This window comes from Paenibacillus sp. 2TAB19 (assembly GCF_052115185.1).
Lineage (GTDB): Bacteria > Bacillota > Bacilli > Paenibacillales > Paenibacillaceae > Pristimantibacillus.
Genome location: NZ_JBFRGE010000023.1, coordinates 1 through 89,632, shown reverse-complemented (window position 1 = coordinate 89,632; position 89,632 = coordinate 1). Strand labels below are relative to the sequence as shown.

At 49.5% G+C, this 89,632-nt stretch carries 99 protein-coding genes, 2 rRNA genes and 1 other annotated feature; of the genes, 9 read left to right on the top strand and 92 right to left on the bottom strand.

Going from position 1 to position 89,632, the window contains the following annotated elements; all coding sequences use genetic code 11:
- From AB4Z33_RS12950 to AB4Z33_RS12940, 3 genes are all read right to left on the bottom strand, one after another.
- Window positions 1-77: ribosomal RNA gene (locus AB4Z33_RS12950) — 16S ribosomal RNA — on the bottom strand; the annotation flags it as partial.
- Window positions 78-394: 317 nt separating this feature from the next.
- Window positions 395-616, bottom strand: a complete 222-nt coding sequence (locus AB4Z33_RS12945) for a hypothetical protein (RefSeq protein ID WP_307208526.1) — start codon at window positions 614-616, stop codon at window positions 395-397.
- A gap of 128 nt (window positions 617-744) precedes the next feature.
- Window positions 745-1,371, bottom strand: coding sequence for a stage II sporulation protein M (locus tag AB4Z33_RS12940; protein ID WP_442050304.1), 627 nt, complete (start codon window positions 1,369-1,371; stop codon window positions 745-747).
- A gap of 114 nt (window positions 1,372-1,485) precedes the next feature.
- Here AB4Z33_RS12940 and pdaB point away from each other — a divergent pair, with 114 nt between their 5' ends.
- The gene (gene pdaB, locus AB4Z33_RS12935) at window positions 1,486-2,298 is read left to right on the top strand and encodes a polysaccharide deacetylase family sporulation protein PdaB (RefSeq protein ID WP_442050303.1); all 813 of its coding nucleotides are present in this window, start codon (window positions 1,486-1,488) and stop codon (window positions 2,296-2,298) included.
- A gap of 62 nt (window positions 2,299-2,360) precedes the next feature.
- Here the strand turns inward: pdaB and AB4Z33_RS12930 are convergent, their stop codons facing one another.
- Complete coding sequence (locus AB4Z33_RS12930) at window positions 2,361-2,984, bottom strand: KinB-signaling pathway activation protein (protein ID WP_442050302.1); 624 nt, start codon at window positions 2,982-2,984, stop codon at window positions 2,361-2,363.
- Between the two features lie 271 nt (window positions 2,985-3,255).
- Between AB4Z33_RS12930 and gerD the strand changes: the two genes are divergently transcribed.
- Window positions 3,256-3,948 carry a spore germination lipoprotein GerD gene (gene gerD, locus AB4Z33_RS12925; RefSeq protein ID WP_442050301.1) on the top strand — a complete coding sequence of 231 codons (693 nt, stop codon included), beginning with the start codon at window positions 3,256-3,258 and terminating at the stop codon, window positions 3,946-3,948.
- 77 nt (window positions 3,949-4,025) lie between these two features.
- Here gerD and AB4Z33_RS12920 read toward each other — a convergent pair whose 3' ends face one another.
- From AB4Z33_RS12920 to AB4Z33_RS12600, 65 genes are all read right to left on the bottom strand, one after another.
- Window positions 4,026-5,111, bottom strand: coding sequence for a P-loop NTPase (locus AB4Z33_RS12920; protein WP_442050300.1), 1,086 nt, complete (start codon window positions 5,109-5,111; stop codon window positions 4,026-4,028).
- Between the two features lie 124 nt (window positions 5,112-5,235).
- Window positions 5,236-6,003, bottom strand: a complete 768-nt coding sequence (gene cwlD, locus AB4Z33_RS12915) for an N-acetylmuramoyl-L-alanine amidase CwlD (protein WP_442050299.1) — start codon at window positions 6,001-6,003, stop codon at window positions 5,236-5,238.
- A 133-nt stretch (window positions 6,004-6,136) separates the two neighbouring features.
- A complete protein-coding gene (locus AB4Z33_RS12910; protein WP_442050298.1) occupies window positions 6,137-6,832 on the bottom strand; it encodes a phosphoadenylyl-sulfate reductase in 696 nt (231 codons plus the stop codon).
- Between the two features lie 153 nt (window positions 6,833-6,985).
- Window positions 6,986-7,378 carry a 30S ribosomal protein S9 gene (rpsI, locus tag AB4Z33_RS12905; protein WP_028609625.1) on the bottom strand — a complete coding sequence of 131 codons (393 nt, stop codon included), beginning with the start codon at window positions 7,376-7,378 and terminating at the stop codon, window positions 6,986-6,988.
- Between the two features lie 20 nt (window positions 7,379-7,398).
- Window positions 7,399-7,836, bottom strand: a complete 438-nt coding sequence (gene rplM / locus AB4Z33_RS12900) for a 50S ribosomal protein L13 (RefSeq protein WP_442050297.1) — start codon at window positions 7,834-7,836, stop codon at window positions 7,399-7,401.
- A 183-nt stretch (window positions 7,837-8,019) separates the two neighbouring features.
- Window positions 8,020-8,772, bottom strand: a complete 753-nt coding sequence (gene truA / locus AB4Z33_RS12895) for a tRNA pseudouridine(38-40) synthase TruA (RefSeq protein WP_442050296.1) — start codon at window positions 8,770-8,772, stop codon at window positions 8,020-8,022.
- 163 nt (window positions 8,773-8,935) lie between these two features.
- The gene (gene rplQ / locus AB4Z33_RS12890; protein ID WP_224726618.1) at window positions 8,936-9,301 is read right to left on the bottom strand and encodes a 50S ribosomal protein L17; all 366 of its coding nucleotides are present in this window, start codon (window positions 9,299-9,301) and stop codon (window positions 8,936-8,938) included.
- Between the two features lie 45 nt (window positions 9,302-9,346).
- Window positions 9,347-10,291, bottom strand: coding sequence for a DNA-directed RNA polymerase subunit alpha (locus tag AB4Z33_RS12885; protein ID WP_442050295.1), 945 nt, complete (start codon window positions 10,289-10,291; stop codon window positions 9,347-9,349).
- A gap of 125 nt (window positions 10,292-10,416) precedes the next feature.
- Window positions 10,417-10,812: a 30S ribosomal protein S11 gene (gene rpsK / locus AB4Z33_RS12880; RefSeq protein ID WP_090986296.1), complete on the bottom strand. Its 396-nt coding sequence runs from the start codon at window positions 10,810-10,812 to the stop codon at window positions 10,417-10,419.
- Between the two features lie 19 nt (window positions 10,813-10,831).
- Complete coding sequence (gene rpsM / locus AB4Z33_RS12875; RefSeq protein WP_337103256.1) at window positions 10,832-11,200, bottom strand: 30S ribosomal protein S13; 369 nt, start codon at window positions 11,198-11,200, stop codon at window positions 10,832-10,834.
- Window positions 11,201-11,219: 19 nt separating this feature from the next.
- Window positions 11,220-11,333 carry a 50S ribosomal protein L36 gene (gene rpmJ / locus AB4Z33_RS12870; protein WP_003333770.1) on the bottom strand — a complete coding sequence of 38 codons (114 nt, stop codon included), beginning with the start codon at window positions 11,331-11,333 and terminating at the stop codon, window positions 11,220-11,222.
- A 42-nt stretch (window positions 11,334-11,375) separates the two neighbouring features.
- Window positions 11,376-11,591 carry a translation initiation factor IF-1 gene (infA, locus tag AB4Z33_RS12865; RefSeq protein ID WP_015847200.1) on the bottom strand — a complete coding sequence of 72 codons (216 nt, stop codon included), beginning with the start codon at window positions 11,589-11,591 and terminating at the stop codon, window positions 11,376-11,378.
- Window positions 11,592-11,593: 2 nt separating this feature from the next.
- Window positions 11,594-11,881: a hypothetical protein gene (locus tag AB4Z33_RS12860; protein ID WP_442050294.1), complete on the bottom strand. Its 288-nt coding sequence runs from the start codon at window positions 11,879-11,881 to the stop codon at window positions 11,594-11,596.
- A gap of 3 nt (window positions 11,882-11,884) precedes the next feature.
- The gene (gene map, locus AB4Z33_RS12855) at window positions 11,885-12,643 is read right to left on the bottom strand and encodes a type I methionyl aminopeptidase (RefSeq protein ID WP_442050293.1); all 759 of its coding nucleotides are present in this window, start codon (window positions 12,641-12,643) and stop codon (window positions 11,885-11,887) included.
- Window positions 12,643-13,293: an adenylate kinase gene (locus tag AB4Z33_RS12850; protein WP_307208506.1), complete on the bottom strand. Its 651-nt coding sequence runs from the start codon at window positions 13,291-13,293 to the stop codon at window positions 12,643-12,645. Before AB4Z33_RS12850 ends, map begins: the two co-directional genes overlap by 1 nt.
- A 92-nt stretch (window positions 13,294-13,385) precedes the next feature.
- Window positions 13,386-14,687, bottom strand: a complete 1,302-nt coding sequence (gene secY / locus AB4Z33_RS12845; RefSeq protein WP_442050292.1) for a preprotein translocase subunit SecY — start codon at window positions 14,685-14,687, stop codon at window positions 13,386-13,388.
- Window positions 14,688-15,128, bottom strand: coding sequence for a 50S ribosomal protein L15 (gene rplO, locus AB4Z33_RS12840; protein ID WP_307208504.1), 441 nt, complete (start codon window positions 15,126-15,128; stop codon window positions 14,688-14,690).
- A 38-nt stretch (window positions 15,129-15,166) separates the two neighbouring features.
- Window positions 15,167-15,346, bottom strand: a complete 180-nt coding sequence (rpmD, locus tag AB4Z33_RS12835) for a 50S ribosomal protein L30 (protein ID WP_337103252.1) — start codon at window positions 15,344-15,346, stop codon at window positions 15,167-15,169.
- 13 nt (window positions 15,347-15,359) lie between these two features.
- Window positions 15,360-15,857, bottom strand: a complete 498-nt coding sequence (gene rpsE / locus AB4Z33_RS12830; protein WP_337103251.1) for a 30S ribosomal protein S5 — start codon at window positions 15,855-15,857, stop codon at window positions 15,360-15,362.
- 30 nt (window positions 15,858-15,887) lie between these two features.
- On the bottom strand, window positions 15,888-16,256 hold the full coding sequence (gene rplR / locus AB4Z33_RS12825) for a 50S ribosomal protein L18 (RefSeq protein WP_337103250.1): 369 nt from the start codon (window positions 16,254-16,256) through the stop codon (window positions 15,888-15,890).
- 60 nt (window positions 16,257-16,316) lie between these two features.
- A complete protein-coding gene (rplF, locus tag AB4Z33_RS12820) occupies window positions 16,317-16,859 on the bottom strand; it encodes a 50S ribosomal protein L6 (protein ID WP_337103249.1) in 543 nt (180 codons plus the stop codon).
- Between the two features lie 31 nt (window positions 16,860-16,890).
- Window positions 16,891-17,289, bottom strand: coding sequence for a 30S ribosomal protein S8 (gene rpsH / locus AB4Z33_RS12815; RefSeq protein WP_307208498.1), 399 nt, complete (start codon window positions 17,287-17,289; stop codon window positions 16,891-16,893).
- Between the two features lie 30 nt (window positions 17,290-17,319).
- Window positions 17,320-17,505 (bottom strand): type Z 30S ribosomal protein S14, encoded by a 186-nt coding sequence (locus AB4Z33_RS12810; protein WP_219874746.1) that lies wholly within the window; start codon window positions 17,503-17,505, stop codon window positions 17,320-17,322.
- Window positions 17,506-17,531: 26 nt separating this feature from the next.
- Entirely contained in the window at window positions 17,532-18,074 is a 543-nt protein-coding gene (gene rplE, locus AB4Z33_RS12805; RefSeq protein ID WP_307208496.1) for a 50S ribosomal protein L5, read from the bottom strand.
- A 30-nt stretch (window positions 18,075-18,104) separates the two neighbouring features.
- Window positions 18,105-18,458 (bottom strand): 50S ribosomal protein L24, encoded by a 354-nt coding sequence (gene rplX / locus AB4Z33_RS12800; RefSeq protein WP_307208495.1) that lies wholly within the window; start codon window positions 18,456-18,458, stop codon window positions 18,105-18,107.
- A gap of 50 nt (window positions 18,459-18,508) precedes the next feature.
- A complete protein-coding gene (rplN, locus tag AB4Z33_RS12795) occupies window positions 18,509-18,877 on the bottom strand; it encodes a 50S ribosomal protein L14 (protein ID WP_053373907.1) in 369 nt (122 codons plus the stop codon).
- Window positions 18,878-18,924: 47 nt separating this feature from the next.
- Window positions 18,925-19,188 carry a 30S ribosomal protein S17 gene (rpsQ, locus tag AB4Z33_RS12790; RefSeq protein ID WP_337103248.1) on the bottom strand — a complete coding sequence of 88 codons (264 nt, stop codon included), beginning with the start codon at window positions 19,186-19,188 and terminating at the stop codon, window positions 18,925-18,927.
- A gap of 52 nt (window positions 19,189-19,240) precedes the next feature.
- Window positions 19,241-19,441, bottom strand: a complete 201-nt coding sequence (gene rpmC, locus AB4Z33_RS12785; protein ID WP_307208493.1) for a 50S ribosomal protein L29 — start codon at window positions 19,439-19,441, stop codon at window positions 19,241-19,243.
- Window positions 19,431-19,865 carry a 50S ribosomal protein L16 gene (gene rplP, locus AB4Z33_RS12780; RefSeq protein WP_337103247.1) on the bottom strand — a complete coding sequence of 145 codons (435 nt, stop codon included), beginning with the start codon at window positions 19,863-19,865 and terminating at the stop codon, window positions 19,431-19,433. Before rplP ends, rpmC begins: the two co-directional genes overlap by 11 nt.
- Window positions 19,866-19,867: 2 nt before the next feature.
- Entirely contained in the window at window positions 19,868-20,530 is a 663-nt protein-coding gene (gene rpsC, locus AB4Z33_RS12775; RefSeq protein WP_337103246.1) for a 30S ribosomal protein S3, read from the bottom strand.
- Between the two features lie 13 nt (window positions 20,531-20,543).
- On the bottom strand, window positions 20,544-20,879 hold the full coding sequence (rplV, locus tag AB4Z33_RS12770) for a 50S ribosomal protein L22 (protein ID WP_307208489.1): 336 nt from the start codon (window positions 20,877-20,879) through the stop codon (window positions 20,544-20,546).
- A 42-nt stretch (window positions 20,880-20,921) separates the two neighbouring features.
- Window positions 20,922-21,203 (bottom strand): 30S ribosomal protein S19, encoded by a 282-nt coding sequence (gene rpsS, locus AB4Z33_RS12765; RefSeq protein ID WP_056635975.1) that lies wholly within the window; start codon window positions 21,201-21,203, stop codon window positions 20,922-20,924.
- Window positions 21,204-21,258: 55 nt separating this feature from the next.
- Window positions 21,259-22,089, bottom strand: coding sequence for a 50S ribosomal protein L2 (gene rplB / locus AB4Z33_RS12760; RefSeq protein ID WP_442050291.1), 831 nt, complete (start codon window positions 22,087-22,089; stop codon window positions 21,259-21,261).
- 17 nt (window positions 22,090-22,106) lie between these two features.
- Window positions 22,107-22,400 (bottom strand): 50S ribosomal protein L23, encoded by a 294-nt coding sequence (rplW, locus tag AB4Z33_RS12755; protein WP_337103244.1) that lies wholly within the window; start codon window positions 22,398-22,400, stop codon window positions 22,107-22,109.
- Entirely contained in the window at window positions 22,400-23,023 is a 624-nt protein-coding gene (gene rplD / locus AB4Z33_RS12750; protein ID WP_337103243.1) for a 50S ribosomal protein L4, read from the bottom strand. Before rplD ends, rplW begins: the two co-directional genes overlap by 1 nt.
- Before the next feature lie 28 nt (window positions 23,024-23,051).
- Entirely contained in the window at window positions 23,052-23,675 is a 624-nt protein-coding gene (gene rplC / locus AB4Z33_RS12745) for a 50S ribosomal protein L3 (RefSeq protein WP_337103242.1), read from the bottom strand.
- A gap of 44 nt (window positions 23,676-23,719) precedes the next feature.
- Window positions 23,720-24,028, bottom strand: coding sequence for a 30S ribosomal protein S10 (gene rpsJ / locus AB4Z33_RS12740; RefSeq protein ID WP_017692074.1), 309 nt, complete (start codon window positions 24,026-24,028; stop codon window positions 23,720-23,722).
- Between the two features lie 1,033 nt (window positions 24,029-25,061).
- Window positions 25,062-25,856, bottom strand: coding sequence for an ABC transporter ATP-binding protein (locus AB4Z33_RS12735; protein WP_442050290.1), 795 nt, complete (start codon window positions 25,854-25,856; stop codon window positions 25,062-25,064).
- Window positions 25,856-26,773, bottom strand: coding sequence for an ABC transporter permease (locus AB4Z33_RS12730; protein ID WP_442050289.1), 918 nt, complete (start codon window positions 26,771-26,773; stop codon window positions 25,856-25,858). The genes AB4Z33_RS12735 and AB4Z33_RS12730 overlap by 1 nt, the downstream gene beginning before the upstream one ends.
- 96 nt (window positions 26,774-26,869) lie before the next feature.
- Entirely contained in the window at window positions 26,870-27,919 is a 1,050-nt protein-coding gene (locus AB4Z33_RS12725; protein WP_442050288.1) for an ABC transporter substrate-binding protein, read from the bottom strand.
- Between the two features lie 288 nt (window positions 27,920-28,207).
- On the bottom strand, window positions 28,208-29,398 hold the full coding sequence (gene tuf / locus AB4Z33_RS12720; RefSeq protein ID WP_442050287.1) for an elongation factor Tu: 1,191 nt from the start codon (window positions 29,396-29,398) through the stop codon (window positions 28,208-28,210).
- A gap of 113 nt (window positions 29,399-29,511) precedes the next feature.
- Complete coding sequence (gene fusA, locus AB4Z33_RS12715; RefSeq protein ID WP_442050286.1) at window positions 29,512-31,590, bottom strand: elongation factor G; 2,079 nt, start codon at window positions 31,588-31,590, stop codon at window positions 29,512-29,514.
- Window positions 31,591-31,619: 29 nt separating this feature from the next.
- Window positions 31,620-32,090, bottom strand: a complete 471-nt coding sequence (gene rpsG / locus AB4Z33_RS12710; protein ID WP_337103236.1) for a 30S ribosomal protein S7 — start codon at window positions 32,088-32,090, stop codon at window positions 31,620-31,622.
- A 65-nt stretch (window positions 32,091-32,155) separates the two neighbouring features.
- The gene (gene rpsL / locus AB4Z33_RS12705) at window positions 32,156-32,578 is read right to left on the bottom strand and encodes a 30S ribosomal protein S12 (RefSeq protein ID WP_054025332.1); all 423 of its coding nucleotides are present in this window, start codon (window positions 32,576-32,578) and stop codon (window positions 32,156-32,158) included.
- A gap of 338 nt (window positions 32,579-32,916) precedes the next feature.
- Window positions 32,917-36,543: a DNA-directed RNA polymerase subunit beta' gene (gene rpoC / locus AB4Z33_RS12700; RefSeq protein ID WP_442050285.1), complete on the bottom strand. Its 3,627-nt coding sequence runs from the start codon at window positions 36,541-36,543 to the stop codon at window positions 32,917-32,919.
- A gap of 97 nt (window positions 36,544-36,640) precedes the next feature.
- Window positions 36,641-40,204, bottom strand: coding sequence for a DNA-directed RNA polymerase subunit beta (gene rpoB / locus AB4Z33_RS12695; RefSeq protein ID WP_442050284.1), 3,564 nt, complete (start codon window positions 40,202-40,204; stop codon window positions 36,641-36,643).
- Between the two features lie 354 nt (window positions 40,205-40,558).
- Window positions 40,559-41,164: a class I SAM-dependent methyltransferase gene (locus tag AB4Z33_RS12690; RefSeq protein WP_442050308.1), complete on the bottom strand. Its 606-nt coding sequence runs from the start codon at window positions 41,162-41,164 to the stop codon at window positions 40,559-40,561.
- 139 nt (window positions 41,165-41,303) lie between these two features.
- Window positions 41,304-41,663 (bottom strand): 50S ribosomal protein L7/L12, encoded by a 360-nt coding sequence (gene rplL / locus AB4Z33_RS12685; RefSeq protein WP_137186567.1) that lies wholly within the window; start codon window positions 41,661-41,663, stop codon window positions 41,304-41,306.
- 104 nt (window positions 41,664-41,767) lie between these two features.
- A complete protein-coding gene (rplJ, locus tag AB4Z33_RS12680) occupies window positions 41,768-42,271 on the bottom strand; it encodes a 50S ribosomal protein L10 (protein ID WP_442050283.1) in 504 nt (167 codons plus the stop codon).
- A gap of 55 nt (window positions 42,272-42,326) precedes the next feature.
- Window positions 42,327-42,490: a sequence feature (ribosomal protein L10 leader region), on the bottom strand.
- Window positions 42,491-42,501: 11 nt separating this feature from the next.
- Window positions 42,502-43,194, bottom strand: a complete 693-nt coding sequence (rplA, locus tag AB4Z33_RS12675) for a 50S ribosomal protein L1 (RefSeq protein WP_442050282.1) — start codon at window positions 43,192-43,194, stop codon at window positions 42,502-42,504.
- Between the two features lie 128 nt (window positions 43,195-43,322).
- Entirely contained in the window at window positions 43,323-43,748 is a 426-nt protein-coding gene (gene rplK, locus AB4Z33_RS12670; RefSeq protein WP_337103231.1) for a 50S ribosomal protein L11, read from the bottom strand.
- Window positions 43,749-43,838: 90 nt separating this feature from the next.
- Window positions 43,839-44,372: a transcription termination/antitermination protein NusG gene (nusG, locus tag AB4Z33_RS12665; RefSeq protein ID WP_307208468.1), complete on the bottom strand. Its 534-nt coding sequence runs from the start codon at window positions 44,370-44,372 to the stop codon at window positions 43,839-43,841.
- Window positions 44,373-44,396: 24 nt separating this feature from the next.
- Window positions 44,397-44,606 (bottom strand): preprotein translocase subunit SecE, encoded by a 210-nt coding sequence (secE, locus tag AB4Z33_RS12660; RefSeq protein WP_337103230.1) that lies wholly within the window; start codon window positions 44,604-44,606, stop codon window positions 44,397-44,399.
- Between the two features lie 18 nt (window positions 44,607-44,624).
- Window positions 44,625-44,774: a 50S ribosomal protein L33 gene (gene rpmG, locus AB4Z33_RS12655; protein WP_015847242.1), complete on the bottom strand. Its 150-nt coding sequence runs from the start codon at window positions 44,772-44,774 to the stop codon at window positions 44,625-44,627.
- A 339-nt stretch (window positions 44,775-45,113) separates the two neighbouring features.
- Entirely contained in the window at window positions 45,114-45,764 is a 651-nt protein-coding gene (gene sigH / locus AB4Z33_RS12650) for an RNA polymerase sporulation sigma factor SigH (RefSeq protein ID WP_442050281.1), read from the bottom strand.
- A 196-nt stretch (window positions 45,765-45,960) separates the two neighbouring features.
- Window positions 45,961-46,485, bottom strand: coding sequence for an NYN domain-containing protein (locus tag AB4Z33_RS12645; RefSeq protein ID WP_442050280.1), 525 nt, complete (start codon window positions 46,483-46,485; stop codon window positions 45,961-45,963).
- Window positions 46,486-46,488: 3 nt separating this feature from the next.
- Window positions 46,489-47,247, bottom strand: coding sequence for a 23S rRNA (guanosine(2251)-2'-O)-methyltransferase RlmB (gene rlmB, locus AB4Z33_RS12640; protein WP_337103227.1), 759 nt, complete (start codon window positions 47,245-47,247; stop codon window positions 46,489-46,491).
- Between the two features lie 19 nt (window positions 47,248-47,266).
- A complete protein-coding gene (locus AB4Z33_RS12635; RefSeq protein WP_442050279.1) occupies window positions 47,267-47,686 on the bottom strand; it encodes a Mini-ribonuclease 3 in 420 nt (139 codons plus the stop codon).
- Entirely contained in the window at window positions 47,683-49,092 is a 1,410-nt protein-coding gene (gene cysS, locus AB4Z33_RS12630) for a cysteine--tRNA ligase (protein WP_442050278.1), read from the bottom strand. The genes AB4Z33_RS12635 and cysS overlap by 4 nt, the downstream gene beginning before the upstream one ends.
- Entirely contained in the window at window positions 49,073-49,753 is a 681-nt protein-coding gene (gene cysE, locus AB4Z33_RS12625; RefSeq protein WP_442050277.1) for a serine O-acetyltransferase, read from the bottom strand. Before cysE ends, cysS begins: the two co-directional genes overlap by 20 nt.
- Before the next feature lie 324 nt (window positions 49,754-50,077).
- Window positions 50,078-50,233, bottom strand: coding sequence for a hypothetical protein (locus tag AB4Z33_RS12620; protein ID WP_442050276.1), 156 nt, complete (start codon window positions 50,231-50,233; stop codon window positions 50,078-50,080).
- 143 nt (window positions 50,234-50,376) lie between these two features.
- Complete coding sequence (gene gltX, locus AB4Z33_RS12615) at window positions 50,377-51,837, bottom strand: glutamate--tRNA ligase (RefSeq protein ID WP_442050275.1); 1,461 nt, start codon at window positions 51,835-51,837, stop codon at window positions 50,377-50,379.
- A gap of 33 nt (window positions 51,838-51,870) precedes the next feature.
- Window positions 51,871-52,350: a 2-C-methyl-D-erythritol 2,4-cyclodiphosphate synthase gene (ispF, locus tag AB4Z33_RS12610; protein WP_442050274.1), complete on the bottom strand. Its 480-nt coding sequence runs from the start codon at window positions 52,348-52,350 to the stop codon at window positions 51,871-51,873.
- Entirely contained in the window at window positions 52,350-53,066 is a 717-nt protein-coding gene (gene ispD, locus AB4Z33_RS12605) for a 2-C-methyl-D-erythritol 4-phosphate cytidylyltransferase (RefSeq protein WP_442050273.1), read from the bottom strand. Before ispD ends, ispF begins: the two co-directional genes overlap by 1 nt.
- 44 nt (window positions 53,067-53,110) lie before the next feature.
- On the bottom strand, window positions 53,111-54,208 hold the full coding sequence (locus tag AB4Z33_RS12600; RefSeq protein WP_442050272.1) for a PIN/TRAM domain-containing protein: 1,098 nt from the start codon (window positions 54,206-54,208) through the stop codon (window positions 53,111-53,113).
- 705 nt (window positions 54,209-54,913) lie between these two features.
- Between AB4Z33_RS12600 and AB4Z33_RS12595 the strand changes: the two genes are divergently transcribed.
- Window positions 54,914-55,309: a DUF1573 domain-containing protein gene (locus AB4Z33_RS12595; protein ID WP_337103220.1), complete on the top strand. Its 396-nt coding sequence runs from the start codon at window positions 54,914-54,916 to the stop codon at window positions 55,307-55,309.
- 103 nt (window positions 55,310-55,412) lie between these two features.
- Here the strand turns inward: AB4Z33_RS12595 and pssA are convergent, their stop codons facing one another.
- From pssA to AB4Z33_RS12575, 4 genes are all read right to left on the bottom strand, one after another.
- Window positions 55,413-56,156, bottom strand: a complete 744-nt coding sequence (gene pssA / locus AB4Z33_RS12590) for a CDP-diacylglycerol--serine O-phosphatidyltransferase (RefSeq protein WP_442050271.1) — start codon at window positions 56,154-56,156, stop codon at window positions 55,413-55,415.
- A gap of 88 nt (window positions 56,157-56,244) precedes the next feature.
- Window positions 56,245-57,321: a DNA integrity scanning diadenylate cyclase DisA gene (gene disA / locus AB4Z33_RS12585; protein WP_442050270.1), complete on the bottom strand. Its 1,077-nt coding sequence runs from the start codon at window positions 57,319-57,321 to the stop codon at window positions 56,245-56,247.
- A 10-nt stretch (window positions 57,322-57,331) separates the two neighbouring features.
- Complete coding sequence (gene radA / locus AB4Z33_RS12580; protein WP_337103217.1) at window positions 57,332-58,699, bottom strand: DNA repair protein RadA; 1,368 nt, start codon at window positions 58,697-58,699, stop codon at window positions 57,332-57,334.
- 531 nt (window positions 58,700-59,230) lie between these two features.
- Window positions 59,231-59,614 carry an antibiotic biosynthesis monooxygenase gene (locus tag AB4Z33_RS12575; RefSeq protein ID WP_442050269.1) on the bottom strand — a complete coding sequence of 128 codons (384 nt, stop codon included), beginning with the start codon at window positions 59,612-59,614 and terminating at the stop codon, window positions 59,231-59,233.
- Window positions 59,615-59,850: 236 nt separating this feature from the next.
- On the opposite strand from AB4Z33_RS12575, the gene AB4Z33_RS12570 reads away from it, so the two are divergent.
- Window positions 59,851-60,372: a sigma-70 family RNA polymerase sigma factor gene (locus AB4Z33_RS12570; protein WP_442050268.1), complete on the top strand. Its 522-nt coding sequence runs from the start codon at window positions 59,851-59,853 to the stop codon at window positions 60,370-60,372.
- Complete coding sequence (locus AB4Z33_RS12565; RefSeq protein ID WP_442050267.1) at window positions 60,365-61,726, top strand: DUF4179 domain-containing protein; 1,362 nt, start codon at window positions 60,365-60,367, stop codon at window positions 61,724-61,726. Before AB4Z33_RS12570 ends, AB4Z33_RS12565 begins: the two co-directional genes overlap by 8 nt.
- Before the next feature lie 197 nt (window positions 61,727-61,923).
- Here the strand turns inward: AB4Z33_RS12565 and clpC are convergent, their stop codons facing one another.
- The 12 genes from clpC to AB4Z33_RS12505 form a co-directional block, all read right to left on the bottom strand.
- Window positions 61,924-64,383 carry an ATP-dependent protease ATP-binding subunit ClpC gene (gene clpC / locus AB4Z33_RS12560; RefSeq protein WP_442050266.1) on the bottom strand — a complete coding sequence of 820 codons (2,460 nt, stop codon included), beginning with the start codon at window positions 64,381-64,383 and terminating at the stop codon, window positions 61,924-61,926.
- Complete coding sequence (locus tag AB4Z33_RS12555) at window positions 64,380-65,465, bottom strand: protein arginine kinase (protein ID WP_442050265.1); 1,086 nt, start codon at window positions 65,463-65,465, stop codon at window positions 64,380-64,382. Before AB4Z33_RS12555 ends, clpC begins: the two co-directional genes overlap by 4 nt.
- A gap of 46 nt (window positions 65,466-65,511) precedes the next feature.
- Window positions 65,512-66,030, bottom strand: coding sequence for a UvrB/UvrC motif-containing protein (locus AB4Z33_RS12550; RefSeq protein ID WP_442050264.1), 519 nt, complete (start codon window positions 66,028-66,030; stop codon window positions 65,512-65,514).
- 25 nt (window positions 66,031-66,055) lie between these two features.
- On the bottom strand, window positions 66,056-66,517 hold the full coding sequence (locus tag AB4Z33_RS12545; protein ID WP_442050263.1) for a CtsR family transcriptional regulator: 462 nt from the start codon (window positions 66,515-66,517) through the stop codon (window positions 66,056-66,058).
- 268 nt (window positions 66,518-66,785) lie between these two features.
- Window positions 66,786-68,165, bottom strand: a complete 1,380-nt coding sequence (locus AB4Z33_RS12540; protein ID WP_442050262.1) for a sensor histidine kinase — start codon at window positions 68,163-68,165, stop codon at window positions 66,786-66,788.
- The gene (locus AB4Z33_RS12535; protein WP_442050261.1) at window positions 68,165-68,839 is read right to left on the bottom strand and encodes a response regulator transcription factor; all 675 of its coding nucleotides are present in this window, start codon (window positions 68,837-68,839) and stop codon (window positions 68,165-68,167) included. The genes AB4Z33_RS12540 and AB4Z33_RS12535 overlap by 1 nt, the downstream gene beginning before the upstream one ends.
- Window positions 68,840-68,884: 45 nt before the next feature.
- Window positions 68,885-69,925, bottom strand: a complete 1,041-nt coding sequence (locus AB4Z33_RS12530) for a FecCD family ABC transporter permease (RefSeq protein ID WP_442050260.1) — start codon at window positions 69,923-69,925, stop codon at window positions 68,885-68,887.
- Between the two features lie 13 nt (window positions 69,926-69,938).
- Window positions 69,939-70,886: a heme ABC transporter substrate-binding protein IsdE gene (gene isdE / locus AB4Z33_RS12525; protein WP_442050307.1), complete on the bottom strand. Its 948-nt coding sequence runs from the start codon at window positions 70,884-70,886 to the stop codon at window positions 69,939-69,941.
- 52 nt (window positions 70,887-70,938) lie between these two features.
- Window positions 70,939-71,979 carry a heme uptake protein IsdC gene (isdC, locus tag AB4Z33_RS12520; RefSeq protein WP_442050259.1) on the bottom strand — a complete coding sequence of 347 codons (1,041 nt, stop codon included), beginning with the start codon at window positions 71,977-71,979 and terminating at the stop codon, window positions 70,939-70,941.
- Window positions 71,980-72,198: 219 nt separating this feature from the next.
- Window positions 72,199-73,329 (bottom strand): heme oxygenase, encoded by a 1,131-nt coding sequence (isdG, locus tag AB4Z33_RS12515; RefSeq protein WP_442050258.1) that lies wholly within the window; start codon window positions 73,327-73,329, stop codon window positions 72,199-72,201.
- Window positions 73,330-74,328 (bottom strand): FecCD family ABC transporter permease, encoded by a 999-nt coding sequence (locus AB4Z33_RS12510; RefSeq protein WP_442050257.1) that lies wholly within the window; start codon window positions 74,326-74,328, stop codon window positions 73,330-73,332.
- Window positions 74,325-75,257, bottom strand: a complete 933-nt coding sequence (locus AB4Z33_RS12505) for an ABC transporter substrate-binding protein (protein WP_442050256.1) — start codon at window positions 75,255-75,257, stop codon at window positions 74,325-74,327. Before AB4Z33_RS12505 ends, AB4Z33_RS12510 begins: the two co-directional genes overlap by 4 nt.
- A gap of 538 nt (window positions 75,258-75,795) precedes the next feature.
- Here AB4Z33_RS12505 and AB4Z33_RS12500 point away from each other — a divergent pair.
- The 3 genes from AB4Z33_RS12500 to AB4Z33_RS12490 all read left to right on the top strand — a co-directional run bounded on the left by AB4Z33_RS12500 (window position 75,796) and on the right by AB4Z33_RS12490 (window position 82,278).
- Window positions 75,796-76,215, top strand: coding sequence for an NEAT domain-containing protein (locus AB4Z33_RS12500; RefSeq protein ID WP_442050255.1), 420 nt, complete (start codon window positions 75,796-75,798; stop codon window positions 76,213-76,215).
- A gap of 182 nt (window positions 76,216-76,397) precedes the next feature.
- Window positions 76,398-79,805 (top strand): NEAT domain-containing protein, encoded by a 3,408-nt coding sequence (locus tag AB4Z33_RS12495; protein WP_442050254.1) that lies wholly within the window; start codon window positions 76,398-76,400, stop codon window positions 79,803-79,805.
- 319 nt (window positions 79,806-80,124) lie between these two features.
- Complete coding sequence (locus AB4Z33_RS12490; protein ID WP_442050253.1) at window positions 80,125-82,278, top strand: NEAT domain-containing protein; 2,154 nt, start codon at window positions 80,125-80,127, stop codon at window positions 82,276-82,278.
- An 84-nt stretch (window positions 82,279-82,362) separates the two neighbouring features.
- On the opposite strand, the gene AB4Z33_RS12485 is transcribed toward AB4Z33_RS12490, so the two are convergent.
- The 6 genes from AB4Z33_RS12485 to AB4Z33_RS12460 all read right to left on the bottom strand — a co-directional run bounded on the left by AB4Z33_RS12485 (window position 82,363) and on the right by AB4Z33_RS12460 (window position 87,669).
- On the bottom strand, window positions 82,363-83,226 hold the full coding sequence (locus AB4Z33_RS12485) for a metallophosphoesterase family protein (RefSeq protein ID WP_442050252.1): 864 nt from the start codon (window positions 83,224-83,226) through the stop codon (window positions 82,363-82,365).
- A 58-nt stretch (window positions 83,227-83,284) separates the two neighbouring features.
- Window positions 83,285-83,602, bottom strand: a complete 318-nt coding sequence (locus AB4Z33_RS12480; RefSeq protein ID WP_442050306.1) for a DMT family transporter — start codon at window positions 83,600-83,602, stop codon at window positions 83,285-83,287.
- Window positions 83,603-83,640: 38 nt separating this feature from the next.
- Window positions 83,641-84,405 (bottom strand): HAD family hydrolase, encoded by a 765-nt coding sequence (locus AB4Z33_RS12475; protein ID WP_442050251.1) that lies wholly within the window; start codon window positions 84,403-84,405, stop codon window positions 83,641-83,643.
- Between the two features lie 97 nt (window positions 84,406-84,502).
- Window positions 84,503-85,864, bottom strand: coding sequence for an ABC transporter substrate-binding protein (locus AB4Z33_RS12470; protein WP_442050250.1), 1,362 nt, complete (start codon window positions 85,862-85,864; stop codon window positions 84,503-84,505).
- Between the two features lie 45 nt (window positions 85,865-85,909).
- On the bottom strand, window positions 85,910-86,719 hold the full coding sequence (locus tag AB4Z33_RS12465; RefSeq protein ID WP_442050305.1) for a carbohydrate ABC transporter permease: 810 nt from the start codon (window positions 86,717-86,719) through the stop codon (window positions 85,910-85,912).
- Window positions 86,720-86,790: 71 nt separating this feature from the next.
- Window positions 86,791-87,669, bottom strand: coding sequence for a carbohydrate ABC transporter permease (locus AB4Z33_RS12460; RefSeq protein WP_442050249.1), 879 nt, complete (start codon window positions 87,667-87,669; stop codon window positions 86,791-86,793).
- 208 nt (window positions 87,670-87,877) lie between these two features.
- Between AB4Z33_RS12460 and AB4Z33_RS12455 the strand changes: the two genes are divergently transcribed.
- Window positions 87,878-88,498, top strand: a complete 621-nt coding sequence (locus AB4Z33_RS12455; RefSeq protein ID WP_442050248.1) for a GbsR/MarR family transcriptional regulator — start codon at window positions 87,878-87,880, stop codon at window positions 88,496-88,498.
- Window positions 88,499-89,364: 866 nt separating this feature from the next.
- Here the strand turns inward: AB4Z33_RS12455 and rrf are convergent.
- Window positions 89,365-89,481, bottom strand: a 5S ribosomal RNA gene (gene rrf, locus AB4Z33_RS12450).
- Window positions 89,482-89,632: the final 151 nt, after the last annotated feature.

Below are 89,632 nucleotides of genomic sequence, written 5' to 3'. Positions count from 1 at the left end.
GAATAACTCCGCTCGACTTGCATGTATTAGGCACGCCGCCAGCGTTCGTCCTGAGCCAGGATCAAACTCTCCATAAAGGTGTTTGACTTGCTCAAAAACATTTTATTGCTTTAGTTTATGAAGCCGAAGCTTCTTAACTGGCAGTTTCGCTCGTTGTTCAGTTTTCAAAGAACAATCACTTGTCTTTCGTTTCTTGCTTGTCGGCGCTTTGTCTCAGCGGCGACTTTTATAATATATCACAGGGGCCCATTTTATTGCAACCCCTTTTTTCATTTTTTTTAAAAAACATGATTAATGCCATTATTACGCCTACTTAAGCAGCTGTATAACAACTGATCCAGTGCAGGCTGATCGCCTCCGTTAGACGCCAGCCGCTTCACTGTATGTATGCCTTTTACCGGTAAGTGCGGGCATTAAGCGCATAGCGCGATAGCTCTTTGGGAGATGCAATGCGTGCGTACATACGGAAGATGATTTTGTACCTCCGCGCGATCGCTTGCTTAATATCTCCATCCAATCTCGAATCATTCAGGTCCAGCAGCATTTCGTCCAATTCTTTGCGCAATACGTAATCGAGTTCTTTGCATTCTTTATCGTTGAACAGTATTCCGAGCATAACCGTAAGCGGCCTCCTTTATCAAATACAAAGCGCAATTGGACCGTCCCCCATGTGACAGAAAAGCAGTGCCGTCGATAATGCTTAGGACACTGCTTTACTGTTATGCTCAAATATTGGAAATAATATTACAACGACAACAACCAAACTGAAAGTGTACTTTCGATAATGGAAGCCACAAGCATTGCAATAGGAAGAATTACGATCATTGGCACGGTACGTGAAACGAAGATCTCATACTCTTTGCCGATCGCCGGAAGCTTCGATCTGCTGAACAATAGGCTCCCAAAGCCGCGCAAACCAAGCGTTCCGAACTTCATACCATAGGCGCAAGCGATAATGATAGCTGGAATCTCAATAATACCATGCGGCAAAATTCCTTTAAGGACAACCGATGCCATATAACCTGCTCCCTCTTGGGCAGCGATATTTTGCAATAGATATCCGATCAGCATCCCATTCACCACGATAAACAATAAAGGGATAATACCGAAGAAGGCACCCAAATACATGACGAATACAGCTTTAATCGCGTTATTAAGGAAGATGATGATGGAAAGCGTCAATGTCGGATTGTCCGAATTCTCGGCAACGTCGGATAAGCCGCTTAGTCCAGCTAGTTGATTATTCAGAAACGCATGAAAGACGGGATTCGTCCCTCCAATGACCATGCCGGCAAAAAACAATATAAACCCAAAAGCAATATACGGATTCATCTTCTTCAGATGATCCATGATCGACTTCTTTTTAAACATGAATAAAACCTCCCTAATCAGTTGAACTTTCGGTGTAATCGAACAAGCATGAATAAACTGGGTGTACGAGCATAGATTGTACAACAAGCGCAAATTAGAGAGGAGAGCATGGTTATGAATGTTTTTTATGTGCTCAACGGTCAGAAATTGAAAAGGTACTTCTTAATTGCTATTGCTGTCGCCTTCTCTATCGGCATCATCTATGCGGAACGCGACAATATTACCGTCTTCGCTCCGCAGCAGCCGGCAGCCATCTACAGCATACCAACGGAGAAGAAGATCGTCGCTCTTACGTTCGACATTAGCTGGGGCGAAAAAAAGACAGAACCGATTCTTAATGTGTTGAAAGAAAAAAACGTTAAGCAAGCTACGTTCTTCCTGTCTTCGCCATGGAGTCAGTCCCATCCTGAGATTGTGAAAAAAATTATTGATGCCGGCTATGAGATTGGAAGCCATGGCCATAAGCATGATAATTACAGCAAATTCAGCGATGAAGAGATCCGCAAACAAATTACGACCGCACATACGATCTTAACCGATGTAACAGGCAAACAGCCTAGCCTGATCCGACTCCCTAACGGAGACTTTGACAAACGCGTCCTGCGTATCGCTGAAGAGCTCAACTACAAAGTGATTCAATGGGATACGGATTCGCTTGACTGGATGAGCCCCGGAACGGACAAGATTGTGAATCGGGTCGTGAGCAGAACACATCCCGGCGATATTATTTTACTGCATGCAAGCGACTCCGCCATCCAAACCGCGGAAGCTCTCCCGGCTATTATTGATCAATTGCGCGGCAACGGCTACGATTTCGTTAACGTATCGGAGCTGATTTCTCAGACGGATATCGAAGGCAAGCCCGTACAGGAGAAATCAGCATCGATCGCCGCTTACACGCAATGGAGTGCCGATGAACAGCCGTAAGTATCATTAATAATTGAATAGGATAAACAATGAGCGGCTCGCAATCGGAGCCGCTCGTTGTATTAGACGACCGGCTTCGCAGTGCTTGCTGCGGGGTCGGCCGCTTTATTGCTGACCAAACGATGCATCATCATAATTTGGTACGCATTGCAGACGAATAACGGAATCATCATAAAGACGATAGCAGATACGTTCGTCTCTCCTTGCAACGCGGGCCAAGCTTCAATAAACGTAATCACGAACATAAGGAACATTGTCGGTACGAATGCGGTTTGGTTCGTCTGCTTTACTTTGTACCAAGAGACGGCAACCGACAGGATGAGCAGGATTAGCGGCAACACCCAGAAAAACCAATTGTTCGTCCGCTGCTCGAATAAGACGTATCCTAGTCCGAACGCGGCGAATGCAGTCGTATAGCCTTGCAAGGCATTCCACAAATATTTTTTGCGGAATACGCTGAGCGCGATGTAATTCAGTGTCAAATATGCGAAGAAGCCCATTTGGCTGAACGCACCGATCATCAAGCCGACAATAGCCATCATCAAAGCGTTGAAGCCCGTTGCTTCGAGACCCATAAAGCCGAAGTCCTGATCCGTCCATGACATGATCGAGCCGCTAACAACGCAAGCAAGCGCACCGACTGCCATGCAGCTCCAAAATAAAAAGAACCATTTGCGTAAATTCAATTCCAATTCCTCCTGTAAAATGGGTTCAACGCCAACGCATATTCAGCTATGCATCAGCCGGATTGTAATCATTCGTAAGGTCAATAAACAAGCCTTATGCAAACACCCTTTATTTTACCACGTTCGGGGCAAAAAGCTAACTGTCACTCATGATAATACGGTGAACATTGCGCATAATAAGGTCATCAATCTGCTCAATAAACAATTTCAGAACACCCCCTGCTTCTTGCGAAGATTACACAAGTGCTGACATAGAAGGGAGCAAGGCCATATGCGCAATCGATGGGCTTTATTGTTGGTTATCCCTGCTTTGGCGATGGTATTGACTAGCTGCGGCTCAGAACCGTCAGGCGGAAACCAACAGGTGAGTTATAAGGATATGAAGTCAATGGTCATCGACATTTTGAAGACCGAGGATGCCCAAAAGGCGCTTCAAGAATCTTCGCAACAGATGTCCGGCTATAACGGCAATACGTCGAAGCTTCTATCCGTTCAGGATCAAGAGGAAGTGCGCCTCGCTGTAAAAGACGTGCTCATCTCCCCTGACTACGACAAAGTCATTAAGAAGCTGATGGTGGATACAAGGTTCGCGGGTGAATTCGCCAAAGCCGTCAACAAGCAGAACAAGGACATTCATAAGGAATTGATTAAGGATCCGACGTATCAAGCCGATCTTGTTAAAGTGCTCAAAACACCGGAAATGGACAAAATGATTCTCGAGGTGCTTCAAAGCACGCAATACCGCAAAGAAGTCATGTCGCTCATGCAGGAATCGATGCAAAATCCGCTTTTCCGGCTTGAAGTGCTTGACCTTATGAAGAAAGCGGTGCAGGAAGAGCTTAAGCCTAACCCTGAAGAGAAGGTTGAGAAGAAAAAGTCAGAGGAAGACGCCTCGAAAGAAGATCAGTCTTCGGGAGATGATCAATCATCCGACGATTCGGGCGGCGACGATTCCGGTATGTAGCAGCGGTTATAAAAAAGAAGCCAGAGCAGCGAAATTGCTGTTCTGGCTTCTTTTATGTGTTGGCTATTATCCGGCTCTTACCCTTCAAGCTTATTAAGCACGCTATCGGCCAGTTCCAAGTACAGTCCGCCTGTCTCCGAATCGGCTTTGTAAACCGACGGTGCGAAATCAGGTTCGGATATATGGTTGTCCGGAGCGCCGAGCGGAATTTGCGCGAGCAAGTCCGCGTTAAGCGATTCGGCCAAACGTGCGCCACCGCCGCGACCGAACACGTATTCCTTCTCCCCTGTGGAGGTTGAGACGTAATACGACATGTTCTCAACAATGCCGATAATCTCATGTTCGGTCTTAATCGCCATTGCCCCTGCCCGCGCCGCTACGAATGCAGCTGTCGCATGAGGCGTCGTAACGATAATTTCTTTGCTTTGCGGGATGATCTGATGGACGTCAAGCGCGACGTCGCCCGTGCCTGGCGGCAAGTCGAGCAGCAAATAGTCGAGCTCCCCCCACTCGATTTCCTGGAAGAAGTTGCGCAGCATCTTGCCGAGCATCGGTCCGCGCCATACGATCGGGCTATTGTCCTCAACGAAGAAGCCCATCGACATCACTTTGACGCCGAACTTCTCGATCGGAATGACGCGCTCGTTCACAACGTTCGGGCGTTCCTCGATGCCCATCATATCGGGCACGCTGAAGCCGTAGATGTCGGCGTCGATAATGCCGACGCGCTTGCCCCTGCGGGCTAGGGCGACCGCCAGATTGACGGTCACCGTCGACTTGCCGACGCCGCCCTTGCCGCTGGCGACGGCGATGAACTTCACGTTGCTGGCAGGATCCAGCAACGCGCTGGCGAGGCCGGTGCCGTGTCCCTGCACCGGCGCCGCCCCGGCTGCCGCTGGCTTCGCAGCAGGCTCTGCCTTGCTGCCGCCAGCGTCAGGCGCGGGCTCGCTTCGAAACCGGCAACGCACGGTTTCGACGCCCTCCCGCGCCAGCGCCTCGCGAAGCGAGGCTTCCAGCGCGGGCTGTATGTCCGCGCCAGCCCCAAGGACCGTCAATGATACTTGACGGTCCTTTACCATAACGTCGCGGATTGTAATTCCATCCGCGCTATACGTACTCGTCACCGAACCGACGAGATCAATCACTTGTTCACGCGTTAACATCGGTTATGTCCCACCTTTATGTAATCACATTTCGATAAATGATCTTAGATTTAATCACTTAATTATAGCACAGTATGTCCATCAGCCAACTAGCGAAATATGACTCTTTAGCCAGTTGCACGCGTTATTCCTGCACATCGGCAACCTTCTCGCCCGAACTATACCTTAGTATGCCCTGATAGATCGATGCGGCAACCTGCCGCTGGTATTCCGTATCCGCCAGACGCGCCGCTTCACCTGGATTGGATAGAAAACCAACCTCTACGAGCGCAGTCGGCATGTCCGCGAGTTCCTTCAGCACATAAACGTCTTTTTTGGACGCTGGCATCCGGCTTGTGTTCTCAAGATTGCGCTTAATCTCATCCTGGATGAGCGTCGCAAGCGATCGGTTGTCCGGATGTTTGTCCGGGTGGAAAAACGTCTGTGCACCCGACCACTTATCCGACGGGATACTGTTCATATGGATGCTGATGACGGCAGCTGGATGATTCTCTTTGATGAGCGCAACACGTTTCTTCAGATCTTCGGTCTTGCGCTTGCTGTAGGCGCGTGAGTCTCCTGTGGCGAGATCATAATCCCCTTCGCGCGTCATTAAGACAACAGCACCTGCCTGCTGCAAATAATCGCGCAAATAAAGAGCTATGGCAAGGTTCAAGTCCTTTTCGATAACCCCCTCCTTGCTCATCGCTCCCCCATCCACGCCTCCGTGTCCGGCGTCAATGGCAATAGTCTTGCCCGACAACGGCATCGTCCAATACGACCACGTTCGGGCTGCTGGCATTCCTTGTCCGAGCAGTACGGCTGTTAAGGCGATGACGAGTAAGCCAATGGCGATTCGTATCGCTCCCCTATAATTAATCCATACGACGAAATGCCGACCTAATCGGCGCATAAAAAAACCACCCCGTCCTTCATATAATAATGCGGCAACAGCACACTATCATTTATATGGGACGAGATGGTGTATTATGTGAGTCTTGTCTTCATAGTCGCTCCTCTCGAATGAATTCGATTGGAGGTTTAAATCATTTGTGCAAACCGCACTCCGTTTTCTCTTGACCCGCCCAGCGTCCTGCGCGTGGGTCTTCGCCCGGCATAACTTTGCGCGTGCATTGCTCGCAGCCGATGCTTGGGTAGTTTTGGTCATGCAATGGGTTGTAGATTACGTCATTCTCGCGAATGTAGTTCCATACATCTTCACTTGTCCAACCAGCGATTGGGTTAAACTTCACCAAACCGAATTTTGTATCGTATTCGATTTTCTTCGAATTCGCCCGAGTAGGTGCTTGATCACGGCGAATACCTGTAATCCAAGCTTCGTATTTCGCAAGAATATTCGTTAGCGGCTTAACTTTACGAATGTTGCAGCAAGCGTTCGCGTCCGATTTCCACAGCTCTTCACCGAACTGAGCAGCTTGCTCCTCTGGCGTAATCTCCGGTTTCACTTCTACGAAAGGAATACCTGGGTAGCGCTCCACCATGCGGTCGCGCGTCTCATAGGTTTCTTTGAAATGAAAATCCGTATCCAGATAGAAAATATCGGTCTTAGGACTAACTTTTTGAAGCATATCTACCAAAACAACATCTTCCGCACCAAAGCTGCAGGCGAAAGTAATATTAGGGAATGTCTCAACCGCAAAAGCGATGATTTCCTCTGGCGTCGCATCCTCAAGCTCAACAGCCTTTTTCGCGATAAGCGCTTCTTTTTCAAAAAGATTCATGGCGTTGCCCTCCGTTTTTAATTCCTAGGAAAGTGATCTGTATAAAAATTATAAGTCTTTCGTTGCCATTGCACAATGTATTGTTTGAACCAATATACACTAAAAACAAAAATACCTTCCCTGGAGTACAGAGAAGGTATCGTCGTATGCATATTAACGTTTCGAGAATTGTGGAGCGCGACGTGCCGCTTTAAGACCGTATTTTTTACGTTCTTTCATACGCGGATCACGAGTCAGGAAGCCTGCGCGTTTCAAAGCTGGACGGAATTCAGGGTCAGCTTTGAGCAAAGCGCGGGAAATGCCGTGACGGATAGCGCCAGCTTGACCGGACATGCCACCGCCGTTAGCGATAACCAATACGTCATATTTCGAAAGCGTATCAGTTAGGTTAAGCGGTTGTTTTACGATCAGCTTGAGTGTTTCCAAACCGAAATATTCATTCAAATCGCGTTTATTAACAATGATTCGTCCTTCACCCGGCACAAGACGTACACGTGCAACAGAGTGTTTACGACGACCGGTTCCATAGTATTGCACTTGAGCCATGAAACTTGTCCTCCTCTTTATTACCCGCGAAGTTCGTAAACTTCAGGGTTTTGTGCTTGATGTGGATGTTCCGCACCTGCGTATACTTTAAGTTTAAGCTTCATCTTGTCGCCAAGACGGTTCTTAGGCAACATGCCGTGAACTGCGAATTCGATAACGCGTTCTGGCTTGTTTTTGATCATTTCTTGTGCCGGTGTAGCTTTCAGACCGCCTGGGTACATCGAGTGACGGTAGTACATTTTGTCCGACATTTTCTTGCCTGTCAATACGATCTTCTCTGCGTTAATTACAACGACGAAATCTCCTGTATCAACATGTGGCGTAAATTGCGGTTTGTGCTTGCCGCGGATAAGCGCTGCAGCTTCACTAGCCAAACGACCAAGCGTTTTGCCTTCCGCATCGATGACGAACCATTTACGCTCAACTTCATTTGGCTTAGCCATATAGGTGGTACGCATGGATGATCCTCCTTAATTCTCATACATTAATCGTTTTTTATAACAACGTTTCCGTTGGTTTGATATTCATTGTAGATCGCCAAGTTTGCAACTTTCTCAGTCGGGGCTGTGGGATAGCCACTTCGAAAGCACAAGTTATATTCTACTATAAAGACTAGGTATAAGCAAGTGATTTATAGTTAATTATAATGGCGTTTCGCTGGAATATTCAACGTCCAGAAGCATAAGACCGTGGGCCATTGCCGTTGGTCCTGCAAGTGAACGATTGCAGCCTTCCAGGATCCGTTTCATGTCGTCCGGAACAAGCTTTCCTTGGCCTACCCACAATAAGGTTCCCATAATAACCCGCACCATATTGTACAAAAAACCGTTGCCGGTAATGTACATATGAACGATAGGTCCCTCCTGCACAAAGTCAGCTTCATATACCGTACGCACATGATGCGGTTTAGTAGAGTGGATCGACGTAAAGGAGGTGAAATCATGCTTCCCGACTAGGTGCATGAGTCCCTCTCGCATCGCCTCCACGTTCAGAGGAGCCGGATGATGGAAGCGGTACTGCCGCCCGAATACATCGGGAAACTTCCCGGTGTCGATCGTGTAGCGGTACGTCTTGCGTTTGGCTGAACGCCTGGCATGAAAATGTTCCGGCACATCAATGGCTTCTATAATGACGATATCCTTCGGCAAGCGCGTATTGAGCGCAATAGCCCACCGTTCTGTCGGTATAGTCGACTCCGTGTAGAAGTTGAATACCTGACCTTGCGCATGCACGCCAGCATCGGTGCGTCCCGAACCGATTATTATAATCGTCTCGCCGGTCAAAAGCTTGATCGCCTTCTCTATTTCCCCCTGAACCGTTCGGCCATAAGGCTGCGTCTGAAATCCGTTGAACCCGGCTCCATCATAGCTTACTTTCACGCAAATATTCCTCATCGCTGACACCTCCTAGCCACTGCGATCACATTCCCCAATAAAAAAAGGTGGCCGCAAGGGTCCACCCTTTCTCTGTATATACGCCTCAAGGCTTATATACTACGCAAATGCGGCATCGTCCTTCAAGAAGGACGATTGCAGCTCTTGCGGTAGGTCCGGTCAATTACGCGCGGTCAACCAGTTCTAGGTAAACCATAGGCGCAGCATCGCCGCGACGAGGTCCTAGCTTAAGGATACGCGTGTATCCGCCCGCACGTTCCGAGTAACGGGTGGCCAGTTCGGAGAACAGCTTTTGGATTGCGTCTTGCTCACCGTTAACGGATTCGCGACGAACATAAGCTGCTACTTGACGACGAGCATGAAGATCACCTTGCTTCGCTTTAGTGATCAGCTTCTCAGCGATAGAACGAACTTCTTTCGCTTTAGCTTCAGTCGTTTGGATACGCTCATAAAGGAACAAATCAGTAACGAGGTCACGGAACAATGCTTTCCGTGCACTAGCGTCACGTCCTAGTTTTTGATATGCCATCTTGTTTTCCCCTCCCTTGCTCTGTTGTCTACACTAAGTTGGTCTCTACTCTTCCATACGCAGGCCAAGGCCCAGCTCTTCAAGCTTCTCTTGAACTTCCTCGAGGGATTTGCGGCCCAAGTTACGAACCTTCATCATGTCCTCTTCGGATTTCGTAATCAGCTCTTGAACGGTATTGATTCCTGCGCGTTTCAAGCAGTTGTAAGAACGTACGGAAAGATCCAGTTCCTCGATTGTCATCTCCAGAACTTTCTCTTTCTTGTCTTCTTCCTTCTCGACCATAATCTCCGCGTCTTTGGCTTCATCGGTTAATCCAACGAACAAGTCCAAATGCTCGGTCAAAATCTTCGCGCCGAGGCTTACTGCCTCTTCCGGACGAATACTTCCGTCCGTCCATACTTCTAGCGTAAGTTTGTCATAGTTAGTGACTTGACCGACGCGAGTATTTTCAACGCTGTAGTTGACACGTGTAATTGGCGTGTAGATCGAATCGACTGGAATAACTCCAATCGGTTGATCGTCCTTCTTGTTGCGGTCCGCTTGCACGTAGCCGCGTCCCCGATTGGCAAAAATCCGCATATGGAGCCGCGCGCCGGAGGCCAAGGTTGCGATGTGAAGATCAGGGCTTAAAATCTCGACATCACTGTCAGCTCGAATGTCGCCCGCCGTAATGTTCCCTTCGCCTTCCGCGTCGATTTCCAACACCTTTTCTTCATCGGAGTGGATTTTTAACGAGAGGCCCTTCAGGTTCAGAATGATTTCGGTAACATCCTCAATCACTCCGGGAACCGTGGAGAACTCGTGAAGCACTCCGTCGATCTGAACCGAGGTTACTGCTGCTCCGGGCAACGACGACAACAAAATTCGGCGAAGCGAATTTCCTAACGTCGTTCCGTATCCGCGTTCCAGCGGCTCAACGACGAACCGTCCGTAAGTTCCCTCGTCATTCAGGTCAACGGTTTCGATTTTCGGCTTTTCGATCTCAATCACTAATAGTACCCTCCTTCAAACGTCGCTCCGTTACTTACGTTATTTTAAGTCAAATCTCGTAGTATGCCAAACCTTCACAACCATTATTCACAAGTTGTTGTTATTTGATACCACCGTTGATCCAACTATACGCGACGACGTTTCGGAGGACGGCATCCGTTATGCGGAACTGGGGTAACGTCTTTAATGAGGTTAACTTCCAATCCTGCAGCTTGAAGCGAACGAATCGCTGCTTCGCGGCCTGCGCCTGGACCTTTAACCATCACTTCGACAGTTTTCATGCCATGCTCCATTGCAGCTTTCGCAGCGGATTCAGCAGCCATTTGAGCTGCGAACGGCGTGCTCTTACGGGAGCCCTTGAAACCAAGGTTACCGGAGCTTGCCCAGGAGATTGCATTACCGTGCGGATCCGTAATCGTGACGATCGTATTGTTGAACGTCGAGCGGATGTGCGCAACGCCAGTGTCAATATTTTTCCGGTCGCGACGTTTGGTACGTACGACTTTTTTTGGTTTAGCCATTGTCCATTATCCTCCCTTCTTATTTCTTCTTGTTAGCTACAGTCCGACGAGGACCTTTGCGAGTACGAGCGTTTGTTTTTGTACGTTGACCACGAACAGGCAAACCGCGACGGTGACGAAGACCACGGTAGCAGCCGATTTCAGTCAGGCGTTTAATGTTAAGCGAAATTTCACGACGCAAGTCGCCTTCTACTTTAACGGATTTGTCGATTGCTTCACGCAAACGAGCCAATTCGTCTTCAGTCAGATCGCGAACGCGAGTGTCATAGTTAACATCAGCAGCAGTCAACAAAGTTTGTGAAGTCTTCTTGCCAATACCGAAGATGTACGTCAAGGCGATTTCGACGCGTTTGTCACGCGGCAAGTCTACACCAGCTATACGTGCCATAGGCTATATATTCCTCCTTCTATCCTTGTTTTTGTTTGTGTTTCGGATTTTCACAAATCACCATAACGTTGCCTTTGCGACGAATGACTTTGCATTTTTCGCAGATCGGCTTTACCGAAGGTCTAACCTTCATTGTGATTACCTCCCGAATCTTTCGTCAGCAGGCTTATTAAGCCTACTTACGATAGGTGATGCGCCCTCTTGATAAATCATAAGGCGATAACTGTATAACCACTTTGTCTCCTGTCAGGATGCGAATAAAGTGCATTCTGAGCTTTCCGGAAACGTGTGCGAGAATCTGATGACCGTTCTCCAGCTCCACCTTGAACATCGCATTTGGCAACGGCTCAATTACCGTGCCTTCGACCTCAATGACGTCTTCCTTAGCCACCGTCATTCTCCTTTCGCTTGCATAAACTTCTGAATCACATAACGTAACTTGGCGTTGGTTACCCTGCCGGCTTCAAGCATGCTGCTTGTTACCTCTTGGCTTATTTCAGGCTGTAGTTCAAGATGCAGAACGTTTTTTTTCTTCGGCAGATCGAACTTTCGCTTGTCGCCGTCCGCTATCATGACGAACCTGTCGTCGATAATCGCTACGATGACTGCCAAGCTTGTTTCGTCTTTACCGCGAAGCACTTTGACGAACTGACCAATCTGGGGACGCGCATCCATGGCCATAGACTATGACTGCTGCGGCAAAATGGTCAATATTTCAAAGCCGTCCTCTGTTACGGCTACCGTGTGCTCAAAGTGAGCGCACCATGAACCGTCATCTGTTACGACCGTCCAATTGTCTTCGAGCGTATGGACATATCGTTCACCGATATTAACCATTGGCTCGATTGCAAGTACCATTCCGGGCTTGAGCCGTGGTCCGCGGTCCGGTATACCATAGTTCGGTATTTGCGGCTCTTCATGAAGGTCCGCGCCGATTCCGTGCCCTACGTATTCACGCACAACGGAGAATCCAGCATTCTCAATTACCTTTTGAATGGCATGCGATATCGTGTATAAACGAACATCTGGTTTGATGAGCGCAAGCCCCGCATAAAGCGATGCTTCCGTTACATCTAGCAGCCTTTGAACTTCATCGGATACAGCTCCAACCGCGTAGGTCCAAGCCGAATCGCCATGATAGCCTTCGTACTGCGCTCCGATATCAATACTGACAATATCGCCCTCGTTCAACTTGCGTGACCCAGGGAAGCCGTGTACAAGCTCGTCATTCACAGAAGCGCAAACGCTGGAAGGAAAACCATTGTAACCTTTGAAAGAAGGTATCGCACCTTGACTTTTAATGAACTTCTCGGCGATCTCGTCAAGCTCACCAGTGGTGATGCCCGGCTTAACCGCTGAAGCCATTAGCCGATGCGTTTCCGCAACGATGCGTCCTGCTTCCCTCATATAGCGCAGCTCCGATTCGGATTTGCATATAATCATTACAATGAACCTCGCAAGCAGGATACGATTTCGGATGTTACGACTTCGATGTCCTTCTCGCCGTCGACTTCGCGCAGGAGACCTTTAGTGCTGTAGTAATCGAGTAGAGGGGCTGTCTTGGATGTATACTCATCCAGGCGCGTGCCTACCTTTTCCTCTGTATCATCTGAACGTTGATACAACTCTCCGCCGTCCTTGTCACAGATGCCTTCAACCTTTGGCGGGTTGAACATCACGTGGTAAGTCGAACCGCAAGATTTGCAGATGCGTCTGCCAGTAAGACGGGCAAGCAGCAGTCCGCGATCAACCTTCAAGTTAACAACATGGTCGATGCCGCGGTTAAGCTCAGCAAGCATTCCGTCAAGCGCTTCGGCTTGTTGGAGCGTGCGAGGGAAACCGTCGAGCAGAAAACCGTTTTTGCAATCATCAAGAGCAAGACGCTCTTTCACGATTCCATTTGTGATCTCATCAGGAACGAGCAAACCTTGATCGATATACTCTTTCGCTTTAAGACCGATAGCAGTTCCTTGCTTCATAGCAAGACGGAATGCATCGCCTGTGGAAATATGCGGTACGCTGAATTCTTCTACAATACGTTCAGCTTGCGTTCCTTTGCCTGCCCCCGGAGGGCCCATGAATAAAATGTTCATTGCCGAGTTCCTCGCTTTAAGCACAATAGGCTCGGGCGGGCTTCCCGCACAATATCGTTGTCGATCGCGCAAAGCCCGGTCAGAACCTATTGTTATTTATTGATAAACCCTTTGTAATGGCGTTTGATCAACTGGCTCTCGATTTGCTTCATCGTGTCTAGCGCAACCCCGATAACGATTAGAAGCGAGGTACCGCCAAGCTGAACGGACGTTGGCAATCCAGCAATCTTACCGAACACGACCGGCAATAAGGAGATAACCGCCAGGAAGATTGCACCCGTCAGTGTAATCCGTGACATTACACGAGTCAAGTAAGAGGAAGTTGGCTTGCCTGGGCGAATGCCCGGGATGTAGCCGCCGTTCTTCTTCATTTGATCCGCCATTTGCACAGGATTGATTTGTACGAATGTATAGAAGAAAGTAAATCCGATGATGAGCAATACGTACAATACCATGCCAAGCGGCTTGTCATAGTACATATTATCCATAATCCATTGCGCCCAACCTTTGTCGGCCCAGAACCCAGCAATCGTAATTGGGAACATAATCAGCGATACCGCGAAGATGACAGGAATAACGCCAGCGCCATTCACTTTCATCGGGATATGTGTCGATTGTCCACCGTACATTTTCCGTCCAACGACGCGTTTAGCGTATTGAACCGGAATTTTGCGAATACCTTGCTGAACGAAGATAACACCGACAATGATTGCGATAATCGCAACGACGATCAGAATTACCTTAATGATGTTCAAGAACAATTGGTCTTGTACACCGATGAATTGATCTTGGTAGATCGTACGGATATGACCAGGGATACCTGCTGCGATAGCAGCGAAGATCAGGATGGAAATACCGTTCCCGATGCCCTTCTCCGTGATCTGCTCGCCAAGCCACATCAAGAAAGCAGTACCTGCAGTCAAGATGATAGCGATGACTAAGTAGTCAACGAAGGTAGCGTTCGGAATCATTTGTTGACCATACTGACGGTTAAAGCCGATTGCTGTTGCAAAGCCTTGAACAAGACCGAGCACAACCGTACCGTAACGAGTGATCTGAGCAAGTTTACGTTTACCGTTCTCGCCTTCCTTAGCCCACTCCGCAAACTTAGGAATTACGTCCATCGACAATAGTTGTACGATGATCGATGCCGTAATGTACGGTGTAATGCCGATTGCGAAGATAGAGAATTGGAACAAAGCACCGCCGGAAAACGTGTTAAGCAAGCCGAACAAATCCGTTCCGGCTTCATTGACTTGATCGAACACGCTCTTGTCGACGTCAGGCACCGGAATGAATGCCCCGATGCGGTATACAAGAAGAATCATGAGAGTGAACAGGATCCTTGTACGAAGATCCGCCACTTTCCAAATGTTGGACACGGTCTTGAACAATTAGATCACCTCGGTTTTACCGCCGGCAGCCTGGATTTTCTCTACCGCAGATTGAGAGAACTTGCTTGCTTTTACAGTCAGCGAAACGCTAATTTCACCGTTACCCAAAATTTTGATTCCTGCAAGCGGATTTTTGACAATCCCTTGCTCAAGAAGAACTTCTGGAGTGACTTCTGTACCTGCTGCAAAGCTGTTTAGTTCTTCAATGTTAACAATCGCATACTCGGTACGGAAACGGTTGTTGAATCCACGCTTCGGCACTCGACGATACAACGGGTTTTGTCCACCCTCGAAACCAGGACGAACGCCGCCGCCGGAACGAGCGTTTTGACCTTTATGACCTTTACCGGCTGTTTTACCGTTTCCGGAACCGATACCGCGGCCTTTGCGCTTAGGCGCTTGAGTCGAACCCGGTGCTGGTGCTAGCTCATGCAATTTCATCGTTCGTGCACCTCCTTATTGATTTCTAGAAAGCTATCTTATACTTCTTCAACTTTAACCAAGTGGCTAACAGCGTTAACCATGCCGCGGATAGCTTCACTATCGTTCAAAACAACAGCTTGGCGAATTTTGCGAAGGCCAAGCGCTTCAACAGTAGCACGTTGTTTCTCGTTGCGGCCGATCAAACTGCGAACGAGGGTGATTTGCAATTTTGCCATCGTATTTCCCTCCTTAACCTAACAGCTCTTCGACAGTTTTACCACGAAGCTTCGCAACTTCTTCCGCACGTTTCAAACGGGAAAGACCTTCTAGCGTCGCGTTTACCATGTTCATGGAGTTCGAAGAACCGAGCGATTTCGTCAAAATGTCGCCTACACCAGCAAGCTCAAGTACTGCACGTACAGGGCCGCCAGCGATAACGCCAGTACCTTCGGAAGCCGGCTTCAGAAGAACTTCTCCAGCGCCGAAATGTCCGAGGACAAGGTGAGGGATCGTTGTTCCAACGAGTGGTACATGGATCAGGTTTTTCTTAGCATCTTCGATACCTTTGCGAATCGCATCAGGTACTTCGCCTGCTTTACCGATCCCTGCGCCAACCCAGCCTTTGCCGTCGCCGACTACTACAAGCGCACTAAAGCTGAAACGGCGTCCGCCTTTTACAACTTTCGCTACGCGATTGATATTAACAACTTTTTCAGTCAGTTCTAACGTATTCGGATCTACACGCAAGTCATTTAACCTCCTTATAAGTAAAGTCGATTAGAATTCCAGACCAGCTTCGCGAGCTGCTGTCGCAAGTGCTGAAATTCTGCCGTGATACAAGTAACCGCCGCGGTCGAATACGATTTGGGTTACCCCTTTCGCTTGAGCGCGTTGTGCAATCAATTGGCCTACTTTCGTAGCTGCTTCGATGTTACCGCCATTGCCGACAGCTTCTGTCAACTCTTTGTCCATTGTGGACGCGGATGCGATCGTTACACCTGCAACGTCATCGATCAATTGTGCATACATATGCTTGGAGGAACGGAATACAGACAGACGTGGACGTGCAGCTGTACCGTTGATTTTTTTGCGAACACGCAGGTGTCTTTTCAGACGAGCCTTGTTTTTATCGCCTTTCGTAATCATGCAAGGTTCACTCCTTTCTCATTGCCTTAGGACGCTATCTTAAGCAAACGAGCCGTTTGCTTATTTCTTCTTACCAGCTTTACCTTCTTTGCGGATGATGCGTTCACCTTCGTACTTGATACCTTTGCCTTTATACGGCTCTGGTTCACGAACGGAGCGGATTTGAGCAGCAACAGCGCCTACGCGCTCTTTGTCGATACCGCGAACAGTGATTTTCGTGTTCGCAGGAACGTCAAACTCAATACCAGCCTCTGGTGTAATCTCCACCGGGTGAGAGTAACCAACGTTAAGAACGATCTTATCGCCAGCTTTGTTCGCACGGTAACCTACACCTACCAGCTCCAGATTTCTCGAGAAGCCTTCAGTAACGCCGCTCACCATGTTAGCGATGATACTGCGAGTCGTTCCGTGCAAAGAACGATGCAATTTATTGTCGGAAGGACGTTCGATCAGGATTTCAGTCTCCGATACGTTCACTTTCATATCTTTGTGAACTTCACGGGAAAGCGATCCTTTCGGTCCTTTTACAGTAATAACTGTGTTATCCAAGTTAATAGTAACGCCGTTAGGCACTTGAATTGGTTTACGACCAATACGGGACATTGTTACACCTCCTGTCTTTGTGACTTGTTACTTACCAAACGTAGCAGACTACTTCGCCGCCGGATTTAACTTGGCGAGCTTCTTTATCAGTCATAACCCCTTTGGACGTGGAAATAATAGCAATTCCAAGACCGCCCAAAACGCGTGGGATTTCAGTTGATTGTGTGTAAACGCGAAGGCCAGGTTTCGAAATACGTTTCAGGCCTGTAATTACGCGCTCTTGGTTAGGGCCGTATTTCAGGAAAATACGGATCATACCTTGTTTGTTGTCTTCGATATATTCAGCATCGCGGATGAAACCCTCACGCTTCAAAATTTCAGCAATTTGCTTCTTCATTTTCGAAGCGGGCATTTCCACGGTCTCATGACGAACGACATTCGCGTTACGAATACGTGTCAACATATCTGCAACCGGATCAGACATAACCATTGTGTTAACCTCCTTCCCGAACTAGGCATTTTACCAGCTTGCTTTTTTAACGCCAGGAATCTGGCCCTTATGTGCTAACTCGCGGAAACAAATCCGGCAAATTTTAAACTTTTGCAAAACAGAATGCGGACGGCCGCAACGCTCACAGCGCGTATAAGCACGCACTTGGAATTTCGGTGTGCGTTGTTGCTTCACTTTCATCGAAGTTTTTGCCACTGGGTATTACACCTCCTAAAAGTGGATTACTTCGTGAACGGCATGCCCAATTGGGTCAGCAATTCACGAGATTCTTCGTCCGTTTTTGCCGTAGTGACGATGACGATGTCCATACCACGAACTTTATCGACTTTATCGTATTCGATCTCTGGGAAAATCAGCTGCTCTTTCAAGCCAAGCGTGTAGTTTCCACGACCATCAAATGCTTTATTCGAAACACCACGGAAGTCACGTACGCGTGGAAGCGAAATATTGAACAGCTTGTCAAGGAAGTGGTACATGCGCTCGCCGCGCAATGTCACTTTAACCCCGATTGGCATGTTCTCACGAAGTTTGAAGCCGGCAATCGACTTCTTCGCGCGAGTTACGACTGGTTTTTGACCGGAAATGATGCGTAGTTCTTCAACAGCTACATCAAGGATTTTCGAATTGGAAACCGCTTCGCCTACCCCCATGTTGATAACAACCTTCTCAATTTTCGGCACTTGCATTACAGACGTATAGTTGAACTTCTGCATAAGAGCAGGTGTGATGTCATTGAGAAAACGATCTTTCATTCTTGCTGCCATTTTCATGGACCTCCTTTCCTACTGTAACGATTAGTCGATTACTTCTCCGGAACGTTTAGCGATTCGTACTTTCTTACCGTTGTCGAGCACTTTATATCCGATACGTGTTACTTTACCGCTCTTCGGATCGATGTGCATAACGTTCGATACGTGTACTGGCGCTTCTTGTTCAATGATACCGCCCTGCGGGTTTGCTTGCGATGGACGAGTATGCTTTTTCACCATGTTAACGCCCTCTACAAGTACGCGATTTTCACGCGGGTACGCAGCGATTACACGGCCCTTTTTACCTTTGTCTTTACCGGTAATAACGATAACTGTATCGTCTTTTTTGACGTGCAATTTATTGTTATGCGATTCAAGAATTTTTTTCAACCTTGGCATGAGTTACACCTCCTGCACGCTTGTGCTTTCAAGCTTATATAGGGTTTTGATTAGATTACTTCTGGTGCCAGCGATACGATCTTCATGAAATCTTTATCGCGAAGCTCACGAGCAACAGGTCCGAAGATACGTGTGCCGCGCGGGCTCTTATCTTCTTTAACGATTACTGCCGCATTCTCATCGAATGCGATGTAGGAACCGTCTTTACGACGAACCGAACGCTTCGTGCGAACGATAACGGCTTTTACAACGTCACCCTTTTTGACAACGCCGCCTGGTGTTGCTTGTTTGACGGAGCAAACGATCAAGTCGCCAATGTGACCAACGCGGCGTCCTGTACCGCCTAGTACACGGATACACATCAATTCTTTAGCGCCGGAGTTGTCAGCAACTGCTAAGCGCGAAAATGGTTGAATCATTTCAACGTCCTCCTTTCGGAAAAATGCTCAGGTACTGCTATCGCTCGTTAAATAACAACCGCTACTTCTACAACTTCTACAAGTCTGAAGCGCTTGTCTTTGGAAAGCGGACGAGTCTCCATGATTTTCACGATATCGCCAATTTTCGCTTGGTTGTTTTCATCGTGCGCTTTGAACTTTTTCGTAACCTTAATACGTTTATGGTACAATTCGTGTTTTTTGTAAGTCTCAATAGCAACAACAATTGTTTTATCCATTTTGTCGCTTACGACTTTGCCAATTAGCACTTTGCGGGCATTGCGTTCGCTCATGTTCTTCCTCCTTCCTACAGCCGTGATGGTTCATAACTGCAAGAAAATATTATTAGCTGCTGATGCCGAGTTCTCTTTCACGCAAGATCGTTTTAGCGCGAGCAATTCCTTTACGCACGTCACGAATCCGTGTCGGGTTATCCAGTTGGCCAGTAGCCAATTGGAAACGAAGGTTGAAAAGCTCTTCTTTAAAACCAGTGATCTGTTGTTCAAGCTCAGCAGAGGTTAGGTTGCGAAATTCATTAGCTTTCATTTGCTTCACCACCCACTTCTTCGCGTTTCACGAACTTCGTTTTGATCGGCAGTTTGTGAGCAGCAAGACGCATTGCTTCACGAGCAATTTCTTCGGATACACCAGCAAGTTCAAACATGATCTTACCTGGTTTAACGACTGCAACCCACTTCTCAACGTTACCTTTACCGCTACCCATACGAACCTCTAGAGGCTTTTGAGTTATCGGCTTATCCGGGAAGATTTTGATCCATACTTTACCGCCACGTTTGATGTAACGAGTCATCGCGATACGAGCTGCCTCGATCTGACGGTTCGTGATCCATGTCGGTTCAAGAGCTTGAAGACCAAATTCGCCGAATGCTACTGTTGTGCCGCCTTTAGCGCGACCTTTCATATGACCGCGTTGTTGTTTGCGGTGTTTGACACGTTTAGGTACCAACATGATTAGTTGCCTCCTTCCTGGGGAGCTTTCTTCTTAGTCGGAAGGACTTCGCCGCGATAGATCCACACTTTTACGCCGATACGGCCGTAAGTTGTATGTGCTTCTGCTGTACCATAATCAATATCTGCGCGCAGTGTATGAAGAGGTACTGTACCTTCGCTGTAGCCTTCCGAACGTGCGATTTCCGCGCCACCGAGACGACCGCTAACTGCGGTTTTGATCCCTTTAGCACCCGAACGCATGGAGCGTTGAATTGCTTGCTTCAATGCGCGGCGGAAAGATACACGACGCTCAAGTTGTTGTGCGATGCTTTCAGCTACAAGAATAGCGTCAAGATCAGCGTGTTTGATTTCAGAGATGTTGATGTGAACTTTTTTGCCTTTAGTGATCTTGCCAAGCTCCGTACGTAGGTTTTCCACCTCGGAACCGCCTTTACCGATAACCATGCCCGGTTTAGCAGTTTGGATCGTTACGTTTACGCGGTTAGCTGCACGTTCGATCTCGATATGGGAAACAGCTGCATCTTTCAGCTTGTTTTTCAAATATTCACGAATTTTAACGTCTTCCATCAGAAGATCGCCAAAATCTTTGCCTGCGAACCATTTCGACTCCCAATCGCGGATAACTCCGACACGGAAGCCAACTGGATTTACCTTTTGACCCACACGTAATCCCTCCTTATTTTTCAGATACCACTAAGGTGATGTGGCTGGTTCTTTTATTGATCCGGCTTGCACGTCCCATAGCACGAGGACGGAAACGTTTCATCGTTGGCCCTTGGTTAACGAAAGCTTGCGATATAACCAATTTGTTAACGTCTAGCTGGTAGTTGTGCTCAGCATTCGCTATAGCAGAGTTCAGCAACTTCTCCAGAATTGGGGAAGCGGATCTCGGCGTGTGACGCAGAATGGCAATCGCTTCGCCAACTTGCTTGCCACGGATCAAATCAGCAACGAGCATCGCTTTGCGCGGAGCAATACGAACGAATTTAACGTGCGCTTTAGCTTCTTGCATGTAGGAACCTCCTCTCGTTCATTAAAGGTGATAAAGGGCAAATTAACGTCTGCCCGTTTTTTTGTCTTCGCCGGCATGGCCTTTGTACGTACGAGTTGGTGCGAATTCACCAAGCTTGTGTCCAACCATATCTTCCGTTACATAAACCGGCACATGCTTACGACCATCATAAACTGCAAACGTGTGACCAATGAATTGTGGGAAAATGGTCGAGCGGCGGGACCAGGTTTTGATAACGACTTTTTTCTCGGTTTCGTTCAAGACCTCGACTTTTTTAAGCAGGTACCCGTCAATAAACGGACCTTTCTTCAAACTGCGACCCATTTGTGTTCCTCCCTTCACATAACGTTCGTGTTAAGCAATTTGTATCAAGCGACTATTACTTCGTGCGACGACGAATAATATATTGGCTCGATGCTTTTTTCTTCTTGCGAGTTTTGTAACCAAGCGTCGGTTTGCCCCATGGAGACATTGGGGATTTACGTCCGATTGGAGCACGGCCTTCACCACCACCGTGTGGGTGATCGTTCGGGTTCATTACTACGCCGCGGACTTCTGGACGTTTGCCCAACCAACGGGAACGGCCGGCTTTACCGATTTTCACGAGTTCGTGATCTTCGTTACCAACAGAACCGATTGTAGCACGGCAAGTGTTCAGAATGCGACGAACTTCGCCGGAAGTCAAACGAATCGATACGTAGTTTTCTTCTTTACCAAGAAGTTGAGCTTCCGTACCAGCAGCGCGAACAAGTTGTCCACCTTTGCCTGGTTTCAATTCGATGTTGTGGATAACTGTACCGACCGGGATATTCACAAGCGGCAAAGCGTTGCCGATCTTGATATCAGCCGTAGGACCGGACATAACTTGATCGCCGACTTTCAATCCTTTAGGAGCGATGATGTAAGCTTTCGCACCATCCACGTAATGGATCAAAGCGATATTGGAAGTACGGTTCGGATCGTATTCGATCGTCGCAACGTTACCTACGATACCGTCCTTAGTACGTTTGAAATCGATAATACGGTATTTACGTTTGTGTCCGCCGCCATGGTGACGAACCGTAATTTTACCTTGGTTATTACGACCAGCTTTTTTGAAAAGCGGTGCAAGCAACGATTTCTCCGGTGTGCTTGTCGTAATTTCTTCGAAAGTCGACACGGACATACCACGACGAGCTGGCGATGTCGGTTTGTACTTTTTAATTGGCACTTGTATTCCCTCCTTTTCTAAACAGACGTTTCAAAGAACTCAAGTTCTTTGCTGTCAGCGCTCAGTTGAACGATCGCTTTTTTCCAATCAGGTCTGTATCCGCTATGTTTACCATAACGTTTTGGTTTACCCGCTACACGCATCGTGTTAACGCCGGTTACTTTTACTTTGAAGATTTGTTCAATAGCTTGTTTGATTTCGGTTTTGTTCGAACGAAGATCAACTTCAAACACATAACGTTTTGTAGCCATGTAATCGCTCGTACGTTCCGTAATAACCGGGCGCTTGATAATATCGCGTGGATTTTTCATTACGCAAGCACCTCCTGTACTTTCTCTACTGCTTCTTTAGTGATGATCAGCTTATCATACACAAGTACGTCACGAACATTGATGCCGTCAGCTGCGACGAATTTCACGCCCGGAATGTTACGAGCGGACAATGCTACGTTATCCTCATAGTTAGCCGTTACAACAAGCGCTTTACGGTCAACCTTAAGGTTGTTCAAGATGTTTGCGAATTCTTTCGTCTTAGGAGCCGCGAATGTCAGTTGATCAAGAACGATAATTTCGTTAGCGATAACTTTCGAAGACAATGCGGATTTGATCGCAAGACGACGAACTTTTCTAGGAAGCTTGAATCCGTATGTGCGTGGAGTCGGTCCGAATACAGTACCGCCGCCAACCCACTGCGGGGAGCGAATGCTACCTTGACGAGCACGGCCAGTACCTTTTTGTTTCCAAGGTTTACGACCGCCGCCGCGTACTTCGGAGCGTCCTTTAGTTTTGTGAGTACCTTGACGTTCAGCAGCTTGTTGAAGGACAACAGCGCTGTGCATAACCGTTGCGTTTGGTGTAATACCAAATACGTTCTCAGCAAGCTCAAGCTCGCCAACGGAAGCGCCACTCACGTTCAATACTTTAACTGTAGGCATTTCTTGTTCCTCCTTTCTTCAAGAGCAATTATTTCTTAACGGTTTGTTTCACTTTAACGAATCCGTTTTTAGGGCCCGGGATCGAACCTTTTACAAGAAGAACGTTACGTTCTGCATCTACACGGATAATTTCAAGCTTTTGGATTGTGATCGTTTCGTTACCCATGTGACCTGGAAGGCGTTTGCCTTTCGGTACGCGGTTAGCTTGGATCGAACCCATCGAACCTGGACCACGGTGGTAACGCGAACCGTGTGCCATTGGTCCAGTGCTTTGTCCCCAACGTTTGATAACGCCGGCAAAGCCTTTACCTTTCGAAATACCTGTTACGTCAACGAATTCGCCCTCTGCGAACAAGTCAGCTTTCACTTCCTGGCCAACTTCGTAATCACCAAGGTTAATACCGCGAATCTCACGAACGTAGCGCTTAGGAGTCGCGCCAGCTTTCTTAGCGTGGCCGATCTCTGGCTTATTCGTTCTGCTTTCTTTCTTATCGGAGAAACCGAATTGAACGGCTTCGTAGCCATCGTTCTCTTGGTCTTTCTTCTGAAGCACGACGCAAGGACCAGCTTCGATAACCGTTACTGGAACTACGTTTCCTTCAGGAGTGAACACTTGAGTCATTCCAAGTTTTTTCCCTAAGATACCTTTCATGTTGACACCTCATTTCCTTTCTATGATCGCATTTACTTTTGTTATTACAGTTTGATTTCGATATCTACACCGGATGGTAGATCCAGGCGCATCAACGCATCAACCGTTTGCGGCGTTGGGTTAACAATATCGATCAAACGTTTATGTGTACGTTGTTCGAACTGCTCCCGGGAATCCTTGTACTTGTGTACCGCACGGAGAATAGTGATGATTTGCTTTTCCGTTGGTAACGGAATCGGCCCGGATACACCTGCACCGGAACGTTTTGCAGTTTCAACGATCTTCTCTGCGGATTGGTCAAGAATTCTGTGATCGTATGCTTTCAAGCGAATACGAATCTTTTGCTTTGCCATATAAGTCCCTCCTTCTATCGCCCAATTTATTATCGGACATACTCCGCGAGAAAAACCCTTCACGCGCTCCATGGCAAAGGAGCGGGGTGTGTCGGCAACCTCTCGCATCAACGCAACGTCAGACCAACAGTCAATATTATACCGAATTTAATAGGCAATTGCAACATAATAATCTCGCTCGCAGAATGGCAATGATTATGGGGAATTATTCGCTTCGCGACGCTGCACTCGGCCTCCGTCCGCCATTGAAACTGTGATCCCATGATTAGGGTTTAAGGATGCATCACAGTATCAAATGCGGAACGTAAACTCTCCGGCTCGAGCCCAGCTTTGCTCCATTCCAATTCCCTGCATTACTTGCTCATCTGCTCGCTCGAAGCAGAAAAGCATGCTCGTTCGATTTCATGTGAACGAACATATGTAGCTAATGCCATCGTTCCGTTATGAGTTGCCTCACTCATTATTGACCCGAAACACATTATATAACGCCGCTCGCTTCGTTTCATTAGTAATAAGAAGGGAATATACACAAACGTTGATCAATGCAGCCTGCAACCGATCGCCGCTGCGCATTAGCGGAATTTCGGGAAACTAATTTGTCCTCTACACCAAAAACCGCTCATTTAGTTCGATTTCGGGCAGCTAATCCGGCACTTTTGGTGTCTTGAGCGATTATTCGCGAATTAGTTCGACGAAATGCCGCTATTGAGTATATTGAAGTTCGTTAGTCAAAATTAGTTATACGAAATCGAACTATCGATTCAGTCACAACAAAAATAACGCGTGCGACTAAAGATCGCACGCGTTTCTTCTATTATATATATGGTTTGATGAGGTCGGAACGAAGAGGAAGGCGGGGAGCTGGAGAGTTTACGATCTGCTTTTGAAATCAGTATTGTAACAGCGTACTAATCTAATCAAGACAATACGGTTTCAACGCAGACGCAAGCCCCCGACTTCTTCGCAGTGCAGCTCCCTCACATAGCCCTAAGCTTCCCTCTTTGCTATCGCCCAGTGCAGTCCGCAATCAAACCTACCCCAGCACGATGCGATCGTCGGCCAGCTTCTTGCCGCTGATCTGTTCGAATTCGCCAAGCAGCTGCTCTACGGTCAAGTTCTGCTTGCGGTCTTCATTGACGTTAAGGATAATCCGACCCTTATCCATCATGATCAGGCGGTTGCCCAGACGAATCGCCTGCTCCATATTGTGCGTAACCATAAGCGTCGTAAGATTCATCTCGCGGACAATCGATTCCGTGAGCGTCGTGATAAGCTCCGCACGAGCCGGATCCAGCGCCGCCGTATGCTCGTCCAGCAAAAGGATTTGCGGACGTGTGAACGTCGCCATCAGCAAGCTGAGTGCTTGACGCTCGCCGCCTGACAGCAGACCAACCTTGGCATTAAGACGATTCTCAAGGCCAATGCCTAGGCGAGACAGCTCTTCACGGAATATCGCTCGTTTCGCTTTGTTCACGCCAAAGGAGAATCCACGCGACTTGCCTCGCGTATAAGCCATCGCCATATTCTCCTCGATCGTCATGCGCGGCGCTGTGCCGGCCATCGGATCTTGGAAGACGCGGCCGATCCAGCGGCTGCGCTGGTGCTCGGACAATGGCGAGATGACCTTCCCGTCAATTTTGACATCACCGGCATCCGGTTTCATTACGCCAGAAATAATGTTCATTAGCGTCGACTTACCTGCTCCGTTGCTGCCGATTACGGTTACGAAGTCGCCTGGCTTCATGATCAAGTTAGCGCCTACGAGCGCCGTCTTCTCATCCACCGTGCCTGGATTGAAGAGCTTCGATACGTTAGCGATCTCCAACATTAGCGCTCACCTCCCGCTTGAGAGGCATTGCCAAGCTTGGCCAGCATTTCGGCCGTGCGTTTACGGGCGACGCTCTTCATTTTCACTGCTCGTCTTGCCGAAGGCACAACGAGAGCGAAAATAATAATAATCGCCGTAATAAGCTTCATATCAGACGCTTCCAGCCACTCCACGCGGAGTGCCAGAGCAAAGATAATCCGATAAATAATAGCTCCCAGTATGACAGCCAGCGTTGCACGGAAGATCGAACGCGAGCCGAAGATCGCCTCGCCAATAATAACGGAAGCTAGTCCGATAACGATCATCCCGATCCCCATGCTGTTGTCGGCAAACTTTTGCTGCTGAGCTATAAGGGCTCCGGATGTTGCAACCAGTGCATTGGATAACGCAATTCCGAAAATCGTTGTAATGTCAGTGTTTGCACCGAAGCTCCGAATCATTCGCGAGTTATCCCCAGTTGCGCGCAAGCTCAAGCCCACATCGGTTTTGAAGAACAAATCCAACAATACCTTAACCACAATAGCCAATATTGCGGCAAGCACCAGCACCGAAACACCGTCGAATACATTGTCCATATTACGCAATGAAACGTTTGGCTTGCCTAGAATACGCAAGTTGATCGAATATAAAGCAATCATCATAATGATACCGGACAACAAGCCATTGATCTTGCCCTTCGTATGCAGCAAGCCGGTGCAAGTACCTGCAACCGCACCGCCGATAAAAGCGCAAATGACCGCAATCCATGGCGGTGTACCATTCACGGTCATGACAGCGCCTATTGCGGCTCCCGTCGTGAAGCTTCCGTCAACCGTTAAATCCGGAAAGTCGAGTATGCGAAACGTAATATAGACGCCAAGCGCCATCAACGCATACAACAGGCCGCTTTCTATAGCACCCTGTAATGATGTGAGCATCGTTATGCCACTCCTTTGTCACAACAAGGGGGTGAACAGAATTACCGCTCACCCCGCATGTTTTCATATTCTTATTCTATTCCAATGATACCGGACTTACTCGATGATGTTATTCTCAGGATCTTTTACGTAGCTTTTCATTTTATCCGTAACCGTGATGCCTTGCTCTGCTGCTGCCTTCAGGTTCATGATGAAATCCAGCTTTTGTGGAACCGTAATGTCCATCTCGCCTGGCTTTTTACCGTTTTTCAAAATTTCAACAGCCATTTGTCCAACTTCATAACCGTGGTCGAAGTATTTGAAACCAACCGTTAAGAAGGCTCCTTTTTCAACCGTATCACGGTCGGCGGAGAAGAACGGAATGTCGTTTTTGTTAGCCACTTCAATAATAGAATCCACGCCGCTTACAACGTTGTTGTCAAGCGTAATGTAAATAGCATCTACACGACCAACCAAAGACTCGGCAGCTTGTTGTACATCGGAAATATTAACGATAGGAGCTTTAACAAGTTCGATGCCATGTGCTAAAAGTGCTTCTTCGGCATATTTAGCCATAACTACAGCATTTGGTTCTCCCTCGTTGATAACCAGGCCTACTTTCTTCACTTCTGGAAGCTCGGCAGCGATGAAATCCATTGTTTGCTTAACCGCATCCGGGTTTGTATCGGAAGCGCCCGTCACGTTGCCGCCTGGGGCTTGAAGTTGCTTAACGATGCCTGCATCGATCGGATCTGTTACTGCTGCGAACAAGACTGGGATGTTCGTTACGTCCTCAGCCAAGTTCTGAGCCGTCATTGTTGCGATCCCAAGTGCAAGGTCCGCTTTGCCCGAAGCGATTTTCTGAGAAATCGTTTTGCTGTTTGCCGTATCCGCTTGTGCGTTGTTCATATCGATCTTTAGGTTCTTGCCTTCTTCGATGCCCGCATCCTTCAATGCTGCAAGAAAACCTTCTTTTGTCGCATCGAGCGACGGATGCTCAACCAATTGCGAAATCGCAATCGTATACGTTTTTTCTGCATCCCCGCCAGTATTGCCTGTGTTGTTGTTCGATCCTGTATTCGTATTGTCGGAACCGTTCGCACCGCATGCCGCCGTTACAGCCATAACTGCCGCAAGCGTAACGCCTAACCAAAACTTTTTTTTCATTTGATATACCCCTCTCATAATGTGTACCGTCAACGTTATTCTCATAGAAGGAAATCCATGCAATACAAATAAGGCTATACCTTTTCCCGGAAGAAATATGTCTGCCTATACTGTCTGAATACCTTCTGAACGTGGACAACCTTTGCATTACATTTAATATTAAAGGTCGAAACCACATACCGTCAATCATTAGTTACATGAAAAATATCCAAATATACTTGTAATATAAAGAAGCTCCCACAGATGTGGGAGCTTCTCGTTACAAACGTCGGCCTAAGGCCGCGTTTATTATTTTTGGATAGTTGCTACTGCGCCAGCGCCTACTGTACGGCCGCCTTCACGAATCGAGAAACGAGTTCCCTCTTCAACAGCGATTGGAGCGATAAGCTCAACCGTTACAGTGATGTTGTCGCCAGGCATAACCATCTCAGTGCCTTCTGGCAGGTTGATGATACCCGTTACGTCAGTTGTACGGAAGTAGAACTGTGGACGGTAGCCTGTGAAGAAAGGCTTGTGACGGCCACCCTCTTCTTTAGTAAGAACGTAAATTTGAGCAGTGAAGTTCGTGTGTGGCTTAACCGAACCCGGTTTAGCCAATACTTGACCACGCTCGATGTTGCTGCGGTCTACACCACGAAGCAATGCGCCAACGTTGTCGCCAGCTTGAGCGGAGTCAAGCAATTTGCGGAACATTTCAACGCCTGTTACTACGGATTTACGGGACTCTTCAGCAAGACCGATGATTTCGATCTCGTCGCCAACTTTGATAACGCCACGCTCTACGCGACCTGTAGCAACTGTACCACGGCCTGTGATTGTGAATACGTCCTCGACAGGCATAAGGAAAGGCTTAGCCGTGTCGCGTTCTGGAGTTGGGATATAAGTGTCAACTTGTTCGAACAATTCAACGATTTTGTCAGCCCAAGGACCGTCAGGGTTAGCAAGTGCTTCACGAGCTGCGCCGCGGATGATTGGAGTGTCGTCGCCTGGGAACTCATACTCGGAAAGAAGGTCGCGAACTTCCATCTCAACAAGCTCAAGAAGCTCTTCGTCTTCAACCATGTCGCATTTGTTCAGGAATACAACGATGTAAGGCACGCCTACTTGTTTCGAAAGCAAGATGTGCTCACGAGTTTGTGGCATTGGGCCGTCAGTAGCGGATACTACAAGAATAGCTCCGTCCATTTGAGCAGCACCAGTGATCATGTTTTTAACGTAGTCGGCGTGACCTGGGCAGTCAACGTGTGCGTAGTGACGAGCTGGCGTCTCATACTCAACGTGAGCTGTCGAGATTGTGATACCGCGCTCGCGCTCTTCTGGAGCTTTATCGATTTGGTCGAATGCTACTGCTGCACCGCCGTATTTTTTGGAAAGAACAGTTGTAATAGCAGCCGTCAATGTTGTTTTACCGTGATCGACGTGACCGATAGTACCAATGTTAACGTGCGGTTTATTACGTTCAAATTTTGCCTTAGCCATTGAACTTAATCCTCCTCATATACCATCATATTTTTTATGTGTGGGCCGACACCTAGAGTGCAAGCAAACCTGATGACGGCCTAAAACAAACTTTAGTTAGCCAAACGCAGTGATTACTCAGTGCCTTTGTGCTTGGAAATAATTTCTTCAGCGATCGACTTAGGAACTTCTTCATAGTGAGAAAGCTCCATCGAGAATACGCCGCGTCCTTGTGTACCGGAACGAAGTGTTGTGGAGTAACCAAACATCTCGGAGAGAGGCACCTTAGCACGGATGATTTGAGCGCCTGCGCGCGAATCCATACCTTCGATACGACCACGACGGGAGTTAAGCATACCCATAACATCGCCCATGTACTCTTCAGGAACAGTAACTTCAACTTTCATGATTGGCTCGAGCAATACTGGCTTACATTTTTCTTTGGCAGCTTTAAGCGCCATCGAACCTGCAATTTTGAACGCCATCTCGGAGGAGTCGACATCATGATAAGATCCGTCTACAACAACAGCTTTGACATCAACGAGCGGGAAGCCGGCAACTACGCCGTTCTTCATCGACTCTTCAATACCAGCCTGGATAGGAGCGATAAATTCACGTGGAATCGAACCGCCGACTGTTTTGTTTTCGAATATGAAGCCTGAACCTGGCTCAAGTGGTGAGAATTCAACCCAACAATGTCCGAATTGACCTTTACCACCGGATTGACGAACGAACTTACCTTCAACTTTCGCAGCTTGACGGAACGTTTCACGGTAAGCAACTTGTGGTTTACCAACGTTTGTCTCAACTTTGAATTCACGGAACATACGGTCAACGAGAATTTCAAGGTGAAGCTCACCCATACCAGAAATAATCGTTTGGTTTGTTTCTTCGTCCGTATGTGCACGGAAGGTAGGATCTTCTTCAGCGAGTTTAGAAATCGCAATACCGAGTTTGTCTTGGTCAGCTTTCGTTTTTGGTTCGATAGCAACCGAGATAACCGGTTCTGGGAAGTTCATCGACTCAAGGATGATGATCGCTTTCTCATCGCAAAGTGTATCACCAGTTGTTGTGTCTTTAAGACCAACAGCTGCAGCGATGTCGCCGGAATACACTTCAGAGATTTCTTGACGCGAGTTCGCATGCATTTGAAGAATACGTCCAATACGTTCACGTTTGCCCTTAGTTGAGTTAAGAACATACGAACCGGATTTCAGTATACCCGAATACACACGGAAGAACGTCAAACGACCAACATAAGGGTCCGTCATGATTTTGAATGCCAAAGCCGAGAACGGCTCTGTATCAGACGATGGTCGTGCTCCTTCTTCTCCATCCTCGAGCGTACCTTTGATTGCCGGTACATCGAGTGGGGATGGAAGGTAGTCAACAACCGCATCCAACATCAATTGAACACCTTTATTGCGGTACGAGGATCCAACGATTACTGGGAAGATTTTAACTTCGCATACGCCTTTACGGAGTGCTGCTTTAATTTCTGGAATAGTGAGTTCTTCACCTTCCAAATATTTCATCGTTAATTCTTCATCCAGTTCTGCAACCTTTTCAATCAATTCCGTACGAAGTTCTTCGACTTGGTCGGCGTACTCAGCAGGAATCTCAACTTGAATTGGATCTTTACCTGTATCATCTTTGTACTTGTATGCTATGCGTTCTACGATATCGATAACGCCAACAAAATCACTCTCAGCGCCGATCGGTATTTGGATCGCAACAGCATTAGCTTGCAGACGCTCGCGCATGTCTTTAATAACATTCAGGAAGTCTGCGCCAATGATGTCCATCTTATTGACGTAAGCGATACGTGGTACGTTGTAACGGTCAGCTTGACGCCATACCGTTTCAGACTGTGGCTCAACGCCTTCTTTCGCACTGAAAACCCCAACAGCCCCGTCCAATACGCGCAGGGAACGTTCAACTTCAACTGTGAAGTCAACGTGTCCCGGGGTGTCGATAATATTGATGCGGTGACCGTTCCATTGAGCGGTTGTAGCGGCAGACGTAATCGTAATACCGCGTTCTTGTTCTTGTTCCATCCAGTCCATCGTAGCTGCACCTTCGTGCACCTCACCGATTTTATGAGTACGGCCCGTGAAGAACAAGATCCGTTCAGTCGTAGTCGTTTTACCAGCATCAATATGCGCCATGATCCCGATATTGCGCGTATTATTCAAGGAGAACTCTCTTGACATAAAATGGTCTCCTCTCGATTGTTAAGATTCTACCAGCGGTAGTGAGCAAACGCTTTGTTTGCTTCAGCCATTTTGTGCGTATCTTCGCGTTTCTTAACAGAAGCGCCAGTGTTGTTCGAAGCATCCAGGATTTCAGCAGCTAGACGCTCTTCCATCGTTTTCTCGCCGCGGTTACGTGAGTAGTTCACGAGCCAACGGAGACCAAGTGCCGTACGGCGCTCTGGTTTAACTTCGATAGGCACTTGATAGTTAGCGCCGCCTACACGGCGAGCTTTAACCTCAAGAACCGGCATAATGTTTTTCAAAGCTGTTTCAAAAACCTCCATCGGATCTTTACCCGAGCGCTCTTGAATCAATTTGAAAGCATCGTATAGCAGTGTTGCTGCTACGCCTCTTTTACCGTCAAGCATAATGCGGTTGATTAGGCGCGTTACCAGCTTGCTGTTATACATCGGATCTGGAAGCACATCGCGCTTCGTTACAGGACCTTTGCGTGGCATGTAAAGTCCCCCTTTCTTCTTATAGTCGCTTGTTCTAGCTTGTTAATAACTCAATAGAGTTATTCTTACGATTTTTTAACTTTAGGACGTTTTGTACCATATTTCGAACGAGCTTGCATACGGTTGTTAACACCTGCAGTATCAAGCGCGCCGCGAACGATATGATAACGTACTCCTGCTAAGTCTTTTACTTTACCGCCGCGGATCAAAACAACGCTATGCTCTTGCAAGTTGTGTCCGATACCCGGAATGTAAGCCGTAACCTCTAGACGGTTCGTCAGACGAACACGAGCATATTTACGAAGCGCGGAGTTCGGTTTCCTTGGAGTCATTGTACCTACACGAGTGCACACACCGCGTTTTTGAGGAGCGCTGATGTTAGTAGCTTCACGTTTCAGAGCGTTGAAACCTTTTTGCAATGCTGGCGATTTCGATTTAACGACTTTCGCTTGACGTCCTTTGCGGACCAGCTGGTTAATTGTTGGCATGTTGCCACCCCCTTCCCCTATATCAATGTCTTTAATACGGTAGACATTTTACCCCATTTAAGCCCACAGAACCAGGCGGTTCATAAATGAACATACGAATTTCTAATTCCTAGTCATCAGGCACACTTCGACATATTAGCATCTATACTGTGTACATGTCAAGTGTAATCCTCTAAAATTCATATTTCTACTGAATTAATAATTAATCCCATACATGATTTACTGCATTATCGCAAAAGAAAAAGCGATCCACGCAGCCCGTTCGTATCGAACGAACGGGTGCATGTATCACTTCATTCTTCATTCATTACCTATCTGAGTCAGCCATGGACTGCTATCTATTCGATAGCTACTGCTTCCGTAGCTTCTTCTTGGACAATTGGATTACCTTCTTCATCTTCCATACCCACGAAGTGGATATTGCGGTAACGCTGCATACCGGTACCTGCTGGAATCAGCTTACCGATAATTACGTTCTCTTTCAAGCCAAGCAATTGGTCGACTTTGCCTTTGATAGCAGCATCGGTCAATACGCGCGTCGTTTCTTGGAACGATGCCGCCGACAAGAACGAATCCGTTTCAAGCGACGCTTTCGTAATACCGAGCAATACCGGCTTAGCGACAGCTGGCTCTTTATCAGAGAAGATGGCCTCGCGGTTCTGCGACTCATATTCATGAATGTCGACGAACGCACCTGGAAGAAGAGTTGTACCGCCAGCGTCTACGATACGGATTTTACGGAGCATTTGTTTAATCATGACTTCAACGTGCTTGTCATTGATTTCTACGCCCTGATTCCGGTAAACGCGCTGTACTTCTTGCAAAATGTAGTTCTGTACGCCGCGGATACCTTTGATGCGCAGCATGTCTTTCGGATCGATCGAGCCGTCTGTCAGCTCGTCGCCTGCTTCGATATGCTGGCCTTCCGTTACGCGGATACGCGAACCATAAGTAACTGCATATACTTTCGATTCTGCTTCGCCTTGAACTTCGATTTCACGACGGTCCTTCGCCTCGCGAATTTCCTTGATGACGCCGTCAAGCTCGGAAATGATCGCTTGGCCTTTCGGATTACGCGCCTCGAACAACTCCTGAATACGCGGCAAACCTTGCGTGATGTCGTCGCCGGCAACGCCGCCCGTATGGAACGTACGCATCGTGAGCTGTGTTCCTGGTTCGCCGATCGATTGAGCCGCGATAATACCTACCGCTTCACCAATCTCAACGTGCTTGCCAGTAGCCAAGTTACGGCCGTAGCACACTTTACATACGCCATGACGAGCGCGGCAGCTAAGTACAGAACGAATCTGCAGCTTCTCAACACCTGCATCGATGATCGCATCCGCTTTGTTCGAATCGATCAGTTCACTGCGGTTAACGATAATTTCGCCAGTCTTCGGATGACGAACAGTCTCGAAGGAGTAACGTCCTTCAATACGGTCGTACAGATCCTCGATAACTTCTTTACCGTCTTGAATCTTGCTAACCGTGAAGCCTTTATCTGTTCCGCAATCTTCTTCACGAACGATAACGTCCTGCGCAACGTCAACCAAACGACGAGTCAAGTAACCCGAATCGGCTGTACGAAGTGCTGTATCGGCCAAACCTTTACGCGCACCATGCGTCGAGATAAAGTACTCGAGGACGGTAAGACCTTCACGGAAGTTCGATTTGATTGGCAACTCGATGATACGGCCGGATGGATTGGCCATCAGACCACGCATACCGCCGAGCTGAGTAATTTGCGATTTGTTACCCCGTGCTTTCGAATCCACCATGAGCATGATGTTGTTGTAACGATCCATCGATTTCATGAGGACTTCGGTAATTTCGTCTTTACACGCGCTCCAAATCGTGATGATACGGTCATAACGCTCTTCGTTCGTAATCAGACCACGACGGTATTGATTCATAACGGTAGCGACCTTATCGTCGGAACGTTTCATGATTTCTGCTTTTTCTACCGGGATGATAACGTCGGATACGCCGATCGTAATACCAGCCTTTGTGGAATAAGTGAAACCAAGCTGCTTAATGCGGTCAAGAATGACTGCCGTAAGCGTTGTGTGGTATTGACGGAAACATTCCGCGATTACAAGCGCAAGGTAGTCTTTGCCTACCGCGCCAGGGGTGTTCAATTCATCCGCAAACTTAACAAGGTCTGCACCTTTTTCGTATACGAAATATTTATCTGGCGTACCGTGAAGCAGATTCGTCTTCGTTGCTTCGTTGATATAAGGGAAATCTTCAGGGAAAATTTCGTTGAAGATGACTTTACCAACCGTAGTAACGAGCAACGAGTTTTGCTGCTGTTCGGTGAAATTAACTTTTTTCAATACGCGAACCGGAACGAAGATACGCGCGTGCAACGATACAATACCGCGTTGATAAGCGGAGATTGCTTCGTTGACCGTACCGAATACCGAACCGCTGCCTTTGGACTCTTTGTTGTCCATCGTCAGATAGTAGCTGCCGAGAACCATATCCTGCGATGGCGTAACGACTGGCTTACCGTCTTTCGGGTTCAAGATATTGCCCGATGCAAGCATAAGAAGACGAGCTTCCGCTTGCGCTTCTGCGGACAACGGTACGTGAACGGCCATTTGGTCACCGTCGAAGTCAGCGTTGTAAGCTGTACATACGAGCGGGTGAAGCTTGATCGCTTTACCTTCAACCAAGATAGGCTCGAACGCTTGGATACCGAGTCTGTGAAGCGTCGGGGCACGGTTGAGCAATACCGGATGCTCCTTGATCACTTCTTCAAGAACGTCCCACACTTCAGGGCTTACACGTTCAACTTTACGCTTCGCGCTCTTAATGTTATGCGCAAGGCCTTTGTTGACGAGTTCCTTCATGACGAACGGCTTGAACAGCTCAAGTGCCATTTCCTTCGGAAGGCCGCACTGGAACATCTTCAGGTTAGGACCTACGACGATAACGGAACGACCGGAATAGTCAACCCGTTTACCGAGCAAGTTCTGACGGAAACGTCCTTGCTTACCTTTGAGCATATGGCTGAGAGATTTCAATGGACGGTTGCCCGGTCCCGTAACAGGACGGCCGCGACGACCATTATCGATCAATGCGTCAACTGCTTCTTGAAGCATGCGCTTCTCATTCTGTACGATAATGTCTGGTGCACCGAGATCAAGCAGGCGTTTCAGACGGTTGTTCCGGTTAATTACACGGCGATACAAATCGTTAAGGTCGGATGTTGCGAAACGGCCGCCGTCGAGTTGTACCATTGGGCGAAGCTCAGGAGGAATGACCGGAAGCACGTCCAAAATCATCCACTCCGGCTCGTTGCCGGAATTACGGAATGCTTCGACGACTTCAAGACGCTTGATCGCACGGTTACGGCGTTGACCTTGAGCCGTACGCAGCTCTTCCTTCAGTTGCTCAAGCTCTTTTTCGATGTCGATATCTTGAAGAAGCTTCTTAACCGCCTCAGCACCCATGCCTGCATGGAAGCCGAAACCGTACTTCTCACGATAGCTGCGGTATTCTTTCTCAGACAATAGTTGTTTCTTCTCAAGCGGAGTTTCACCTGGATCGGTAACAACGTAAGATGCGAAATAAATAATCTCCTCAAGCGAACGAGGGGACATATCAAGCGCAAGGCCCATGCGGCTTGGAATACCTTTGAAGTACCAGATATGGGAGACAGGAGCTGCAAGCTCGATATGTCCCATACGCTCGCGGCGAACTTTCGCGCGAGTAACTTCGACGCCACAGCGGTCACAGACTACGCCTTTGTAACGAACGCGTTTGTATTTGCCGCAATGACATTCCCAGTCCTTAGTAGGTCCAAAGATTTTCTCGCAGAAGAGACCTTCCTTCTCCGGTTTTAACGTCCTATAGTTGATTGTCTCCGGTTTCTTAACTTCTCCGCGGGACCACGAGCGAATTTTGTCAGGCGAAGCCAGACCGATTTTCATATACTCGAAGTTGTTCACGTCCAACAAGGAGCAACCCTCCTTCGTCATCTATAACTATGTCTTTATGCGTAAACTGCCGAATTCCGAGGAGCGCGTGACGCTACTCGGAATTCAGGCGAATGCTTTATTCAGCGCCGACTTCAGTGCCTTCTAGATTAAGATTAAGTTTATCGCCAGTGTTCTCTTCCTCGTCGTCCATTTCCTTCATCTCGATCTCTTCTTCATTCTCAGTCAGGATCTTAACGTCCATGCCCAAGCTTTGAAGCTCTTTGATCAATACTTTGAACGATTCTGGAACACCCGGTTCAGGAACATTCTCGCCTTTGACGATCGATTCGTATGTTTTCACACGGCCGACCACGTCATCGGATTTGACGGTAAGAATTTCTTGGAGTGTGTACGCTGCGCCATATGCCTCAAGCGCCCATACTTCCATCTCCCCGAAACGTTGTCCGCCGAATTGCGCTTTACCGCCGAGAGGCTGTTGCGTAACGAGCGAGTAAGGGCCCGTCGAACGAGCATGGATTTTATCGTCAACCATGTGCGCCAGTTTGATCATGTACATGACGCCAACTGTAACTTCACGTTCGAAGTTCTCGCCGGTACGACCGTCATAAAGGACAGTCTTACCATTACGCTGCATGCCGGCTTCTTCCATCGTATCGAATACGTCATTCTCGCGCGCGCCGTCGAATACAGGCGTTGCGGCGTGAATGCCGAGATGCTTACAAGCCATACCAAGGTGAACTTCAAGCGCTTGACCGATGTTCATCCGCGAAGGTACGCCGAGCGGATTCAGTACGACTTCTACTGGTGTACCGTCCGGTAGGAACGGCATATCCTCTTCTGGCATGATGCGGGCGATAACCCCTTTGTTACCATGACGTCCGGCCATTTTATCGCCTTCAGAAATTTTACGCTTCTGAGCGATGTAAGCACGAACCAACTGGTTAACGCCTGGCGGCAATTCGTCGCCGTTCTCACGAGTGAACACCTTCACGTCTACAACGATGCCGTCCGTACCATGCGGTACGCGGAGCGATGTATCACGAACTTCGCGAGCTTTCTCGCCGAAGATTGCGTGGAGCAATCTTTCCTCGGCCGTCAGCTCTGTTACGCCCTTAGGCGTTACTTTACCGACGAGGATGTCTCCTGCGTTAATCTCAGCACCGACACGGATAATGCCGCGTTCGTCGAGGTTGCGGAGCGCATCTTCGCCGACGTTCGGAATGTCGCGTGTAATTTCTTCCGGTCCAAGCTTCGTATCACGAGCTTCGGACTCATATTCTTCAATGTGAATGGACGTGTACACGTCTTCCTTCACAAGCTTTTCGCTTAGCAAGATGGCATCCTCGTAGTTGTAACCTTCCCACGTCATGAACGCGACAACAACGTTGCGTCCAAGCGCCAATTCGCCTTGTTCCGTGGAAGGGCCGTCTGCGAGAATATCGCCTTTCTTGATTACGTCGCCTTTGCGTACAAGCGGACGTTGGTTAATGCACGTACCTTGGTTGGAACGCATAAACTTATGAAGCTTGTGCTTAACCAAGTCGCCTGTTACCGGTTTGCCGTCAATGATCTCAACGCGGCGCAGCCAAATTTCGTTAGCTGACGAACGCTCGATAATTCCGTCATATTTGGCAACAATACATACACCAGAATCTTTTGCAGCCTTATGCTCCATACCCGTACCGACGAACGGCGCTTTCGGGATAAGAAGAGGCACGGCTTGACGTTGCATGTTCGATCCCATTAGAGCGCGGTTGGAGTCATCGTTCTCTAGGAACGGAATGAGCGCTGTCGCAACCGACACAACCTGCTTAGGCGATACGTCCATGTAGTCAACGCGTTCGCTAGGCATCGTCAAGATGTTATCCGCCTGTTTGTTGTAACGAACGATTGTGTTCGTTTCAGCAAATTGACCTTCAGGAGTCAGCTTCGCATTCGCTTGCGCGATGATATAGTTGTCTTCCTCATCGGCAGTCATGTAAGAGATTTGTTCCGTAACAGTTCCCGTCTTCGGATCAACCCAACGATACGGAGCTTCAATGAAGCCGTACTCGTTAATACGGGCGAACGAGGACAAGGAGTTGATCAAACCGATGTTCGGTCCCTCTGGCGTCTCGATTGGACACATACGGCCATAGTGAGAGTGATGGACGTCACGTACTTCGAAGCCTGCGCGTTCCCTTGTCAAACCGCCTGGTCCGAGTGCCGATAGACGACGCTTATGCGTCAATTCAGCAAGCGGATTCGTTTGGTCCATGAACTGGGAAAGCTGCGAGGAACCGAAGAACTCTTTGATCGACGCGATAACGGGACGGATATTGATTAGCGCCTGTGGCGTAATCGCATTCGCATCCTGAATCGACATTCTCTCGCGCACAACGCGTTCCATACGGGAAAGACCGATACGGAATTGGTTCTGCAGCAATTCGCCTACGGAACGCAGACGACGGTTGCCGAGATGGTCAATATCGTCCGTGCTTCCAACGCCGTGGAGCAAGTTAATGAAATAGTTAATGGAGGAAATGATGTCCGCAGGCGTAATGTGCTTAACGGATTTATCAATAACGCCATTTGCGATAACTTTAATGACTTTGTTCTCGTCAAGCGGCGAGAATACGCTGATCGTTTGCAGCGGAATACTATCAGCATCAAGAACACCGTTAGCGACGTGATAAGTCTTGAAGCCCACATCCGTCTCCAGCTTCTCGAGAATCTCGTCAAGCAAGCGACGGTCGATCATTTGTCCCGCCTCAGCGATAATCTCGCCTGTAGTCGGATCAACCAAGTTCTCAGCGAGCTTCTGGTTGAACAAACGATTTTTGATATGAAGCTTCTTGTTTATTTTGTAACGGCCGACATTGGCCAGGTCATATCGTTTTGGATCAAAGAAACGAGCTACAAGCAAGCTCTTCGCATTATCCAAAGTCGGCGGCTCACCTGGACGAAGACGCTCGTAAATCTCGATCAGCGCTTTCTCCGTGGAATCCGTATTGTCCTTGTCTAGCGTATTGCGAATGTACTCATCATGGCCTAGCAGCTCGAGAATCTCAGCGTCTGTGCCAAAACCAAGTGCACGCAAAAGCACCGTTACCGGAATTTTCCGGGTCCGGTCAATACGAACGTAAACAATATCCTTGGCATCCGTTTCAAGCTCCAGCCAAGCACCACGGTTCGGAATAACCGTTGCCGTGTAGTTCTTCTTCCCGTTCTTATCAACCTTCGTGCTGAAGTACACACTCGGGGAGCGCACCAATTGGCTGACTATAACCCGCTCGGCCCCGTTAATAATAAACGTGCCTGTCTCAGTCATAAGCGGGAAATCACCCATGAACACTTCTTGTTCCTTTACCTCGCCGGTCTCCTTATTGAAAAGTCGTACCTTAACGCGTAAAGGAGCTGCATACGTCACGTCGCGCTCTTTTGATTCATCGACCGAATATTTCGGTTCGCCTAAGCCATAGTCGATAAACTCAAGCGATAGATTGCCCGTAAAGTCCGAAATCGGAGAAATATCCTGAAACAATTCAATTAAATCGTTGTCCAAGAACTTCTCATACGATTTTTGTTGGATTTCAATCAGGTTCGGGACTTCCAGCACCTCGTTGATTCGGGCGTAGCTTCTGCGCGCTCGCCGACCATACTGAACAAGTTGTCCTGCCAACTTAACCTCACCCCTCATGTCTGTCTCACAGCATCGATACTTACTGCGTCACTCATAGCCGGCACCAGCCACCTATATAGTTAAATAAAGAAAAGCCCTTATCGAATAGTTCGAAAAAAGAGCGTGTTTCCGGCAGCCAACCATTCGCAGCGCGGCGCGATGGTCACATATCAAGTAATTTTGCCCAAAATGTAAACATTATACGTCAAACTTGCATATCTTATGCAATCCGCGCCCAAAAAATCATACTTGACATTTTAGTTGACTAAAGAGATTGAGCCCAATTTAATGCTGACATTTTATAATATTACCATATCCAAAAAGTCAAGTCAAACTATTTTGCAAAACATTCTTTGAAAACTTTTTCACTGCTTATGTTCGAGTAGCTTTGAAGATCCGATAGCCTTTATCCTTCGTAACTTCCTCGACCTCATGCTCTCCGAACAAGTCCTTAAGCTTCGCCTCCGCTGACGGCGCTCCTTGCTTCTTCTGAATCACAACCCACATCGTTCCGCCTGGCTCAAGCAGCTCATAGCCCTCCTCGAAGATACGATGAACGACTGCTTTTCCCGCGCGAATAGGCGGATTCGTTACAATGGTATTGAATCGTTGCTCTTTCACCGCAGCATAGATATCACTCTGCACTACCGTTACATTCGATATGCCGTTAAGTCGAGCATTCTCGCGAGACAACTCTACCGCTCGTTCATTAATATCAATCATCGTCACATGACCTTGCTGCGCCAGCTTCGCAGCCGTCAGCCCGATCGGGCCGTAGCCGCAACCGACATCAAGCACCTTCGCATCGCCCGCAATCTCCATGACATCAATCAACACTCGGCTGCCGTAATCGACACCCGTCTTGGAGAATACGCCGGCATCCGTCATAAAACGAAAGGCATAGCCGCGCAGATCAAAGGTATGCTGCTGCCGGTTATGTTTTACTTCCGGGCTTTCAGAATAATAATGATTCGACATGTTCGGCTTCCCTTCCGTCATCCTTTAGCTATTAGCTTATAACATGCAACGAACCCCTTGAAACCATGCGGTTCCAAGGGGCTCGTCAGCGAGGCCACAGCGTATGCTTATGTCCCTGCTGTATGCAATTTAAGCGATATTACTTAACTTCTACGGAAGCGCCAGCTTCAGTAAGTTTAGCTGCAACAGCTTCAGCTTCTTCTTTAGCAACTTTTTCTTTGATTGCTTTAGGAGCGCTGTCAACCAAGTCTTTCGCTTCTTTCAGGCCAAGACCTGTGATTTCGCGAACAACTTTGATTACGTTGATTTTCGATGCGCCAGCGTTGTTAAGGATAACGTCGAATTCGGATTGCTCAGCTTCAACAGCTACTGCTGCGCCACCAGCAGCTACTGGAGCTGCAGCAGTTACGCCGAATTCTTCTTCGATTGCTTTAACAAGGTCGTTCAGTTCAAGAACGGTCATAACTTTGATGGCTTCCAAGATTTGCTCTTTAGACATGGTTATACCTCCGGAAATTTGGTTTAGTTTTTTTGGTTTTCTAGCATTATGCGACCGGCATAAGCCGGATAACAGTTACATCATTAGCAATGTTGCGTTGTTTCTTAAGCTTGTGCTTCTTGCTTCTCGCCGACTGCTTTAACTGCAAGCGCGAAGTTGCGCATAGGAGCTTGCAATACGCTGAGGAGCATGGAAAGCAAACCGTCGCGGGACGGAAGCTCTGCAAGAGCTTTGATTTGATCCATATCAACGACTTTACCTTCAACGATACCGCCTTTAAGTTTCAAAGCGTCGTTTTTCTTAGCAAAATCGTTCAAGATTTTAGCTGGAGCAACGGCGTCTTCTTTGCCGAATGCGATTGCTGTAGGACCAGTCAGGATATCGTTCAAAGCTGCGAAATCCGTTCCTTCAGTTGCACGGCGAACGAGCGAGTTTTTCAAAACTTGGAATTCAATGCCCGCTTCGCGGAGTTGTTTCCGAAGTTCAGTAACTTGCGCAACGTTCAATCCGCGATAGTCAGCAACAACCGTGCTCGAGCTCTCAGAGATCTTAGCCGCGATTACTGATACTGCTTCTTGTTTCTCTTGGATGATCTTTGCGTTAGCCAAACTGTACACCTCCCGTAATATTGTACATTCCGATATACGACGGGCTTTCCTCGCCTCGATGCATGAGAAAGGCCTTCGCAGACGTTGCGAAGGCCATGATGTCGTTATCGCGGCAAGGCCGATTGGCCTTGGCTCGCTTACAAACGTTTTATCATAACACCTCGGTAGGAAATTAAGCCTAATGGCACCTACTGTCTTCGGTATGCGTGTTCGAAATTAAGTTCCGTTTCTTAGCGATAGTTCGCAGTCGATACACGAGCGCCAGGGCCCATAGTCGAGGAAACGGCGATGTTTTTCAGGTAAATACCTTTAGCAGCAGCCGGTTTAGCGCGAACCAAAGCATCAACCAATGCTTTAAGGTTCTCGTTCAGCTTCTCAGCATCGAACGATACTTTACCGATTGGAGCGTGGATTTGACCTGCTTTATCAAGACGGTATTCAATCTTACCGGCTTTGATTTCTTGAACGGCTTTCGTAACATCAAATGTTACTGTACCAGCTTTCGGGTTAGGCATCAAGCCCTTACCGCCGAGGATACGTCCAAGTTTACCAACTTCAGCCATCATGTCCGGCGTTGCTACGCAAACGTCGAATTCGAACCAGCCTTGTTGGATTTTGTTGATCATGTCTGCGTCGCCAACAAAGTCAGCGCCTGCAGCTTCCGCTTCTTTCGCTTTTTCGCCTTTTGCGAAAACGAGAACGCGTTTAGTTTTACCAGTACCGTGCGGAAGTACTACGACGCCGCGCACTGCTTGGTCTTGTTTACGTGGGTCAACGCCCAGACGAACTGCTACTTCAACGGATTCGTCGAATTTAGCTGTCGCAGCCTTCTTAACGAGTTCAATCGCTTCAGCCGGCTCGTAAGTTGCTTCGCTGTTGATCAGCTTAGCAGCTTCAACATATTTTTTACCGTGTTTAGCCATTTTGTTCTCCTCCTTATGTGGTATAGCGGAACACCCTCTTAGGGATGATCCTCCCACCTGCGAAAGCCGATTGGCTTCGCAAGACAGATCGTCCTAATCCCGCTAAAGCTGTAATAGCCTATGCGGAATTAGTCAACGATTGTTACGCCCATACTGCGCGCTGTACCTTCAACCATACGCATAGCTGCTTCAACAGAAGCTGCGTTTAGATCTTGCATTTTTTGCTCTGCGATTTCACGAACTTTATCGCGTTTCACAGTAGCAACTTTTTTCTTGTTCGGCTCACCTGAACCTTTTTCGATACCAGCAGCAACGCGGAGCAATACAGCAGCCGGCGGCGTTTTAGTCTCGAAAGTAAAGGAACGGTCTTCGAATACAGTGATCACGACTGGAATAATCAGACCAGCTTGATCCGCAGTACGAGCGTTGAACTCTTTACAGAAAGCCATGATGTTAACGCCTGCTTGACCTAGTGCCGGACCGATTGGTGGCGCTGGGTTAGCTTTGCCTGCAGGAACTTGCAGTTTGACCATCTTGATGACCTTTTTTGCCATGACTCATACCTCCTTACCTTGTAATCCTAAAGCATTACACGATCCGATGAAATACACTAAAGTATTCCAAGCGGACTTGGAAACCGGATATTAAATCTTTTCCACTTGAGTATAGTCGAGCTCAAGAGGGGTTTCCCTGCCAAACATGTTGACATGAACTTTCAACTTCGCTTTGTCGAGCAAAATTTCTTCTACTGAACCGACAAAGTCTGCGAAAGGACCTACTTTGACGCGAACCGTTTCTTTCAGTTCGAATTCGATCTTCGGCTTCGGCTCTTCCATACCCATATGCTTGAGGATTTGCTCCACTTCATCGGGCAATAGAGGAGTCGGCTTCGAACCGGACCCAGTTGAACCTACGAATCCAGTTACGCCTGGCGTATTACGAACAACGTACCATGAATCGTCGGTTTGAACCATTTCCACAAGAACATAGCCAGGGTAGACTTTGCGTTGAACGGTCTTTTTCTTACCGTCCTTCTCTACCACTTCATCTTCCATAGGAACGAGCACGCGGAAGATCTTGTCTTCCATGCCCATTGATTCAACACGGCGTTCCAGGTTGACTTTCACCTTGTTCTCATACCCGGAGTAAGTGTGCACGACGTACCATCTTTTTTCCATCACTAATCCACCTTTGGACCCTTCTTAAACAATGAGTTCAACCAGAGTCGAGATCCCGATGTCAAGAAGCCAGAAGTAAATCGTTACAAACGTGATCGTTAAAAGAACGACGATCGAGTAGCTTGTCAACTCTTTACGATTTGGCCAGCGAACTTTCTTAAGTTCTGCCCAGCTGTCGGCAAAAAAACTAAACGTATTACCAAAGCTTTGCTTTAGTTTAGCCAAAAATGCCACGGTCACACCTCCAATTGACTATCTCGTCTCGCGATGAGGAGTCTGCTCGTTACAAAACTTGCAAAACTTCTTCAACTCGATGCGGTCGGGGTGATTGCGTTTGTTCTTGCTGCTCGCATAGTTTCTCTGTTTGCAGTTTGTGCATGCCAACGTGATAATAACCCGCATTGAATTACACCTCCCGAACTGCTACAAAATACGAATCATGAAGCTCTATATGAAACATCATTGATTCCATCGCAAATACAAAAAAAAACCTCGATTTCAGGCCTACCTAAACACTTTAGCATATGGCATTTTTCATGTCAATGTAAAAGATAGACGCGCGGCATGCGAATTATTGCCAAGACAGCCTGCTTGGACTCGGGACTCGTATCTACCATTATCGTCTGCTTCACGATTTTTCAACCCTATCAATAAAAAAACCGTCCCGGTCCGCCTGGTCTTACCAGACGGAATAGACAGCCTTGGTTATTATGCAGCTTGCAGCTCGTTGCTGAACGACACTTACCCGCTAATGTCCCTGATTTCCAAGTAACGTTCAAGCTTCCGCTTCACCCGTTGCAAAGCATTATCAATTGACTTCACGTGGCGGTCCAAATCGACGGCAATTTCCTGGTATGATCTTCCGTCCAAATAAAGCATGAGCACTTTGCGCTCTAGATCGCTTAATATTTCGGACATCTTATCTTCCAAGCCAACGAATTCTTCTTGATTAATAATAAGTTCTTCCGGATCGGATACGCGAGTGCCGCATATAACGTCCAGCAGCGTGCGGTCTGAATCTTCATCATAAATTGGCTTGTCAAGCGATACATACGAATTGAGTGGGATGTGCTTCTGACGCGTGGCTGTTTTGATGGCGGTAATGATCTGCCTTGTAATGCACAATTCGGCAAAGGCTTTGAAGCTTGCTAGCTTGTCCCCTTTGAAATCGCGAATTGACTTATATAAGCCGATCATCCCTTCCTGCACGATATCTTCACGATCCGCGCCGATAAGAAAATAAGAACGCGCCTTTGCTCGCACGAAGTTCTTATACTTATTAATCAAATATTCCAGCGCCATGCTGTCGCCGTTGCGGACCGCCTCGACGATGTCCTCGTCCGTACTGCTGTCGTATTCGAGCGTACTCCATTCTTTGAGGTCGATGCCCACGAACTATCCCTCCGGCCTGCAAGGCGTACACCGCTAGATTCTGAAAATATAGAGCCAGTATACATGATAAAACCTTACACCGTCAACCAATTCAGCCTCGAAAACTATCGATTATCTAGTAAAATTGTAACTTTGTGGAACATTGAAACAAGCGTCGATCAATACGATCTTCACTTATTTCGCCGACTCGATTCCCTTACTTTTCGCCGCGTCTCATTCGTTCCAGCTTACTCCACGTCTCCAGATTCACTCTCGAGTCAACCGAATTGCGCTTGATCGGCTTCTCTTCCCGAAGCGTTTGCTCGATATCTTTGCGGTTCTGCCCAATGTCGATGAGCAGCTCGCGCGCGGATACGCGAAGGGCGCCTTGGCCAAAAGCAACATGCTGCTCAATCATATCGGAGGTCGCCACGTAGATGTTCCTACGCCTCGAGCTCAGCTCCGCGCACAAGCGTTCAATGCACTCGTCAGCCGTTTCTTTCTCCTTCGTATAGATGACCGTGAGCTTATGCTGCCGGTAAGTCGCACCTATGCCTGGGACAAAATAAGCGTCAAATACCACATACACCTTCATGCCCGTGAAGCCTTGATAATCCGCAAGCATGTCCAGCAGCTTATCCCGCGCATCTTCCAGGTCATGCTCCTTGAGCTTCTCGAGCATTGGCCACGCGCCGATCATATTGTATCCATCGACCAACAAAATGTCGTCGCGCCGATTCATGCCCTAGACGCCCCGGCGTTGCCGCACGACTTCATACATAAGCACGCCTGCTGCAACCGAGGCATTCAGTGAATTCAAGCGGCCGAGCATCGGAAGTTTAACGAGAAAATCGCATTTTTCTTTAATAAGCCGGCCCATGCCCTTGCTCTCGTTGCCGATTACGACGGCGAGCGGCATATCGAACTTCATCTTGTACACATCCTGCGATGCGCTTACGTCCGTACCGGCGACCCATACGCCCGCTTCCTTCAGCTTATCGATGGTTTGAGCCAGGTTCGTCACTCTCGCGACAGGCACATGTTCTGCAGCTCCAGCCGAGGTCTTAAGCACAGTAGCCGTCAGCGATGCCGAGCGGCGCTTCGGAATAATGACACCGTGCACGCCCGTACATTCTGCCGTTCTTAGAATCGAGCCGAGGTTATGCGGATCCTCAATCTCGTCAAGGACAAGAATGAACGGCGTCTCCCCGCTCTTCGATGCGATCTCGAGCAGCTCTTCTACTTCCACATAATCAAAGGCAGCCGCCTGCGCGACGACACCCTGATGGGCAACGCCTTCGACCATGCTATCAAGCTTACGCTTGTCAACGAATTGAACCACGATGCCAAGCTTCTTCGCCTCGGCAACGATCGGCTGCGTCAACGTCTTCTGCGCGCCGTCAGCAATCCATATTTTATTAATTTCCCGTCCGGAACGAAGCGCTTCAAGCACGGGATGCTTGCCAGCGATCATTTCCTCCTGGTTTTGGTTCTCAACAGACATCATGTTCCCTCCTCTATTTCTATTTTCCTTCAAGTCCGATCGCGAACAGTTCACCGAGCCGCTCATTGCGCCCTTCGTAATACAAATAACCGACGAGGCTCTCGAGCGCCGTCGCAAGGCGGTAATCAGCCGGATCCGCGTTCTTAGGCGGAGCCCCCGACTTGGCGTTGCGGCCTCGGCGGACGATGTCCGCCTCCTCCTCCGTCAGATGCGGCTGCAATCGCTCAAGCAATTGCCGCTGGCCCTTCGCCGACACGATGCTTGTCGCTTCGCGATGCATATGATGCGACTTGTTATTGGGCAGCGACACTAAGTACTGTCGCACGAGCAGTTCAAATACGGCATCGCCCACATATGCGAGAACAACCGGATTAATCAACTGCGGTTTCTTGGCGGGCGGATAGAACATGAGCGAGCCTGCATCTAGATGTTCGCTCATTTGCGTCTCCAACGAATGCCTTGCGGCGTATCCTCAAGCACAATATTTTTCTCAGCCAGCAGATCGCGGATTTCGTCCGCTCTTGCCCAGTTTTTCGATTTGCGCGCTTCCGTACGCTCTACGATTAATTGATCGATATCCGCATCAAGCAATTCGTCGGCCGCTTCTTGAGCCGGCAGGAGACCAAGCACATTATCCAGCTGCTCAAACAGAGCCAACAGTGCCTGCAATCCTTCAGCAGAAGCGTCGCTGCGATTCATATATTGATTCGCTTCAGTCACAAGCTCGAATACTGCCGTTATAGCATCCGGCGTATTGAAGTCGTCGCTCATCTTCGCATGGAACTGGCTCGCAATCTCATCAAGCTTCGCTTGAAGCGCTGGATCTACCGCGGCATCGCTTAGTCCTTCGCTGCTCAGCCTATGCTTTAGGTTCGCCGCGCAGTTGGCAATCCGCTCAACGCTATTTACCGCTTGCGCAATCGTCTCGTCGCTGAAGTTAAGCGGGCTGCGGTAATGCGTCGACAACATGAAGTAACGGATCGCGTGCGGCTTAATCCGCTTCACGAGCTCATTAACCGTAATGCCGTTTCCGAGCGATTTGGACATTTTTTCATTATTGATATGAATGTAACCGTTATGCATCCAGTAGTTCGCCAGAGGCTTGCCGCTAAGGCTTTCCGACTGCGCGATTTCGCATTCATGATGCGGGAATTGAAGATCATGTCCACCGCCGTGAATATCGAGCGTTTCGCCGAGATACTTACGTGCCATTGCCGAGCACTCAATATGCCAACCCGGACGGCCGTCTCCCCATGGGCTCTCCCACTTGATCTCGCCTGGCTTCGCGCCCTTCCACAGCACGAAGTCCTGCTGATTTTCTTTGCGGTCGCCAATCTCTACACGAATGCCGAATTGCAGCTCGCCTAAGTTTTGGCCCGAAAGCTTGCCATATTCATCGAATTTGGACGTACGGAAATATACGTCGCCTTCACTCTCATACGCATAGCCTTTGTCTACGAGCTCTGCAATAAACGCGATAATCTCCGGAATATTGTCCGTTACGCGCGGATTAAGCGTTGCCTTGCGCACGCCAAGCGAATCGATATCCCCGTAGAACGCCGTGATAAACTTCTCCGCAACTTCCGGCACAGTCGTGCCGAGCTGTTCCGCCTTCTTAATGAGCTTGTCGTCTACGTCCGTGAAGTTGACCACATAACGGACCTCGTTGCCTGCTGCTTCCAAGTAGCGGCGCACAACGTCGAAGAATATAACCGGACGCGCATTGCCGATATGAATATAGTCATATACCGTCGGCCCGCATACGTACATGTTAACCTTGCCCGGTGTCTGAGGGACGAATGAATCCTTCGCTCTCGTGAGCGTATTATATATCGTAATTGCCATTGTCAAAAATTCCTCCTGCTTCGGGCTCTTGAACTTCCTTGCCTAATTCAGCCTTCAAACTATCAATTTCCTTTTTCATCGCGCGGAACATTTCAATGACCGGATCCGGCAGCTGTTTATGGTCGAGCCGATCGCCTACCCTCTCCCCGTTCCGCTTCACCACGCGGCCTGGATTCCCGACCACGGTGCTGTTATCAGGCACCTCGCGCAGGACGACCGCATTGGATCCTATATTAGAATTATCTCCAACTTGGAAGGAACCGAGAACCTTCGCCCCCGATCCGATGACGACATTATTGCCGATCGTCGGATGGCGCTTGCCCTTTTCCTTGCCTGTGCCGCCCAGCGTAACGCCTTGATAGATAACGACGTCGTCTCCGATTTCGCATGTTTCTCCGATAACGACGCCCATGCCATGATCGATGAACAGCCGATTGCCAATTGTCGCACCGGGGTGGATCTCAATACCCGTCATGAAGCGTCCTACCTGCGAGATGATCCTCGCAAGCGTAAACCAGCCTCTACGGTATAAGGGATGCGCAATGCGATGCGCCCAAATAGCATGCAGGCCCGAATAAGTGAAGATGACCTCGAAACGGCTTCGGGCCGCCGGATCATTTTCGAATACTGCTTGAACGTCCGATCGAAAATGGCGAAACATACGTTTTGCTCCTCTGCTTTCAAAATTGCTTGGCTCTACGCTATGAGTTGCTTTTCCTTCCAATAAAAAAAGCCCCTGCAGCATCAAGTGCTGCAGAGGCGTGTTTATCGCGCGGTCCCACTCTGCTTGAACAATACACGGCACTCCAAGCGTAAATGGCTACCGCCGTCCTTTAAGGCGGCGTGAAGCAATCATTTCGCGAAGAAATATAAGCACAGTATAAACATGAAATTTTATACTTTCTTATATTTCAAAAGAATCCGGCTGTTCACCTTCATGTCTTTAACGCAGACTTACGTTGTCGCCTACCCTGCTTACCGATGACTAAAGCTCGATAACCAGCTCGGAACAAAGCTCCCAGGTGCAAATTTCCGTTAGCGCGAACCAAACAACTTTCAGCCCCACTCTTGCCGCTGCCCCAATACCCTCAAGCAGCGCCGATTCGAATGACGGTTGTCCTCTCTGCGAATCCGCATGCAAACGTACTAATCCTGTTCATAGCCGATATATTCATGTAGATATTATCCATAGTATACTCAATAGCCAAATAGGTGACAAGGACTATCTGCAAAGCCTCTCTTCACAGCGCCTGCCGTGCCGGCAAACGATCGACAGCTACATCGTTATCCTAGACGCGCGCGAAGACGCGACACGACCTTGTCTTTGCCTAGCAGCGCGATCGACTGGTTCAAGTCGGAGCCATGGGTTTGGCCTGTCAGCGCAGCGCGAATAGGCATGAACAGCTGCTTCCCTTTGAAGCCGGTATCCTTCTGAACGGCCTTGATCATATCCTTAATGACGTCAACCGTAAATGCAGAATCGCCCGCTTCCACGAGCGCAAGGAATGCGCTCAGTACTGCCGGAACCTGCTCTTCGGCAAGCACGCTAACTGCATCATCCTCGTCCGCCGGCTCCTCAGCGAAGAACAACGCCGTAATCGGCACAATATCAGCCGCATAACGAAGCTTATCCTGATGCAGCGCTACGAGATCGCTTACCCAAGCGCGGCCATCCGCATCCAGCTCAGCCGCGACACGGCCAGCCTTCTGCAGGTGAGGAATGCACATATCAACGACGCGCGGAAGCTCCGCCTTCTTCATGTACTCGTTGTTCATCCAGCTCAGCTTCTGCGTATCGAATACGGCCGGGCTCTTGCTCAGACGCTCCGCATTGAATACCTCGATCAGTTGCTCGCGCGTGAACATCTCTTGCTCGCCTTCCGGCGACCAGCCAAGCAAAGCGATGAAGTTGAACAACGCCTCCGGCAAGTAGCCGAGGTCATCGTACTGCGAGATGAATTGAATAATCGACTCATCGCGCTTGCTTAGCTTCTTGCGCTGCTCATTCACGATCAGCGTCATATGGGCAAACAGCGGCGGCTCCCAGCCGAAAGCTTCATAGATCATAAGCTGGCGCGGCGTATTGGAGATATGATCCTCTCCGCGCAGCACATGGCTGATTTTCATCAAATGATCGTCCAGTACAACAGCGAAGTTATAGGTCGGAATGCCATCCTTCTTCACGATAACGAAGTCGCCCATCTCAGTTGTATCGAAGCTGATCGAGCCCTTCACCATGTCGTCGAACTGATACGTGCGGCCTTCCGGAACACGGAAGCGAATGCTAGGCACACGGCCCTCCGCCTCGAACGCAGAACGTTGTTCATCGGTCAGATCGCGGTGACGGCCGGAATAACGGGGCGTTTCGCCGCGCTCAAGCTGCTCATTCCGCTCTTGCTCTAATTCCTCTTCATTGCAATAGCAACGGTAGGCGAGACCTCGGTCAAGCAGCTCCTGCCAATAAACGCGATAAATATCGAGACGCTCGGTTTGACGGTATGGGCCGTATCCGCCGCCGATATCCACGCTCTCATCCCAATCGATGCCGAGCCACTTCATGTATGTAAGCTGGCTTTCTTCGCCGCCCGCTACGTTTCTTTTCACATCCGTATCTTCAATACGAACGATGAATTTGCCGCCAAGATTGCGTGCAAACAAATAATTGAATAAGGCCGTTCTAGCGTTGCCGATATGCAGGTGACCCGTCGGCGACGGCGCATAACGTACACGTACTTCCTGTGTCATAAATATACTCCTCCATTATTTAAGTAGGTTTAATTAGCCCGCTTTAACTAAACAAACAACCGATTGCGCCGCAATCCCTTCACCGCGTCCTGCGAAGCCAAGCTGCTCCGTCGTTGTCGCCTTCACATTCACTTGCGATACATCCGCTTCAAGCGCCTTCGCAATAATCTCCGTCATTTGCGGAATATAGGGCAGCATCTTCGGGCGTTGAGCAATAATCGTCGAATCAATATTGCCGAGCTTATAGCCCTTCTCCCGAATAAGCTTCCATACATGCTCCAACAGCTTTAAGCTGTCCGCATCCTTATATGCAGCGTCCGTATCAGGAAAATGTTTACCGATGTCGCCCATTCCGAGCGCGCCTAGAATGGCATCTGTAATGGCATGCAGCAGCACGTCCGCGTCGGAATGCCCGAGCAGCCCCTTCTCATAAGGGATCGTTACGCCGCCGATAATGCAAGGACGCCCCTCAACCAATTGATGCACATCAAAACCTTGTCCTACACGTATCACTATTTATCATCCTTTCCCTCAACCAGATCGACACGGCGATTTGCTAGCAGAAATTCCGCCCATGGCAAATCGTCAGGCGTCGTTATCTTTATATTCGTATATTCGCCCTCTGCAACGGTAACGGTTGCTCCCGTCCGTTCCACAACCATCGCGTCATCCGTGCCGATGAAGCCGGCTGCTTCCGCCTGCTCATGCGCTTCAAGCAGCAATGCATGACGAAAAGCTTGCGGCGTTTGTATCGCCCACAAGCTTCGACGGTCCGGCGTAGCAATGATGACGCCCGCTTCATCTACTTGCTTGATCGTGTCCTTCACAGGAACGGCAAGCACTGCGGCTTCGTTGCGCTCGGCGGTCTCGCAGCATCGCTGCACGGCTTCCGCCGACACGAGCGGACGAACGCCGTCATGCACCATGACCCATTCGGCCGTAATCGCTTGAAGACCGATGTGTACGGAATGCTGGCGCTCCTTGCCTCCGGCAAGAACAGCCTTCACCTTCGCAAAGCCGTAGCGGGCAACCCATTCCTGGCACCTAGGCACATCGTCCGCGCCGACAACAAGCACCGTTTCCTTCACGGTGTCCATTCGCTCGAACAGCTCCAGTGTATGCACAAGAATAGGCTTGTCCGCTAACTGCAAATATTGTTTGCTCTCTTTCGTCCCCATCCGCGTCCCGCGTCCGGCCGCGACGATGACGACTCCCCAATCTGCTAACATGACCCAACCTGCCTAACACTCTATGATAGTACTATCATACCTTGTTAGAGCGCTTTTTCCAACAGCTTCGGTTTCGCGAATATCATCCGGCCCGCCGACGTCTGCAGGACACTCGTAACGAGCACCTCCATCGTCGTGCCTATGTAGTCGCGGCCGCCCTCAACGACGATCATCGTGCCGTCATCCAGATACGCTACGCCTTGGCCGTGTTCCTTGCCGTCTTTGATCACTTGAACGATAATTTCTTCTCCCGGCAGAACAACGGGCTTCACGGCGTTAGCTAGATCATTAATGTTAAGCACCGATACGCCTTGCAGCTCGCATACTTTATTCAGGTTGAAGTCATTCGTTACGACTTTGCCGTGGAGCGCCTTCGCGAGCTTCACCAGCTTGCTGTCCACCTCGCCGATCTCCTCGAAGTCTCCTTCGTAGATCAGAACGCGAACATCAAGCTCCTTCTGAATTTTGTTCAAAATATCAAGGCCGCGACGGCCTCTGTTACGCTTCAGCAAATCCGAGGAATCGGCAATATGCTGCAGCTCCTCCAGCACGAATTCCGGAATGACCAGCGTGCCTTCGATAAAGCCGGTTTTGCATATATCCGCAATCCGACCGTCGATAATAACGCTCGTATCGAGGATCTTATGCTCCTCGTAACCGCTCGTTTCCTCGGGCTCTGGCGCTGTTCGCCGCTTCTCCAGCAAGCTCTCGAAGCCAGTCGCCAGCTCTTCCTTCTTATGCAAGCCGATGCTGAGGCCCAAATACCCGAATGTCAACATCATCGCAGCAGGAATGAGTCGTCCCATACCGCTGAAATCCGAGACGGCCGGATAAAGAAGCACAGCAAGCAGCAAGCCAGCCAGCAAACCGCCCGCGCCCGCTATCAAATCCTTCATCGGCAGCGCAGCTGTCTGCTCCGCGCCCTTCTGCATATACCGAATGACCTGCCCTGCTAACATTGTTGCTGCAATGACTCCAAATACCGCGCCAACTGCTACATTCATGTAATAAGTGCCCGATCGCTGCAGCATACCGAATGATGAGCTCGACCACAGTGCCGCTCCATTCATCCAACCATATACTTCGCCGCCGGCCATACCGCCAAACAACATACCCATTATTTGAATTATACGTCTAACCATTACGGTTCACCTCCATTACAATTATGTTCCAATAATAGGCAGGTTAATCGTTAGCAGCGCGTGAATTTGTAAAATAGTTCTTTCTCCTTCTACCGCCTCGGGTAAATAGGAGGTTGCTATTCGTGCTTTAGTGAGCTTTATCTCATCCCGAGTGAGGTGAACCTCACTTAAATGAGCTGCAAAAGCCTGCTTCGCACAATTAGTGAGGCAATCCTCACTCCTGATGAAGCTGGGTTCCCGACAAGTGAGGTTTGCCTCACTATTTTGTCCGCACCTAACCGTTCGAAGCATTTCTGTGAGATTCTCCCTCACTATTTAATGAACTCCCTCACTAGCCGTTCATCCTCGAATTTCTGTGATAAAGTTTTTCTCCCCGCATCAGAATGTTCACCTCTATACAGAGTCAAACCGTATAGATGTGCATTCTGATTGGCGATAAAAACTTCCACTATCCGCGGTCGCTCATCCTCGAATTTCTACGATAAAGTTTTCTACCCACATCAGAATGTTCACATCAATACAGAATCAAACCGTATAGATGCGCATTCTGATTGGCGATAAAATTTACCTTTAGCCGCGGTCGCTCACCACTGAATTACTTCGATCAGAATTTTCTCATAATTCACATTTTGAAAACAGCCCCCCTGAGGCTTATAATGGGAATTGAGATTACTTTCGAAGAGGTTGGTGATAGAGGTGGAATCGATGAGCGCTCCAACACTGAATCAGTTCCAGCAGCAGGTATCTGAACTACTGCTTAGACACCGGAGCCTGCTAGACGTTATGTCAAAGTTCGGACAATCGGGCGCTTCCGTGAATCGTGCTGTATCCAAAGCCGTAACGGATTGCGGCTGCATTGAATTGAACGCCAAAAAACAGCAATACTCGGATGAGCTTGATCTCGAAAATGCGAAAACAACGCTGCAAAGCCATCTCTCCGGAGAGGTTTGCGAGCATTGCCGGGACGTACTGAAGTCCGAGCTCGGACGCAATTTGTTTTACATGACCGCTTTATGCAATCTGCTGAACATTGAACTAGACGAGGTAATCGCAGACGAATACGACAAATGCTCGACGCTTGGCTTATTTAATTTAACGTAGTCGATTATGCATGCCATTAAGACGACGCCAACCTTATCGTTGCAATACGAAAAAAACCGCCTGATCTGCTTCCGATGCAGAGGCGGTTTTTTCTATTCTTACATTATGCTGTATGTTCGGATTTCACTGAATCATCCGATTGATCCTGTCTGTTTCCGCGCTTTCTGCGTTTTTTGGGCCGTCGGCTAACGTTTTTTTTTAGGCCGTACAAGGCGTACAGCAGCAGCGGTACGAACAAGATTTTGGACAATTGATGTTTAAATAAAAGGCCTAATACGACCGAGACCGCTACGATAATCGGTACTACCCATACTGCGCTTCTCGGGATGCCGACTTTTTTGAAATTCGGGTATTTAATGGTGCTGACCATTAATAGCGCAAGCGCCAACGTGCTTGCCAGCAAGATCGATACCGCTATATCATCCTTAAATAACGCAAGCGTTGCCAGAACGCCTCCGGCCGCTGGGATCGGAAGTCCGATGAAGTAACCCGGCGAGCTTGCAATTACGTTAAATCGTGCGAGTCTGAGTGCTCCGCAAATCGGGAACAGAGCCGTAACGATCCAGGCCAATGCTGGACTCAAATCTTGGAATGCGACCACGTACATAATAAAAGCAGGCGCTACGCCAAACGAAATAACGTCGGATAACGAATCAAGCTCCTTGCCGAACTCGCTTTGAGCATTGAGCGCCCGAGCGACACGTCCGTCTACGCCGTCGAGCAGCATGGCGATTAACACCATCATTGCTGCCGTATCCGGTTTTTCGTTGAACACAAGGATGATGGCGATTACTCCTAAGAATAAGTTCCCCACCGTGAGAAGGCTCGGTATCGACTTTGTGATCATCTTTTCCACCTCTTCTCTACTATGCCCCAAAACCTGTTACTAATGTATATCTACGCGACAGGACCACATTCCATCAATTGTATGAGATTTAAATTTGTCTGTCAATGAACATCTGCTCTTGGATCCGCTTAAGCCCTTCTTTAATGGCGCGGGCGCGCACTTCGCCGATACCGTCCACCTCATCCAATTCTTCGATCGTCGCCATCAAAATATGAGGCAATCGGCCGAATCGCTCGACCAGATTGTTCATTATAATGATCGGCAGCCTCGGAATCTTGTTCAGCAGCCGGTAACCGCGCGGCGATACCGCCTCGTCGGACATGTTGTTCGTATGCGAGTAGCCGATCAAGCGAACGATAGGCGAAGCATCCAGCAATTCGTCCGAGCTGAGTTTCTTAAGACCTGCTCTTATTTCGCGTATCTTCTCATCGGAATTGTCTTTGGCGTAATCCTTCAGCAAGTACCATGCGTCCTCTTCAACGCCGCCGATCAATTCATCCATTTGCATGCTGATTAATCGACCCTCTGTGCCAAGCTCATTGACGTATCGCTTAATTTCCATCTTAACGCGCAATACCATCTCCACTCGCTGAATAACGTGAGCAACCTCTTGGAGCGTAACCAGCTCCTCGAATTCAAGCGCCGACAAGTTCGTGAACGATTGACTTAATACGGCCTTATATTTCTCCAGCGTTTGAATAGCTTGGTTAGCCTTCGTCAGGATGACGCCCATGTCCTTAAGCGAATAACGAAGATTGCCCTGATACAAGGTAATGACGTTACGCCTTTGCGAGATGGATACGACCAACTTTCCGGTCTGCTTCGCAACCCGCTCCGCCGTACGATGACGGATGCCCGTTTCAATGGACGGAATAGAGCTGTTCGGGATGAGCTGGGTGTTCGCATACAGGATGCGACGCATATCCTCGCTCATGATAATGGCGCCGTCCATCTTCGCCAGTTCATATAAGTAATTCGACGAGAAGTCGCAATTAATCGAGAACCCCCCGTCTACAACCTCCATCACTTCCGGACTGTAGCCAACAACAATCAATGCTCCTGTCTTGGCGCGAAGCACATTCTCGAGCCCTTCACGAAATGGGGTGCCTGGCGCGACTAACTGCAACAATTGATTCATAACTTCGAGCTGTGTAGGTTCTTTCATCGTTTGCCCCCTATCCAAGCGCTGCCTTAAGTGCTTCCGCCACCGTGCTGACGCCGATAATTTCTATGCCCTCGGGCGCTTTCCAACCCTTGAGGCTCTTCTCCGGCATAATGACTCGTTTGAAACCAAGCTTCTCTGCTTCCTTCACCCGCTGCTCCGCCCTCGATACCGCACGCACCTCGCCGGTTAGGCCGACCTCGCCGAATATAACATCATACGGTTTGGTCGGCGCATCGCGGAAGCTGGATGCAAGACTTACTGCCGCTGCAAGATCGACTGCGGGTTCATCCAGCTTCACGCCTCCCGCTACATTCAAGTACGCATCCTGCGTCTGGAGAAACATCCCGTTGCGCTTCTCCAATACAGCAATGATAAGCGCCATCCGATGATGATCGATGCCGGTCGACATCCGCCTTGGCGACGGGAAGTTCGTCGTTGCGACGAGCGCCTGGAGCTCGACGAGAACAGGCCGTGTTCCTTCCATGCTGGCTACTACCGTTGAGCCCGATACACCGAGCGGCCGTTCGGAGAGGAATAGCTCGGAAGGATTGGATACTTCCCGCAGTCCCTCTTCTCCCATTTCGAAAATGCCAATCTCGTTCGTTGATCCGAAGCGATTCTTCACCGCGCGGAGCAATCGGTATGTATGATGGCGTTCGCCTTCGAAGTACAAGACGCAGTCAACCATATGCTCCAGCAGCCGCGGTCCTGCGATCGCGCCTTCTTTCGTTACATGGCCGACCAACACCGTCGCGATACCTCTAACCTTCGCAACTCTCATGAAATGCGCCGTACATTCGCGTACTTGCGCTACGCTTCCCGGCGCCGATTGAACGCCCGGATCGTATACCGTCTGAATCGAATCGATGACTAAAAAGTCCGGCTGCAGTGAATCAATCGCATCGTTAATGTGCTCCATATTGGTCTCGCACAATACATAAAGCGTTTCCGTCAAAGCGCCGAGCCGATCCGCCCGCAGCCGTGTTTGGCGTACCGATTCCTCGCCTGAGATATAGAGCACCTTCAGCCCTTTGACAGCCAAAGCATGAGAGGTCTGCAGCAGCAGCGTCGATTTCCCGATGCCGGGATCGCCGCCGACCAGTATGAGCGACCCTGGAACGACGCCGCCTCCAAGCACACGGTTAAGCTCCAGCATCTTTGTTTCAATACGAGGCTCCTGCCCATTTTCTATATGTATGATCGATTGCGGCTTTTCTTTCGTATGAAGCGACGACAATCCGACACCTTGCGTCTTAACAACCGTTTCTTTCTCCTCCACCATGGAATTCCATGCGTGACAGCCTGGGCATTTGCCGAGCCATTTGGCGGATTCTGTACCGCATTCGGTACAGACGAACTTTGTTTTTATTTTAGCCATTCTGTACTCCTTAAGCTGTTAGTTAAGCGCTTATGCGCCAACATATAAAGTTTACCATTTTATCCCGCCACTATAAACCCACATACTATACGAAAAAAATTGTGCACAGGATGCGAAAAGTTATTCCGCTCGCGCAGCTTTAGTGTTATTATTTTCAACTTGGCAACAATCCACACCTGATTAGATGAGAACCTGCCGAATAATCCACATGTGAATAATTCTAAAGCGATGGCAACATCCACATATGCACATGATAGGCTCTGAATAATGAAGCAAGGTTCATGAAATATGCGAATTATCCACATTCAACTTAGACGGGCACCCCGTAGGCCGCATCGATTACTTTTTTCAATGAGGATGAGGCGGAATGATAACTGGAGTATATATCCTATATATCGGACTTATCCACATTATTATGAACAGCTTGTGCACAGTATTTTGTGGATAACGTTGTGAAAATCGAAGAAAAAACAACAAAAAAGCTCTTATCCAATGGTGGATAAGAGCTTTGGGACACACGAGACGAAGCATTTAAGAATGGCGCGACAAGAGGACTCTATGCGTCGATAGTTGCGAACCGAGCATTATATTTTCAAATATTCTCGGAGATCCGTCGGCGGCAGCTCCTGCTGCTTGTTCAGGCTTGCGCTTGTGGGCGTGGGCGAGGCGGAAGGAATCGCTGTTCACCCAAGCGTCGAAGTGCTCCTTCTGCTCCCAGGTCGTGCTTACCTTCAATTCGTCATGCCCCTCGATATGCTCGGCCATCAGCACTTCCATCCGGACGAAGCCCGGTGACAGATCGATGCCTATCGATTGATGAAACCGCTGCGCAACCGATTCTCCGTGCCCTTTTTTCACCTTTATCGTATTCGTAACGACGATCATGTCCGTGCCTCCTCTAGTTTGTTGTTTCATTATATGGCAGCGTAAATCCGCTTCGTTATCTGCAAGTAACCTTATCCATCTATTATACGATAATGATTCTCATTGTCAACATATTGCGATATTCATTCTCCGACTGCTTCAACTTACGAATGAACTGCGGATTAGGGTAACTTAACCATATCCGATTCCAATTTTTCCATGCGTGAACCTTTTGGCGCCTCCATTTATCTAATCAATAGAATTTAAACGAAAGGAGAAAGTCAACTATGATTCTGCAGGATGATATCCTTCGCGCTGCGCGAGGCCATCACGACGCCTTTGTCCGCATTATTAAAGCGTGCGAGCCGTCGATGTACCGTCTGGCCAAATCGTATCTGAAGAGCGATTCGGAAATAGCGGATGCGTTGCAAGAAACGATTTTGAAAGCTTTTCAGTCCATTAACACTCTGCGCGAGCCCCAATATTTTAAAACCTGGCTGCTGCGTATCTTGATTAATGAATGCAATCGAATGCTGAAGCACCGCAGTCAAGTCATACCGATTGCCGACATGTCCGACCGCGGCTCTTACAGTCACGACCCTCAACATAACGGGCTTAACGAAGCCGTACAAGCACTGGAGGAAGAGCTCCGAATTGTCGTTACTCTATTTTATTTGGAGGATCTGCCGCTTAAAGAAATAGCATCATTGCTCGATTTTCCAGAAGGCACCATCAAATCCCGTTTATTTCGCGCTCGGGAGAAGCTTTCTCGTTACTTAAGACAAGAGAGGAGCATGACCAATGAATGATCATGAGCTTGATTTTGAATTAAATCGATTATTGAAAGAGTCTACTCAAGCAGTTCCGGAAGTTGTTAGCTCGCGTGTGGATCAAACTTTATTATCGTTGAAAAAACGGAAGCGCGTTCCCCGAAAAGCAGCCATTGGCGTTACGGCAGCCGCTGCCTCCTTAGCGCTGCTTGTCGGTTCTTCCTTCGTCTCTCCGACTATCGCCAAAGCATTAACGAATACGCCGCTCATAGGGTCGGTTTTTGAGATGATCGGCGATGCCGGGTTACAGCTATCCGGACAGAAAGGTTTAGCGACAAAGCTGAATCAAGCAGCAGAAGATCAAGGGATTCGTATGACGGTTACCGAGGTGTTATACGACGGCATTCGGTTAGCGATCGGGTACACGGTTGAGGCAGACCATTTTGTATCGTCTCTCGATGCGGATATGCTCATTAACGGCGAACCGATAGAAACGCTGCTCGGCAGCGGCGGCTCTTCACAAATAGGAGATAATCAATACACAGGATACATGGATTATGAAGCGGACGGCACTCTTCCCGATCAATTCGAGCTTACGTTGAAGCTGAATAGCATCCAGCATTATTCGAACGAAACAGGTTGGCAGACGACGAAGGGCTCTTGGAAATTCCGTCTCCCTGTCAGCAAGCTTACTGAGGGCATATCGGTACGCTCATTTGAAGAATCGCCTCCAAGTGCGACATCGGGAGAGACCACGTTATCGGTCAAAAAAGTGACAATGACGCCTGCCGTTACGGCAATTAACGTGGAGTTGGATGAGAAACGTACCGTAGAGGAACTAGGCTTCTTCATCTACGACGATAAAGGGCAGCAGCTTCAATCTTTCGGCTACAGAGGTGATAACCTCCACTCCGATGAACAAGATCGATACAAGTCGGAGTATCGGATCCGCTTTGCCCCCATCGAAGCGATACCGGACTATTTCATTATTCAGCCTTATAATCTGGATACTTCCGGAAAATCGTTGGAACGCAGTGAAATCGCATTCGATCCGCGGCAACAACTGCCTATTACCCTCTCGCAAGGGGAGATCGGCTCGATTTCCGTTACGGATGCCGAGTTTTTGCCTGACAAAACGATCTTGCACTACACGGTAGAAGGATCAGATCCGTTCTCTCAAGCAAACAGCTTCTGGCTGGAAGACGCGAACAATCAACCGATAACCCAGCTTGGAGGGACAAGGCTCGCAGACCGCAGCACCTATTCGTTTACGCAAGAGTATGCGCCGCTGTCGCTGGACGATATGAACGGCAAATCAATTTATCTCGCTGGTTGGAAACTGCCCCTCCCCGACATTCGTGAAGATCTAGCTATTAAGATTCCGTTAAAATAACGCTTCATCCACAGCATTCCCGATTGTGCATAAGTTCGATTCGGTTTTCTCGCTGCGAGATATCCACATGTGGATGAAGGTTTGCTAGGAATGTGGATATAAAAAAGAGGATGAAGCTGGAGATAGGATGCCGAAATCCCGCATGAATTACAAAATAAAAAGAGGTTGAGGGCCTAGGCCCTCAACCTCTTCGCGCTTTATTTCGTAGCCGGCTCTTCGGGAGCAGGAGCTGCGGCTGCTTTCGTTACAGTCAGCGCGCCGTCCTTCTCGTCGATCGTGAACGAATCGCCCTTTTGAATATTGCCCATGAGCAGATCCTCGGAGAGACGGTCCTCGATATGCTTCTGAATCGCACGGCGCAGCGGACGCGCACCGTATTGCGGATCATAGCCTTCCTTCGCAAGGAATGCTTTCGCGGCGTCGGTCAAGACGAAGTCGACCTCTTGCTCGCGCAGACGCTTGCGAAGCTCGTCGGACATGAGCGTTACGATCTGAGCGATATGCTCCTCGCCCAGCGAGTGGAACACGATGCTCTCGTCGATCCGGTTCAAGAACTCCGGACGGAAGCTTTTCTTAAGCTCAGCCATTACTTTGTCTTTCATTAGCGAGAAGTCTCTGCCCGCATCCTGCACGGCCGTGAAGCCAAGCGAGGAATTGCGTTTGATTTGGTCAGCGCCGACATTGGACGTCATAATAATGAGCGTGTTGCGGAAGTCAACGACGCGGCCTTTGGAGTCGGTCAGACGACCATCCTCAAGCACTTGAAGCAGGATGTTGAATACTTCCGGATGTGCTTTCTCGATCTCGTCAAGCAAGACAACCGAATACGGCTTGCGGCGAACCTTCTCCGTGAGCTGACCGCCCTCTTCGTAGCCTACATATCCTGGAGGCGCACCGACGAGTCTTGAAGTCGAATGCTTCTCCATGTATTCCGACATATCGATGCGGATAACCGCATTCTCGTCGCCGAACATCGCTTCTGCAAGCGCGCGCGCCAGCTCCGTCTTACCTACCCCAGTAGGTCCTAGGAAGATGAACGAGCCGATCGGACGTTTCGGATCCTTCAGACCTGCGCGAGCACGACGGATCGCGCGGGATACCGACTTAACGGCTTCCTCTTGACCGATAACGCGGTCATGAAGGATCGATTCCATTTTCAGCAGACGCTCGGTCTCTTCTTCAGCCAGCTTGTTGACCGGAATGCCGGTCCAGCTTGCTACGATCTGAGCGATATCTTCCGGCGTTACCTCGGAATCGGTGCGGCCTTGTTTCTCTTTCCATTGGTTCTTCGTTACGTCGAGCTCTTCGCGAATCTTCTGTTCCGTATCGCGAAGCGCTGCCGCTTTCTCGAACTCTTGGCTTTGAACGGCTGCATCCTTCTCCTTGCGGATATCTTCAAGACGGTTCTCAAGCTGCTTCAAATTCGGCGGTACCGTGTAAGAGTTCAGCCTTACTTTGGAGCTTGCTTCGTCAATAAGGTCAATGGCTTTGTCAGGCAGGAACCGGTCCGTAATATAGCGGTCCGACAACTTAACCGCCTGAACGATCGCATCGTCCGTAATTTTCACGCGGTGATGCGCTTCGTAACGATCACGCAGTCCGTGAAGAATTTGAATCGCCTCTTCCGGCGACGGTTGATCGACTGTAATCGGTTGGAAGCGGCGTTCTAGCGCTGCATCCTTCTCGATGTACTTGCGATACTCATCCAGCGTCGTAGCCCCGATGCACTGCAGCTCGCCGCGCGCAAGCGCCGGCTTCAGGATGTTGGAGGCGTCAATCGCGCCTTCCGCGCCGCCTGCGCCGATCAGCGTGTGCAGCTCATCGATGAACAGGATGATATTTCCGGCTTGGCGAATTTCGTCCATGATCTTTTTCAAGCGATCCTCGAACTCGCCGCGATATTTCGTTCCAGCAACAACGGAGCCCATATCAAGCGTCATAACGCGCTTGTCGCGCAGCGTTTCCGGAATTTCATTCGCGATGATCTTCTGAGCAAGCCCTTCGGCAATCGCCGTCTTACCAACACCCGGCTCACCGATGAGGACCGGATTATTTTTCGTACGGCGGCTTAACACTTGAATGACGCGCTCGATTTCTTTGCTTCGTCCGATAACCGGATCAAGGTTGCCTTCCTTCGCATAGGCCGTAAGGTCTCTAGCAAGACCGTCAAGCGTCGGCGTGCTTACGTTAGCAGGCGAGCCGTGGTTGCTCGATACCGCTTCGCTGCTGCCAAGCAACTGCAGCACTTGTTGACGCGCTTTGTTCAGGCTAATGCCCAGATTATTAAGCACGCGAGCCGCTACGCCTTCCCCTTCACGAATGAGACCGAGCAGGATATGCTCCGTACCCACGTACGTGTGGCCAAGCTTTCTCGCTTCGTCCATCGACAATTCGATCACTTTCTTAGCACGCGGCGTATAAGCAATATTATTAGGCTGCTCTTGGCCGCGTCCGATCAATGCTTCTACTTCGTCTTGAATTTTCTCAAGTCCAAGTCCCAGCCCGATCAGCGCCTTAGCCGCAATGCCTTCCCCTTCGCGGATAAGACCGAGTAAAATATGCTCCGTGCCGATATTGTTATGTCCAAGCCGCACTGCTTCCTCTTGCGCCAATGCGAGCACCTTCTGCGCTCGTTCCGTAAACCGTCCAAACATCATATCCACGCACCCCCATGCTCGGTTTCCCCACGCAATTGCTTGCGTATGAGTTCTGCTCTCCTATAGTCCCTCTGCTCCGGATTCATCTTCTCATTGAAAGTCTGTTGAAGGAATCCAGGCTGAGTCATAACCAATAATTCATTCAATACTTGCGGCGTAACGCTCGGCAATAATCCGAGATCCGCGCCAAGCCTCACATCCGACAGCCGCTGCGCCGCTTCCTTGGAATCCATAATCGCAGCGTGGGACAAGATGCCGTAAGAACGGCTTACTCGATCCTGGATGCGAAGTTTTGATTCCTCGAGAAGCCGCCTGCGCGCCGCCTTCTCATGCTCGATGATCTGCTTGGCTACGCCATGCAAGTTATCAATAATCTCGCTCTCTGATTGTCCGAGCGTAATTTGGTTCGAGATTTGAAACAAATTACCGAGCGCTTCACTGCCCTCGCCGTACAATCCTCTAACGGCCAAGCCGACCTGCGTTACCGCTGATAAAATACGGTTAATCTGCTGAGTCAGCACCAGCGCCGGCAAATGCATCATGACCGACGCCCGTATGCCCGTTCCGACATTCGTCGGACAAGACGTTAAGTAACCGCGTTTCTCATCGAAGGCGTAATCCGCCTCCGCTTCAAAAATATCGTCAATTCCGCTGGCCAATGCCCATGCCTCCTGAATTTGGAAACCTGGATATAAACATTGAATGCGCAAATGATCTTCTTCGTTAATCATTATGCTGACTGATTCATCATGATTGAGCAAAACAGCCCCGCCTCGCGACTCATTGGCCAAATTCGGGCTAATGAGATGCTTCTCCACAAGTACCCGCTTATCGAGCTCGCTAAGATCGGATAACAATACCGTCTCGAATTGCCCGATATCGCTTAACTTGCCGGATTCGCCTACCTCGGTGAGCTGCTCCATCACTTCCTTCGATTGCTGGTTCGTGGCCAGCATCGGGAACGGATGATGTCGCAAGTTGCGAGCGACTCGGACTCTGCTGCTGATGACGACCTCGGTTTCGGGTCCTCCGCTCTTCATCCAATCGCTTAATGCATCTTGTGTGAATCGATGCTTCGTCAAGAGAGCTTTCCTCCTTCCATGCCAGCTTACAGCGTACGTACAGCGTCTATAGATCCGCTATCTTGCGTTCCAGCTCGCGGATCCGGTCACGCAGCTTCGCTGCGCTTTCGAACTCCTCTTGCTCAATCTGCGCTTGCAGATCGCGCCGAAGCTGTTCGATCTCCCGCTTGCACTGAATTTGACCACCTGAACGCTTCGGAATTTTCCCCATATGAACCGTACTGCCATGAACCCGCTTCAGCAATGGATCAAGCTTATCGGCGAACTGCTGGTAGCAGGCGCTGCAGCCGAATCTTCCGATCTTACTGAACTGCGTATACGTAAGACCGCATTCCTCACATCGAATCGCATGCTGCTGATTTGCGAAGTTGTGACCGCCAGTCGATTCGAAGTCAAGAAGGCCTGACAGCAGGCTATGAATCGAGAAGCTATTCGGTGAGCCCGGTATGCCTTCGCCCTTCTCTCTCGCACAGCTTTCACAAATGTGAAACTCCGTCTTCTCGCCATTGATGATTTTTGTAAAATGAAGTGTAGCCGGCCTCTTACCGCATTCCTGGCAAATCAAGCCTGATCCCTCCTCCCGGTACGCGCTACTTGACTAATAATGAAATGAGCATCGACTTCAGCAGCCTTGCCCGGATTTCATCCCTCTGCGGCAGTTTGAGTGCGATGGTTTCCCTTTGCACCGCTGCCCGGAGTATATTAGCTTCGCGCCTCGTCACCAGTCTTGCTTCCTCAAGCTGATAAATAATGCCTTCTGCCGCACTCTGATCGACACAGTCGCCAATCGTTTGTTCGAAATGGAGCTGAATCGAATTAAGTGCCGGAAGATCAACCCGTTGGATTCGGATATAGCCTCCGCCTCCGCGCTTGCTTTCAACCATGTATCCTTTCTCCAGCGTGAACCGGGTACTAATCACATAGTTGATCTGCGACGGTACGCAAGAAAACTTGTCAGCGAGGTCATTTCGTTGAATCTCGACAGCGCCGCCGGCGCTATCGTCCAGCATATGCTTCAAATACTGTTCGATGAGATCGGAAATATTTCTCAAAATACCAACCTCCCTAACGCATGGCCAAAGGAGCTTGTCAGAGCCGCCGTAACGGCTTATTGACTTTGACTTTCTTTGACTTTAACTTCATTATACTCAAAATATTCCTCGGGTCAAGTCACAAAGTTTAAATTTTCTGACGATTCGATTTCACCTTAGATTCGGTCCTATATTTCAACGAAAAACCGAAGCGCACCGCTAGTATCTAGCTTGGTGCGCTCCGGCATTATTTATACCTATTCAGGGCGACCCGACCCACAATCAAAGCTTATTCAACTGGCAATCTCACCGTAAATGCCGTTCCTTCCCCCGCGCTGCTCTCCACAGCGATCGTTCCGCCATGCAGAATCACAATGCGCTGCACAATGGATAGGCCTAGTCCAGTACTGCCCGACTTCCGCTCCCTCGCTTTGTCTCCCCGGTAGAAACGGTCATAAATATACGGCAATTGCTCCTCCGGTATGCCGTCGCCCGTATCGGCTATATGGATGACGCAACCGCCATCCTCGACAAAAGCCTGAATTTGAATGGAGCGACCCGCCGGAATATATTTGACCGCATTGGAGAGCAGGTTCGACCATACTTGCATAAGCAGCACTTCGTCTCCGTATACGTACAGGCCAGAGGACACCAGCAGCCGCACCGCGATTTCCTTCTCCGCCAACTGCCACTCCAGCAATTGAAGCGTCTGCCGCAGCTGAGGCTTTAGCGGGAACCTTCCCTTCTCCGTTGTCTGCTCGGAATGGTCCAGCGTTGAGAGCAGCAGGAGCTGCCTGCTTAATGTTGCAAGATGTCGCGTCTCTTGTCCGATAATAGCGGCATGCCCCCGAACGCTGGCAGGCTCCATCTCTTCGCTGAGCAATGAATCGGCATAACCTTGAATGGAAGCGAGCGGCGAATGGATTTCATGCGAGACGTTCGCGACAAACTCCTTCGTGCGAAGGTCGGCGCGTTCCAGCTCCAGACTCATGATTTGAAAATGGTTCGCCAATTCCCCGATCTCGTCCTTCCGCTTGGTTGGCAAGCGGAGCTTATATTGCCCTTGCGCGAGCCGTTTCGTCGCTTCCTTGAGCTGTACGATCGGCTGCACCAGGTAACGTGTGCTAACCATGAAGTAGGGCACGCTGAACACGACTGTCAGCACGAACATAAAGAGAAAGAACGTGCGAAGCTCGTCAAATTGTACGTTGCTGTCGTGGCGCAGGAAAAGAGCGTATCTCTCAGCTCCCGCCGATACGTGTACGCCCACCGTATTGCTGAGTCGATTGTCAAAGTAACCCGAAGCGAACGCCTTGTTCGGAAAGTTAGCGATACCGTGGAACTCCGCTCCGTCCAGTACGCGCATCTTGACGTCATTCGGAAGATCCTTTCTCGAGAAATGTCTCCCGTAAAACAGATCGTTTCCCGCTTCATCATAGACATAGAGCTGGTATCCTAACGCGGCAGACATGCTAAGCGCATCGCCCATAGCCTCTGGATGCTGCTCGATAAGAGCCTTCAATTGACTGACCGTGCCGAACAGCTTCTCATCCTGATAGGGCTTGAGAGACCAATGATAATACACGTTAGCGATAAAGAAGCCGAGGAAGCTGCTGATCAGAATCGTATAGAGCGTGATGAGGAAAACGCGAAAATAAAGCGAGCGCATTACGCCAGCACCTCAAGCTTATAGCCGACGCCCCTAATCGTATGAATGTTAAAGCTGCTTCCGCCCTCCGAGAACCGTTTGCGCAGCCGCTTGATATGTACGTCGACCGTCCGTTCATCGCCACCGTAATCGGAGCCCCAAATGAGATGGATCAGCTCATCCCGCGAGAAGACCCGGCCAGGATATTCCGCCAACTGCGCCAGCAGCTCGAACTCCTTCAGCGGGAGAAGCAGCACCTCGTCGCCGTCAATGACCTCATAATTTTTGCGATCAATTACAAGCCTGTGCAGTCTGATTTTGTCGCTGGAGGCGAAGGAATAGCGTCGAAACAATGCTTTGACCCGGAACAACAGCTCCGGAAGCTCGAATGGCTTCGTCACATAGTCATCCGTTCCGCTTAAGTAGCCTAGTTCCTTGTCGCTAAGCTGGTCCCGGGCGGATAAAATGATAATAGGAATATCAAAGTTTTTTCTCGTATATTCACAGAGCGTGAGACCGTCCACTTCAGGCATCATAATATCCATAATGACAAGGTCTACCGTCTGATTCTCGAGCACGTGCATCGCTTCTCGGCCATTCTGCGCTTCTAGCACCCGGAAGCCTTCTTTGGTCATGTAGTGGCCAAGCAAAGCACGGCTATTGTAGTCATCGTCGGTAATAAGCAATTGCTTCATGCGTGTTCCAAACCTCCTTTTTGCAGGACTGCCATAGCCGACTGCCTATTTGTAGAGCTTGTCGCTTCTCTTCAGCATAATGATGAGAAACGGACCTCCGATCACCGCCATTATAATAGAAGCTGGTATTTCCGCAGGAGCCAGCACCGTCCTTCCGATCGTATCCGCTGCAAGGACAAGCAGAGCTCCACCAAGCGCCGAAAACGGAATGAGCAGCTTATAGTTCGAACCGACCAGCACTCGGCCGATATGCGGAACCAGCAAACCAACGAACATAATCAGCCCGCCAATCGCGGTTGCAACAGAAGCCAGCAATACAGCGACCGCCGAGATGAGCAGTCTGACGCGCACGACGCGAAGGCCCAGATTGCGCGCCGTCTCGTCGTTGAAGGACAGCATGTTGCACCAGCCTCCCAGCGTCAAAGCGAGGAGCAATCCGATCCCGCCGAATAGACCGAGAATGTGGACATCCTCCCATGTTTTCATCGTAAAAATAGAAGATATCGCTTGGTTGACGCTTGTTACCGCATAACTCCCTCGATAATTAAAAGATTGCCCGAGCCCGGTGAATGTCGCATTGATAGCGATGCCCACCAGAATAAGCCGGAGCGGATTCAAACCGGTACGCCAAGAGAGCGAATAAACCAGATAGCAGGCCAGCGCGCCGCCCAGAACGGAAAACAGCGGCGACCAGAAGTAGAGCATCGGGAACACCGTCACGACCGTAATCGATACGAGTCCCGCTCCGGATGAAATACCGATAATACCGGGTTCGGCGAGCGCGTTTTTCATCACAGCCTGCAACAGAGCTCCGGATACAGCAAGAGCCGCACCGGACAGCATGGAGACAAGAATGCGAGGAAAGCGCAAATCCTTAATAATCTCAACGTGCTCGTTCATGCCATCGATCAAACCGCTGATCAATTCGCCGAACGACACCTTGATGCTGCCAGTCATCGCAGAATACAAGGCCAGACCTATGAGCAAGAAGGCGACGATGATGAGCGTACCGTACGGTTTCGCTTTTGCTCTTCTCCTGCCTTGGTCGATCGCGTTTTTTTTCGCTTCTATGTTCGTTATCGTCATCGTTCACATTCCTTTACGGCTGATCAGGGTAAAGCATCGGGAGCAGCGCTTCCAATGCTTCCCCTACTGCCAGGTTGCCCGTCGTTCCGAACAGTCGTTCCTCCAGATCGTAGACGCGTCCCGTCTGAACCGCCTTGAAGTGATGCCAAATATCGTTTTTCTTGAATTCCTCATCGAACATCTTAACGACTTCCTCCGGCATTCCGTGAGCCGCGCGCAAAATAACGTCCGGATTCGCCTGTTGCAGGTGCTCCGTATTCGATGCTAGAAATTCGACCTTCTCGCCTTGTGCGATATTGACTCCGCCTAGTAATTGAACCAAATCCCCGATATAGGAATGCTCCGTCGCAACCAAATAACTTCCTGGTACCCCTAGCAAGATTAGCACCGACGGCTTTTCTTTCCCTTCCGTTGCCTTACGAATCTGCTCCAGCGTCGAATTATAATCGCTCACAACGGCTGCTGCTTTCTCCTGCTTGCCGTATTTCTCGCCCAGCTTCAATATCTCTGCCTGCATGCGTTCCAGACTGGTCAAGTCTAGGAAAGTCGCATCGATATTCGCATTCTCGAACACCGGCTCCAGATCGTATTGCAGCGTCGTCACCGACAACACCTCGGTCGGCTTCAACGACTTCACGATCTCCATGTCCGGACTCATGGGATTGCCAACCTTAGTCACTTCATCATATCGTTCCGGCAACGTCTTCACGCTCTTGGGAACGCCGACGAGATCGATCTCAAGCAAATCCATGATTTGCGTGATTGCGACTGTCGTGGAGACAATCCGATGCTCTTCCGATACTGCCGTCTCCTTCGGCTCCTTCCCTCCATCGTCGGTTACGTTCTCCGTTACGGCAGGCGATGGAGCCGAATTCCCGTTCGCGGGAGCGGGCGTAACACCGCATCCCGTCAATGCCAGCAAGCAGAGGGCGATTAGAGCCGCCAGCTTACCTACTCGTATTACCATTGATCCAATCCTCCTGAGCCTCTTTGGCCATTTCCCGATTGCTAATTCAATGAAACTTTCTTCTCCAAATATAAATCGCACCTACAATCAAAATAAGTACTGCTCCAAGCGGCGTCCACCATTTGAAGCTCTTGCTGCCGCTATCCGCTTCAGACGCATCGGCCGCGTCGCCGGCGGCAAGCGCTTGCACCGCTTCGCCTTCTTCTGCGGATGCATTGGTCAACTGTGCTTCACCGTCATCGGACGACTCTGTTTCTCCCGCTTCGTCAGTCGTATTCTCGACCTCAATGCCAGCTCCGCCTTCGCCTTTATCCGCTTGGACTTGCTCCTCGGCAGGAGAAGTCTCTGCCTCGACAGCCGCCTCATTAGCAGTTGTCTCAGCCGCCTCGGACGGCGCTGTTCCTTCTGTCTTGCTTGGTTTGGCAGCCTCCGACGGCATCGTTGTTGATTGGTCAGAAGCTTTAGTTGTACTCTCAGGCTTGCTGGTTTGCTCCGGCTTCTCTGCTGCCGACTCTCCGGTCACCGCAGGCTTCTCCGTCGATGTGCTAGCCGGTGCCGTCGTCGGTTTCGCTGTTGGTTTCGCTGTTGGTTTCGCTGTTGGTTTCGGCGTTGCCGCAGGTTCAGCGCCTTTGACAAGCTTAAAGCTCTCCTGATCGAACACGAAACGAATCGTATAATCATGGTCGTAATCGATATCTTCAACTGTCACGTGAATTTTGGACACAATCGGCTTTGTAATATCAGCGGTGAACTCAACCAACCGCGTATTCGCTTTTTTGTTCGAGCTGATCAGCTTCGTATCCACATATCCTCCGCCGCTTCCCGGTACTTTGAATTCAGTCACCCAGAAGCTGTGATTGATCGTCACGCGAACCGTCGCTTTGCCATCCTTGATCGTCACCTTTGCAGGCTTCTCCCAATAGTCATTCGCCATGGACACCGAATCATTCTCCGCCTGTAAAATGAGATAATCTGCTGTATAGGTTCCATCTGCGATCTCCCCTGCCGCATATAGGTTCGCCGGCAATAAGAGCAACACTATCCATAATGCGGCGAGTAGGCCGCTTATCTTCGTTCTTGCATGCATTTCATTCCCCGTCCTTTCCTGTTCATACAGCTCAATTCCATGATAATGATAATTATTATCAATTAATATCCTACCAAGATTTTCTTTTCTGTGTCAATACTAATTTGTAAATCAGTCCTGCTTGAAAGGTGGCTGAACCTTTATTGCTAACTGTATTCCATATAAAAGGGCCTCAGGAGCCGCAATCGACTGACTCCTGTAAGCCCGTTCACAGTCCTGTTATACGCTTTGAACTTCCGCCTCTGCTTCTGCCTCCGGAAGCGGATTTCGAACGATTTTTACATCGTAGAAAGCAATTTTGTTGTTGATGATATATTCCGGCGTCTCGCGGTGGGAATGCGATTCGCGGAAAGCTTCGCTCCGCGTCCACGCTTGGAAGTCTGCTTTGCTCTCCCATCGCGTGCTGACCGTTACTTCGTCGTATTCTTTCGTGTTCTCAGTCAGCATGACTTCGAGACCCAAAAATCCTTTCATCCCTTCTACCTTGCCTATGCGGTTAAACCGCTCGATCAGCTTGACTCCATTACCCTTCGTAATTTGCGAAACATTCGTTACAATAACCATTGTCGTTTCCTCCCCGGATTGTGGTATTGGCATAATAATAGGATAAGTGCCTTGCAGGTCCACCTTGGCTCTTATTCCGAACACACTTAACATAAAACGAGCATCAATCACTGACTTTGGCGGCCCGCTTGCCGCTACGCTGCCGTCCTCCATCGCGATCAAATAATCGCCGTAAGCCGCCGCTTGCTGCAAATCATGCAGCACCATCACGATCGTCAGCCCCAGCTTGCGGTTCAAAGCCCGCAGCATCTCCATCAGCTCAAGCTGATGCGACATATCCAAATACGTCGTCGGCTCGTCGAGCAGCAGGATGTCCGCCTCTTGGGCAAGAGCCATCGCGATTCTAGCTTTCTGCTGCTCGCCGCCGGATAGCGTATGGAACATTCGGTCCTCGTTGTGGCTGATACCGACAGTCGTGAGCGCCCAGGTTACTGCAGTCTCGTCTTCCTGCGACAAGCGGCTGCGAAATGCCGACTGGCGCGGCGCGCGGCCCATAGCGACAAGCTCCCGTACCGTCAAGTCCGGCAATTGGCTTTTCTCCTGAGCGAGCACGGCAACCATTCTAGCGAATGCTTTCCTAGAATATTCGTCGCCTTGACGCCCGCCGTACTGAATGTCTCCCCCGTTAGGCTTGATCGTTCTAGCGAGAAGACGAAGCAGTGTCGACTTGCCGGAGCCGTTGCGCCCCACGATCGCCGTTATTTTCCCTTTCGGTATCGTCTCGGTAATCGAATGAAGCTCGAATCGTTCTTGCTTGTAGATTAAATCCCTTATCTCTAGCGACATCTAGCGGATCAGCCTCCTCTTCTTCAGCAGCATTAGGAAAAATGGTGCTCCAATGCATGCGAGCAAGATGCCTGCCGGCAGTTCAATCGGATCAAACCAGCTTCTCGCCGCTGTATCGGCTATAACCATAAGAGAGGCTCCGCCGACGATCGAATACGGTAACAAATATCGGTAGTCGTCTCCGATCAGAAGGCGTACAGCATGAGGTACGATTAACCCGACAAATCCGACCAGCCCTGCAACGCTGACTGCCGCACCTGCTAATAACGAAGCAAGCACGACAATTAGGAAGCGCTGACGCTCTACATGCTGTCCGAGTGACGAAGCGGACTGATCGCCCAGCATGAGCAAGTTCGTCGTCTTCGCTGCGAATGGAACAAGAAGCAGCCCGATTGCGGCATACGGCAGCATGAATTGCAGATGAGGCCAGCTTCTGCCGCTCAAGCCTCCTGCCAGCCATGGAATTACACTCTGAATCCGGTCACTGTTCAGCACCATGATGCCGTTCATTACACCGCCTAGCAACGCGTTCACAGCAATGCCCGCCAGTACGATCTTCACCGGAGAGCTGCTGCCGTCCCACGCCAGCAAATAAATGATTAAGGACGAGAGCAGCGCTCCTGCGAAGGCAAACCCTGGCAGCAGGTAAGCGAATTGCGGGAAAAGCACCAGTGCGATCACCGCCGCCACGCCGCCGCCTGCGGACACGCCGACGATGCCAGGATCTGCAAGCGGATTGCGCATAACTCCTTGAAGCAACGCTCCCGAGGCGGCTAAGCATGCGCCTACCAGCAGCCCGATTAGCACCCGCGGCAAACGCAGGTTCCAAATAATCGCTTCGTGCGCAGTGTCGCCTGCGCCGAACAGCGTTTGCCATATGTCCGCTATCGAGATCGACACCGAACCGTTGCCTATTCCATATATGGCCGAGACGATGAGCAGCGGTCCGGACGCGATGCCAAGCCACCGTCTTCGATTTCTTCGCTCCTTCATGCTCATGGCTCCAACAACTCCGTCAGCAGCTTAACCGCTTCCGCTACGCGGGTACCCGGATTCGTGCCGAACAGCTCTGCCGGGAGCACATGAATGCGACCCTCGCGAACGGCGGACAGCGAGTTCCAAGCCGGATTGCCTTCCATCTCGCGGACAAACCCTTCCTGAACTTCCTCCGAATTGCCATGCGTCATGATCATGATGACGTCTGGATTCGCTTCAACTACGCGTTCCGTATTCAACTGCGCATAATGCGGATAGTTTTGCAGACGAGGGAACTCAGCCGCCATATTCTTACCGCCTGCTGTCTCCAGCAAGTTACCAGCGAGCGAACTCGGCAGCGCTGCGAGGTAAGTGCCAGGCGCTCCGTATACCATCAGCACGCGTCTGCCGTCTTCGTGCTGCACGCTCTTCAGACTTCCGAGTTCATCCTCCAGCTTAGCTAGAAGCTCCTTCGCCTTCGTTTCGCGTTCTAGCAGTTTACCGAACAGCTCGATTTGCTTCTTAATATCCTCAATCGAATTCGCTTCCGTCAGAACGATCTTAGATCCCATTCCCTCTATTAGAGGAACATCGTTGTTATTAATAGGATAATTGCCTAATACGACATCGGGCCCCAGCGATGCGATCTTCTCCAGATCGACCGTATGGACGGATCCGACAATCGGCACATCCTTGACCTGCTCATTCAGGAGACCATCGTTATCCTCAGGTCTGCCCACTACAACGCCGCCGAGCGCATATACAATATCGACTTCCCCATTGCCAAGTGAGACGATGCGGCTAGGAGCTTCCGTGAATGATACTTTCCTATCTGCGAAGTCCGTCAGCATGATCTTGCCTATCGAATCGCTCCCGTTCTTTGCACCTGCGCTGCAGCCCGACAGAATGGTTAGCGCAGCCGCTGCTCCGATCATCAGCAACTTCCATTTCATCGCATGCCTTAGTGTTGTATTCTTTTCTGTTGTTGCCGACTTCAAAATGCATGACCCTCCGATTTCCCCCGACATTGAGAGAGATTATCATTAATGGCTTCACGAGGATTTTACTTGCGCATTGTGAACGGAGCATGAATTCCAGATTACAGTTTTACCAACTGTAAGATGTTCCCTGTAACCTCCCTCCTGTCGTGGTGGAAATTGTAATTTAATGTTCACGCTCCGTTCATAAACGGGCTGTAAAATTTAGTTTGTCTAAGGCGATGTACACGCCGGACGCTTTCTGAGAGAGAAGAACGGCACGTATACCGGTGCGTCCGTACTTAGGGAACAGAATTTTTTTTGCATCATTAGCGATAATGATTATCATTATCTTGGCATCTTAGTATCTCTATAGCTTCGCCATCTGCATGATTCTGCTTGTCGAGGGGAAATTCAAGCCCATCAATGAGTGGGCAGTACCAAACTATCGTTGCCGTTAACGCATCATTGTTTTAGTAAAATACTTATTTCAAATCAAAGGAGACTGATATCAATGAAATTCACTTTGAAAAAAGGCTTGCCTACTCTGCTTCTAGCTCTTGTAATGTCCCTTGTCCTGATTGTTGGTTCTGCTTCCGCTGCGACCGATCAAAACTTCCGACTCGTCAAAGCCGCTAATCCGACTGAAACTTCAACAGCCGACGGTTATGCCGTTAAACCTGCTTCGATCGCCAGCGACGGCGAAACGGTAACACTCGGATTCACAACTTCGTTGTTGTACAGCATCAACGGACTAAGCATCTCCTATGACGGAGGTTCCAGCTATACTCCTTTCACTGGTTCGACATCGGGCGACGTTATCTACTACACGTTCCCTATTGATGATTTCAGCGTGAATGCCAAAGCAAAAATCTCAGTTTCGGTATTCGGACTGTATAACGCTACACACGATATCGAGATTGAATGGCTGTAAGCAACAGTTGAAACAAGATTTAAACGGCTTGCGCCGTCATCATGCGGCGCAGCCTGCTTTTTTTTGCTTTCGCTGCACAAGCAACAGGCAGGTCGGCTCAACCGCTGATCTGCCTGTCGCTTGTGTAACGAAGGCGGTATGCGGCTTTCTATATTTATTTTGCAAAGGAGAGAGTAATCATCATGTTTTATAAGAAGTCATTGAAACGTTACTTGTCTATTCTGATTGCGAGCATGCTTCTCTTGTCTGCCTTTCCTATTTCGGCGGCAGCAGCCGAACCTGCTCCAGCTACTAAGGTTCGAGACGGCGAATACGAGGTCGATTTCCGTATTTTACAGAACAATAGCGACAAGGAATCGTATGCCGAAGGACATCTCAAATCAACAAAAGGTAAACTGATTGCTGAGGACGGCGTCTACAAACTGCAAATTGATTTTATTAACTACGACTGGTACGAGTATTGGGGCAGCTTGAAGCCAGGCGGTACGCCCTCTGCGAACGCGGATGCCGTATCCCAATTCAATCAGGCAGCAGAGGTTGATGTCTCGGAAGGCACTGTCCCTCGCGGACCGCTAAACGAGAATACGTTAGTTGAAGGCTATTATGGCACAGTAGAATTTCCAATTGACGATGTGCAAGTCAAGCAAGATGTGCTGATGCACATTGTGGTGAAAGATCTTTATGTTCAAGGTCAACCTTTTGTCTACGATCATTGGTATTTGGCTCAAGTCGTAATTGATACAAGCAATCTTCCGTTTGTATCCGTCGAAGAGCCTCCAGTGACCGAAGAGCCAGACGTAAGCCTTGATGATCTTTCCTGGCAAATCACTTTAGCCCAATCCTTATATAACAGTACCCAAGACGGCGCATGGCATGGGGCATACAAACCGGGAGCAAGGACTTCCTTGAATTATGCTATCAGCGATGCTATCGAGGTCGAGAGTGACATGGCGGCGACCGACGAAGAAATCGTCACCGCTTACAATGCGCTAGTCCAGGCGTTGAATGTGTTCAGGCAACAACGTGTTACGGTTAACAAATCATTGTTGCTGACCGCGATTCAAGAAGCAGAAGCTTTCGCTGCTAATCTGTCATACGTTACAAATGCCGGGGTATATGTCGAGGGTTCGATTGCCGGGCTGACGTCTACAACTATGGGTACTCCGATTACGAATGCGAAGGCTGTATATGACAATGCTTTAGCGACACAAGATCAAGTCAATGCAAGCGTAACTTCGCTTAGTACGGCGACGACCGCCATTAATAACGCCAGAATAATAGCGACAGATGCCCGTCTCATCGTACTTGACTCCCTTGATTCGGATGCTGTTGTATCCACGAAAAGTTCTCTCTTTGGTTCAACCGCGACTATTCTAAAACGCAGCACGCCTCGCGAGCATGCCAATATTATCATCAATGACAATATTCCAATTACGTCTATTTCCTACTACAGGCCGAGCACGGACGGCACTCCCACATTTGTGATGGATCTGCCTGTTACAGTGGCGTCTACTGGCTTAGATGCGGGAACTGGTCAATACTCCGCCCAATTACAGCAAAGACATACGACTTTTAATAATCAATCCATAAGCGGCATCGTCTTAATGAACTATTCAACTGCCGATGAGCCTAGTGTCACTGAATCCGTCTATCTAAGCCTGAACGGCACATTGCTTGATAATCTAAACGGCGAAATCGCGGATGCGCAGGAGCTGCATGATCGCGCCTTGAACGGCGAATTAAGCGGTCAGTACGACATTGACGCTTTGGCGACGCTGCAAGCCACTATCGATACCGCCATTGTTACGGGCTCTCAATTGTCCGCTACACGGTTGGACATTAGCGCTGCTTCGGCTGCGCTGTCTGAAGTCGTGACTACGTTCCTGTCCTTAGAACGTTCAACCTTGAGCTACACGATCGCTCATGCGACGGATGCGGCCTTCTCCAGCGCGGATAGCTACTTCGAGAAGCCTGCCCGCGTTACCCAAATTAGCGGTACTACTTATGATGCGACGATTAAAATTTTGAACAGCTCGCAAGTAACGGAGTTCCAGTTCAAGCAAAGCGAAGGCGAGTATGTCGATGCCGACGTTCTGTACGAAAACGCTGCGGAAGATTATCGTATTGTGCTGCTCCATGGCATCGATATAAGCCAGCTGCAGAACGTCAAGCTGCATGTTTCCATTCCGGTAGCCAATTATGATCGAACGCATGAAGTTCGCTTGAACTTTAACGGGGTGAACAACTCCTTGTTATCCTCGGAGTTCCTTGAAGCCATGTCGACATGGCGCGGAGCCAAAGCGGGAACTGCAATCGGTGAATATCCTGCCTCGGCGATTTCCGCATTCAAAACCGCCATTGATACGGCGGGTGGAGCTGCCACACAGCTCAATGGAACCCAGATCCAAACAGATGCCGCGTTAATTGTGTTACGTATGGCGATTGCCGCTTTTGAAGCTTCTGTTAATTTGACCGGTACGGAGCCGGGAACTGATCCTGGACCGGGCACTCCGGGTAACGGCACGGATCCGCAATATCCTGCGAACGGAAACTATTACATTCCTTTTACCGTCCTGAAGTATGGAACGGAATCACTATCGGTAGCTAACGATTATTTTGTCAGCCCCGCTCTTGTTAAAGTGACTGGAGGAAACAAGACCGTATCCTTTACTGTCGTACAGAGCGCCGAAATTACCGGACTTAAGATAGGTGGCAGCAGCGGCTCCGTAACGTCGAGAGACGCCGCGAACAACACACGCGTGGTAACCTTCAACTTGTCAAACTTGGCTTCCAAACTAAGCGCGTGGGTGAAAATCGATTGGAGCGCTTTGAACTACCACCATGAATACGATATTCATTTCAAATTCGATGAAGCCCAGGCCACATATGCCGGCAACTCCGGTGTCATTGGAGGCGGCTCGGTCGGCCCGCCAGCCCTGCCTAACCCGGACGAAGAAACGGAAGGCCAAGAGGGTGAAGAAGGCGAAGTCACTAACCCGAATGGCGAGAACAGGCAAGAAGAAACAAACCCAGAAAGCAATGAAGGTCCGAACATTCAATTCTCCGATACCGCAAATCACTGGGCGAAAGACGTTATCGAACGTGCAGTCAAGCTAGGCATCGTCAGCGGCTTCTCGGATGGCAGCTTCCGTCCGAACAACATCGTGACGCGCGGCGAGTTCGCCGTTATGATCAGCAAAGCGTTAGGCCTCGAAGGCGAGGGTGAAGAAGGCGCACTGAAAGACCTCGACAGCATTCCGAACTGGGCTAAAACCCATGTAGCGCGTGTCATAACCGCAGGTTTAATCGCCGGTTTCGAGGATTCGACGTTCCGTGCAAAAGGTCAGTTGACGCGAGCACAGCTTGCAGTCATTATTTCTCGCGCTGCGGGGCTTAAACTGGATCCGAGCGCCACTCTATCCTTCGTTGACGGTGATGACGTTCCAGCTTGGGCACAACAAGAAGTATCCGCTGCAGTTGGAGCGGGATTAATTAAAGGCAAAGACGGCAACCGATTCGATCCGAATGCCGCAGCAACCCGCGCGGAAGCTCTGGCGCTTATTATCCGCCTGCTTGATTACTTAGACTAATACGCAAGTAAGAAGCAGCCCAAGACGTTTAAACGTATTGGGCTGCTTCAATTTGTAATTTAAAATTCATGCTCCGTTCATACTCCAGTAGTAGAATCAAACTTGCTGTTCTGACGATAATGATTCTCATTATCTTTGGTAGTCGTTCATCTACACAGTGCCGTCTCCTTGCGGCCTTTTGAAATACAACTTCGTAGCGGGAGGGAACCATTTATCACGTTAATCGGTTTTGTTGCCAAGTAGATAGCATTGGCCGATACATGCATCACCTTTATTTCATTGCTTTCTTAAAAAATCATCCTAAGGAGTGTTACACCAAATGCGCAATAAGCTTCGCTCGTTCACAGCACTTTTTTTGGCGCTGGCTCTGCTGCTTACGATTTTACCGGCGGCTGCCTCGGCTCAACAATCCGCTCCGGCTCTGCCGGCAGACGGCGTATACGAAATTCCCTATCAATACTTAAAGGATGACGGCTCGGGCTCGACCTCCTCGATTAATAACTATGCCGTTGCAAACACAGGTAAATTAACGATCTCCAACGGTAAAGCGACTTTTTCCCATGAAATGAAAAGCTCCGAGCTGTTTACGTATATCGGTATTTTAAAGCCCGGCGAGACGAAGGCGACCATTACAAGAAACGGCGCTAATACAACAATCAATACAGACGATCTTGTTCGCTATGTAGCAGCAACAACTGCTCCTATTGAAGATTCGACTACCAATTCCATTACAACAACCTTAACTATCAATGATATTTATGAAACGCAAACGGTACTTTTGAATATTACGATGACCTCGCCTGCTTATTCCGCGTGGCACAATGTATACCTGGAGCTGGACATTTCAGAGCTTCCTCCTCCTGACGGCACATACAGCGTTCCGTACATATATTTGAAGGATGACGGCTCTAATGTTACCTCTTCGGTATATGGTTATGCCGTGCCGGATAGCGGCCGCTTGACGATCAGTAATGGCGAGGCTTCTTTCTCCCATGAAATGAAAGACTCCAACTTGTTCGCGTATATCGGCATTCTAAAGCCCGGAGAGACGAAAGCGACCATTACAAGAAACGGCGCCAACACGACGATTGATCCTGCCGACCTCGTTCGTTATGATCGCGCTGCCGTAGCTCCTATTGAAGATTCGACTACCCATTCCAGCACGGTTACTGTAAACATCGACGATATTTACACCACTCAAACGGTACTGGTTAACATTGAAATGACGTCACCTGTTTATTCCGCATGGCATAACGTCTACTTAAGCTTGGATCCGGAAAACATGACGTTGGTCGATAACGGCACAGGAGAAGGTACAGACCCTGGTACAGATCCTGGTACGGATCCGGAAACGAACCCTGGCACGGATCCGGCCACGAATCCTGGAACAAATCCGGGAACGAATCCTAATAGTCTGGCCGACGGAAAATACAGCTTGAACTTCGTTATTCTAAAAGCAGGCACTTCTCAAACATCGGTTATGAACGACTATGTCGCGCATCCAGGCCGGTTGTTGGTTCAAAACGGCATTAAATACATGCAAATTTATTTAAAGCAAAGCAATGAAATTACATCGTTTATGGTCGGAGGAAGCGAAACCTCTACCATCGATAGCAATGCTAGCGCCAATACGCGAAGAGTACAATTCGAAATTGATGAAATTCCGTCCAAATTGAGCGGCTCTGTAAGCATCAACTGGCCGGCAATCAACTATGTAGAGGAATACGATGTCGATATCGAGATTCGCTCCGCTACACCGGTTCAAAATTGGGGTTCCGACAACTTCGGGTCGATTCCTGACCGTCCGAATCCGAATGACCCATCGACAGGAGAAGAAACGACGGAAGAACCTGGCAACGGAACCCGGGAGACCGGCGAGAACGGTACTTCCGAGCCTAACCCATCCACTCCTGCAATCGTGTTCAACGATACGGCCTCACACTGGGCGAGCAAAGCGATTGAACGCGCCGTGCAGCTCAACATTGTATCCGGTTATCCGAATGGCGATTTTAAACCGAACGCCTCCCTCAAACGCTCGGAATGGACGACTATTCTTAGCCGTGCATTAAAGCTGGAGAACTCGGGCAAAACAATCGACTTCGCCGATGCGGACAACATTCCGGCTTGGGCCAAACCATTTATCGGGCAAGCTCTGTCGGCTGGTATCATAAGCGGTTACGAGGACGGCAGCTTCCGTCCGAATAAAGAGATCTCCCGAGCGGAGATGGCGGTTATGATCGTTAGAGCGCTCAAGCTGCCGCTAGAGGATGCCGGTACGTTGACATTCGCTGATGCGGGTCTAATTCCAGACTACGCCAAAGCTTATATCGCAACCGCAGTCAAACACGGTCTAATCTTCGGATTGGAAAATAACCGCTTCGGGTCCGCCCAGCCAGCTACCCGTGCAGAGGCCGTCACCGTCGCGCTGCGCGCCGTCGATTATTTGGCGTCTCGACAACATAACGCTCAATAAGCCATTAATAAGCCATAACAGCACTTGCTGCATCATTAGAGAAGGAGAACTCCGTTTGCGGGGTTCTCCTTCTCTCGTTATTTATCAGCATTCCACTTCAAAATCGGCGGCTGTCAGCCAACTGCCATCCACGAAGTTCCGGCCGCGCACGCGCACCTTGTCCGCGTAGATTTCGACATAATAGCCTTGGCTTCCCTGTACATAGGCGTCGTCGTCATTCCACAAGTAAGCGACCGATGCGGTATTGAACATGACTGGCCCCCGATCGCCGGCGCGATGCATCGTATGAGGGGACTCCAGATGCCAGTGGGTATGCCCGGTGAACAGCAGCGCTTGCGGATGCTTATGCAGCACCGAACGCAGCTCTTCATCCTCTTCCACGCCGAACCAGGCTTGATGCTCCAGCGAACCGGCTACCGTGTTCTTCAAAGGCTGATGGAGGAATACGAATACCGGCTTGCCCGTCGCCGCGTCTTCCCCCAGCTTCTCGTCCAACCAGCCAAGCTGTGTTTCCGACAAGGTCGCAAACCGCTCCAGCCCTCGCTCCGTCCCGAGAAACACAAAGTGATAACCGCCGATCCAGTGATCGTGGTAGGTATCTCTCCTGCCGCTGACCGTCTCGTAACCTTCCATCCGGTACTCCCAATCGCCCAGCGCGACGTCGTGATTGCCAACCGTATATGCGATGGCCGGCAGACGGTTCTCATAATCCCGCAAAATACGCTGCAGCGCCTCATATTCTTCAATTAAGCCATGATCGGTAATATCCCCTGCGTGCATGATCCCGCAGCTCTCGGATGCATATTCGCTTGAAGCGATATCCTCCAGCGCCAGCCTAAGATGACGGTTATATAAATGATTGTCGTCGGATCTGATATGCGTATCCGATAGAATCTGAAAGCATGCAAGCATCTCCGGCTTCTCGGTCTCATCGGCTCTGTTTTTCATAAACATTCCCCTTCCGTTAGTAGGCAAGACTATGCTCGCCCTCCTTCATGGCACTCCTTCAGGAATGCGCTTTGGAGCTCATGTTCAGCCCCACCACCCCCACGACTATGACAAACATCCATAACATCGACGTTATAGACAACCGCTCATGGAAAAACCATACGCCAGCCGCCGAAATGAGTACAATGCCGATACCCGACCATGTAGCGTAAGCAACGCTCATATCCATGTAACGCAGCGCGAAGTTCAAGCAGGTAAAGCTGATTCCGTAAAATAAAAACATCAGTATCGACGGCCACAGCCGCGAGAAGCCTTCCGACATCTTCAAGGACAAGGTGCCGCTTAATTCCAGCAAGATGGCCAGCCCAAGAAACATCCAGCCCAGCTCGCTCCCGTTCAATCCTTTCAATTGCGCTAGCCTCCCAACTGCAATTCCTGGTAGCCTAGAATGATATGACTAGCATCGGGGTAGGCTGCTTGGCCGCCCGTAAGCGCAATTCGCAGATTAGCGCCAACCGAACGCCCCATCAGCATATCTCCATTCGTGTCGCCGATAACGGCCGTTCTTGCCGGGGTAACGCCCAGCCTTAAGCAAGCGAGCTCCGCCATATCGCCGAACGGCTTGCCTCGCTCCACCTGATCCGTTCCGATTACCGCCTCAAAATAGGGACGAATGCCAAGCCACTCCAGATGGCGGAGCGCCGCATCCGTTTCATCCGCCGTTACGACGGCCAACTTGAACCCCTGCTGCATGCAGGCGTCAAGAAACGATTGCACACCCGGCAACAGTCGTGCAGGGCGTTCCTTCAACAAAGCAACGTTCGCGTGCTCGCCGCAGCGGATTGCCATCGCTCTTGCTTCCGCCCAGGACATGCCGGCCATATAACCTTGCCAAGCAAGCACGGCGTATAAATCGGCCATCGTTCCCATCGCCAGCGGTCCGTTGCGATCGTACTCGACTATATGCCCGCCGTCATCGTGCTGCGTTCCCCAAAGCAGGGGAATCACTGCCGCATCAAGAGTTTTCAGCCCCCGTCTAGTCAGCTCTTCACTAAACGCAGACATGACTTGTTCGCTCCAATAGCCCCACATGGATACAAAATCGAGCAGCGTGCCGTCCTTATCCATCAAAATCGCATCCACTTCATAAACGTCGCCGCCTATGGTCAACGTAGCCATTGCTTCCACCTCTCTTGTAACTGTAACTATTGGCGGCATACGGGGGAGGAACTAACCGTTCTTCCCCGTTGCTGTTGCTGCCCTGGCATGCTTCTGCCTATTTCAATACCGCATCGAGCGCCTTCTGCGCCACTTCCTTCGCTTCCTTAAGCGCTTCTGCCGCCGGCTTGTTGCTAATCTGTACTTTATCCGCCGCAATCGTCAGCGCATCCGTAATTTTGCCGCCTGTCGGATCAATGAACGGCTTGCTCGCATGGGAAGCTTGCATGAGCGGGATACGGCTTTGCGGATTCGCTTCGCTGTAAGCTTTGAACTCCGGGTCGTCAAGCGCGGATTGACGTACCGCAATATAACCCGTGTTCATCGACCAGAACGCCGTATTCTCTGTGTTGCTGAAGTACGTCAGCCATTTAAATGCCGCTTCTTGCTGCTCCTTGCTTGCTTTGGCCGGAATGCCCGCCATAATTCCGCTTGCTACCGGCTTGCCTTTGCCGTCGCCAACGCCATCCCAACCCGGCTGCTCCATAGCTGCAAGCTGCGTGAAATCGAGGTCGCCTTGGTCGCCGCTGGAACCGGTGTAACCCGCCGCATTGCCTTTCATCACATCGTCGATCGTTTTGTACCAATACTCCCAGCCTTGGCCTCCGGAGTGAATGCGCATAATTTGATCCTCATGAATCCATTTGCGGAATAGCTCCCACGTTTCCACCCATTCCGGCGAATCGATCAGAACGGTTTTGCCGTCTTCGCTAAGCACCGAGCCGCCTTTGCTGAATACGGCGTCCATCATATTGTCGCGTCCCCACATCGGCTCCCAGCCGTAAAACGTCGTTTTTCCGTTTTCTTTCACGGTCATTTTGGACGCGGCATCAGCCAGCGCTTCCCAAGTCGTCAGGTTTTCGGCTTTCAGACCTTGCTTTTCCAGCGCATCCTTGCGGTAATACATCACTTGGGTCGTTCCGTACATCGGAAGGAAATACTGCTTGCCATCAACTTGTCCTTGTTCGATAAAAGTAGGCACAAAGTCATCCGGTTTCAAATCCTTTGCCGTCGCCATTAATTCGTCCAGCTCTGCGTAATAGCCTTTGCGTGCCCAGTCGTTATTGGACGACAGTACGGCTGCCGGAACTTTGTCCGCGGCAATCGCGGCTTGCAGCTTTTGCTCCGTTTCGGAATAGTCTGCCTGGACGATGCCTTGAACGATGACTTCCGATTGCGATGCGTTGAATTTGTCGATTATTTTCTTCATATTGTCGCCGAGATTACCGCCGAGACCATACCAGAACTCGATCTTCACCGGTTCGGTTACCGCCGTCTGCTCGGGAGCGGCGTTTGTTGCGGAGTTAGTCGCCGCATTGGATCCTTCCTGCGAGTTCGCTCCCGTATTGGAACCGCAAGCCGTAAGTAAAGCAAAGCTGGAAATAAGCGTAAAAGCCAACCCTTTTTTTAACGTATTCATTTTAATAGGCCTCCATTAACTATAATATGATTTCTCTTTTCTCTCCTACCCTTTGTTGACACCAGCCGTGAAGTTGACGCTTTGCATAATCGTTTTTTGCGTAAAAAGAAACAACAGCAGCAGCGGAGCTATCGTGAAGGCGCTGGCAGCCATAATAAGCGGCCACTTCAGCCCGTATGCACCTCCCTCCACAAAAAAGCTGCGCAGACCGGCCGATACAAGCTGCAAATCCGGATTTTTCGTAATGAGCATCGGCCAGAAGTAGTTGTTGTATTGTTCAATGAACGTAATAAGCACCAGCACGGCGAACGAAGCTCTCGTCAGCGGAACGATTATCGTCCATAGAATTCGCAGATGGGAAGCACCATCGATCCGCCCCGCCTCCACAAGCTCATGCGAAACCTGCATGAAAGCTTGCCGAATAAGGAATATCGAAAACACGCTAACCGAGTTGGATAAAATAAGTCCCGCATAGCTGTCCAGCAGATGGAGCTTGGACAAGACGACATAACCCGGCAAATACACGGCAGTCGTCGGCACCATATAGCTGACCAGTATGATCGCTGTCAACGAGCCCTTCAAACGAAACGGCATATGAGTCAGCGCGTACGCCATCATGCCCGAATTGACGACTTGGATCAGCGCTATGGCGCAAGCTACCGTCACGCTGTTCAGGATATACCTGGCGAAATTCGCGCTCTGCCAAGCGTCGACAAAATTGCTCCATAACGGTACGGCCGGCCACAGCGCAGGCGGCGTCTGCCAAATTTCATCGTTGGTTTTCAGCCCGCTGGTTACCATCCAGTAAAACGGGAAAGCCATAATCGCGCACAAAACAATAAGCATGACATGCATCAATACTCGCCTGATTCCGTTGCTCTTGGTCATTCATCGCATTCCTTCCTATTCAGACCGCCTGGCCGTCTTTAATAATGAACCGACTTGCGGCTCAAGGTGAATGAAACAAGCGACAGCAGCGCGCACCCTGCAACCAGCGTCACCGCAACAGCCGAGGCTTCGCCGATGTTGAACGCTTCGAACGCTGACTGGTAATACAAATACAGCAATGTGCGCGTCGATCCGGCTGGTCCACCTTGCGTCATAATGTTGATCTGATCGTATGCCTGCAACGAAGAAATAACGAGCACGACCGTCAGGAAGAACGTCGTAGGAGAGATCAGCGGAAGCGTAATTTGCCAGAACTTACGCGTTGCTCCCGCCCCATCGATGCTGGCTGCTTCAAGGATGTCACCCGGAACATTTCGAAGGGCCACCAAGTAAAAGACCATCGCCCAGCCGATTCCCTTCCAGACGGTGACGAGCAAAATACCGACCAATGCCCACTCCGGATCTCTTAACCAGCCTACGCCTTCCGCTCCGAACCATCTTAGCAAGGCATTCGCAAGTCCCGCCTCCGGCTCGAAAATCCACGACCATACGATCGATACCGCAACGGTTGGCGTAACCCAGGGAGAGAACAGAAGCGCCCGATATACGCCGCCCAGCCGCATCGTTCGGTTCAGCAGCACGGCTAGAGCTAGTCCGCCAGCCAGCGTCGGCAGCACATTGCCTAGAACAAAAAGCAGCGTCACTTTGAGAGACTCGTAAAATGCAAGGTTTTGCAGCAACGCCACATAATTGTCCAGTCCGACAAACGGCTTGTCCTCGCTCATGAAGTCCCAGCTCGTCAAGCTTAAATAGAATACATAGCCGATCGGGAACAACCAGAACACGGCGAGGGGCACCATAGCGGGCAACGTGAACAGCAAAGCTTGCAGCTCCCGACCTAATCTCAACCTATTCATAACCTTTACCTCCGTTCAAAATATTTTTAACATTAAGGAAAATATTGAAATTATTGTTCAAACGATTGTATCGTACAAAAAATATTGTACAATCAGAAGTGAGCAGAATGGTTATCGCAGCGTAAACATTAACTAAATAAAATGTAAATGTGATGCTCTATATGTGTGCTTTAGGTTAGTAAAAGCTTTTAGTATAATTGAAGAAAGCATGCATACGAAAATGGCGGGTGAAGGCATGATAGAGGGCAACAGTCAGGGCAATGGTGAAAGCGGCAATGAAAACGGTATCGAGAGTGGTTCGGCCGAGCGACGGAGCGAGCTGCGTAGAACGGTTATTAACGCGATCGCTGATACGATGGATTTATACGGGGCAACTTATTCCTTTGGACAGTTATATGGCGTTATGTATTTCGAGGACAAACCGATGACGCTTGAAGATATGAAAACCCATATGAATATGAGCAAAAGCAACATGAGCTATGCGGTAAGATCATTGATGGAATCGAAAATGGTGACCAAACTGGAGGAGAAGCAGGAGCGTAAAGATTTGTACGTAGCCGAAACGGACTTTTTCCTCGCTTTCCGCAATTTTTTTACGATGAAGCTGCAAAGGGAAATCGACGTAATGAGTCACGCCATTGAAGACGTTATTCCCGACCTTTCCGACATTATTCTTTCTATTGATACCCCTGATGACGAACGGAAAATCTGTCTCCAGGATCTGCACAAGCTCAAGCAAGCGCTTGAGTATTATAAATGGCTGCAGCAATTCGTACAGCAGCTGGAAAACGGATCTTTTTTCAACCTCCCGCAAATCAGGAAGGAATAACCTTCCGTCCAACTAATGCATTGTTCTCTGCTTAAGAATTTAGGAAACGCTAATCGGCCGATATTACACAATCCATGCAACTAACGAATCCAGATAGGCTTATTTCGCTAAAATGGATTGTTTTACGGTGGGTTTGGAGCGATTAGCGTGATTCAGATTCGTACACGTTGCTCTAGGCTCATGAATCAGACAATTGAGTGCTGAGGATTCGTTAAGAGGAGCGTTTATAAGAATGTAACTCTCGTGCCCCGCGACGGCTATTCCGCACCGGTTGAACAGACTCCTTGAGAATACTTCAAGGTCGGCATCTGTAGCTTTCTCTATGGCCGGGCCTGCTTCTTCGCCCTTTCATCGATCGAAGGTTCAGTTACTCTCCCAGGCTGGGAGAGGTAAGTCGCCATTTCTGCGCACAACAAAAAACCAACCGCATGTAGATGCGGTTGGTTCCTCGTGCTTGGCGACGTCCATTCCGCACCGGCTGAATAGACTACTTGTGCTTACTTCGAGGTCGGCATCTGAACCTTCATCTATAGCCGGGCATGCTTCCTCGCCCTTTCATCGATCGAAGGTTCAGTTACTCTCCCAGGCTGGGAGAGGTAAGTCACCGCTTCTGCGCACAACAAAAAACCAATCGCATGTAGATGCGGTTGGTTCCTCGTGCTTGGCGACGGGCATTCCGCACCGCCTGAATAGACTACTTGTGCTTACTTCGAGGTCGGCATCTGAACCTTCATCTATAGCCGGGCATGCTTCCTCGCCTTTTCATCGATCAAAGGTTCAGTTACTCTCCCAGGCTGGGAGAGGTAAGTCGCCGCTTCTGCGCACAACAAAAAACCAACCGCATCTACATGCGGTTGGTTCCTCGTGCTTGGCGACGTCCTACTCTCCCAGGACCCTGCGGTCCAAGTACCATTGGCGCTGGAGGGCTTAACGGTCGTGTTCGGTATGGGAACGCGTGGTTCCCCTCCGCCATCGCCACCAAACGGGTTTTTCGATGATCATGCTTCCTGAATCACTTCAGAAAAGACACAACCATGATCTCAGAGGCATTGCGCCCTGAAAACTGGATACGAAAGATGTTGCTGCTGAACTTTAGCTGTTGCCTATAGGTTGTATGGACCATATAAGCTTTTT

Excerpts from the sequence above, each read along its gene's own strand:
- radA (WP_337103217.1), bottom strand. The coding sequence starts at position 58,699 with ATGGCTAAAATAAAAACAAAGTTCGTCTGTACCGAATGCGGTACAGAA.
- rplO (WP_307208504.1), bottom strand. The coding sequence starts at position 15,128 with ATGAAATTGCATGAGCTAGCACCAGCACCGGGTTCGACTCAAGCGCCT.
- rplD (WP_337103243.1), bottom strand. The coding sequence starts at position 23,023 with ATGCCTACAGTTAAAGTATTGAACGTGAGTGGCGCTTCCGTTGGCGAG.
- pdaB (WP_442050303.1), top strand. The coding sequence starts at position 1,486 with ATGAATGTTTTTTATGTGCTCAACGGTCAGAAATTGAAAAGGTACTTC.
- disA (WP_442050270.1), bottom strand. The coding sequence starts at position 57,321 with ATGAAAGAACCTACACAGCTCGAAGTTATGAATCAATTGTTGCAGTTA.
- AB4Z33_RS12485 (WP_442050252.1), bottom strand. The coding sequence starts at position 83,226 with ATGAAAAACAGAGCCGATGAGACCGAGAAGCCGGAGATGCTTGCATGC.
- rplC (WP_337103242.1), bottom strand. The coding sequence starts at position 23,675 with ATGAAAGGTATCTTAGGGAAAAAACTTGGAATGACTCAAGTGTTCACT.
- rplW (WP_337103244.1), bottom strand. The coding sequence starts at position 22,400 with ATGAAAAATCCACGCGATATTATCAAGCGCCCGGTTATTACGGAACGT.
- rplK (WP_337103231.1), bottom strand. The coding sequence starts at position 43,748 with ATGGCAAAAAAGGTCATCAAGATGGTCAAACTGCAAGTTCCTGCAGGC.
- AB4Z33_RS12690 (WP_442050308.1), bottom strand. The coding sequence starts at position 41,164 with ATGTCGAATCATTATTATTCTGAAAGCCCGGAAGTAAAACATAACCGG.
- rplP (WP_337103247.1), bottom strand. The coding sequence starts at position 19,865 with ATGTTGGTACCTAAACGTGTCAAACACCGCAAACAACAACGCGGTCAT.
- AB4Z33_RS12470 (WP_442050250.1), bottom strand. The coding sequence starts at position 85,864 with ATGAATACGTTAAAAAAAGGGTTGGCTTTTACGCTTATTTCCAGCTTT.
- rplX (WP_307208495.1), bottom strand. The coding sequence starts at position 18,458 with ATGCCAAGGTTGAAAAAAATTCTTGAATCGCATAACAATAAATTGCAC.
- rplL (WP_137186567.1), bottom strand. The coding sequence starts at position 41,663 with ATGTCTAAAGAGCAAATCTTGGAAGCCATCAAAGTTATGACCGTTCTT.
- AB4Z33_RS12635 (WP_442050279.1), bottom strand. The coding sequence starts at position 47,686 with ATGAGCGAACATCTAGATGCAGGCTCGCTCATGTTCTATCCGCCCGCC.
- isdC (WP_442050259.1), bottom strand. The coding sequence starts at position 71,979 with ATGCATGCAAGAACGAAGATAAGCGGCCTACTCGCCGCATTATGGATA.
- rplV (WP_307208489.1), bottom strand. The coding sequence starts at position 20,879 with ATGCAAGAAGCTAAAGCGCACGTTAAATTCGTTCGTATTGCTCCGCGC.
- rpmJ (WP_003333770.1), bottom strand. The coding sequence starts at position 11,333 with ATGAAGGTTAGACCTTCGGTAAAGCCGATCTGCGAAAAATGCAAAGTC.
- AB4Z33_RS12505 (WP_442050256.1), bottom strand. The coding sequence starts at position 75,257 with ATGAAATGGAAGTTGCTGATGATCGGAGCAGCGGCTGCGCTAACCATT.
- rpsJ (WP_017692074.1), bottom strand. The coding sequence starts at position 24,028 with ATGGCAAAGCAAAAGATTCGTATTCGCTTGAAAGCATACGATCACAGA.
- pssA (WP_442050271.1), bottom strand. The coding sequence starts at position 56,156 with ATGATCACAAAGTCGATACCGAGCCTTCTCACGGTGGGGAACTTATTC.
- AB4Z33_RS12570 (WP_442050268.1), top strand. The coding sequence starts at position 59,851 with ATGATTCTGCAGGATGATATCCTTCGCGCTGCGCGAGGCCATCACGAC.
- gerD (WP_442050301.1), top strand. The coding sequence starts at position 3,256 with ATGCGCAATCGATGGGCTTTATTGTTGGTTATCCCTGCTTTGGCGATG.
- rpoB (WP_442050284.1), bottom strand. The coding sequence starts at position 40,204 with ATGAGGGGTGAGGTTAAGTTGGCAGGACAACTTGTTCAGTATGGTCGG.
- isdG (WP_442050258.1), bottom strand. The coding sequence starts at position 73,329 with ATGTCGCTAGAGATAAGGGATTTAATCTACAAGCAAGAACGATTCGAG.
- nusG (WP_307208468.1), bottom strand. The coding sequence starts at position 44,372 with ATGGAAAAAAGATGGTACGTCGTGCACACTTACTCCGGGTATGAGAAC.
- map (WP_442050293.1), bottom strand. The coding sequence starts at position 12,643 with ATGATTATATGCAAATCCGAATCGGAGCTGCGCTATATGAGGGAAGCA.
- AB4Z33_RS12910 (WP_442050298.1), bottom strand. The coding sequence starts at position 6,832 with ATGAATCTTTTTGAAAAAGAAGCGCTTATCGCGAAAAAGGCTGTTGAG.
- AB4Z33_RS12860 (WP_442050294.1), bottom strand. The coding sequence starts at position 11,881 with ATGGCCATGGATGCGCGTCCCCAGATTGGTCAGTTCGTCAAAGTGCTT.
- rpmC (WP_307208493.1), bottom strand. The coding sequence starts at position 19,441 with ATGAAAGCTAATGAATTTCGCAACCTAACCTCTGCTGAGCTTGAACAA.
- rpmD (WP_337103252.1), bottom strand. The coding sequence starts at position 15,346 with ATGGCAAAATTGCAAATCACCCTCGTTCGCAGTTTGATCGGCCGCAAC.
- AB4Z33_RS12460 (WP_442050249.1), bottom strand. The coding sequence starts at position 87,669 with ATGAATAGGTTGAGATTAGGTCGGGAGCTGCAAGCTTTGCTGTTCACG.
- rplN (WP_053373907.1), bottom strand. The coding sequence starts at position 18,877 with ATGATTCAACCATTTTCGCGCTTAGCAGTTGCTGACAACTCCGGCGCT.
- rpsH (WP_307208498.1), bottom strand. The coding sequence starts at position 17,289 with ATGGTTATGTCTGATCCGGTTGCAGATATGTTGACACGTATTCGTAAC.
- AB4Z33_RS12920 (WP_442050300.1), bottom strand. The coding sequence starts at position 5,111 with ATGTTAACGCGTGAACAAGTGATTGATCTCGTCGGTTCGGTGACGAGT.
- rpsI (WP_028609625.1), bottom strand. The coding sequence starts at position 7,378 with ATGGCTCAAGTGCAATACTATGGAACCGGTCGTCGTAAACACTCTGTT.
- AB4Z33_RS12735 (WP_442050290.1), bottom strand. The coding sequence starts at position 25,856 with ATGTTGGAGATCGCTAACGTATCGAAGCTCTTCAATCCAGGCACGGTG.
- AB4Z33_RS12530 (WP_442050260.1), bottom strand. The coding sequence starts at position 69,925 with ATGACGATAACGAACATAGAAGCGAAAAAAAACGCGATCGACCAAGGC.
- AB4Z33_RS12730 (WP_442050289.1), bottom strand. The coding sequence starts at position 26,773 with ATGCTCACATCATTACAGGGTGCTATAGAAAGCGGCCTGTTGTATGCG.
- AB4Z33_RS12850 (WP_307208506.1), bottom strand. The coding sequence starts at position 13,293 with ATGAACATTTTATTCATGGGCCCTCCGGGGGCAGGCAAAGGAACGCAA.
- AB4Z33_RS12595 (WP_337103220.1), top strand. The coding sequence starts at position 54,914 with ATGAGCGCTCCAACACTGAATCAGTTCCAGCAGCAGGTATCTGAACTA.
- rplE (WP_307208496.1), bottom strand. The coding sequence starts at position 18,074 with ATGGCAGCAAGAATGAAAGATCGTTTTCTCAATGACATCACACCTGCT.
- AB4Z33_RS12940 (WP_442050304.1), bottom strand. The coding sequence starts at position 1,371 with ATGTTTAAAAAGAAGTCGATCATGGATCATCTGAAGAAGATGAATCCG.
- AB4Z33_RS12455 (WP_442050248.1), top strand. The coding sequence starts at position 87,878 with ATGCATACGAAAATGGCGGGTGAAGGCATGATAGAGGGCAACAGTCAG.
- AB4Z33_RS12645 (WP_442050280.1), bottom strand. The coding sequence starts at position 46,485 with ATGAATCGGCGCGACGACATTTTGTTGGTCGATGGATACAATATGATC.
- AB4Z33_RS12725 (WP_442050288.1), bottom strand. The coding sequence starts at position 27,919 with ATGAAAAAAAAGTTTTGGTTAGGCGTTACGCTTGCGGCAGTTATGGCT.
- rplF (WP_337103249.1), bottom strand. The coding sequence starts at position 16,859 with ATGTCCCGTATTGGTCGTAAACCAATTCAAGTGCCTAACGGCGTTACT.
- AB4Z33_RS12540 (WP_442050262.1), bottom strand. The coding sequence starts at position 68,165 with ATGCGCTCGCTTTATTTTCGCGTTTTCCTCATCACGCTCTATACGATT.
- truA (WP_442050296.1), bottom strand. The coding sequence starts at position 8,772 with ATGAGGAATATTTGCGTGAAAGTAAGCTATGATGGAGCCGGGTTCAAC.
- AB4Z33_RS12600 (WP_442050272.1), bottom strand. The coding sequence starts at position 54,208 with ATGGTTAGACGTATAATTCAAATAATGGGTATGTTGTTTGGCGGTATG.
- cysS (WP_442050278.1), bottom strand. The coding sequence starts at position 49,092 with ATGGCAATTACGATATATAATACGCTCACGAGAGCGAAGGATTCATTC.
- rpsL (WP_054025332.1), bottom strand. The coding sequence starts at position 32,578 with ATGCCAACAATTAACCAGCTGGTCCGCAAAGGACGTCAAGCGAAAGTC.
- cwlD (WP_442050299.1), bottom strand. The coding sequence starts at position 6,003 with ATGCGCCGATTAGGTCGGCATTTCGTCGTATGGATTAATTATAGGGGA.
- rlmB (WP_337103227.1), bottom strand. The coding sequence starts at position 47,247 with ATGTCTGTTGAGAACCAAAACCAGGAGGAAATGATCGCTGGCAAGCAT.
- rpmG (WP_015847242.1), bottom strand. The coding sequence starts at position 44,774 with ATGCGGGTTATTATCACGTTGGCATGCACAAACTGCAAACAGAGAAAC.
- rpsS (WP_056635975.1), bottom strand. The coding sequence starts at position 21,203 with ATGGGTCGCAGTTTGAAGAAAGGTCCGTTTATTGACGGGTACCTGCTT.
- AB4Z33_RS12500 (WP_442050255.1), top strand. The coding sequence starts at position 75,796 with ATGAAATTCACTTTGAAAAAAGGCTTGCCTACTCTGCTTCTAGCTCTT.
- rplM (WP_442050297.1), bottom strand. The coding sequence starts at position 7,836 with ATGCGTACCACCTATATGGCTAAGCCAAATGAAGTTGAGCGTAAATGG.
- gltX (WP_442050275.1), bottom strand. The coding sequence starts at position 51,837 with ATGACACAGGAAGTACGTGTACGTTATGCGCCGTCGCCGACGGGTCAC.
- rplQ (WP_224726618.1), bottom strand. The coding sequence starts at position 9,301 with ATGGCATATCAAAAACTAGGACGTGACGCTAGTGCACGGAAAGCATTG.
- rplA (WP_442050282.1), bottom strand. The coding sequence starts at position 43,194 with ATGGCTAAACACGGTAAAAAATATGTTGAAGCTGCTAAGCTGATCAAC.
- rplR (WP_337103250.1), bottom strand. The coding sequence starts at position 16,256 with ATGATTACGAAAGGCGATAAAAACAAGGCTCGTCTGAAAAGACACCTG.
- AB4Z33_RS12945 (WP_307208526.1), bottom strand. The coding sequence starts at position 616 with ATGCTCGGAATACTGTTCAACGATAAAGAATGCAAAGAACTCGATTAC.
- AB4Z33_RS12495 (WP_442050254.1), top strand. The coding sequence starts at position 76,398 with ATGTTTTATAAGAAGTCATTGAAACGTTACTTGTCTATTCTGATTGCG.
- AB4Z33_RS12510 (WP_442050257.1), bottom strand. The coding sequence starts at position 74,328 with ATGAGCATGAAGGAGCGAAGAAATCGAAGACGGTGGCTTGGCATCGCG.
- ispD (WP_442050273.1), bottom strand. The coding sequence starts at position 53,066 with ATGTTAGCAGATTGGGGAGTCGTCATCGTCGCGGCCGGACGCGGGACG.
- AB4Z33_RS12490 (WP_442050253.1), top strand. The coding sequence starts at position 80,125 with ATGCGCAATAAGCTTCGCTCGTTCACAGCACTTTTTTTGGCGCTGGCT.
- cysE (WP_442050277.1), bottom strand. The coding sequence starts at position 49,753 with ATGTTTCGCCATTTTCGATCGGACGTTCAAGCAGTATTCGAAAATGAT.
- fusA (WP_442050286.1), bottom strand. The coding sequence starts at position 31,590 with ATGTCAAGAGAGTTCTCCTTGAATAATACGCGCAATATCGGGATCATG.
- AB4Z33_RS12575 (WP_442050269.1), bottom strand. The coding sequence starts at position 59,614 with ATGAAACAACAAACTAGAGGAGGCACGGACATGATCGTCGTTACGAAT.
- clpC (WP_442050266.1), bottom strand. The coding sequence starts at position 64,383 with ATGATGTTTGGACGGTTTACGGAACGAGCGCAGAAGGTGCTCGCATTG.
- AB4Z33_RS12465 (WP_442050305.1), bottom strand. The coding sequence starts at position 86,719 with ATGCATGTCATGCTTATTGTTTTGTGCGCGATTATGGCTTTCCCGTTT.
- rpsG (WP_337103236.1), bottom strand. The coding sequence starts at position 32,090 with ATGCCACGCAAAGGTCCTGTAACGAAGCGCGATGTGCTTCCAGATCCG.
- AB4Z33_RS12565 (WP_442050267.1), top strand. The coding sequence starts at position 60,365 with ATGAATGATCATGAGCTTGATTTTGAATTAAATCGATTATTGAAAGAG.
- rpsK (WP_090986296.1), bottom strand. The coding sequence starts at position 10,812 with ATGGCTAAACCAAAAAAAGTCGTACGTACCAAACGTCGCGACCGGAAA.
- rpsQ (WP_337103248.1), bottom strand. The coding sequence starts at position 19,188 with ATGAGCGAACGCAATGCCCGCAAAGTGCTAATTGGCAAAGTCGTAAGC.
- tuf (WP_442050287.1), bottom strand. The coding sequence starts at position 29,398 with ATGGCTAAGGCAAAATTTGAACGTAATAAACCGCACGTTAACATTGGT.
- AB4Z33_RS12535 (WP_442050261.1), bottom strand. The coding sequence starts at position 68,839 with ATGAAGCAATTGCTTATTACCGACGATGACTACAATAGCCGTGCTTTG.
- rpsM (WP_337103256.1), bottom strand. The coding sequence starts at position 11,200 with ATGGCACGTATAGCTGGTGTAGACTTGCCGCGTGACAAACGCGTCGAA.
- AB4Z33_RS12475 (WP_442050251.1), bottom strand. The coding sequence starts at position 84,405 with ATGGCTACGTTGACCATAGGCGGCGACGTTTATGAAGTGGATGCGATT.
- AB4Z33_RS12480 (WP_442050306.1), bottom strand. The coding sequence starts at position 83,602 with ATGTTTCTTGGGCTGGCCATCTTGCTGGAATTAAGCGGCACCTTGTCC.